This is a genomic window from Microbacterium sp. 67-17 (assembly GCF_001898325.1).
GTDB lineage: Bacteria > Actinomycetota > Actinomycetes > Actinomycetales > Microbacteriaceae > Microbacterium > Microbacterium schleiferi.
Map to the genome: position 1 here is coordinate 112,736 of NZ_MKTR01000002.1, position 114,387 is coordinate 227,122.

The 114,387-nt window shown below is 67.3% G+C and carries 106 protein-coding genes, 2 pseudogenes and 1 riboswitch (2 of these 109 only partly in view); of the genes and pseudogenes, 60 read left to right on the top strand and 48 right to left on the bottom strand.

The features are described from left to right. Window positions 1–1,085: the 5' portion of an MATE family efflux transporter gene (locus BGO47_RS00580; protein ID WP_292707273.1), read on the bottom strand. It extends 262 nt beyond the left edge of the window; the window shows 1,085 of its 1,347 coding nt (coding positions 1–1,085); it begins with the start codon at window positions 1,083–1,085; its stop codon lies beyond the left edge, outside the window. Window positions 1,086–1,278: 193 nt separating this feature from the next. Here BGO47_RS00580 and BGO47_RS00585 point away from each other — a divergent pair, with 193 nt between their 5' ends. The 5 genes from BGO47_RS00585 to BGO47_RS00605 all read left to right on the top strand — a co-directional run bounded on the left by BGO47_RS00585 (window position 1,279) and on the right by BGO47_RS00605 (window position 9,231). Then, the gene (locus BGO47_RS00585) at window positions 1,279–2,400 is read left to right on the top strand and encodes a chloride channel protein (protein ID WP_292707276.1); all 1,122 of its coding nucleotides are present in this window, start codon (window positions 1,279–1,281) and stop codon (window positions 2,398–2,400) included. A 23-nt stretch (window positions 2,401–2,423) separates the two neighbouring features. After that, window positions 2,424–4,388 (top strand): M13-type metalloendopeptidase, encoded by a 1,965-nt coding sequence (locus tag BGO47_RS00590; RefSeq protein WP_292707279.1) that lies wholly within the window; start codon window positions 2,424–2,426, stop codon window positions 4,386–4,388. Window positions 4,389–4,532: 144 nt separating this feature from the next. After that, window positions 4,533–5,339 carry a serine hydrolase gene (locus BGO47_RS00595; RefSeq protein ID WP_292707283.1) on the top strand — a complete coding sequence of 269 codons (807 nt, stop codon included), beginning with the start codon at window positions 4,533–4,535 and terminating at the stop codon, window positions 5,337–5,339. 42 nt (window positions 5,340–5,381) lie between these two features. Then, window positions 5,382–6,308 carry a PaaX family transcriptional regulator C-terminal domain-containing protein gene (locus tag BGO47_RS00600; RefSeq protein ID WP_292707286.1) on the top strand — a complete coding sequence of 309 codons (927 nt, stop codon included), beginning with the start codon at window positions 5,382–5,384 and terminating at the stop codon, window positions 6,306–6,308. A 43-nt stretch (window positions 6,309–6,351) separates the two neighbouring features. Beyond that, window positions 6,352–9,231 (top strand): DUF6351 family protein, encoded by a 2,880-nt coding sequence (locus BGO47_RS00605; protein WP_292707289.1) that lies wholly within the window; start codon window positions 6,352–6,354, stop codon window positions 9,229–9,231. Between the two features lie 138 nt (window positions 9,232–9,369). Here the strand turns inward: BGO47_RS00605 and BGO47_RS00610 are convergent, their stop codons facing one another. From BGO47_RS00610 to BGO47_RS00635, 6 genes are all read right to left on the bottom strand, one after another. Continuing rightward, entirely contained in the window at window positions 9,370–9,963 is a 594-nt protein-coding gene (locus tag BGO47_RS00610; RefSeq protein ID WP_292707295.1) for a PadR family transcriptional regulator, read from the bottom strand. A 135-nt stretch (window positions 9,964–10,098) separates the two neighbouring features. Next, a complete protein-coding gene (locus BGO47_RS00615) occupies window positions 10,099–11,511 on the bottom strand; it encodes an aminomethyl transferase family protein (RefSeq protein ID WP_292707298.1) in 1,413 nt (470 codons plus the stop codon). Window positions 11,512–11,564: 53 nt separating this feature from the next. Beyond that, the gene (gene purU / locus BGO47_RS00620; protein WP_292707300.1) at window positions 11,565–12,437 is read right to left on the bottom strand and encodes a formyltetrahydrofolate deformylase; all 873 of its coding nucleotides are present in this window, start codon (window positions 12,435–12,437) and stop codon (window positions 11,565–11,567) included. 19 nt (window positions 12,438–12,456) lie between these two features. After that, window positions 12,457–13,332, bottom strand: a complete 876-nt coding sequence (locus BGO47_RS00625) for a methylenetetrahydrofolate reductase (RefSeq protein ID WP_292707302.1) — start codon at window positions 13,330–13,332, stop codon at window positions 12,457–12,459. Window positions 13,333–13,475: 143 nt separating this feature from the next. Then, on the bottom strand, window positions 13,476–13,985 hold the full coding sequence (locus BGO47_RS00630) for a MarR family winged helix-turn-helix transcriptional regulator (RefSeq protein WP_292707304.1): 510 nt from the start codon (window positions 13,983–13,985) through the stop codon (window positions 13,476–13,478). A gap of 104 nt (window positions 13,986–14,089) precedes the next feature. Then, window positions 14,090–15,586, bottom strand: a complete 1,497-nt coding sequence (locus BGO47_RS00635) for an aldehyde dehydrogenase family protein (protein WP_292707307.1) — start codon at window positions 15,584–15,586, stop codon at window positions 14,090–14,092. Between the two features lie 337 nt (window positions 15,587–15,923). Between BGO47_RS00635 and BGO47_RS00640 the strand changes: the two genes are divergently transcribed. The 9 genes from BGO47_RS00640 (at window position 15,924) to BGO47_RS00680 (ending at window position 25,813) form a co-directional block, all read left to right on the top strand. Next, a complete protein-coding gene (locus tag BGO47_RS00640) occupies window positions 15,924–16,799 on the top strand; it encodes a transketolase (protein WP_292707310.1) in 876 nt (291 codons plus the stop codon). Further along, window positions 16,799–17,761 (top strand): transketolase C-terminal domain-containing protein, encoded by a 963-nt coding sequence (locus BGO47_RS00645; RefSeq protein ID WP_292707312.1) that lies wholly within the window; start codon window positions 16,799–16,801, stop codon window positions 17,759–17,761. Before BGO47_RS00640 ends, BGO47_RS00645 begins: the two co-directional genes overlap by 1 nt. 29 nt (window positions 17,762–17,790) lie before the next feature. Continuing rightward, entirely contained in the window at window positions 17,791–18,852 is a 1,062-nt protein-coding gene (locus BGO47_RS00650; RefSeq protein WP_292707315.1) for an alcohol dehydrogenase catalytic domain-containing protein, read from the top strand. Further along, window positions 18,849–20,384 carry a sugar ABC transporter ATP-binding protein gene (locus BGO47_RS00655; RefSeq protein WP_292707318.1) on the top strand — a complete coding sequence of 512 codons (1,536 nt, stop codon included), beginning with the start codon at window positions 18,849–18,851 and terminating at the stop codon, window positions 20,382–20,384. Before BGO47_RS00650 ends, BGO47_RS00655 begins: the two co-directional genes overlap by 4 nt. Then, the gene (locus BGO47_RS00660) at window positions 20,381–21,376 is read left to right on the top strand and encodes an ABC transporter permease (protein WP_292707320.1); all 996 of its coding nucleotides are present in this window, start codon (window positions 20,381–20,383) and stop codon (window positions 21,374–21,376) included. The genes BGO47_RS00655 and BGO47_RS00660 overlap by 4 nt, the downstream gene beginning before the upstream one ends. An 89-nt stretch (window positions 21,377–21,465) precedes the next feature. Next, window positions 21,466–22,452 (top strand): sugar ABC transporter substrate-binding protein, encoded by a 987-nt coding sequence (locus tag BGO47_RS00665; protein WP_292707323.1) that lies wholly within the window; start codon window positions 21,466–21,468, stop codon window positions 22,450–22,452. A gap of 106 nt (window positions 22,453–22,558) precedes the next feature. Then, window positions 22,559–23,329, top strand: coding sequence for an SDR family NAD(P)-dependent oxidoreductase (locus BGO47_RS00670; protein ID WP_292707326.1), 771 nt, complete (start codon window positions 22,559–22,561; stop codon window positions 23,327–23,329). A 10-nt stretch (window positions 23,330–23,339) separates the two neighbouring features. After that, window positions 23,340–24,266, top strand: coding sequence for a sugar phosphate isomerase/epimerase family protein (locus tag BGO47_RS00675; protein WP_292707329.1), 927 nt, complete (start codon window positions 23,340–23,342; stop codon window positions 24,264–24,266). A gap of 62 nt (window positions 24,267–24,328) precedes the next feature. Next, window positions 24,329–25,813 carry an aldehyde dehydrogenase family protein gene (locus BGO47_RS00680; RefSeq protein WP_292707330.1) on the top strand — a complete coding sequence of 495 codons (1,485 nt, stop codon included), beginning with the start codon at window positions 24,329–24,331 and terminating at the stop codon, window positions 25,811–25,813. Window positions 25,814–25,842: 29 nt separating this feature from the next. On the opposite strand, the gene BGO47_RS00685 is transcribed toward BGO47_RS00680, so the two are convergent. Then, the gene (locus BGO47_RS00685; RefSeq protein ID WP_292707331.1) at window positions 25,843–27,054 is read right to left on the bottom strand and encodes an MFS transporter; all 1,212 of its coding nucleotides are present in this window, start codon (window positions 27,052–27,054) and stop codon (window positions 25,843–25,845) included. Window positions 27,055–27,142: 88 nt separating this feature from the next. Then, window positions 27,143–27,667 (bottom strand): annotated as a pseudogene (locus BGO47_RS00690) (SDR family NAD(P)-dependent oxidoreductase); the annotation flags it as partial. Window positions 27,668–27,684: 17 nt separating this feature from the next. Between BGO47_RS00690 and BGO47_RS00695 the strand changes: the two are divergent. Continuing rightward, entirely contained in the window at window positions 27,685–27,921 is a 237-nt protein-coding gene (locus BGO47_RS00695; protein ID WP_366246862.1) for an ABC transporter substrate-binding protein, read from the top strand. Beyond that, window positions 27,921–28,625: a hypothetical protein gene (locus tag BGO47_RS00700; protein ID WP_292707333.1), complete on the top strand. Its 705-nt coding sequence runs from the start codon at window positions 27,921–27,923 to the stop codon at window positions 28,623–28,625. Before BGO47_RS00695 ends, BGO47_RS00700 begins: the two co-directional genes overlap by 1 nt. A 19-nt stretch (window positions 28,626–28,644) precedes the next feature. Here BGO47_RS00700 and menE read toward each other — a convergent pair whose 3' ends face one another. The 5 genes from menE to BGO47_RS00725 form a co-directional block, all read right to left on the bottom strand. Further along, window positions 28,645–30,168, bottom strand: a complete 1,524-nt coding sequence (gene menE, locus BGO47_RS00705) for an o-succinylbenzoate--CoA ligase (protein ID WP_292707335.1) — start codon at window positions 30,166–30,168, stop codon at window positions 28,645–28,647. A gap of 79 nt (window positions 30,169–30,247) precedes the next feature. After that, complete coding sequence (locus tag BGO47_RS00710) at window positions 30,248–30,700, bottom strand: MaoC family dehydratase (protein ID WP_292707338.1); 453 nt, start codon at window positions 30,698–30,700, stop codon at window positions 30,248–30,250. Window positions 30,701–30,728: 28 nt separating this feature from the next. Continuing rightward, a complete protein-coding gene (locus BGO47_RS00715; RefSeq protein ID WP_292707340.1) occupies window positions 30,729–31,625 on the bottom strand; it encodes an amidohydrolase family protein in 897 nt (298 codons plus the stop codon). Next, a complete protein-coding gene (locus tag BGO47_RS00720; RefSeq protein ID WP_292707343.1) occupies window positions 31,622–32,539 on the bottom strand; it encodes an SDR family NAD(P)-dependent oxidoreductase in 918 nt (305 codons plus the stop codon). The genes BGO47_RS00715 and BGO47_RS00720 overlap by 4 nt, the downstream gene beginning before the upstream one ends. Before the next feature lie 112 nt (window positions 32,540–32,651). Next, complete coding sequence (locus tag BGO47_RS00725) at window positions 32,652–33,821, bottom strand: acyl-CoA dehydrogenase family protein (RefSeq protein WP_292707345.1); 1,170 nt, start codon at window positions 33,819–33,821, stop codon at window positions 32,652–32,654. Between the two features lie 79 nt (window positions 33,822–33,900). On the opposite strand from BGO47_RS00725, the gene BGO47_RS00730 reads away from it, so the two are divergent. Then, entirely contained in the window at window positions 33,901–34,401 is a 501-nt protein-coding gene (locus BGO47_RS00730) for a MarR family transcriptional regulator (protein ID WP_292707347.1), read from the top strand. A gap of 25 nt (window positions 34,402–34,426) precedes the next feature. Here BGO47_RS00730 and BGO47_RS00735 read toward each other — a convergent pair whose 3' ends face one another. Further along, a complete protein-coding gene (locus BGO47_RS00735; RefSeq protein ID WP_292707349.1) occupies window positions 34,427–35,602 on the bottom strand; it encodes a 4-hydroxybenzoate 3-monooxygenase in 1,176 nt (391 codons plus the stop codon). Window positions 35,603–35,694: 92 nt separating this feature from the next. Then, complete coding sequence (locus tag BGO47_RS00740) at window positions 35,695–36,447, bottom strand: IclR family transcriptional regulator (RefSeq protein ID WP_292707352.1); 753 nt, start codon at window positions 36,445–36,447, stop codon at window positions 35,695–35,697. A 110-nt stretch (window positions 36,448–36,557) separates the two neighbouring features. Here BGO47_RS00740 and BGO47_RS00745 point away from each other — a divergent pair, with 110 nt between their 5' ends. Beyond that, entirely contained in the window at window positions 36,558–37,472 is a 915-nt protein-coding gene (locus BGO47_RS00745; protein WP_292707355.1) for an NADP-dependent oxidoreductase, read from the top strand. A gap of 9 nt (window positions 37,473–37,481) precedes the next feature. On the opposite strand, the gene BGO47_RS00750 is transcribed toward BGO47_RS00745, so the two are convergent. The 4 genes from BGO47_RS00750 to BGO47_RS00765 form a co-directional block, all read right to left on the bottom strand. After that, window positions 37,482–38,858, bottom strand: coding sequence for an NADP-dependent succinic semialdehyde dehydrogenase (locus tag BGO47_RS00750; RefSeq protein ID WP_292707358.1), 1,377 nt, complete (start codon window positions 38,856–38,858; stop codon window positions 37,482–37,484). 86 nt (window positions 38,859–38,944) lie between these two features. After that, window positions 38,945–39,823, bottom strand: coding sequence for a formyltetrahydrofolate deformylase (gene purU, locus BGO47_RS00755; protein ID WP_292707361.1), 879 nt, complete (start codon window positions 39,821–39,823; stop codon window positions 38,945–38,947). Between the two features lie 127 nt (window positions 39,824–39,950). Beyond that, entirely contained in the window at window positions 39,951–41,417 is a 1,467-nt protein-coding gene (locus tag BGO47_RS00760; RefSeq protein ID WP_292707365.1) for a peptide MFS transporter, read from the bottom strand. Between the two features lie 174 nt (window positions 41,418–41,591). Beyond that, a complete protein-coding gene (locus BGO47_RS00765; protein ID WP_292707368.1) occupies window positions 41,592–42,899 on the bottom strand; it encodes a peptide synthetase in 1,308 nt (435 codons plus the stop codon). A 53-nt stretch (window positions 42,900–42,952) separates the two neighbouring features. Here BGO47_RS00765 and BGO47_RS00770 point away from each other — a divergent pair, with 53 nt between their 5' ends. From BGO47_RS00770 to BGO47_RS00815, 10 genes and pseudogenes are all read left to right on the top strand, one after another. After that, a complete protein-coding gene (locus BGO47_RS00770; protein WP_292707371.1) occupies window positions 42,953–43,786 on the top strand; it encodes an alpha/beta hydrolase in 834 nt (277 codons plus the stop codon). Then, window positions 43,783–44,493 carry a GNAT family N-acetyltransferase gene (locus BGO47_RS00775; RefSeq protein ID WP_292707374.1) on the top strand — a complete coding sequence of 237 codons (711 nt, stop codon included), beginning with the start codon at window positions 43,783–43,785 and terminating at the stop codon, window positions 44,491–44,493. Before BGO47_RS00770 ends, BGO47_RS00775 begins: the two co-directional genes overlap by 4 nt. Before the next feature lie 207 nt (window positions 44,494–44,700). Then, window positions 44,701–45,834, top strand: coding sequence for an o-succinylbenzoate synthase (menC, locus tag BGO47_RS00780; protein ID WP_292707376.1), 1,134 nt, complete (start codon window positions 44,701–44,703; stop codon window positions 45,832–45,834). Further along, complete coding sequence (locus tag BGO47_RS00785) at window positions 45,831–46,718, top strand: hypothetical protein (protein ID WP_292707379.1); 888 nt, start codon at window positions 45,831–45,833, stop codon at window positions 46,716–46,718. The genes menC and BGO47_RS00785 overlap by 4 nt, the downstream gene beginning before the upstream one ends. Before the next feature lie 40 nt (window positions 46,719–46,758). Next, a complete protein-coding gene (locus BGO47_RS00790) occupies window positions 46,759–47,628 on the top strand; it encodes an LLM class flavin-dependent oxidoreductase (protein ID WP_292707382.1) in 870 nt (289 codons plus the stop codon). A 102-nt stretch (window positions 47,629–47,730) separates the two neighbouring features. Further along, on the top strand, window positions 47,731–48,177 hold the full coding sequence (locus BGO47_RS00795) for a hypothetical protein (RefSeq protein ID WP_292707383.1): 447 nt from the start codon (window positions 47,731–47,733) through the stop codon (window positions 48,175–48,177). A gap of 113 nt (window positions 48,178–48,290) precedes the next feature. Next, complete coding sequence (locus tag BGO47_RS00800) at window positions 48,291–49,676, top strand: glycine--tRNA ligase (protein ID WP_292707384.1); 1,386 nt, start codon at window positions 48,291–48,293, stop codon at window positions 49,674–49,676. Between the two features lie 211 nt (window positions 49,677–49,887). Next, entirely contained in the window at window positions 49,888–51,135 is a 1,248-nt protein-coding gene (locus tag BGO47_RS00805; RefSeq protein ID WP_292707387.1) for a lipase family protein, read from the top strand. A 160-nt stretch (window positions 51,136–51,295) separates the two neighbouring features. Continuing rightward, window positions 51,296–52,295 (top strand): annotated as a pseudogene (locus BGO47_RS00810) (ATP-binding cassette domain-containing protein). Then, the gene (locus BGO47_RS00815; RefSeq protein ID WP_292707391.1) at window positions 52,292–53,107 is read left to right on the top strand and encodes an ABC transporter permease; all 816 of its coding nucleotides are present in this window, start codon (window positions 52,292–52,294) and stop codon (window positions 53,105–53,107) included. Before BGO47_RS00810 ends, BGO47_RS00815 begins: the two are co-directional and overlap by 4 nt. 1 nt (window position 53,108) lies before the next feature. On the opposite strand, the gene BGO47_RS00820 is transcribed toward BGO47_RS00815, so the two are convergent. Both BGO47_RS00820 and BGO47_RS00825 read right to left on the bottom strand, forming a co-directional pair. Continuing rightward, complete coding sequence (locus BGO47_RS00820; RefSeq protein ID WP_292707393.1) at window positions 53,109–55,937, bottom strand: NB-ARC domain-containing protein; 2,829 nt, start codon at window positions 55,935–55,937, stop codon at window positions 53,109–53,111. Between the two features lie 37 nt (window positions 55,938–55,974). Beyond that, window positions 55,975–56,541, bottom strand: a complete 567-nt coding sequence (locus tag BGO47_RS00825) for an HhH-GPD-type base excision DNA repair protein (protein ID WP_292707396.1) — start codon at window positions 56,539–56,541, stop codon at window positions 55,975–55,977. A gap of 58 nt (window positions 56,542–56,599) precedes the next feature. Between BGO47_RS00825 and BGO47_RS00830 the strand changes: the two genes are divergently transcribed. From BGO47_RS00830 to BGO47_RS00850, 5 genes are all read left to right on the top strand, one after another. Beyond that, window positions 56,600–58,075: an FAD-dependent oxidoreductase gene (locus tag BGO47_RS00830; RefSeq protein WP_292707397.1), complete on the top strand. Its 1,476-nt coding sequence runs from the start codon at window positions 56,600–56,602 to the stop codon at window positions 58,073–58,075. Further along, window positions 58,072–58,458: a hypothetical protein gene (locus tag BGO47_RS00835; RefSeq protein ID WP_292707399.1), complete on the top strand. Its 387-nt coding sequence runs from the start codon at window positions 58,072–58,074 to the stop codon at window positions 58,456–58,458. Before BGO47_RS00830 ends, BGO47_RS00835 begins: the two co-directional genes overlap by 4 nt. A 1-nt stretch (window position 58,459) precedes the next feature. After that, window positions 58,460–58,861, top strand: coding sequence for a phage holin family protein (locus BGO47_RS00840; RefSeq protein WP_292707401.1), 402 nt, complete (start codon window positions 58,460–58,462; stop codon window positions 58,859–58,861). Then, window positions 58,851–59,126 carry a hypothetical protein gene (locus BGO47_RS00845; protein ID WP_292707403.1) on the top strand — a complete coding sequence of 92 codons (276 nt, stop codon included), beginning with the start codon at window positions 58,851–58,853 and terminating at the stop codon, window positions 59,124–59,126. Before BGO47_RS00840 ends, BGO47_RS00845 begins: the two co-directional genes overlap by 11 nt. Before the next feature lie 201 nt (window positions 59,127–59,327). Then, entirely contained in the window at window positions 59,328–60,128 is an 801-nt protein-coding gene (locus tag BGO47_RS00850; RefSeq protein WP_292707405.1) for a uroporphyrinogen-III synthase, read from the top strand. Here the strand turns inward: BGO47_RS00850 and cofC are convergent. From cofC to BGO47_RS00925, 15 genes are all read right to left on the bottom strand, one after another. Further along, window positions 60,101–60,757 (bottom strand): 2-phospho-L-lactate guanylyltransferase, encoded by a 657-nt coding sequence (cofC, locus tag BGO47_RS00855; RefSeq protein WP_292707407.1) that lies wholly within the window; start codon window positions 60,755–60,757, stop codon window positions 60,101–60,103. The genes BGO47_RS00850 and cofC overlap by 28 nt on opposite strands. Next, window positions 60,754–61,767: a glucose-6-phosphate dehydrogenase (coenzyme-F420) gene (gene fgd, locus BGO47_RS00860; protein WP_292707409.1), complete on the bottom strand. Its 1,014-nt coding sequence runs from the start codon at window positions 61,765–61,767 to the stop codon at window positions 60,754–60,756. The genes cofC and fgd overlap by 4 nt, the downstream gene beginning before the upstream one ends. Then, on the bottom strand, window positions 61,764–63,236 hold the full coding sequence (locus tag BGO47_RS00865) for an NAD(P)/FAD-dependent oxidoreductase (protein WP_292707411.1): 1,473 nt from the start codon (window positions 63,234–63,236) through the stop codon (window positions 61,764–61,766). Before BGO47_RS00865 ends, fgd begins: the two co-directional genes overlap by 4 nt. Beyond that, the gene (gene cofG, locus BGO47_RS00870; protein WP_292707413.1) at window positions 63,233–65,611 is read right to left on the bottom strand and encodes a 7,8-didemethyl-8-hydroxy-5-deazariboflavin synthase CofG; all 2,379 of its coding nucleotides are present in this window, start codon (window positions 65,609–65,611) and stop codon (window positions 63,233–63,235) included. Before cofG ends, BGO47_RS00865 begins: the two co-directional genes overlap by 4 nt. A 256-nt stretch (window positions 65,612–65,867) precedes the next feature. After that, a complete protein-coding gene (locus tag BGO47_RS00875) occupies window positions 65,868–66,620 on the bottom strand; it encodes an amidohydrolase family protein (RefSeq protein WP_292707415.1) in 753 nt (250 codons plus the stop codon). Then, window positions 66,617–67,357: an amidohydrolase family protein gene (locus BGO47_RS00880; RefSeq protein ID WP_292707417.1), complete on the bottom strand. Its 741-nt coding sequence runs from the start codon at window positions 67,355–67,357 to the stop codon at window positions 66,617–66,619. Before BGO47_RS00880 ends, BGO47_RS00875 begins: the two co-directional genes overlap by 4 nt. After that, window positions 67,354–68,520, bottom strand: a complete 1,167-nt coding sequence (locus tag BGO47_RS00885) for a M20/M25/M40 family metallo-hydrolase (RefSeq protein WP_292707419.1) — start codon at window positions 68,518–68,520, stop codon at window positions 67,354–67,356. Before BGO47_RS00885 ends, BGO47_RS00880 begins: the two co-directional genes overlap by 4 nt. Beyond that, window positions 68,517–69,263 carry an SDR family oxidoreductase gene (locus BGO47_RS00890; RefSeq protein WP_292707422.1) on the bottom strand — a complete coding sequence of 249 codons (747 nt, stop codon included), beginning with the start codon at window positions 69,261–69,263 and terminating at the stop codon, window positions 68,517–68,519. Before BGO47_RS00890 ends, BGO47_RS00885 begins: the two co-directional genes overlap by 4 nt. Beyond that, window positions 69,260–69,742 carry a pyridoxamine 5'-phosphate oxidase family protein gene (locus BGO47_RS00895; RefSeq protein ID WP_292707423.1) on the bottom strand — a complete coding sequence of 161 codons (483 nt, stop codon included), beginning with the start codon at window positions 69,740–69,742 and terminating at the stop codon, window positions 69,260–69,262. The genes BGO47_RS00890 and BGO47_RS00895 overlap by 4 nt, the downstream gene beginning before the upstream one ends. Then, window positions 69,733–70,788, bottom strand: a complete 1,056-nt coding sequence (locus tag BGO47_RS00900; RefSeq protein WP_292707425.1) for an ABC transporter permease — start codon at window positions 70,786–70,788, stop codon at window positions 69,733–69,735. Before BGO47_RS00900 ends, BGO47_RS00895 begins: the two co-directional genes overlap by 10 nt. Next, window positions 70,788–72,311, bottom strand: a complete 1,524-nt coding sequence (locus BGO47_RS00905; protein WP_292707428.1) for a sugar ABC transporter ATP-binding protein — start codon at window positions 72,309–72,311, stop codon at window positions 70,788–70,790. Before BGO47_RS00905 ends, BGO47_RS00900 begins: the two co-directional genes overlap by 1 nt. 69 nt (window positions 72,312–72,380) lie before the next feature. Next, entirely contained in the window at window positions 72,381–73,556 is a 1,176-nt protein-coding gene (locus tag BGO47_RS00910; RefSeq protein WP_292707431.1) for a substrate-binding domain-containing protein, read from the bottom strand. A 114-nt stretch (window positions 73,557–73,670) separates the two neighbouring features. Then, window positions 73,671–74,624 (bottom strand): ABC transporter permease, encoded by a 954-nt coding sequence (locus BGO47_RS00915; protein WP_292707433.1) that lies wholly within the window; start codon window positions 74,622–74,624, stop codon window positions 73,671–73,673. Further along, window positions 74,621–75,586 carry an isoaspartyl peptidase/L-asparaginase gene (locus BGO47_RS00920; protein ID WP_292707435.1) on the bottom strand — a complete coding sequence of 322 codons (966 nt, stop codon included), beginning with the start codon at window positions 75,584–75,586 and terminating at the stop codon, window positions 74,621–74,623. Before BGO47_RS00920 ends, BGO47_RS00915 begins: the two co-directional genes overlap by 4 nt. Beyond that, the gene (locus BGO47_RS00925; protein WP_292707437.1) at window positions 75,583–76,662 is read right to left on the bottom strand and encodes an LLM class flavin-dependent oxidoreductase; all 1,080 of its coding nucleotides are present in this window, start codon (window positions 76,660–76,662) and stop codon (window positions 75,583–75,585) included. Before BGO47_RS00925 ends, BGO47_RS00920 begins: the two co-directional genes overlap by 4 nt. A 126-nt stretch (window positions 76,663–76,788) precedes the next feature. On the opposite strand from BGO47_RS00925, the gene BGO47_RS00930 reads away from it, so the two are divergent. Further along, entirely contained in the window at window positions 76,789–77,547 is a 759-nt protein-coding gene (locus BGO47_RS00930) for a FadR/GntR family transcriptional regulator (RefSeq protein ID WP_292707440.1), read from the top strand. Window positions 77,548–77,712: 165 nt separating this feature from the next. Beyond that, a complete protein-coding gene (locus BGO47_RS00935; RefSeq protein WP_292707446.1) occupies window positions 77,713–78,102 on the top strand; it encodes a hypothetical protein in 390 nt (129 codons plus the stop codon). Here BGO47_RS00935 and BGO47_RS00940 read toward each other — a convergent pair. Continuing rightward, window positions 78,095–78,913 carry an ABC transporter permease subunit gene (locus BGO47_RS00940; protein WP_292707449.1) on the bottom strand — a complete coding sequence of 273 codons (819 nt, stop codon included), beginning with the start codon at window positions 78,911–78,913 and terminating at the stop codon, window positions 78,095–78,097. The two genes, BGO47_RS00935 and BGO47_RS00940, sit on opposite strands and share 8 nt — an antisense overlap. Then, the gene (locus tag BGO47_RS00945) at window positions 78,910–80,007 is read right to left on the bottom strand and encodes an ABC transporter ATP-binding protein (RefSeq protein ID WP_292707452.1); all 1,098 of its coding nucleotides are present in this window, start codon (window positions 80,005–80,007) and stop codon (window positions 78,910–78,912) included. The genes BGO47_RS00940 and BGO47_RS00945 overlap by 4 nt, the downstream gene beginning before the upstream one ends. Before the next feature lie 125 nt (window positions 80,008–80,132). Here BGO47_RS00945 and BGO47_RS00950 point away from each other — a divergent pair, with 125 nt between their 5' ends. Beyond that, complete coding sequence (locus tag BGO47_RS00950; RefSeq protein ID WP_292707455.1) at window positions 80,133–81,182, top strand: enoyl-CoA hydratase/isomerase family protein; 1,050 nt, start codon at window positions 80,133–80,135, stop codon at window positions 81,180–81,182. A 28-nt stretch (window positions 81,183–81,210) separates the two neighbouring features. On the opposite strand, the gene BGO47_RS00955 is transcribed toward BGO47_RS00950, so the two are convergent. Beyond that, on the bottom strand, window positions 81,211–82,641 hold the full coding sequence (locus BGO47_RS00955) for a D-alanyl-D-alanine carboxypeptidase (RefSeq protein ID WP_292707457.1): 1,431 nt from the start codon (window positions 82,639–82,641) through the stop codon (window positions 81,211–81,213). 38 nt (window positions 82,642–82,679) lie between these two features. Continuing rightward, a riboswitch (TPP riboswitch) is annotated at window positions 82,680–82,790 on the top strand. Here BGO47_RS00955 and BGO47_RS00960 point away from each other — a divergent pair. The 4 genes from BGO47_RS00960 (at window position 82,782) to BGO47_RS00975 (ending at window position 86,726) form a co-directional block, all read left to right on the top strand. Next, complete coding sequence (locus BGO47_RS00960) at window positions 82,782–83,402, top strand: ECF transporter S component (protein ID WP_292707459.1); 621 nt, start codon at window positions 82,782–82,784, stop codon at window positions 83,400–83,402. It overlaps the preceding riboswitch by 9 nt. A 1-nt stretch (window position 83,403) precedes the next feature. Then, a complete protein-coding gene (locus BGO47_RS00965) occupies window positions 83,404–84,879 on the top strand; it encodes an ATP-binding cassette domain-containing protein (RefSeq protein ID WP_292707460.1) in 1,476 nt (491 codons plus the stop codon). After that, window positions 84,876–85,661 (top strand): energy-coupling factor transporter transmembrane component T, encoded by a 786-nt coding sequence (locus tag BGO47_RS00970; RefSeq protein ID WP_292707463.1) that lies wholly within the window; start codon window positions 84,876–84,878, stop codon window positions 85,659–85,661. The genes BGO47_RS00965 and BGO47_RS00970 overlap by 4 nt, the downstream gene beginning before the upstream one ends. Window positions 85,662–85,961: 300 nt before the next feature. Beyond that, a complete protein-coding gene (locus BGO47_RS00975) occupies window positions 85,962–86,726 on the top strand; it encodes an SDR family NAD(P)-dependent oxidoreductase (RefSeq protein WP_292707466.1) in 765 nt (254 codons plus the stop codon). Between the two features lie 21 nt (window positions 86,727–86,747). Here BGO47_RS00975 and BGO47_RS00980 read toward each other — a convergent pair whose 3' ends face one another. After that, window positions 86,748–88,184 carry an LssY C-terminal domain-containing protein gene (locus BGO47_RS00980; RefSeq protein WP_292707468.1) on the bottom strand — a complete coding sequence of 479 codons (1,437 nt, stop codon included), beginning with the start codon at window positions 88,182–88,184 and terminating at the stop codon, window positions 86,748–86,750. Between the two features lie 178 nt (window positions 88,185–88,362). On the opposite strand from BGO47_RS00980, the gene BGO47_RS00985 reads away from it, so the two are divergent. Together BGO47_RS00985 and BGO47_RS00990 are read left to right on the top strand one after the other, a co-directional pair. Further along, window positions 88,363–89,190: an enoyl-CoA hydratase-related protein gene (locus tag BGO47_RS00985; RefSeq protein WP_292707471.1), complete on the top strand. Its 828-nt coding sequence runs from the start codon at window positions 88,363–88,365 to the stop codon at window positions 89,188–89,190. Next, the gene (locus BGO47_RS00990) at window positions 89,187–90,026 is read left to right on the top strand and encodes an NAD(P)-dependent oxidoreductase (protein ID WP_292707474.1); all 840 of its coding nucleotides are present in this window, start codon (window positions 89,187–89,189) and stop codon (window positions 90,024–90,026) included. The genes BGO47_RS00985 and BGO47_RS00990 overlap by 4 nt, the downstream gene beginning before the upstream one ends. Before the next feature lie 33 nt (window positions 90,027–90,059). Here BGO47_RS00990 and BGO47_RS00995 read toward each other — a convergent pair whose 3' ends face one another. Then, window positions 90,060–90,536: a GNAT family N-acetyltransferase gene (locus tag BGO47_RS00995; protein WP_292707476.1), complete on the bottom strand. Its 477-nt coding sequence runs from the start codon at window positions 90,534–90,536 to the stop codon at window positions 90,060–90,062. Window positions 90,537–90,720: 184 nt separating this feature from the next. On the opposite strand from BGO47_RS00995, the gene rlmN reads away from it, so the two are divergent. Continuing rightward, window positions 90,721–91,932, top strand: a complete 1,212-nt coding sequence (gene rlmN, locus BGO47_RS01000; protein ID WP_292707478.1) for a 23S rRNA (adenine(2503)-C(2))-methyltransferase RlmN — start codon at window positions 90,721–90,723, stop codon at window positions 91,930–91,932. A gap of 27 nt (window positions 91,933–91,959) precedes the next feature. Here the strand turns inward: rlmN and BGO47_RS01005 are convergent, their stop codons facing one another. Further along, on the bottom strand, window positions 91,960–93,408 hold the full coding sequence (locus tag BGO47_RS01005) for a carboxylesterase family protein (protein WP_292707481.1): 1,449 nt from the start codon (window positions 93,406–93,408) through the stop codon (window positions 91,960–91,962). Between the two features lie 68 nt (window positions 93,409–93,476). On the opposite strand from BGO47_RS01005, the gene BGO47_RS01010 reads away from it, so the two are divergent. After that, the gene (locus tag BGO47_RS01010) at window positions 93,477–94,487 is read left to right on the top strand and encodes an aldo/keto reductase family protein (RefSeq protein ID WP_292707483.1); all 1,011 of its coding nucleotides are present in this window, start codon (window positions 93,477–93,479) and stop codon (window positions 94,485–94,487) included. Window positions 94,488–94,498: 11 nt separating this feature from the next. Here BGO47_RS01010 and BGO47_RS01015 read toward each other — a convergent pair whose 3' ends face one another. Further along, window positions 94,499–96,034 carry a carboxylesterase/lipase family protein gene (locus tag BGO47_RS01015; protein ID WP_292707485.1) on the bottom strand — a complete coding sequence of 512 codons (1,536 nt, stop codon included), beginning with the start codon at window positions 96,032–96,034 and terminating at the stop codon, window positions 94,499–94,501. A gap of 119 nt (window positions 96,035–96,153) precedes the next feature. Here BGO47_RS01015 and BGO47_RS01020 point away from each other — a divergent pair, with 119 nt between their 5' ends. Genes BGO47_RS01020 through BGO47_RS01030 form a run of 3 tightly spaced genes read left to right on the top strand, consistent with a single transcriptional unit; the run spans window position 96,154 to window position 98,143 of the window. Next, window positions 96,154–96,543 carry a hypothetical protein gene (locus tag BGO47_RS01020; RefSeq protein ID WP_292707488.1) on the top strand — a complete coding sequence of 130 codons (390 nt, stop codon included), beginning with the start codon at window positions 96,154–96,156 and terminating at the stop codon, window positions 96,541–96,543. Next, entirely contained in the window at window positions 96,540–97,646 is a 1,107-nt protein-coding gene (locus BGO47_RS01025) for an AarF/UbiB family protein (protein WP_292707491.1), read from the top strand. Before BGO47_RS01020 ends, BGO47_RS01025 begins: the two co-directional genes overlap by 4 nt. After that, window positions 97,646–98,143, top strand: coding sequence for an NUDIX domain-containing protein (locus BGO47_RS01030; protein WP_292707494.1), 498 nt, complete (start codon window positions 97,646–97,648; stop codon window positions 98,141–98,143). The genes BGO47_RS01025 and BGO47_RS01030 overlap by 1 nt, the downstream gene beginning before the upstream one ends. Here BGO47_RS01030 and BGO47_RS01035 read toward each other — a convergent pair. Both BGO47_RS01035 and BGO47_RS01040 read right to left on the bottom strand, forming a co-directional pair. Beyond that, complete coding sequence (locus BGO47_RS01035; protein WP_292707496.1) at window positions 98,136–98,888, bottom strand: hypothetical protein; 753 nt, start codon at window positions 98,886–98,888, stop codon at window positions 98,136–98,138. The two genes, BGO47_RS01030 and BGO47_RS01035, sit on opposite strands and share 8 nt — an antisense overlap. 54 nt (window positions 98,889–98,942) lie before the next feature. Continuing rightward, window positions 98,943–99,749, bottom strand: a complete 807-nt coding sequence (locus BGO47_RS01040) for a hypothetical protein (protein WP_292707499.1) — start codon at window positions 99,747–99,749, stop codon at window positions 98,943–98,945. Window positions 99,750–100,017: 268 nt separating this feature from the next. Between BGO47_RS01040 and BGO47_RS01045 the strand changes: the two genes are divergently transcribed. The 12 genes from BGO47_RS01045 to BGO47_RS01100 all read left to right on the top strand — a co-directional run bounded on the left by BGO47_RS01045 (window position 100,018) and on the right by BGO47_RS01100 (window position 112,789). Further along, complete coding sequence (locus tag BGO47_RS01045) at window positions 100,018–100,668, top strand: GntR family transcriptional regulator (RefSeq protein ID WP_292707501.1); 651 nt, start codon at window positions 100,018–100,020, stop codon at window positions 100,666–100,668. Next, entirely contained in the window at window positions 100,665–102,191 is a 1,527-nt protein-coding gene (locus tag BGO47_RS01050; RefSeq protein WP_292707503.1) for an MmgE/PrpD family protein, read from the top strand. The genes BGO47_RS01045 and BGO47_RS01050 overlap by 4 nt, the downstream gene beginning before the upstream one ends. Then, window positions 102,191–103,105: a methylisocitrate lyase gene (gene prpB / locus BGO47_RS01055; protein ID WP_292707506.1), complete on the top strand. Its 915-nt coding sequence runs from the start codon at window positions 102,191–102,193 to the stop codon at window positions 103,103–103,105. The genes BGO47_RS01050 and prpB overlap by 1 nt, the downstream gene beginning before the upstream one ends. A 2-nt stretch (window positions 103,106–103,107) precedes the next feature. Next, complete coding sequence (locus BGO47_RS01060; RefSeq protein ID WP_292707508.1) at window positions 103,108–104,298, top strand: bifunctional 2-methylcitrate synthase/citrate synthase; 1,191 nt, start codon at window positions 103,108–103,110, stop codon at window positions 104,296–104,298. Next, entirely contained in the window at window positions 104,295–105,470 is a 1,176-nt protein-coding gene (locus tag BGO47_RS01065) for a thiolase family protein (protein ID WP_292707511.1), read from the top strand. Before BGO47_RS01060 ends, BGO47_RS01065 begins: the two co-directional genes overlap by 4 nt. A 92-nt stretch (window positions 105,471–105,562) precedes the next feature. After that, window positions 105,563–106,348, top strand: coding sequence for an enoyl-CoA hydratase-related protein (locus tag BGO47_RS01070; protein ID WP_292707513.1), 786 nt, complete (start codon window positions 105,563–105,565; stop codon window positions 106,346–106,348). Window positions 106,349–106,402: 54 nt separating this feature from the next. Beyond that, window positions 106,403–107,179 (top strand): electron transfer flavoprotein subunit beta/FixA family protein, encoded by a 777-nt coding sequence (locus BGO47_RS01075; protein ID WP_292707515.1) that lies wholly within the window; start codon window positions 106,403–106,405, stop codon window positions 107,177–107,179. Window positions 107,180–107,189: 10 nt separating this feature from the next. After that, complete coding sequence (locus tag BGO47_RS01080) at window positions 107,190–108,170, top strand: FAD-binding protein (protein ID WP_292707517.1); 981 nt, start codon at window positions 107,190–107,192, stop codon at window positions 108,168–108,170. Window positions 108,171–108,174: 4 nt separating this feature from the next. Further along, window positions 108,175–109,857: a cytochrome b/b6 domain-containing protein gene (locus tag BGO47_RS01085; RefSeq protein WP_292707520.1), complete on the top strand. Its 1,683-nt coding sequence runs from the start codon at window positions 108,175–108,177 to the stop codon at window positions 109,855–109,857. A 129-nt stretch (window positions 109,858–109,986) separates the two neighbouring features. Next, complete coding sequence (locus BGO47_RS01090; protein WP_292707523.1) at window positions 109,987–111,252, top strand: histidine kinase; 1,266 nt, start codon at window positions 109,987–109,989, stop codon at window positions 111,250–111,252. After that, entirely contained in the window at window positions 111,240–111,917 is a 678-nt protein-coding gene (locus BGO47_RS01095; RefSeq protein ID WP_292707526.1) for a response regulator transcription factor, read from the top strand. Before BGO47_RS01090 ends, BGO47_RS01095 begins: the two co-directional genes overlap by 13 nt. Then, window positions 111,914–112,789, top strand: coding sequence for a hypothetical protein (locus BGO47_RS01100; RefSeq protein WP_292707529.1), 876 nt, complete (start codon window positions 111,914–111,916; stop codon window positions 112,787–112,789). Before BGO47_RS01095 ends, BGO47_RS01100 begins: the two co-directional genes overlap by 4 nt. Window positions 112,790–112,814: 25 nt before the next feature. On the opposite strand, the gene cofE is transcribed toward BGO47_RS01100, so the two are convergent. Continuing rightward, window positions 112,815–113,603, bottom strand: a complete 789-nt coding sequence (cofE, locus tag BGO47_RS01105) for a coenzyme F420-0:L-glutamate ligase (RefSeq protein WP_292707818.1) — start codon at window positions 113,601–113,603, stop codon at window positions 112,815–112,817. A gap of 46 nt (window positions 113,604–113,649) precedes the next feature. Next, on the bottom strand, window positions 113,650–114,156 hold the full coding sequence (locus tag BGO47_RS01110; protein WP_292707532.1) for a GNAT family N-acetyltransferase: 507 nt from the start codon (window positions 114,154–114,156) through the stop codon (window positions 113,650–113,652). Between the two features lie 131 nt (window positions 114,157–114,287). On the opposite strand from BGO47_RS01110, the gene BGO47_RS01115 reads away from it, so the two are divergent. After that, window positions 114,288–114,387 carry the 5' end (the start) of an acyl-CoA thioesterase gene (locus tag BGO47_RS01115; protein ID WP_292707534.1) on the top strand. 461 nt of this gene lie beyond the right edge of the window, so 100 of the gene's 561 nt are visible here — the first part of the coding sequence; its start codon is at window positions 114,288–114,290; its stop codon lies off the right edge, out of view.

Below are 114,387 nucleotides of genomic sequence, written 5' to 3' on the forward strand. Positions count from 1 at the left end.
TGGGCGACGGCGAGTACGAGCAGGGCAGGTTGCACGATGGCGGCAAGTTCCGGGTCGCCGGTGAAGAGGAGCCCGATGACCCCGGAGGCTGCCGCGACTCCCGCCCCGACCAGGATGCCGAACCACAGGCCCCACGCGCTGGTGCGCTGCAGCACCTTGCGTACGCGAGCGTGGTCCTTTTCGCCGAGTGACTTGCCGATGAGCGCTTGAGCCGCGATCGCGAGGGCGTCGAGAGCGAACGCGGCAGCCGAGAAGATCGTGTACGCGACCTGCCAGCCTGCGAGTTCATCGGTGCCGAGCCCGGTGGCTACGGCGACCGTCGTCAGCAGCGCGATCCGCAGCGACACCGTCCGCAGGAACAGCCAGCCGCCCGTGCGGGCAGATCCGCGGACCCCGCGGGCCGATGGGCGGACCTGGGCCGAATGCCGCTGAGCAAGCCGCCCGATGACACCGACGTAGGCGATGACCATGCCCCACTGGGCGAGCACGGTACCGACCGCTGAGCCCGCGATTCCCCACCCGAGGCCGTAGATGAACAGTGCGTTCAGCGCGGCGTTGGCGCCGAAGCCCGCGGCGGCGATCCACAGCGGTGTGACGGTGTCTTGCATCCCGCGCAGCAGCCCCGTCGCGGCGAACACGATCAGCATCGCGGGAAGGCCCCACATCGAGATGTGGAGGTAAGTCATGGCGTCGGCGGCTACCGCCTCGCTGGCGCCGAAGAGCGAGACGAGCGGTGGTGTCGCGAGGGATCCGGCGAGGGCCAGGATCGCGCCGAGTCCCAGGGCAAGCCAGAGGCCGTCGATGCCGACCGAGACCGCGGACTTCGCGTCGCCGGCGCCGAAGCGTCGGGCAACCGCCGGGGTCGTCGAGTACGCGAGGAACACCATGAGCCCGACGATCGTCTGCAGGATCGCCGAGGCGATCCCGAGGGCGGCCAGCGGCACAGTGCCCAGGTGTCCGACCAGAGCCGAATCGACGATGAGGAACAGCGGCTCGGCGATGAGAGCACCGAGCGCCGGCACCGCGAGCCGCAGGATGTCGCGGTTCAGCGTCGATGGAGCGCCGCCGGCGGGTCGAGAAGGCACGAGCCGAGCCTAGGGTTTGCCGTGGCAGGCCGGATGATGCGCGCCGGGCGGGTCTGCCGGGCATCCGGTAGTTCATATGCCGCGACACGCCGTGCGCGGCATCCGTCGTTCACAGTTTGCGGCAAACGAACCGTGCTGATGCCACGATGGGTAGTGCGAAAGAGGCGCCGCCGGGCGCCCGGGCAGGGGTGGGATGACGGGGAAGACGTCGTCGACCACATCTCCGGATGCCGGCAGCGGCATCCAGTACGTCGAGGCTGTCGAGCGCGGGCAGGAGCCACCGAGCGCCTTCGGCGTGCTCGTGGCGAAGTTCGTCGGCGGTGTGCTCGCGATCGGGTCAGGGATGGTGCTTGGTCGCGAGGGCCCCACGGTCCACATCGGGGCGGTTCTCGGGGCCGAGGCAGCTCGCCGCAGCCGCAGATCCGCGGCGGATGCCCGCACACTTCACTCCGCCCTCTCTGGTGCGGGGCTGGCGGTCGCGTTCAATGCTCCGCTCGGCGGATCGCTCTTCGTCATCGAAGAGATCGCCCAGTCGGTGAAGGCCCGCATCGTCCTTCCCACCCTGGCCGGTGTCGCTGTCGCCGTCGCCACCGCGTGGATCGTCGTCGGCAATGCACCGATCTTCCAGGTGGATCCGGTGCCGTCGCCCGACCTCGCGCAGGTCGGCGTCTTCGCTGTCTTCGGCCTGCTCACCGGCATCCTCGGCGCGGGATACAACCGCCTCATCCTGGGATTCCTGACGGCCGCGCGGGCTGCTCGCCGCGTGCCGCCTGTCGCTCAGGCTGCGATCATCGGTGGCACCGTTGGTCTGCTGCTGTTCCTCGATCCGCTGGGCGCCGGAGGGGGTGACCCGATCTCGCAGGGGCTGCTTCGCGGCGAGTCGCTCATACCCCTCGTGCTTGCGGCAACCCTCGTCATCCGGTTCCTCGCCGGCCCGCTCTCGTACGCGGCCGGAACCCCGGGCGGCCTGTTCGCACCGCTGCTGGCGATCGGCGCGCTGTGGGGAGCGCTGTGCGGATCTCTGGCCAAACTGATCCTCCCGGAGGTGGCCGATACGACGGTCGTCGTGTTCGTCCTGGTCGGAATGACCGCGATGTTCGCGGCTACGATCCGGGCGCCGCTGACCGGCATCGCCGTCGTGGTCGAGATGACGGCTGTCGCAACAGTGCTGGCGCCGATGCTGGCGGCATCCGTCTGCGCGATCCTCGTCGCCGCCCTCCTGCGGACCCGCCCGATCTACGAGGACCTGCGCGAACGGATGCTGCATCCACCCGCCGTTCGCTCGGTGTTCCCGCCTCGCAGGGACCGCGCATAGGGGAGGTGCTTATTCTGGAGGACATGACCGACGCCCTCGCCTGCGGCCTCCCGCTCGAAGAACTCTCTGCCGACATCCGCCCGCAAGACGATCTGTTCCGCCACGTGAACGGTGCGTGGCTGGATCGCACGGAAATCCCCGACGACAAGGCTCGCTGGGGATCGTTCCACCTGATCGCCGAACAGGCCGAGAAGGACGTGCGCGCGATCATCGAAGAGAGCACGGATGCAGAGCCCGGCACTGAGACGCGCAAGATCGGCGACCTCTATACGAGCTTCATGGACACCGAGCGCATCGCCGCGCTTGGCGTGACCCCGATCGCCCCGCAGCTGGCGGCGGTTGACGCTGTCTCGTCCATCCCGGAGCTGCTGACGACCCTCGGCACCCTCGAGCGTGACGGCGTCTCGGGCCTGTTCGGCCTCTATGTCGAGCCCGACCCCGGCAACCCGCAGCGCTACGTCCCGTTCATCGTGCAGGGCGGGCTGTCGCTTCCCGACGAGAGCTACTACCGGCTCGAGAACTTCGAGAAGACCCGAGGCGAGTTCCGCGCGCACGTCGAACGGATGCTGACCCTCGCAGGTGTCGCGGATGCCGCGGCGGATGCCGATCGCATCGTCGCCCTCGAGACCGAGCTGGCCTCCCACCACTGGGACAACGTGCGTAGTCGCGACGCGATGGCCACCTACAACCTGCACACCTGGATGCAGTTCCTGGAGCTGGCGGGGCTGGACCTTGCGCCGTGGCTGTCGGCGTTGGCGCCGGGCAAGGAGACGGCGTTCGACGAGGTCGTCGTGTACCAGCCGAGCTTCATCGAGTCGCTCGGTTCCCTCCTGGTTCCGGAGCGACTCGACGACTGGAAAGCTTGGCTGCGAATCGCCGTCATCCGTGGCGCCGCGCCCCTTCTCTCTGACGAGTTCGTCGCCGAGAACTTCGCCTTCTACGGAACCCAGCTCACCGGGGTGCCCACGATCCGGGACCGCTGGAAGCGCGGCGTGAGTCTGGTCGAGGGCTCGATGGGCGAGGCCGTCGGACGCGTGTACGTCGAACGGCACTTTCCGCCGGCGGCGAAGGAAGCCATGGACGAGCTGGTTGCGAACCTCATCGAGGCGTACCGGCGCAGCATCCGTTCGCTGGAGTGGATGAGCCCCGAGACTCGCGAGCGGGCGCTCGCCAAGCTCGACGCGTTCACCCCGAAGATCGGCTACCCGAGGACGTGGAAGGACTATTCAGCTCTCGAGATCGATGCCACCGACCTGGTTGGCAACGCGCGCCGCGCACACCGGGTCGAGCACGATCGCCAGCTTGCGAAGGTCGGAAAGCCGATCGACCGCGACGAATGGTTCATGACGCCGCAGACGGTCAACGCCTACTACAACCCGCTCATGAACGAGATCGTCTTCCCCGCGGCGATCCTGCAGTACCCGTTCTTCGATGCCAGCCGCGACGCCGCTGCCAACTACGGCGGCATCGGCGCGGTCATCGGCCACGAGATCGGTCACGGGTTCGATGACCAGGGGAGCCGGTTCGACGGTGACGGGTCGCTCCGCGACTGGTGGACCGAGGCCGACCGCGAAGCATTCGAGAGGCGCACCAAGGCGCTCATCGAGCAGTACGATGCGCTGATCCCGCGAGGCCTGGATGAGAAGCACCATGTCAACGGCGCGCTCACGATCGGCGAGAACATTGGAGACCTCGGGGGCCTGGGTATCGCCATCAAGGCCTACGAGATCTCGCTCGGCGGTGAGCCGGCTCCGGTGATCGACGGATACACCGGCATCCAGCGGCTGCTGCTGAGCTGGGGGCAGATCTGGCAGCAGAAGGGACGGGATGCCGAGACCATCCGCCTGCTCACGATCGACCCGCATTCGCCCAACGAGTTCCGCTGCAATCAGATCGTGCGCAACGTGGATGCCTTCTACGACGCATTCGAGGTGACAGAGGCTGACCAGCTGTGGCTCGACCCCGCGGAGCGCGTCACAATCTGGTGAGGTCGATCACCTAGAATCCCCCCACCTGAACACGGGAAGGATCCCTCGGTGGGCACACCACCCAGCACGTCGCGCGCGGATCACCGCGCCGATTCTCGGCGGACTCGTCAAGCCTCTGGGCGTGCGCGTTCCTTTGGCGCGACGATGCACGCTCTGGAACAGTTGGCGAACGCGGGTGGCCGTGTCTCGGTGTGCGTCACTGACCTTGATCGCGGGAAGGACCTCGTACTGGGCGATGCTTTCGTGACGCTGCCGGTCGCCCAGCTCGGGGTCGTACCTCTCCTGATCCAGGTGGCAGCGGCGATGGAGGCGGGGGAGATGGATGCTGCGGCATCCGTCTCCCGGCCGCCCCTGGTCGACGGCTCGTCGGCTGGACTGTGGCGCCACTTCGCTGCCGTCGATTTGAAGCCGGTGGATCTTGCGGTACTCACGGCGGCGGCAGCAGACCCGCTGGCGACCAACGCGCTCATCGATCTCGTCGGGCTCGATCCGGTGCGTGAACGCATCGAGCAGCTCGGGCTCACCCGCACGGCACTGCTCGACCGCGTCCGTGAGGACCGGGGGCCGGATGACGCTCCGCACTTCGCGCTGTCGACGACCCGTGATCTGACGACGATGTTCTCGGCGCTCATGAACGGCAGAGCAATATCTGCCGCGGTCAGTGCGGAAGTGGTCGGGTGGCTCGCGCTCAATGCCGATCTCGGACTCGCCGCTGGCGCGACGGGCCTCGACCCGCTCGCACATGCCGGCACCGGGAAGGAACTGCTCCTGGTGAACAAGACCGGGCGTGACCGCGGCATCCGTGCCGAGGCTGGCGTGCTCGCCGGGCCCCGGGCAGGCGTCGCCTACGCGATGATCGTGCAGTTCACGGAGGACACTCCGCTCGATCGGTTGCGGGTGCAGGATGCGTTCCGGGTATTCGGCGCCGACCTCATGGAGTCCGTGCACTGAGTCTCGCGCGATCGGGGCGGCGCAACCTGCGAGGATATGGTGATGACCACCTCCGGGGTGAGCGGTGCTGCGCGTTCACCACGTCGAAACTTTCCCGCGCACCAGATACTCACCCTCTTCGGAGACTACTGGTGGGGGATTCCCGAGGCGATACCGACAGGTGCGCTCCTGGCCGGACTCGGTGACCTCGGTGTGAACGAGCCGGCTGCGCGCGCTGCGATTTCGCGCCTCGTCGATCAAGATCTGCTCGAGATGAGCAAAGAGGGCCGCCGAACCAGCCACGCGCTTTCGGAGCGTGGTCAGCGGGTTGTGCGTGACGAAGCCCGGTGGCTGACGAGGTTCGGCTGCAGCGATGTCGAGTGGGACGGGTTGTGGTCCGTCATTGCGTTCACGATCCCCGAGGCGCAACGTGCGCAGCGGCATGTGGCACGGACGCGTTTGCGCTGGCTGGGGTACGCGCCGCTCTATGACGGGGTATGGATATCTCCGTTCGACACTCGAGAGCAGGCCGAGCAGGTGCTGGGGGAGGCTGGGGTGCCGGATGTGACCTCGTCGCGGACTGCTCTACGGATGAGTGATCCGGCTGGTCCGTCGCGCGCCTGGAATATGGAAGAGGTCAGGCAGAGCTACCTCGAGTTCGTCGCTCGCGCGGACGAACTCGCTCGCGAGCTGGAACCCCTCCCGGCATTCGCTGCTCGAACGGGTCTCATGCTCGCGTGGCAGACGTTCCGCCAGAACGATCCGGACCATCCGTCCGAGATCCTGCCCGTGGACTGGCCCAGACGGGCAGCCCGCTTGGCCTTCGCTCGTGCCTACAACACCCTTGGTGGCCCGGCGGAGGAGCGGATGCGTATGCATATCGCGAAGATCTCCCCTGAGCTCGCGACCCACGTCACGGTCCAACGGCTCTCGATCGAGTGCCCTCCGCGTTCTCGCGACCACGGCGGACGGGAAACCTCAGGGGGTTAATTAAAAAAACATTGACGATCGTCACTCCAGGTTTTTACTATCGGTGCCAGCGGCAGTGCTGCCGTTTGTGGACAACGACGTTCCCTTCCTGGAGGAGTTCATGCACAGATCTCATCCGCACGCGCGCATTGGCGCGGGCGCTGTTGCGGCGATCGGACTGATCGCCGCCCTACTCGTACCATCGCAAGCTGCTGTGTCCGCGAGCGACGTAACCCTCGAGGTGGTCTCGAGCAGGCCGGATGCCGTCACCGCTGGAGACGCGCTCATCTCGGTCGCCGGCGCAGATGATTCGATGACGATCACCGCTGCTGGGGTTGATGTCACCGATCGCTTCGCAGCACTGGGTGGTGCGTTCATCGGACTCGTCGACGGCCTGCCCGACGGTGTCAGTGAGATCAAGGTTCTCGATGCCGGCGGGAGCTCGGTAGCAGAGATCGAGGTTACCAATCACCCGGCCTGGGGCCCCGTCTTCTCAGGACCGCAGCACCCTATGTACTGCACGGCGTCCGATGCGCCGTGGAATCTCGGTCCAACCGATGAGAACTGTCACGTCGCAGAGCCCGTGGTCAGCTACCGCTACCGCACCACAGGAGGTGCCTTCGCCGACTATCCGACGGACGGCAGCACACCCGGAGACCTCGTGACCACGACCGTCGACGGCGAGGAAGTGCCCTACATCGTGCGGATCGAGCGGGGCACGATCAATCGGGCCGTGTATGAGTTCGCGGTGCTCGGGCAGCCGGACGACCCCGTGCTCACACCATGGACCGCTGGTGACGGATGGAACGGCAAGCTCGCATACACCTTCGGTGGCGCGTGCGGCGTCGGCTACTGGCAGGGCACGTCGACCGGCGGTGTCGAGAACGACCTCCTGCTGAGCCGCGGCTACGCCGTCGCATCGGGCACCTTCAACGTCTACGCCCAGAACTGCAATGACGTGACGAGTGCTGAGACGGCGACGATGGTGAAAGAGCACGTCGTCGAGAGTCTGGGCCCGCTCGAGTACACGATCGGGTTCGGTGGGTCTGCGGGCACGATGCAACAGCTGCTGCTGTCGAACAACTACCCCGGCATCATCGACGGTGTTCTCGGTGAGATCGGCTACCCGGACGAGCGTTCCACGACGGTAGCCGGGCACGACTGCCGCAATCTGCTCAACTACTGGAACTCCGATGAAGGTGCCGGCTGGTCGGATGCTGAGAAGCTCGCAGTGACGGGTCACGCGAGCACCTTCACGTGCTTCGGCTTCACGTTCTTCGACGGTGTGGACGACCCAAACCGCGGATGCAACAGTGCGATTCCGGTCGCCGACCGGTGGTCGCCGAGCAACCCTGAGCGACTGCGCTGCACGATCGCTGACATGGTGAAGAACGTCTATGGCGTGGACTCCGAGGGGCGCGGACTGCGAATCGTGCCTGACAACGTGGGTGTCCAATACGGCCTCAACGCGCTGCTCGACGAGGAGATTTCGATCGACAAGTTCCTGTCGCTGAACGCGAACGCAGGCGGGATGGATGTCGATGGTGCCCGCACCGAGGAGCGCTCCGTTGCCAGCGTTGCAGCCATCGAGCGCGCGTTCGAGACAGGACGTATCAACATGATGACCGGGGGACTTGAGTACATCCCCGTCATTGAGATCCGCCCCTACACCGATATGCAGGAAGACTTCCATGAGCGTTACCGCTCTGCCATCATCCGCGAACGGATGCTGGCAGCATGGGGCAACGCTGACACGCACGTGAGCTGGACCAGTTCGACCGACCCGACGATCTCGGCGGCCATGCGCGCGTCGGCTCTCGACCGGCTCGAGGAGTGGCTGGACGCGATCATCGAGGCCGGCGGCCCCGGTGATCGTGCTCGCACTGTCGCGGCGCGTCCAGACGGACTCAGCGATGGCTGCTTCGATTCCACAGGCGACTTCATCGTCGAGACCGTGGACTACAGCGATCCGACCACTGCGTGCAACACCCTGTATCCATATCACTCGGAGCCCCGTTATGAGGCGGGCGAGCCGCTGTCGCGCGACGTCATGAAGTGCCAGCTGGTGGCGCCGCAGCGCTCTGACTATCCGACGATGACAGACCCGCAGTGGGATGAGCTTCAGGCGACCTTCCCCGACGGTGTGTGCGACTGGACGCAGCCGAGCCAGGGCTATGCCGAACTGGCCGGAACGTGGCTCGACTTCGGGACGACGCAGCGTGCGGCGTTGACCGGACCGGCAATCGCCGGGGACCCCTACATCGGCGAGACCTTGACCGGGGATGCATCCTCGTCGACGGGTGGAGCGGCGCTCGCGTTCCAGTGGCTCGCCGACGGGGTGCCGATCGACGGAGCTGATGGTTCGACCTTTGTTCCGACCGGCGCTCAGGATGGCGCTCGAATCACCCTTCGGGTCACCGCGTCAGCGGATGGATTCGTCGCCGTAACCACCGTGTCCGAGCCGACCGTTTCGGTGAGTGCGAGACCGGATCCGACTGACCCGGCGCCGGATCCGAGCGAAACGCCCGGCGAGGCCTGGGCTGCGGTGACGCTGAGTTCCACCAGCGTCGTACAGGGTGGTTCGTTCACGGTCAATGTTGCCGGGCTCGCGCCGGGTCAGCAGGTCGGGGCGACCGTGTACAGCGATCCGTATGTCGTGACCGGCATCCCGCCGGCATCCAGCAGCGGAACCGTGACGTTCACTGTCGCGATCCCTGCCGACTTCACGCCCGGAGCGCACACGCTCGAAATCACGTCGGGGACACTGGATCCGATCCGCATTGGGATCACGGTGCAGCGTGGAGGCGACCTCGGTGCCCTCGGCGCCAATGCGCCCTGGGGCCTCGCGCTCGCGGCCGCGTTGATGATCGCGATCGGCGGCGTGGTCGTCATGCTTCGCCGGCGTTCGGTCTTTGCAGACGGAGACGGAGACGGAGTGGACTGACACGCGAGCGCTCGGTGGGCACAGATTCACCGTGAGAGCGCACCGAGGGGGCTCCGCTCTGGTGGGGCCCCCTCGGCGTGTGAGCGGACCGGTCTTTCGGTGACAGAACGGCAGCGGTATGAACAAGGCTGGTTCAGCTCAGACGTCGCCGTCGAGCTTGTCAACCAGGTCCAGGCCGCGCTGTGCCCACGCGATCTCGCTCTTTGCCCGCTCGACAAGGCCCTCGTACGCGAAGTGCTTGTACGCGACGATGCGTTCGTGTTCTTCGGCGGGGGAGGCTTTCAAGCGACGTTCGAGCATGGGGTTCGGTGGGTCGATGAGGTCGATCTTGCGGATCTCACCGTCCCACTGCGCGAGCTCGCCTTCCCACTGCTCGATGTGCCGACGAAAGAACTCTCTCGCGGCATCCGGTGACGCAGACTCCAAGTACGCGGCGCGCAGGTGGGCGGGGTCGCGTACCCGCTGATACTCGAGCGGGGAGGCCATCCAGGCGAGGAAGGCACGGTCGCCGGCATCCGTGACGTGGTACATCCGCCGCGTGCCGCGCTCGCCGCGGGCTTGCTCTTCGGCCTCGATGAGGCCGTCGGCTTCCATCTTGCGTAGCTCGGGATAGATCTGCGAGTCCGGCGCGTGCCACACGTGACCGACGGACTGTGTGAACTGCTTGGCCAGCTCATATCCCGACAGCGGTCCGACCCGCAGCAGTGCCAACAGTGCGTAGCGAAGGCTCATCGCTGTGCTCCTTCCCTGTCGAATCCGCTCCCGTGATGCTACCGATACGCCGCGAGACTGCCCCCGCGCCGCGAGACAGCGTGTTGCGTGTGCTGTCTCGCGGGCAGGATGCAGTCTCGCGGGTTTCTGAGGTGATCAGTCGTTCTTGTAGCCGGTGCGCCAGCCGCCCTGGTAGGTCTGGCGGGCGACCGTCGAGTAGGGCACGGGGCTCACGACAACGCGCACTTCGGTCTGCTCGTGCGGCTCGACCGACGCCTTCTTCGATCCACCGTTCGGCTCACCCCAGACCACGCGCAGCTCGGTGCCCTCGGGCACATCGGGCGACACGGTGGCAAGAGACAGGCCGCGGCGCTCGTTGGAGGAGTAGCCGGTGAACATCGAGTAGCCCACGACAGTGCCATCGGCATCCACGACGGCGTCGTAGTTGGCCGAGCCGTAGTTCGCCAGCGGCAGGTCGAAGAACTTGTAGTTCGGGCCGTCGACGTTCAGGAGCGAGGTCCAGACCTTGCCGAGGTCCTCGGCGTTCCAGGCGAGCGTGACCTTCTTGCGCTGGGCAGCCGGGTCCATCTTCTCGAGCGCGTCGCGACCGATGAAGTCGTGGTCGAACTTCACGAACGAGCCGTAACCGAGCTCCCAGGGGGTGAGGTAGTAGTCCTCGATGTTCTCGGAGACAAACGAGCCGGCGAGGGTGCCGGTGGCCTCGTAGGAGTTGGCGGGCAGCCAGTCACGGTAGGCCTGCTCCTCGGCGCCGGTGTAGATCGCGGGAAGCGGCGAGGGGATCCAGCCCGACTCGAGGGTGTTCGACGGGTAGGCGCGGGAGCCGACGGGAAGCAGCCCGAACTCGGCGCCGGCCTCGACGATCAGGTCGCGGATCTTGTGGTGGTCAGCGTAGGGGCCCCAGATCTCCAGGCCCGGGGCGCCAGCCATACCGTGGCGCAGCGTGCGCACGTTCATGCCGCCGATCTTCATCTCCGACATGTTGAAGAAGCCGAGCTTCTCCAGCGGCCCACCGTTGAGCTTCTCGATCACGGCCCAGGCGTTGGGTCCCTGGATCTGGAAGCGGTAGTACTTGCGCGCGACGGCGTCACCGTAGGGGCGCGAGTTCGAGCGGCGGTCCACCTCGACATCCAGGTTCTGGTAGCCACCGGTCTCGCCGTGGAACATGAGCCAGTTCGACGCGGGGGCGCGGCCGACGTAGACGTACTCGTCCTCGGCCTCGCGGAAGAGGATGCCGTCGCCGATGACGTGGCCCGAAGCCGTCGTCGGCACGTACTGCTTGGCCTTGTTGACAGCGAAGTTGGCCACCGAGTTGATCGCGGTGTCCGAGATCAGCTTGATGGCATCCGAGCCCTTGAGGAACACGTTGTCCATGTGGTGGGACTGGTCGTAGAGCACGGCGGTGTCGCGCCACGCCTTCTGCTCCTTGATCCAGTTGGTGAAGTCAGCCGGCACGACGGGATAGATGTACGAGCCGATCTGGGAGTTGCGCAGCAGCTCGACCGGCGAGCCCGCCGCGTCGATGACTTCCTGCAGATTCTGAGGTGCCACGATGAACCTTTCTTCAGTGGTGCGGGCACATCCCGCGGTGGTGGGTGGGTAGGTCAGAAGACGACGGTGTGGTTGCCGTGACGGATGACACGGTCTTGTGCGTGCCAGAGCACGGCGCGCGAGAGAACTGCCCGTTCGACATCCGCGCCCCGACGCTGCAGGTCGGCGGCCGAGTCGGCGTGAGTGACGCGCACGACGTCCTGCTCGATGATGGGGCCTTCGTCGAGGTCCTTCGTCACGTAGTGGCTTGTCGCACCGATGAGCTTCACGCCGCGTTCCTTCGCCTTGCGGTACGGTCCCGCGCCGATGAAGGCGGGAAGGAACGAGTGGTGAATGTTGATGACCGGGACGGCGACATCGTCGATGAAGTTCTCGGAGAGGATCTGCATGTACCGCGCGAGGACGACGAAATCGACGTTGCCCGCGAGGAGCTTGACGATCTCGGCTTCGGCCGCTGACTTGTCCGGCCCCTGCGAGGGAACGTGGAAGAACGGAATGCCGAAGCTTCGGACGTCCTCGGCCATGTTGGTGTGGTTGGAGATCACCATCGGGATCGACACCGGGAGCTCGCCGCGGCGGTGGCGCCACAGCAGATCGAGAAGACAGTGGTCGGAGGTCGAGGCGAGCACGGCCATACGCTTCGGAACCGATTGGTCGGTGAGGCGCCACGTCATGCCGTACGGTTCGAGAGTCGTGGTGATGTCCTGCTCGATCTCTTCGAACGCCGCAGTCAGGTTGGGCCGGTGAAAGACGACGCGCTGGAAGAATGCGCCCCCTTCGGGGTTGTCGGAGTACTGGTCAAGACTCACGATGTTCGCCTTGTGGCGCGTGATCAGTCCCGTGACTGCCGCGACCAGGCCGGGCTGGTCGGGCCCGTGGACGATGAGGCAGGCGTGATCGCGCAGTGCTTCGTTGTGTACCGTCATGGCGTCAAGTCCTTCCGGCTCAGTTCGCGATGAAGTCGCGGGCCCACGTCGCCGTGGCCTCGAGACCGCCGAACGTGTACATGTGGAGCTTCACGGCGCCCACCGACGGGTCGGCGTCGAACAGACCGGCGAGATCGGAGACGAACTTGTCGGGACCCGCGGAGCCCATCAGGTTCGTGAGCGAGAAGCCGTACTTCTTGACGATCATCGCGTTGGCTCCCACGCCGAAGCGGGATGCGAAGGAGATGAGGCGCTTGATGCCGGCGGGGCCGGGTGTGCCCAGGCGGATCTGGGTGTCGATGCCCCGGTCGCGGACGCCCGCGATCCACGCCATCACCGGGTCGGTGTCGAAGCTGAACTGCGTCAGGATGACGGACTCAAGCCCGGCATCCTTCAGTGCTGCGGACTTATCTTCGAGGTGGCGCCACAGGACGTCAGTGGGGATGTCGGGGTGTCCCTCGGGGTAGCCGGCGATCGACACTTCCTTGACGCCGTACTGCTGCAGCACTCCCGAACGGATCATGGTGAGCGCGTCGGGGTACGGCCCCTCCGGCGTTGCGGGGTCACCGCCGACAGCGAACACGTGCTCGGTGGCGCCGATCTCGGCGAGAGCACTGAGGAATTCCTCGAGCTGCGCCTGGGATGCGATGCGCCGCGCGGAGATGTGGGGGACGGGGATGAACCCGAGCTCCTTGACGGCCTTGGCCGCAGCTACCCGCATCGGAAGGTCTTCGTTGCCGAGGAAGGTCACGTTGACCTTCGTGCCGGCAGGGATGAGCGGCGCGGCTTCGGTCAAGCCGACGACGTCCTTCTCCTTGCCCGTGATCTCGAGCGAGTATCCCTCGACGAGTCGTTTGGCCGACTCGGTCGTCGTCGATGATTTGGTGTTCGCCATGGCGAGGGGTCCTTTCCGCTGCCAGGAGTGCGTCATTGCAGTATGTGGCGATTTTACCTATGGACATAGGGAATGTCCAGAGGGGTGACAGCGAGGAGGGGATACCGACACGTTGTCAGGTATCCCCTCCTCGGAAGGCGTGATCAGCGCGCTTGGTTTGCGGCTGTTTCGTTCTCAAGGATCTGCAGCTCGCGCGCATCGACCAGCATGCGCTGCAGCAACGCGTTGAGGTTCGCGATTTCCTCGTGTGAGAGGTGGGCGAGAACGATGTCCTGGCCCCTCATCGAGATCGGCAGCATGTCGTCGTGCATCTGGACGCCCTCGGTCGTCAGATACATCGGCCGGGATCCTCGCGGGCCGTCCAGCAGCACGATCAGGTCACGGCCCACGAGCGTGTTGACGCTCTTGGAGACCACTGCCTTGTTGACGCCGATGAACTCGGAGACCTCTGTCGCGGAGAATCCCGGGTTGAGCGCCAGGACCGAGATCACGCGCCAGTCGTTGGTGCCGAGGCCGAACCGACGCCTCAGCTCGTTCGATTCGCGCCAGACGAGCGCGTTTGACAGGAGCGCCAGCAGGCGCGGCGTGAAGTTATCGGGGTCGACGGTGTTCTGAAGTGGTTCCCACTGGATGCGTGGATCGAGCCGGTCCATGGGGTCCTTCGCGCGTCGGGTTCTGGTCGGGTTGGAAGTGACGGTAGTAGAAGATCGGGGCCGGGCGAGGAATCTGCCCGACCCCGATCGAGTGAGGGTGGTTCTTAGTGAGCCATCGCCGCGAGGGCTTCGGGGTCGATGGTTGCGATCGAGCGGGTGTCCTGGAAGGCGCGGATGCCCTCGATGCCCTGCTCGCGACCGATACCGGACTGCTTCATTCCGCCGAAGGGTGCGCGCAGGTCGAGGCGGGTTGCGCCGTGGTCGTTGACCCAGACGTACCCGCACTCGAGGGCGCCGCCGACGCGCTGCGCAGCGTCGGGGCTTCCGGTCCACACCGAACCGCACAGACCGGCCCACGTGTCGTTGGCGAGGCGGATGGCCTCCTCTTCGGTGTCGAAGGGGATGACCGGGATGACCGGGCCGAACTGTTCCATCGTGACCACGCGCAGGCTCGGGTCGGGGTCGACCACGATCGCGGGGCGCATGAAGTTGCCGCCCGCGAGTTCTCCGCCGGGGAGTTCGCCGAACTCGCGAACATCGGCGCCGGCATCCTTCGCCTCCTGAATGAGCTCTTCGACGAATGCCTTCTGCGCTGAGGAGTGCAGGGGACCCATCGTCGTGCCCTCGTCCAGGCCGTACCCGATGACAGCCTTGCTGAGGCGGTCGGACAGACCGTTCACGACCTCGTCGAGGCGAGACCGGTGCACGTACACGCGCTTGGCGTTCATGCAGATCTGGCCCGTCGTGTCGTAGATCGCCGCGTACAGACGGTCCAGGTGGGTGTCGTCGATGACGGCATCTTCGAGGAAGATCGCGGCGTCGTTCCCGCCGAGCTCCAGCGTGACGCGGGTCAGGGTCTTCGACGCCATCTCCATCATCCGCTTGCCGCCACCTACGGACCCGGTGAAGCAGACCTTGGCGATGTCGGTGTTCTGGATCAGGCCCGACATGTTCTCGTCCTTGCCGGTGACGATGTTCAGCACCCCGGGCGGCAGTTTCTCGGCGACGCGCTGCACGAGCTTCGCGGTGGCAAGCGGTGCGGTCAGCGGCGGCTTGACGATCGCGGTGTTGCCGGCCAGCAGTGCGTGGGGGAGAGCTGCGCCGAGGATCGCGATCGGCCAGTTGAACGGCACGATGATCGTGGTCACACCCAGCGGCTGGTACGACACCTTCGTGTCGACCGGGATCGCGCCAGGAACCGCCGGCAGCGTGTGGTCGGTGTCGACCTCGTCAGCGAGCATGAGCGCGAGGTTCCAGCGGATCTCGAATACAAGCGCGTCAACCCAGGCCTCGAATCGGACCTTGCCGTTCTCCTGCGACAGGATCGCTGCGTCCTCGTCGCGGTCATCCGCGATTCCCGCGATCGCTTCGGCCATCAAGCGCGCGCGCTCTTTCGCGCCCAGAGCCGCCCACGCCGGGAAAGCTTCCTTTGCGGCAGCTACCGCGTCCGCGACATCCTGTTGCGAAGCCGCTGCAGCCTCACCGACAACCGCGCCCGGCTTGCCGGGGTCCGCGATCTTCAGCGTCTCGTCGGTGAACCGCTCGGTTCCCCCGATGAACAGTCCGGTCCGTACACCGGCCTGCGTCAACGTGTCAGACATCCTGCACCTCTCTGTGTGTTGTCTTCCCTGATTCGGATGCCGTAGCACCCGCCCCGCGCCGGGCGGCGCGCGAGTCCATTGTGCAGCGTCACTCGACCCCCGGGATCCCTTTCGTGGATTTGGGGCGCGTATGCGACCGTTCCTCGCCCCTCCGCGAGGGGCTGCATTCGGTGCCAGTGAGCGCTGATTCGAGTTTAGGTGCATTCCTGTTTACTTGTAAATGAGTTTGTGTTAGCGTCACTCGCATCGCCCCGGTTGAGCCGGTGGCAACGCGAACGAGAGTCGATGATGACCCCCGCGGTCTGTCGCTCTCCTGTCATCGATGAGGAGGCATGTGATGGGTCGAACGTCCCCTGTGACGCAGGAGCGTCGGAGCGTCGAGGAGCTCGAGGATCTCGCTTTCGAGCTTCGACAGAAGCTCCTGAACCTGTGCGGTACGTACGAGGGAGCGGTACACATCGGCGGTGATCTGTCGTCCGCCGACATCTTCACCGCGCTGTTCGAGTACGGACTGAATGTCGACCCCACCAACCTCGCCAACCCCACCCGCGACCGGTTCGTGCTCAGCAAGGGGCACGCGGCAGTGGCCATGTACATCGCCATGGCCATCAAGGGGTTCTTCTCGTACGACGGCATCGTCGACACGTACGGCCAGCTCGACAGCGCCTACGGCATGCATCCGTGCAAGGTGCAGCTGCCCGGCGTCGAAGCATCCACCGGATCGCTCGGTCACGGCCTTCCCCTCGCCGTCGGCATGGCGATGGGCGCGCGTGGGCGCGGTGCCACGCATCGCGTAGTGACGCTGATGGGTGATGGCGAGACCGGCGAAGGATCCGTCTGGGAGGCCGCCCTGGTCGCGAGCTCGAACAAGCTCGGCAACCTTGTCGCCGTCATCGACCGCAACCGCCAGCTCATGACGAGCTTCGATGAGGAGCGCGTCACGCTCGAGCCCTACACCGACAAGTGGGCGGCGTTCGGGTGGAACGTGATCCACGTCGACGGACACGACATGGCGGCCCTCGTGGAGGCGATCGACAGTCTCCCTCCCACTGACAGCGACAAGCCGACCGTCATCGTCGCCGAGACCGTCAAGGGTAAGGGTGTCGACTTCATGGAGCACAACCTCGCCTGGCACGCCGGCTCGCTCGGCGCCGCAGACCTGGAGCGCGCGCTTGCCGCTCTGGAAGCAACCCGCACGAAGGAGAACGTCTGATGCCTGTCACCTTCACCTTCGGTGAGTTCCTCGGGGCCCGATCCGTCATCGGTTCGACCCTTGCCGAGCTCGGGGAGACCCACGAGAACCTGTGGGTCATCACCCCCGACATCGGGGCGACGCTCGTGGAGTTCCGCGACAAGTTCCCCGAGCGGTTCCTCGACGTAGGTCTTGCCGAGCAGGCGAGCGTCGGAGTCGCCGCGGGCCTTGCCTACGACGGCAACATCCCGGTGGTCTCGGGCATGCTTCCCTTCCTGAGCATGCGCGCGCTCGAGCAGATCCGAACCGACGTCTGCTACCCCAACCTGCCCGTGAAGATCATCGGCACGCACGGGGGCCTCGTCGGAAACGGCGGCTCGACCCACTACGCCGTCGAAGACCTCGCGCTGATGTGCGCCCTCACCAACATGACGGTCACCTCGATCGGCGACCCGCTGATGGTCGGCGAGATCCTTCGCCAGTCGATGGCGATGCAGGGCCCCCTCTACATCCGTCTTGCCGTGGGCAAGAAGGACAAGGTGCTCTACGAGCCCGGGCAGCACGACATCCGCATCGGCAAGGGAATCGTCGCGCGGCAGGGCACCGACGTGACCCTGTTCACGCATGGCACGACGGTCGCGCAGGCACTGGATGCCGCCGACGAGCTCGAGCGCGAGGGTGCTTCGGTGCGCGTGGTCGACATGTTCACGCTCAAGCCGATCGACGCTGACCTGATCGCGCAGTGCGCCGAAGAGACCGGCGGACGCTTCGTCGTTCTGGAAGACCACCTCGCCTACGGCGGACTCGCCTCGCGCGTCGCCGACGTGGTGGCCGACCGCGGCATCCACCTGACCGCCTTCGAGCGCCTGGGCATTCCGCAGGTCTACGCCGGCTTCGGCGAAGACGAACAGCTGCGCGACAAGCACGGCTACGGCCTTTCGGCGACAGTCTCGGCCCTGCGCCGCGCTCTCGCCGCTCGCTGATCCCACCCCACCGCTCAACGGAGAGACGAATGAAGACCGTAGCTGTCACCCGCATCGGGAGCTTGCGTGACCCCGACGAGAATGCCCGTGGCCGCGTCGAGGTCGTGGACTTCCCCGAGCAGGACCTCGGGCCGGAGGATGTCCGCGTCCGGGTCGCGTACTCGGCGATCTGCGGATCTGACCCCCACCTGGCCGAAGGCTACTTCGGCACCGACGTGCCGATTGGCTTGGGCCACGAACTGTCGGGCGTCGTCGAAGCGCTCGGCGAGCGCGCGCACCGAAATGGGCTGCAGGTCGGCGACAGGGTCGCGGGAAACTTCCTGCGCTTCTGCGGCACCTGCCGCCCCTGTCAGGAAGGTAAGCAGCAGTTCTGCGAGCACATCCAGGAGTACAACCGCCCGGGGATGGCCGAGACGATCACGTGGCACGAGTCGCAGCTCTACAAGCTGCCCGACTCGGTGTCGCTTCTGAAGGGATGCCTGCTTGAGCCGACCTCGGTGGCAGTGCGGATCGCCGACAAGACCCGTGTTCGCGTCGGTGATCGGGTTGCGATCGTCGGTGGCGGCCCGATCGGGCAGCTCACGCTGCAGGTCATGCGGATGTATGGTGCGACATCACTCACGATGATCGAGCCGATCGCCGAGCGACGTGAGATGGCCACCCGTCACGGCGCCGAATTCGTCATCGACCCCGTCGCCGAGGACCAGTTCGCGCGGGCCGATGAGATCACCGACGGTCGCGGCTACGACGTCGTCATTGACGCCTCCGGTTCGACCCGCGCCGTGAAGGGGATTCTCGACATCGCTGCCAAGGGAGGCACCGTCGTCTACGGCGCGATGTATCCCGCGCAGTTCGAGATGCCGCTCAACCTCTCGGACTACCTGTACCTGAAGGAGCTCACGCTCACTGGCGTGTTCGTCTCGCCCTACGCTTTCCCGAGGGCGCTGCAGATCCTGCCGCATCTGGACGTGGACGAGCTCACCGCGGCGGTCTTCGATCTGGATGACGCGTCCGAGGCTTTCGCGGTCCACGTCAGCGGTGTGCACCCGAAGGTCGTCATCCGTTGCAACCGCTTCGAGGAGTCAGAATGACCCTGTTGGAAGAGCGCCCCGAGGTGCGCCCGGTCGACGTCCCGGCGCTCGCCGCGCACGATATCGTCAAGCGTTTCGACGGCGTCCACGCGCTCGAGCGGGCGCAGTTTTCGGTTCTTCCGGGCGAGATTCACGCCCTCTTGGGTGAGAACGGTGCCGGAAAGTCGACGCTCATCAAGATCCTGACCGGCGTATACGCGCCGGACGGCGGGACGATCTACCGCAACGGTGAAAAAGTCGATTTCGCCAACGTTCGGGTCGCGAACGCAGCGGGTGTCGTCGCTCTCTACCAGGAGCTGTCGATCATCCCGACGATCAGCGTCGCCGAGAACATCCTGCTCGGCGAGCAGACGCCCAGCCGGGGTGGGATCGTGCAGTGGGGTCAGATGCGCAAGCGCGCGAAGGCGCAGCTTGAGAGCATCAACCAGCGCAAGATTCCCCTGAACGCGCTCGCCGGTGACCTCTCGCCCGTGCAGCAGACGATGGTCGCCTTCGCTCGCGCCCTCGCGACGGACGCAAAGGTCCTCATCCTCGACGAGCCGACGGCCTCGCTCACTGACACCGAGATCGTCGAGCTGTTCTCGGTTCTGCGCGCGCTGCGGGATCGTGGTGTGGCGATCGTGTACGTGTCGCATCGCCTTGAAGAGGTTTTCCAGCTGTGCGATCGGCTCACGATCATGCGTAACGGCACGCACATCGTCACGAAGGATGTCGCCGACTCCCATATCGATGAGGTGATCTCTCTCATGGTCGGGCGCAACGCGAACGAACTCTTCCCCGAGCGGGGGACCGCCACCGACGAGGTCGCCATCGAGGTGCGCCACCTGGACGGGCGCCGGGTGAAGGATGTCTCTTTCGTTGCCCGCAAGGGTGAGGTGCTCGGCATCGGCGGCCTCGCCGGTTCCGGGCGCAGTGAGCTGCTGCGCATCCTCTCGGGTGCCCAGAAGCACGTGGGCGGCGAGATCGTCGTCGGCGACACCGTTCTTCCCTCCTCGCCAGGAGTCGGAAAGGCGCTCGAGGCGGGGATCGCTCTTGTCCCTGAGGAGCGACGCAGCCAGGGTGTCATCCTGGCCGCCTCGATCCAGGACAACATCGCCGTGGCCAACATCCCGACGGTCAGCACCGCCGGAATCGTGTCGGGCGCGAAGATCTCCACGATCACCAAGCGTGGTATCGCGGATCTCAAGATCAAGGCGCGGAGCCCGCGCCAACACGTCGGCGAACTCTCCGGCGGGAACCAGCAGAAGGTGGTTCTCGCGAAGATGCTCGCCCGAAAGCCGAAGGTTCTGCTCATGGACGAGCCGACCCGAGGCATCGATGTCGGCACCAAGGCGGAGATCTACCGGCTCATCCGGCAGCTCGCTGCCGAGGGCACCGCGATCATCGCGGTCAGTTCGGAGCTTCCCGAGCTGATCGGAATGAGCGACCGGATCATCATCCTCCACGAAGGCGAGATCAGCGGCACCGTGCCCGCTGAGGGTGCCGACGACGAACTCCTCCTCTCTTACTGCTACGGGAAGCACCAGTCATGACCTCCACCGACAACCAGAAGTCCCCGACGACCACGTCGATCGTCGTCGGTCACGCCAGCAACGCCGGCAGATGGATGCTGCAGGGCGGCACGATCGTCGCCCTGATCGTGCTCGTGCTGTTCTTCTTCCTGATGCGCCCCGACGTGTTCCTCACGTTCGTGAACGTGAAGAACATCCTGTATCAGGTCTCGATCCTGGCGATCATCGCCGGAGCGCAGACCGTCGTCATGGTCGTCGGCGACTTCGACCTGTCGGTGGGTGCCACCTCGGCGCTGGCCGGCGCGACTGCAGCGGCCGCCATGCTCGGTGGATGGCCCGTTCCGGCGGCAATCGTTCTTGCCCTCATCGTGGGACTCCTGATCGGTCTGCTCAACGGCGTCCTGGTCGCCTACCTCAATCTGTCGGCGTTCATCGCGACGCTTGCCATGATGACCTCGGTCGTTGGGCTCGCGTTCCTCGTGACGCAGGGAACCACGCTGTTCAACTTCCCCCCGGAGTTCAACGAGCTCGGTCAGGGCAAGCTCTTCGAGATCCCGCTCCCGGTCTACTTCGCGATCATCATCTCGGTGATCCTGTGGTTCGTCCTGCGCTACACGACGCTGGGTCGCCGCTGGCACGCGATCGGCGGCAGCGTCGAGGTTTCGCGCCTCTCGGGTGTCAATGTGCGCCGGGCGCGTCTGCTCGCCTTCACCATCGCCGGATTCGTGTCGGCCATCGGCGGCATCCTGCTCGCCGCTCGCCTCGGCAGTGCGAGCGCGGTTCAGGGCGAGGACAACATGATGTTCTCGGTCGCGGCGGTGTTCCTCGGCATGACCATCGTGCGTTCGGGTGCCGCCAACCTCGTCGGCACGATGGTCGGTGTCGCAATCATCGGTGTCATGAGCAACGGCCTGAACATCCTCGGCGTCAACGCCTACGTTCAACAGGTCGTCACCGGCATCATCATCATCGCCGCCGTGACGCTCTCGTCCCTCAAGCATCGGGAGCGGTGACCCCACCGATCCCATGACTCCGAGTCCCGACTCGGATCCCCACCCCGGGGAAGCACACAGAGAAAACGCAATACACAAAGGAGTAGATAGTGCGTACTTCCATCAAGGCCTTCGCGGCCGCGACCGCGCTCGCAGCACTCGCCCTCGCCGGATGCTCGTCAGGCGGTGGCGACAACGGCGGCGGCGACGACACCACGCCGCCCAAGGTTGTGGCGTTCACCTCCGGTAACCAGACGCCGATCGGCGCCTGGTGGGTCAAGGACGTCGAGGCTACAGCCAAGGAGCTCGGTTGGGACCTCACCATGATCCAGGGTGACTTCGACTTCCAGAAGATGAACCCCGCGGTCGAGAGCGCCATCGGACAGGGAGCCGATGTCGTATTCGACGGATTCACCGACATCGCCTCGATCGCGTCGATCTCGACAGCGGCCAAGGACGCGGGTATCCCGATGTTCGCCGTGGACTCGGGGACAGAGCCGAACGACGCCTTCGCGCTGAACATCACGACCGATCAGCAGGGCATTGTCGACCAGACGATGGGTGCGATCTCCGACGCGATCGGTGGCCTCGAGGGCAAGACGATCATGGTGATCGGACACGACCCTCACGCGGGCATCCGGATGCGTTCCGAGCTCGCTGCCGAGGCTGTTGAGGCTGCTGGCGCGACCCTCGCCGGTGGCGAGATCCAGCAGGTCGTCTCGCCGGCCACCGGCCGCACCGAGGCCCTTGCCCTGGTCGCTGACTACCTGGCCGCCAACCCCAACGGGCTGGATGCCGTGTGGGTCGGCTGGGACGACGCGGCACTCGGTGCCGTGCAGGCGGTCAGCGAGGCTGGCGCGTCAGCTGTCGTCACCGGCTGTGACGCTACCAGCGAGGCGCTCGCCGCGATCGAGGCTGGCACGATGCTCGCAACGGTCGAGCAGCCCTGGCCGCTGGTGAACGCGTCGGTCGTCGACGCCATCACCGCGTACCTGGAGAGCGGCACGATGCCGAGCTCCAACTTCGAGGCGGTCGCCACGACGCTCGTCACGAAGGCCAACGCCGCCGAGATCACGCCGTCCGACAAGCTCGGCTGATCCATTGAAACCCCGGTGGGGGCGGGAACGCTGCGGCCCCGCCCCCACCGGCACCACATCTTCTCTTGCGGCTGCGCCGCACACCACGACACAGAAAGACAACACCATGCGTTTGGCAGGCAAGGTCGCCCTCATCACCGGTGGCGCCAGCGGAATCGGGCTGGCAACGGTCAAGAAGTTCATCGCCGAGGGCGCCAAGGTCGCCGTCGCCGACATCGATGCGACCCGCGCGCAGGAAGCGGTCGACACGCTTCCGGAGGGCTCGGCAGTCGCGGTGGGAGTCAACGTCTCCGTCTTCGAGGAGGTCGAGGCTGCCGTTCAGAGCACGGTCGATGCCTTCGGCAAGCTCGACGTCATCTTCAACAACGCCGGTATCGCCGGCGGCAAGCCCCTCCTCGACCACGATCCCGCGGTGGATTACCACCCGATGATCCGCGTCGACCAGGACGGCGTCTACTACGGCATCCTCGCGGCGGGACGTCAGTTCAAGAAGCAGGGCACCGGCGGAGTCATCATCTCCACCTCGTCGATCTACGGCGAGCAGGCCGCCGAGCTTGCGTTCAGCTACGGCGCGGCGAAGGCTGCCGTGATTTCGTTCACCCGGTCGGCCGCGTACGAACTCGCCGAGTACGGCGTTCGCGCTGTCGCGATCACGCCGGGGCGCGTGGGTACGCCGATCATCAACCAGTTCTCAGATGAGCTGAAGTCGCTCTTTGCCTCCGAGCAGCTGCGTAACAAGATGACCGAGCCGGAGGAGATCGCGAACGTTGTCGCGTTCCTTGCCTCCGATGAAGCCAATGTCATCAACGGCACTGTCGTGCACGTCGACGACGGCTATTCGGCCTTCAAGCAGCGGTTCGACCTGCCGACCTTCTAGAGCGATGGTCATGGATCTCGACATCGCCTGCCACATCAATGTGCTGGTCGACGGCCCCGATTCACCGCTCACCCCCCAGGCCCTGGTGCGGGTAGCGGAAGCCGGATACCGCCGGATCGTGCTCGCGCCGTTCGATCCCGCAGCAACCGACCTCGCATCCCTCCGTCGCCTTTTCGATGACGCGGGGCTCACGTCGATTCCGATCGCAGGGCAAATGCCCGGGGCCGATGTGTCCTCGGCGGATGCCGACGAGCGGCGGGCGGGTGAGGCAGCGCTGTACGCAATGGTCGACGCGACGGCGGCGCTCGGCGGAGATCAGCTCAACGGTGTTCCCTACGGCGTCTTCGGGCATCCGATGGCGCCCATCGATGCGGCGGCACGCGAACGCTCCGCGACGTCGGTGGGGAAGGTTGCTGACTACGCCCACGAGCACGGCATCACGATGACGTTCGAAGTGGTCAACCGCTATGAGACAGCGATGGTGAACACCGCGGCGCAGGCGATGGAGTACGCGGAGCTCAGCGGATCCGACCACCTCCGGATCCATCTCGACTCGTTCCACATGGCAGTCGAAGAGTCCGATGCCGCCCAGGCGATCCGTGCCGCCATGCCTCGGCTCGCCTACCTCGAGCTCGGCCAGTCAGGTCGAGGATTGCTCTCGACGGGCGCGGTTGACATCCCGGGGCTCGTCCAGGGTGCGCTCGATGACGGGTACGAGGGGCGATGGGGAGTCGAGGCGTTCTCGCGCTCGATCATCCCCGGATTCGTCGCCGACATGCTGGCAATCTGGCGAGAGCCCTATACAGATGGTGGGGCGCTGGCAGAAGATGCCATGCGAGTCATTCGTGCGGGATGGGCGGCAAGCAGCGTCGGACGTCGGGCTCAGCGACTCGCCCGCAGCGCGGGCGATACCGGCAGCATCATCAGGCCCGCTTGATCTGACGCCGCGCCGGGTACCGGCACGTAAATCAGTACGGTTACTGGAATCACGGAGGAACCATGACGATCACGCAAGACACCGACGTTCTGATCGACCCGGCTGTGTTCGCCGGCAAGATCTACCTTGACGGCGAGTGGGTAGAAGGCGAAGGCGGACAGCTCGATTCGGTGGCTCCCGCTACCGGCGAGGTCCTTGCTGCCGTGGGCATGGCCGGTCCCGGCGATGTCACGCGTGCCGCAGGCACGGCAGCTGCGGCGCAAAAGGAGTGGGCAGCGATGCCGCACCCGGCCCGTGCCGCGGTGCTGCGCAAGGCCGGGATGCTCTGGGAGCAGTACGCCGACGAGATCGGTGGCTGGAACGTTCGCGAGGTCGGAGCCATCCCGCCGCTCGCGGGCTTTGCGCTCCACGTCACCGCTGCCGAATGCTACGAAGCCTCGGCGCTGCCCTCGGCCCCCAAGGGTGCGGTTCTCTCGTCTGAGGAGCCACGTCTCTCGATGACCGAGCAGGTGCCCGTGGGTGTGGTGGGAGTGATCTCGCCGTTCAACGTGCCTCTGATCCTCGGCATCCGTGCCGTGGCTCCCGCCCTGGCGCTCGGCAACGCCGTGCTACTCAAGCCCGACCCGCGTACCGTCATCACCGGTGGAGTCTCGTTCGTGCGGATCTTCGAGGAGGCTGGGCTCCCGAAGGGGCTGCTGCAGCTGGTTCCGGGCGGCGCGGATGTCGGCCAGGCGATGATCGAAGACCCGCGTGTCCGCGTGATCGCCTTCACGGGCTCGACCCGCGCCGGCCGTATCGTCGGCGAGCAGGCGGGCCGCAACCTCAAGCGGGCCCACCTCGAGCTCGGTGGGAACTCGGCGTTCATCATCCGGCACGACGCCGATATCGACCAGGCTGTCAATCTCGCCACGTGGGGCTCGTTCCTGCACCAGGGCCAGATCTGCATGACGGTCGGCCGACACATCGTGCATGAGGCAGTCTTCGACGAGTACGTCGAGAAGCTGGCGGCAAAGGCCGAGTCGATGCACGTCGGAGACCCCGCGGCGGGGCCCGTCCACCTCGGGCCCCTCATCGATGAGGTGCAGCGCGACCGGGTGCATGCGCTGGTGATGGATGCCGTCGCAAGCGGCGCCGAGCTGCGCGCGGGCGGCACCTACGAGGACCTGTTCTACCGACCGACAGTGCTCGCGAACACGCCCGCAGAAGCGCCAGCCTACTGCGAAGAGGTCTTCGGACCCGTCGCGTCGGTGGTGAAGTTCTCGACCGACGAGGAGGCCGTGGCGCTCGCGTCGGCGACCGACTACGGTCTGTCCCTCGGCATCGTGACGAAGGATGCTTTGGCCGGCTGGGACCTCGCGCAGCAGATCCCGACGGGCATCGTGCACATCAACGATCAGACCGTGAACGACGAGGCCAACACGCCGTTCGGTGGCACTGGCGCGTCGGGGACGGGCTCGCGCCACGGCGGTGCTCAGGCCAACATCGATGCCTTCACCGAGACGCGGTGGATCACGATGCGCCGTGAGCCGGGCCAGTACCCGCTCTGACCGGTTCGGCTACGTCCTCGAGCCCGCGCTCAGCGCGGCTCGAGGACGTAGCGCTCTCTACCCGCCGCCAGTCCCGACAGGCTCTGCCCCACGAGGATCGCCACAACGAGCACCAGTGGCAGCAGCCATCCCTCTGTCGCGCTGTGGAGCGAGCCGAACAGGACCGGACCTGCAGCGGCCATGAGGTAGCCGACCGACTGGGCCATGCCCGAGAGTGCCGTCGCGCCGTGATGGTCACGGGCGCGCTGGGCCATGAGCGTCAACGAGACCCCGAGCGAAGCGCCCGAGGCGGGGCCGAGCACGAGGACCCAGGCAAGGATTGCGTCGGGTGCGGCGATGAGCCCGACCAGCCCCACCAGACCGATCACCGGCAGAGTGGCCGGCACCCACCGCGCGGCGCCGCCTCGGAGAACCACCGGCACCGCGATGGCGCCCGCCAGAGCGCCGATCTGGTAGACCATGACGTCGATTCCCGCCGTGACAGCGCTTCGGCCGGTCGAAACGGCGATCGTTGCCAGCCATGTCACCAGGATGTAGAAGGTGGCCGACTGGAAGCCCATGTACGCGGCCACGACCCAAGCGGTGCTGTCCTTCCAGATACCGCGTGACTGCCCGGCGGCGCCCGCGCCCGCGGCTCGTTCTCGGCGGCCGCGCATCGCCACCAGCCACGCAACGATAGCCACGGGGAGCAGGATGCCGCCGGTGATGACCAGCGACAGTCGCCACCCGTCAGCGCCGGTCACCCCCGCGCCCCACTCCGCGACCGGCACCGCCACGCCGGATGCGACAGCGCCGGCGCCACCGAGCAGCGCCGTGTACACGGCCATCATCAGGGGGACCCGGGATGGGAACTCGCGCTTGATGACGGCGGGCATGAGCACATTGGCGACAGCGAGCGCAACGCCGATCACGGCAGTGCCGATCCACAGACTTGCCACCGGCCCCGGCGCGGAACGCACCACGGTGCCAACGGTCAGCAGCGCCAGTGACCACAGCACCACCCGGTTCATCCCGAAGCGCTGACTCAGGCCGGAGGCGAACGGGGAGACCAGCGCCCACGTGGCCAGGGGGATGGATGCGAGAAGACCCAGCGCACTCGGTCCGAGCCCGGTGTCAGCACCGATCTGTTCGAGCAACGGACCCACCGACGTGATGGTCGGCCGCATGTTTATGGCGACCAGACACACCGCGACGACAAGGGCGACGCGGGCGTGTGGCATCGTTGCGCGCTCATCGCCCATAGAGTTCGGACTATACCTCAGCGCATAGGTATCGAGGGGTGCCATGCGGGCGCGAGCTTGCGGCCGTCCGCACCCGTGCGGCGCTCGCTCAGGATTCGGCGTACTTGGTCATCTGCTCGCGCACGAGCGCGAAGTTCCGCTCGACGTCCTCCAGCATGTTCGGGTGTGTGTACGCATACGGGTCGCCATTGCGTAGCGCCCTCATCACGACGGCTCCCGCGTGCGACGGCTCGACCCAGAGGTCATCGTCGAGGACTTTCTTCGCGATGTCGAAGTCGATCAGCGCACCCGCGCTGTTCGCCGGGCGATTACGGAGGCTGTCCTTGATATTGGTACGCACCGCACCCGGATGCAGCACCGTGACGCCCACGCGATTGCCCGCCGCAGCCATCTCTGCTGCCACCGTGAGGCTGAGTCCTTCGACGGCGGCCTTACTCGCCACATAGGGTGCGTAGCCCGGTGGTGTGAAGTACCGGGACATGGATGCGGTGTTCACGATCCACGCCCCATCCGGATTGGCGATCAGGTACGGGAGGAAGTGGTGTACGCCGTGAACGACTCCCATCAGATTGACGTCGAGAACCCAGCGCCAGTCATCGAGCGTCAGGTCGCCGGCGTTGCCCTTCGGGCCTGGACCACTGGGTGGACGCCGGCGTGAAGACGCTGGCGATGACGTACAGCGGCGGCGACCTGTTCGGCCAGCTCGGTCAGGAGGCGACCACGGCTCTGGCGCAGAAGGCGGGTATCGACATCGTGCTGAGCGAGGCCCACGACCCCGCGGCCACCGACTTCACGCCCCTGGTGACGAAGGTCACGGATGCGAAGCCTGACGCCTTCGTCACCTGGGGGGCATCCTCATCAAGCTGATGGAGGGCAAGGGTATCCAGCTCCACGGGACCGGCGGCCGGGCCTCGAACCTGCTCCTCGATCCCGCAGGTTCGGCCGCCGAGGGGATGATGGCGGCCACGACCGTGGCAAGGGCCGGGTCGAGTCTTCCCGACGGTGCCTACAGGGATGCCACCTACGCCTGCATCGCGCTCGCTGCACTCGTCCGGGAACTCCTGGTCGCCCACAACCTCGTGCACTCGCGCTTCGGACGCGGCATCCGCGCCCTCGCAGGAAGTGAGAGCGCTGCAGCCTCCAGTGGCGTGCCCGTGCTGCGCCGCAAGCTCACCGTCTTCGCCGTCGCGGGCGCGATGGCGGGGCCCGCAGGCGCGATCGGCGCGTCCTTCACGCCGTATGTCAGCCAGGACAGCTACCCGCCACTGACCTCGTTCGCGTACGTCATCATGGCCGTGGTCGGCGGCCTCGGTTCGCTCTGGGGCGGCATCGTGGGTGCGGTGGCGATCAGCGTCGTGCTGCAGGCGCTGAGCGCGCTCAGCGCAATGCCCAGGCTGCCGCTCACGGCGGGGCCGATTCTGCAGTACGCGGGGTATGGCCTATGTTCTTGCTGCTTCTGCCCGCGGCGTCGTGCCCAGCATCGCCGCGGGCGTGTCCCGGAGCAGCGCGCGCAGTTCGCCGAACTCTTGCACTCGTGTCGCCACAAGCTCGTGGGCGGCTTCGCGCGCTGACCGGCGCCGCGGTGGGCTGTCAGCCGTTCCCGAAGCGGGCGCGCAGGTCGGCCTTGCGAATCTTCCCCGACGCTGTGCGGGGCAGCTCGTCGATGATGACGACGTTCTTGGGTAGCTTGTAGCGCGCGAGCTTGCCGCCGAGGTGGGCGCGTACGGTCTCGGTGTCGAGGTCGACGCCGTCCTTGACCGTGATGACAGCCCAGGGGACCTCGCCCCATTGCTCGTCAGGGATGCCGATGACACCGACGCCGGTCACGCCCTCGATGCTGGAAATGTGGTTCTCGATTTCGGCCGGGTAGATGTTCTCACCGCCCGAGATGATCATGTCCTTCAGTCGGTCTGAGATGTAGAGGTAGCCGTCCCGGTCGAGATAGCCGAGGTCGCCCGAGCGAAACCACCCGTCTGACGTGAATGCCTTCGCCGTCGCGTCGGGCAGATTGAGGTAGCCGGCGAAGACGTTGGGCCCCGATACCTCGATCTCGCCGACAGTTCCGCGGGGAACCATCGCACCGTTCTCGTCGGCGATTCGGATCTCGGTGAAGAAGTGGGGGAGCCCGACGCTACCCTGCTTCGCGCGGGTCATCGTCGGCGAGAGCGATGTAGCTCCTGGCGAGGTCTCGGTCATGCCGTAGCCCTGAGAGAAGGACAGCCCTCGATTCTCATAGGCATCGAGGATGCGGGTGGGCACGGCCGAGCCGCCGCACGTGAGCTTGGCCAGCGACGTCAGATCGGTCGTGTCCCAGTCGGGGTGGTCGGCCATCATCTGGTAGGTCGTCGGAACGCCGCTGAGCATCGTGACGCGGTACTCCTGGACAAGCGCGAGGGCGCGGCCCGGCTCAAATCCCTTCTCGAGCACCATCGTGCCGCCCTTGAGGAGGATAGGCAGGGCTCCCATTCCGAGGGCTGCGACATGGAACAACGGTGAGATCATCAGCGCGACATCCGTCGACACGACGTCATAGTCGACGACGCAGTTGATTGCCGTCCAGATGAGGTTGCCGTGCGTGAGGACCGCGCCCTTGGGTTTTCCGGTCGTGCCCGAGGTGTAGATGATCGCCGCGGGGTCACTATGGCCGACCGCGGCATCCGTGTGGCCGAACGGAGTGCCGCGGAGCAGCGGCGACAGTCCCGGGTGATCAGCTGTGCCTTCACCAGTGGGGATCACGTGGCTGATGTGCGCGGCGGCGATGCCATCGAGGGCCTTCTCGTGCAGGGCGGGGTCGACGATGAGTGCTCGCGCCCCCGAGTCCGTCAGCACGTGGGTCACCTCAGGCGGCGCAAGTCGGGTGTTGACGGGCACGAAGATCGCACCGAGTTGCGCACAGGCGAACATGACTGAGAGGAACTCGGGGCTGTTCTCGCCGAGAAAGGCGACAGCGTCACCGATGCCGATACCGCGGCGCCCCAGCACTGCGGAAATGCGGTCGGTGTCGTCAGCCAAAGCACGGTAGGTCGTGCTCCGGCCGTCGAAGATCAGGGCGGTCTTGTCAGGGGTCTTCTGGCGCCGGGTGGTCATCCATGAGCCCAGTCCGTGGTTGTGCATCGGTGTTCTCTTCTTCGAGGGAGCGGATTCGTCGGTGAACCAGTCGATGCGGAGTCGAGGCGCGCGGCCCCGCCTCCGGTCAGGCGTAGAGGCGCTGCAGGCTGCGCAGCACGACCGCAGGCTTGGTGCCGCCCTCGATCTCGATGGTTCCATCGACGACGAGCTGGATGCCGCCGCCGACCTCGACCACCTCGGCGATCGTCGCGGTGAGTCGGACGCGCGAACCGGCCGGAACGGGCGAGACGAAGCGCACCTTGTCGAGGCCGTAGTTGACCTTTGTGCCGGCGCCCTGCACATCCAACAGATCCACCCACATCGGGATGAACAGCGACAGTGTGAGGAATCCGTGCGCGATCGGGGCGCCGAAGGGTCCCTCCTTCGCGCGCTCGGGGTCGACGTGGATCCACTGGTGGTCGTCGGTGGCATCAGCGAAGGTGTTGATGCGCTCCTGGGTGACCTCGAACCAGTCGGAGTAGCCGAGGTCGGTCCCGACAAGGGTGGGCAGGTCGGCGAAGGCGACGGTGGTCGTCATAATGTCTCCTTGGGTGTGGTGCAGATGGTCACGCGAGGGACGTCAGCCCCAGCAGTCGGGCGGCGTTGGCCTTGAGGATGCCGGGCATCACCTCGGGCTTGAGAGCGGTCTTCTCGGCATCGCTGAGCCAGCGATCTGGAGTCAGCAGCGGGAAGTCGGAGCCGAAGAGGATGCGGTCTTTGAGGTAGGAGTTCGCTGCGCGCACGAGCTGCTCGGGGAAGTACTTCGGACTCCAGCCCGACAGGTCGATCCACGTGTTGTGCTTGTGGGTCGCCACCGAGAGCGCCTCGTCCTGCCACGGTACTGACGGGTGGGCCATGATGATCTGGAGCCCGGGAAAGTCCGCGGCGACCCCGTCGAGCAGCATCGGGTTGGACAGGCCGAGGCGGAAGCCGCGACCCCCCGGCATCCCCGCGCCGATACCGGTCTGGCCGGTGTGGAACAGGGCGACGACGCCGGCATCCTCAAGCGCGGCGTACAGTGGCGCGTATGCGGGCTCGCTTGGGTCGAAGCCCTGGACCGTGGGGTGGAACTTGAAGCCGCGCACACCGTGGTCCTCGATCAGGCGCCGCGCCGTATCCACCGCGGTAGCACCCTTACGGGGGTCAACCGACCCGAACGGGATGAGGACGTCGTTGTTGCGCGCGGCCCCTTCGGCGATCTCGACGCTCGAGATCGGTGGATGCCCGAGGTGGGACTCGGAGTCGACGGTGAACACCACGGCTGCCATCTGGCGCTCGCGGTAGTACTGCGCGATCGAGTCGAGGTCGGGGCGGGGGCCGTCGGTACGGAAGTACTTCGAGGCGGCCTCGGCGAGGTCATCCGGAAGCGACGAGTGTCCGTGCGCGTCGATCTCGATGTGCACATGCACATCGATGGCCCTCAGGGCCTCGACATCGATCGCCGGCTCGTAGCGGGTGGTCACCGCTGCAACTCCTCCGGGAGCGGCGGGAAGGTCTCACCCACGGACTGCAGCTGCCCGTCGAACAGTTCGTGCGCCTCAGCCTGCAGGGCCTCGGTGCTCCACCCGCCCTCGTGGTAGGCCGTCACGACCGGCTCGGGGTGGGACCACAGTTGGATTCGGTCTCCGCCCACGCCGATTGCCTGTCCGGTGATGTGGGCGGCGTCGTCGGAGGCGAGGTAGGCGATCACTCCCGCAACATCCTCGGAAGTTCCGAAGCCGAGGTCGTGCCGGAAGAACGCGGGCATGGTCTCACCGCGCTCGGAAGCCTCGACTGCCGCGGCGAAGTAGGGCACCGTGGCCGTCATGGCAGTGGCGGCCACGGGGATCACGGCGTTGGCGGTGATCCCGGCCTTCTTCAGCTCGAGTGCCCACGTGCGCACCATGCCGACGATTCCGGCCTTGGCGGCGGCGTAGTTGGTCTGCCCGAAGTTGCCGCGCTGGCCGGTGGGGGAACCGATGCAGATGATGCGGCCGGGCTTGCCGGCCTCACGCAGGTGCGTGGCCACTTCGCGCACGCACGTGAAGGTGCCGCGCAGGTGGACGCCGATGACGGTGTCGAAGTCCTCGTCGGTCATCTTCCACAGGGTCTTGTCGCGCAGCACGCCGGCATTGGTGACGAGGATGTCGACACCGCCGAAGCTATCCAGCGCGGCGGCGAGCAGCTTCTGCGCGGTCTCGGTGGGTCCGACGGGAGCAACGACAGCCGTAGCCCGGCCGCCCTCGGCCTCGATCGTGGCGACAGCGTCAGCAGCAGTCTGCTCATCGACGTCGTTGATCACGACAGCCGCTCCCTGCCGGGCGAGCTCCTGAGCGTAGGCAAGGCCGAGGCCCCTGCCCGACCCGGTGACGATGGCGACTTTGCCCTGCAGCGACATGGCGCTCCCTTTGCTTCTCGAGGCACTCCGGCCGTGGCCGACTGCGCCTAGTCAATCCGATTTCATTGCAATAGTCAACGATTGATGTTTGCCAGCGTGAGGCTGGCGAGGTTCAGCGCTCGCGCGTGAGGCGGCGACCGATGATCTCTTTCATGATCTCGGTGGTCCCGCCGTAGATCGTCGCGACGCGGGAGTCCAGGTAGTCGCGGGCGACGGGGTACTCGCGGGTGTAGCCGTACCCCCCGTGGAGCTGAAGAGCGCGGGAGATGACCTCCTGGTGAAGTTCAGTCACCCACCACTTGGCCATCGCAGCAGTCACTTCATCGAGCTGGCCGTGGGCCGCGTCAAGGATGCAGCGGTCGACGAACACCTGCGCGACTTCGATCTGCGTCGCAAGCTCTGCCAGGTAGAAGCGGTTGGCCTGGAAGTCCGCGATCCGCTGACCGAACGCCGTCCGCTGCGTCGCGTACTCAAGGGCCTGCTCGAAGGTCGCGCGCATCCGTGCCATCGACGTCACTGCGATGTGCAAGCGCTCGATCGGCAGATTGTGGCGCAGCTGCATCCACCCGTCGCCGGGCTTTCCGAGCACGTTCTCAGCGGGCACTCGCACCTCAGCGAACGAGAGCTCGGCGGTGTCTTGTGCGCCGAGGCCGATCTTCTTCAGAGGGCCGCTGCGGGTGAAGCCGGGCATGCCCTCCTCCACGACCAGAAGGCTGAATCCGGCGCGACCGGCATCGGGATCCGTGCGTGCAACCACGATCACGAAATCTGCCAGGAGCCCGTTGGAGATGAAGGTCTTGGAACCGGTGAGGATGAAATCGTCGCCGTCGGCTCGCGCCGTCGTTGAAATGGATGCGAGATCTGACCCCGTTCCCGGCTCGGTCATCGCGATGGCACCGATCTGCTCGCCCGCGACCAGCGGGGTTAGCCAGCGGTCTTGTTGCTGCTCCGAGCCGAATGCGATCAGGTAGGGAGCGATGAGGTCGTTGATGCCGCACAGCGACATCGAGACCGCTGTCGCGCCGGCGGAGGCGAGCTCCTCGATCATGATCGCGTTATAGCGGAAGTCGTCGACGTCTCCGCCTCCGGTGCGAGCGGGTGCCGAGATGCCGAGCAGTCCGGTCTCGCCAGCCTTCGCGAAGAGGCTTCGATCGACGCGCCCGGCTTCGGTCCAGGCATCCAGGTGCGGAGATACCTCGCGCTGCACGAAGCGACGCACGGTGTCCCGGAAGTCGTCGTGGGATTCGTCGAAGATTGTGCGGGGCACTGCGACGCTGCTCATGATGAGGATTGTGTCGGGCTTCACCAATAATTGTCAAGTTCAACGATTGTGTTCCGCAGCAAATGGTTAGAATGGCGGCGTGTCCACAGCAAACGACCAGCAGCGGCCGGTCGAGAACTCCGTTCGGTCTGAGCGGTTGTGGCGAACTACGGTCGGCGATGACCTTGCCTTTCTTCTCGCGCGTGCCAACGCGGTCTCGGTTTCACGGGTCAATAGCGCGTTGCAGGCGGTAGAACTTCGCGTTCGCGGCTATTCGGTGCTCTCGATCGCGGCCAACGATGCTCGTCCCTCTCAGCGGGAGTTGTCCGAGTTCCTTCGCCTGGACCCGAGCCAGATTGTTGCGCTGATCGATGAGCTTCAGGCGCGGGGGCTCGTCGAGAGGGAACCCGATCCGAACGACCGTCGAGCCAACGTGGTGGTGGCGACGTCTGCCGGGCGCGAGCTGCTCGTCCAGGCGCGTGAACTTGCGAGGCAGGCGGAGGACGAGATGTTCGCTGCGCTACCGGCGCCCGAGCGTGACGCGCTCGCACACGCGTTGAGGGTGATGGCAGGCGCAATTCCGGGTACAGAGGTGTGCTGAACCTCTGGCCGCCGCCTCACTCCTTTTACGCGAACGCCCAGCCCGTGTAGGCCTCCGCGAGGTAGGTCTGGCCCGCTTCGGACTCGACGACCGAACGCAGCTCGCCGATCTGGCGACGGCGATCGAAGTCGGATGCCTCGGGGGTCAGGTGCAGCATGCTCGTCATCCACCACGAGAAGTGCTGCGCTTTCCAGATGCGCTGCAGGGCCGTCTCGGCGTAGGAGTCCAGCAGTCGCTCGTCGCCCTCGTTCAGCAGCGCGCCGAGCGCGCGGTCGAGCAACACGACGTCGGCCACGGCGAGGTTCATACCCTTGGCGCCCGTCGGGGGAACGGTGTGGGCGGCATCCCCGACGAGGGCGGCGCGTCCGCGTCGCAACTCATACGAAACGAAGCTGCGGAACCTCAGCACGTCGCGCTGGAAGATCGGTCCCTCTTGCAGCGTCGTGCCGGGAACGCACGATTGCAGGGTCTCCCAGATCTCGGCCTCGCTCATGACGGTGGGGTCGGTTTCGGGATCGCACTGGAAGTACATGCGCTGCACGGTGGCGCTGCGCTGGCTGATGAGCGCGAAGCCGTTGGGGGAGTTGCTGTAGATCAGCTCCTCGGAGCTCGGCGGCGCTTCGCACAGGATGCCGAACCAGGCGAAGGGGTACTCGCGGAAGTACCCACCTGTCGACGATCCCGTGACGGCGGCGCGCACCAGGCTACGGGAGCCATCGCCGCCGACGATGAAGTCGGCCTCGATTTCGAGCGGCGAGCCGTCAGGGTTCGTCGCAAACACACGGGGCCGATCGGTCTCAATGTCCTCGACGCGGTCGACGGTGACACCGAACCGCAGGTCCTGCCCCGCTGCCAGGCGCACAGCGATCATGTCGATGAGGGCCTCGTGCTGCGGGAAGAGCCAGACGCTGCGGCCCGTGAGTGCCGGGAAGTCGATGCGGTGGCCCTCGCCCTGGAAGCGCAGCTCGATGCCGTCGTGGCGCTGACCCACCGTCTTCACGCGCGGTGAAGCGCCGGTCTCGTCGAGCAGCTGCACGGTGGGGTACTCGAGGATGCCGGCGCGGATCGTCTTCTCGATCTCTTCGCGCGAGCGCTGGTCGAGCACGATCGATTCGATGCCTCGGGCGGCGAGGAGGTGTGAGAGCAGCAGGCCGGCGGGGCCGGCGCCGACGATGGCTACCTGAGTGCGGATGGTTGACATGGCGTCTCCTTCGACGGATGCGGGTCTTCGCCGAGTCTGCCTCAAGCCGTCAGGAGTGGCCCAAAGATTCCCATTGAACGGGAGTGCGGGTATCAGAGACGCTGCCGTCGAAGATCGCTCTCGATCCCCGCGACGGCGCTGCGCAGCGCGGCAACCGACGGTGTCGGATCAGCATCGCGGGGAAGCACGACAGATAACGCGGCGACGACCTCGCCCTCGTGGCGAAGCGGCACTGCCACACCCGTGGAGACGGACTGGATCGAGCCGGGAGCGATAGCGACGCCGTCACGCCGGATCGCCGCTATGGCGCGCTCCAGCGTCCGCGGATCGGTGATGGTTTCGCGTGAGACCGCGCGCAACGGACTGCCCAGGACGCTCGCGCGAACCGCTGCGGGTGCATAGGCGAGCAGCACGAGGCCCGACGAGGAGGCGTGCAGCGGAAGCCTGCCGGCGATGCGGGTGATGTTGGCACCGGCATCCGGATGCGAGAGGCGTTCGATGAAGAGTGCCTCATCCTTTTCTCGGACGGCGAGCTGCGTGTGCTCGCGGATCGTGGCTTGCACCGTCTCCATGTGGGGGAGGGCCGCGGTGCGCAGGCGCAGCGCCGAGGATCCGCGCAGGGCCAGCTCCCACAGGCGCATACCGAGGCGCACCTGTGCGTCCTCGTCGCGATCGAGCAGACCTGCCGAGACCAGGTCATCGACAATGCGATGCGCGCTGGATGACGGGAGCCCGGACCGCCGCCCGATCTCGGATGCCGACTGCACCGTCCGCTCGGAGGTGAACGTCTCCAGAACACGCACAATGCGCTCGGTCATCGAGTCACCGGTGGGCGAATTCGCCATGCCGACAGCTTGGCATGCGCCGTTCGGTCGCGCAGCGGTCGAGTCATCCCTACGGATCTGCAGAGCCCTCTCTCGGTCCGCAGGGCGACGGGCGTGGCTAGGCTCGAGGTATGAGCCGCGCAGCGATGTACAACGAAGTCGGGGGACCGGAAGTCCTGTTCGTCACCGAGGCCGAGGAGCCCTCCCCGGGCGCACGGAAGGTGCTGGTCGCCGTTCAAGCTGCCGGGCTGAACCCCTACGATGCCAAGGCTCGTGGCGGACTCATTCCGTCGGATGCCCCGTTCCCGCGACGGATCGGTGGAGACTTCGCCGGCTCAGTCCTTGCAGCCGGTGAGGGGGCTGCCTACCCGGATGGCACGCCGGTTGCTGTCGGGGATGCCGTCATGGGTCGCGCTGCGGGTGCGATCGCCGAGCAGGTGATCGCGAATGCCGCAGAGATCGCACGGCGGCCGGAGGGGCTCGCGGTCGAGGTGGCGGGTGGCCTGCATGTTGCCGGTCTCACGGCGGTTTCGTGTCTGGCTACGGTGCCGGTCGGCGAGGACGATGTCGTGCTGGTGGGCGGCGCGAGCGGCGCTGTCGGTCTCGTGGCGTCGCAGCTTGCGATCGCCCGCGGCGCGCGGGTGATCGGTTCGGCATCCGTGGCCAACCACGACTTCTTGCGGTCGCTCGGGATCGAGCCGGTTGAGTACGGCGAGGGGCTCGCCGAGCGAGTGCGCCATCTCGGCGAGATCACCGCGGTCATGGACTGCCACGGCCGCGACGCACTGGATGCGGGAATCGAACTTGGCGTCTCGGTCGACCGCATGGTCGCGATCGCCGCCTACGCGGCCCTCGATGAGCTGGGAGTGCACAACGTCGAGCGTGCAGCCCGCACGCCCGAGAACCTGAGGGCCCTCGGCGAAGACATTGCCGCCGGCAGAATCGTCTTCCCCGTCGTGGCGACCTACCCGCTCGATGAGGTGGTGGCAGCGTTCCAGGCGCTCGAGTCCTCGCACGAACCGGGCAAGATCGTCATCCTTCCCTGACGACGAACCTCAGGCGCGCCAGACCGTCTTCAGGTTCATGAACTCACGGATGCCGGCAGCGGCAAGCTCTCGCCCGACGCCAGAGTTCTTGATGCCCCCGAACGGCAATTCCGGGTGCGAGACGGTCATGCCGTTGACGAACACGGCGCCGGCTTCGAGGCGGTCGATGAACCACTCGATCTCGTCGTCGTCGGTGCTCCACAGCGAGGAGGACAGCCCGAACGTCGTCGCGTTGGCGATTTCGACGGCCTCCTCACGGGAGTCGACGCGAAACACCGTGGCCACCGGGCCGAAGGCCTCCTCCTGGAACAGGCGCATATCCCGCGTGACACCGGCGAGGACCGTCGGCGGGTAGAACCAGCCCGGTCGGTCGGGGACCGAGCCGCCGGTCAACGCCTCGGCGCCGTGCGAGAGGGCATCATCGACGAGCTCAGCGAGTTCGTCCCGGCCGCTCTCGGTCGCAACGGGGCCCACGTCGGTGCCCTCGTCGAGGGGGTCGCCAACGCGCAGCGCTGCGGTCTTCTCCACGAACCGTGCCACGAAATCGTCGTAGACGTCGGTGTGGACGATGAACCGCTTGGCAGCGATGCAGGACTGTCCGTTGTTCTGGTTGCGCGCGGTCACCGCGACCGATGCCGCGGCCTCGAGATCCGCTGTCGGCATCACGACGAACGGATCCGAGCCGCCGAGCTCGAGCACGACGTGCTTGACCTCGCTGCCCGCGATCGACGCCAGAGAGCGGCCCGCAGGTTCTGATCCGGTGAGGGTGGCCGCGACCACCCGGGAGTCGCGCAGGACCCGCTCTACTCCGGATGCCGGGATGAGCAGCGTGTGGAACGAGCCGACGGGGAACCCGGCGCGCTCGAACAGGGTGTCGAGGTAGAGCGCCGAGCGGGGAACGTTCGAAGCGTGCTTGAGTAGCCCCGTATTGCCGGCCATGAGTGCCGGGGCGGCAAAGCGCATGACCTGCCACAGCGGATAGTTCCACGGCATGACGGCGAGCACGATGCCCAGCGGCGCCCAGCGGGTTCCGGCCGCGGACGCCTTCACCGAGGACGGGTCAGCGAGCGTCTCGGCTGCGAGGAAGTCCTCGGCGTTGTCGGCGTAGAACCGGCATCCCCGAGCGCACTTGAGTACCTCTGCGCGAGACTGGGCGAGGGGACGCCCCATCTCGATCGTGATGGTGCGCGCCATCTCGTCGGCATCAGCCTCCAGCAGTTCGGCGGCGCGGCGCATCCATCCTGCGCGCTCAGCGAACGTCGTGTCGCGCAGGGCGACGAACGCCGACTGTGCGGCAGCAATGCGGCGCTCGACCTCGGCCTCATCGTGAGGCTCGAAGGTTTCGATGACTTCGCCGGTCGCAGGATTTGTCACTGCAATGGCCATGAGCTGCCTCTTCCTCGAGATAGGGGACTCCGCGAGCCTATCCGGCGCTTCGGTGTCGCGACAATGTGCCCCGTGGGGCCGAACGGTCAGAAGACGATGGTGTGGTTTCCGTGACGGATGACGCGATCCTGCGCGTGCCAGAGCACGGCGCGCGAGAGCACGGCGCGTTCGACGTCTGCGCCGCGTCGCTCCAGGTCGGCGGCGGTTTGCGCGTGCGTGACCCGCACGATGTCTTGCTCGATGATCGGTCCCTCGTCGAGGTCGGTCGTCACGTAGTGCGACGTCGCCCCGATGAGCTTCACTCCCCGGGCTTTGGCCTGGCGGTACGGCTGTGCACCGATGAAGGCTGGGAGGAACGAGTGGTGGATGTTGATCACGGGGACGCCCACGCGCTCGAGGAACTCGCCGCTGAGGATCTGCATGTAGCGCGCCAGGACGACGAAGTCGGCATCCGCGTCCGCCAGCACCTCGAGGATGCGCGCTTCGCTGGCGCTCTTGTCGGGTCCGGCGACCGAGGGCACGTGCAGGAACGGGATGCCGAACCCCTCGACATCAGCCGCGGCATCCGTGTGGTTCGAGATGACAACGGGGATCTCCACCGGCAGCTCACCCCGGCGGTGCCGCCACAGCAGGTCGAGCAGGCAGTGGTCCTGCTTCGAGGCGAGGATCGCCATCCGCTTCGGGACCGACTGATCGGTGATCGACCAGCGAAGATCGAACCCGGCGCCGAGAGTCTCGTCGAGGTCCGCTTCGATCGCGGGCAGTGCCTCGCGCAGGCCGGGCCGGTGGAAGACGACGCGCTGGAAGTAGGCGCCGCCGGCAGGGTTGTCGGAGTACTGATCGAACTGCACGATGTTCGCGCCCTGCCGCGTGATCAGAGCCGAGACCGCCGCAACGATGCCGGGGGAGTCCGTGCCGTGGACGATGAGGCACGCGTGATCGAGGGGAAGCTGGGCTGCGGGCATGGATCGATTCTGCCGTGTTGGTCCCCCCCCCCCCACGTCGTTCGGTCGCGCCGTGCTGTGGGTGCGGGCTGCCACACCCACAGCACGGCGCGACCGAACTGCTCAGCAGCCGCCGATCGTGCTGGACTCAGCGCACGCCCTTCATCAGCTTCAGGACGGGCTTCACGGCCAGCAGCAGCGCGACGCCCAAGACGATCGCGGCGATCCCGAGGCTCGAGAAGTACGGCACCTCGTTGCGTGGGTCGTAGAACTGCGCGAGCCAGCCCGCGATCGCGGTCCCCAGCGCGACCGACAGGAAGAAGAGGGCCACCATCTGCGTGCGGAAGGCACTGGGAGCGAGTTTGGTCGTGATCGACAACCCGATCGGCGAGAGCAGGAGCTCGGCGACGGTGAACACGAACAGGATGCCGACGATCGCGAGGAGCGGCGTCGTGTTCTCGCCGCCTCCCGCCCAGGGCAGGAACAGCAGGAACGCGGCGCCCATGATGATGGCCGCGAGCCCGAACTTCACGGGCGTCGACGGTTGGCGGGTGCCGAGCTTGGTCCACAGAGCTGCGAAAACCCCCGAGAGGATGATGATGAAGATCGGGTTGATCGACTGCACCCACGGCACCGGCATCTCCCACCCGAACAGGTCGCGGTTCAGGCGCTTGTCGGAATAGACCGTCATGACCGTGAACTGCTGCTGGTAGAGCGACCAGAACCCGACGCTCACGATGAACAACGGGATGAAGGCGACCACCCGTGAACGTTCGAGCGCTGTCACCTTGCGCGAGCTCAGGATCACGACGAAGTACGCGATCGTCGCCGCGAGGGAGACGAGGATGACGATATCGGCAAGGTTGTCTGCTCGGATGACCCGCGCGAACATCAGGATCGCGACGACGATGACTGCGCCCACAGCAACGCCGATCATGAGGGCGTAGCGATTGCGGGGCAGCGGGTTGTGCACGACGGATGCCTCTGCCGGGATCCGTTTGCGACCGAGGGTGTACTGGACGAGACCGATCGCCATCCCCACAGCCGCGAGGCCGAAGCCCCAGTGGAAACCGGCAGTGGACTGGAGCAGGCCCGTCAGGAGCGGGCCGAGGAAGGCGCCGAGGTTGATGCCGAGGTAGAAGAGCGAGAAGCCGGCATCCCGGCGCGGGTCGTCCTCCGTGTAGAGCGTGCCCACGACGGAGGTCGCGTTGGCCTTGAGGCCTCCCGATCCGACGGCGACCAGCACCAGTCCGACGCCCACGCCGAGCAGTCCCGGCAGCAGCGCAAGGGCGATGTGGCCAAGCATGATGACCACGGCGCTGTAGAACAGCACGCGCTCCGAGCCGAGTATCCGGTCGGCGATCCACGCGCCGAGGATCGTCGAGAGATAGACGGCGCCGCCGTACGCGCCGACGATCCCGGTCGCGATCCCCTCGTCGATCCCGAGTCCACCCTGCGCGGCCGAGTAGTAGAGGTAGATCAGCAGGATGCCCTGCATGCCGTAGAAGCTGAAGCGCTCCCACATCTCGACACCGAAGATCGTGGCGAGGGCCCGGGGCTGGCCGAAGAAGCGGGTGTCGGTGGGCGTCGTGGCCTCGGGCGTCGGTGCCGTCATGGGCCTCAGGCTAGCGCCTGCTCCCGGTACAGGTCAGTTCGGTCGCGTCGTGCTGCGGGTGCGCGCAGCCTTCGCCCGCAAAACGGCGCGACTGAACTGAGAGCTCTTCGTTTCGGTCGCGTCGTGCTGCGGGTGCGCGCAACCGTCGCCCTCATGACGGCGCGACCGAACCGATCACGCGCCGATCGTCTCGCGCAGCCCGGAGTGGACGGCATCCAGCCACGCCCCGACGTTGCGCCGCGCCTCGGGCGTGTCGGGGTAGCGGCACCGCAGGTGCAGGCCGTCCTCGTTTGCGATGAACCAGATCATGACGCCGTCGGTGCGGACGACCGCAGAGACGTACTGGATGTCGCGGAGCCTGCCCGGCGCGATCGGGAGCCGCCCGGTGTCGAGCCACGAGACCGCGAACATCCCGGGGGTTGCCGGCATGCCGCCGTACGGACCGAGAATCGGGCCGAGTGGATGCGAGCCGAGGCCGATCGCTTCCTTCACGGCGTGGGCGCACGCCTGCGGCGAAGGATCGGATGACTCGATCACCGCGTTCGTGATGAACCAGCCGACCGAATCGTGCCACTGCGGGTCGTGCCGGCTATGGACCGGGAACACAGCTCGCAGCGGTTGGTCGCCCATCGCCAGGCTCACGCGTGTCATGACGGACACCGCGATGGCGATCGCTCTGACCCCCGCGGCTGCAGCGCGTTCACAGAAGGCCTCGAACTCGGCGCCGTCGAACACGTCGCGCACATCGACGATCTCGGATCGCGCAGCGGCGACATCGCCCAGGGTCAGGGGGAACAGCGGCATCTGACCGCCCTCGGCGTCGAGGATCTCGGCCCAGCGCGTCGTGATGCCTCCCGGTGCCGGCGGTCGAGCTGCAAGCTCCGCGGAGTGGTCGGCGAATGCTCGCGCTGCCGGCAGCGTCGCACCCGGTGCGCGGTCCTCCCGCTCGTCGTCGACGACCTCGGCGAGGTCCCGGGCGAGCACGAGCAGAGACCACATGTCGACGTGAGCGTGGTCGGAGGCGATCACGATCGTCGGGTCGGCCCCGCCGCCGGGTTCGATCAGGCACAGCCGATGGGATGGGGTGGCAAAGGGGCGGCATCCGTCGTCGAGCACCTCGCGCAGCACCTCGCGCGTCAGCCGCTCGGGAGGCGCCGGATGCGTCACCCATCGCCCGACGCCCAGTCGCGCCGGTCGCACCTGCACAGCTCCGTCCTCGTCGCGGTCGAACACGGTGCTCAGGGTGCCGTGCCGGTCGACGACAGCGGCCCACGCGTCAGCGATCTCGTCGGGCGCCGCCGGTGTGCGCAGGCGAAACGAGATTGCCATCCACGATCCGGGTCGATCACCCTCGCCAACGTGCCGACCCTGGTCGAACGACAGGGTCAACGGCTCCGCGTCCGGCAGGGCCTCGGCGGGAAATACGAGGCTGCGGACTCGGCCTGGGGGCAGCGTCATTCGGGCGACGTTCGTCAAGCGCATCGCGCGTAGTCTAGGCGGCAACCGTTTCGCACAGAGGACGCCCGGGAGGGCACGTGAGCACGCTGCGGATTCGAGGCGCCACACTCGACTTCGATGTGACCGGTGATGACGGTCCGCTGGTCGTCCAGCTGCACGGGCTGATGTCCAGCCGCAGTCGCGACAGCCACCTCGGACTCGACCTCGGCCGGGCGCTTCGGGGTCACCGCATCCTTCGGCTCGACGCGCGCGGTCACGGCGGCTCGACGGGTACCGATGACCCCATCGACTACCGGTGGGACAACCTCGCCGACGACCTTCTGGCTGTGCTCGATGCCGTCGCTCCCGGTGAAGCGGTCCACGGTGTGGGCCCGTCGATGGGAACGGGCACGATGCTTCATGCCGCGCTCAAGGATCCGGTGCGCTTCGCCAGCTTGACCCTCATGGTTCCTCCCACCGCGTGGGGCACACGCCGGGCTCAGGCCGAGGTGTACCGCACGAACGCTGATCTCATCGAGCGGCATGGTGTCGAGGCCTTCGTGAAGCTCGGCTCCACCACGCCCGTTCCGCCGGCCCTCGCGGATGCCCCCGAGTCGCTCCCCGCAGTCGATGAGTCGCTCCTGCCGACGGTGCTCCGGGGAGCCGCGACAGCTGACCTGCCGCCGAAAGACGAGCTCACCCGCATCGACGTGCCGACGCTGATCCTGGCGTGGACCGGAGACCCGACCCATCCGCTTCGCACGGCGAGCCGCCTCAACGAGCTCATGCCGAACAGCCGCCTCATCGTGGCCCGCACGCCCTACGGGGTCATGGCCTGGCCGGGACTGTTCGCAGAACACGTCATCACGGCGGGTGTCGAACTCACCCCGACCGGCTCGATCCCCGTTGTGCCCACATCGAGGGCCTCGTGAGCGACGCCGCATCGCCCCAGCTCAGCATCCGCGAGCTCGACACGGTCGCCCAGGTGTTCGAGGCGTCGGCCGTGCTTTCGCAGGTGTGGGGAGGGGATCGCACGGGAATGCCGCCGAACCTGTTGCGTGCCCTCGCTCACTCGGGCAACTACGCTGTGGGGCTCTTCGAGGGCGAGCACATGGTGGGGGCATCCGTGGCCTTCTTCGCCGAACCCGATGCCCGGTCGATGCACTCGCACATCACCGGCGTGCTGCCGAGTGCGCAGGGGCAGGGGTTCGGTCGGATGCTCAAGCAGCACCAGCGGGAGTGGGGGTTGCGTCGCGGCATCGGGCATGTCACCTGGACCTTCGATCCGCTTGTGTCGCGCAACGCCCATTTCAATCTCGCCGTCCTGGGCGCCCGTGTGACGGAGTACCTCGTGGACCACTACGGCGCAATGGATGACGGGGTGAACCGCGGCGACGAGTCGGATCGGCTGATGGTGTCGTGGGCTCTGGCGGCGCCGCCGGTTCCTACGCCGCCGGATGCCGAGGTTCGGGCATCCGTGGCCATTCCCCGCGACATCGAGTCGCTGCGGCGGCGCGAACCCGACGCTGCAGCCGTCGAGCGGCGACGCGTGCGCGACGCACTGATGACGCACCTCGCCGCGGGACGACGCATCGGCGGCTTCGACGAGCGCCGTGGGTACCTCATCGTCGACGCCTAAGGTCCGCCGCCGCCGCCGCCGCCGCCGCGCCGCCGCGTCGGCTCGGTCGCGCCTTGTTGCGGGTCGCGGACAGGGGTGCCCGCACGACGGCGCGACTGAGCGTGATGCCCTGAATTTCGGTCGCGCCTTGTAGCGGGTCGCCCCAGGGATGAGCCGCACAGGGGCGCGACTGAGCAGGCGCAGCGGGTCCAGGGATAGCCTGGCCGCATGCCCATCGCACAGCCCGCCCCGAAGGTCGCGCTCGAGGGGATCGAGCTGCGTGTGCTGCACCTGCCGCTCGTGTCGCCGTTCACGACATCCTTCGGCACCGAGGCGGTACGCGAGGTCATCGTCGTGCGTGCGCTCACCTCGGACGCAGACGGCTGGGGTGAGATCGTCACGCAGGAGTCGCCGCTGTACTCGAGTGAGTACACGCAAGGGGCGTGGGACGTCGCGCTGCGCTTCCTGATTCCCGCGCTGTTGGATCGGCACACTCTCGCCCCCGAAGAGGTCGCCTCCGTCTTGGAGCCCTTCGTCGGGCATCGGATGTCCAAAGCGGGGCTCAAGCTCGCGATCCTCGACGCGTCACTTCGGTCGGCAGGCATCCCCCTCGGAGCGCACTTGGGAGCCGTACGCGATCGGGTGCCCTCGGGCGTGAGCGTCGGCATCCAGCGAGATCCTTCCGCTCTGGTCGATGCCGTCCGCGGATACCTCGACGAGGGCTACGTGCGTATCAAGATCAAGATCAAGCCGGGTCGTGACATCGCCGACACAGCGGCGGTTCGGGATGCCTTCGGTGATATCCCGCTGCAGGTCGACGCGAACTCCGCCTACACCCTCGCCGACGCCGACACCCTCGCCGAACTCGACAGGTTCGGTCTGCTGCTGATAGAGCAGCCCCTGCAGGAGGACGACCTCGTCGATCATGCGAGCCTCGCCCAGCGCCTGCGAACCCCCGTGTGTCTGGACGAATCGATCGTGTCGTCGAAGGCCGCTGCCGACGCGCTCACCCTCGGCTCGGCATCCGTCATCAACATCAAGGCGGGGCGCGTGGGCGGCTACCTCGAGGCCGTCCGCATCCACGACCTGTGCCGAGCGGCCGGGATTCCGGTCTGGTGCGGCGGGATGCTCGAGACGGGGATCGGTCGCGCCGCCAACGCCGCACTTGCCGCCCTCCCTGGATTCACGCTGCCTGGCGACGTCTCGGCATCCTCCCGGTTCTACGACCGCGACATCGTCACCGAGCCCGCTGTGCTCGAGGACGGGCATGTCCGGGTGCCCACCGGAGCCGGGCTGGGCGTCGAGATCGACCCTGTCGCGCTGGAGGACATGACTGTGGCCCGCGAGGTACTCCGCCGGTGACCGGCCCGGCCGCCAGCATGGGGCACCGGCATCTCGTCGGCGCCGTGATGCTGGGTGCCGCACTGGTCTCGGGGTTGGCCGCGTGTGCGTCGGCATCCCCCACCGAGGATCTTCCCGAAGGGGTGAGCGTGCGGCTCGTGCAGCAGCGGTCGGATGTCGCGCTGCATCAGGCCCAGGTCGAGATCACCAACGGGGCTGAGGCGATGCTGAGCGTCGAGGCCCTTTCTGTCATTGACTCGCGTTTTGAGGCGGATGCCGGCCGTGTGCTCCAGCGGACCAGCGTTATCGCCCCCGGCAGCACTGTCGGCATTCGTATCCAGCTCCCAGGTCCAGCCTGCGATGAGCCCGACGACGGGGCGTCGACGGTGGAGTTCTCGTGGCGCATCGACGATCGCGCGGGAGTCGCGCGGGCAGACCTTCCCGACGCACTCGATTTCCTGCCGGCAATGCACGCGCGCGAATGCGTCGCCGAGGCGCTCGCAGACGCCGCGACGGTCTCGTTCACACACTTCGCGGCCGGCGCGGGCGGAGGTGTCGGCATCATCACCCTCGCGGCTCTTCCGACCGGAGCCGGCGGTGCCACGATCGACGCGCTACGGCCGACCAACCTCCTCGGTTTCGGTGATGCGGGCACAGCACCGGATGCTGCACTGCCGCTGCAGATTCAGCTCGCTACCGGCGACGCCGCCCCGCGCGAGATCGCCATCGTGCTCGAACCGTTCCGCTGCGACGCCCATGCGGTGCAGGAAGACAAGCGCGGCACGATCTTCACGGTGGACGTGACAGTCGGGGGTGAGGCCGGCCAGATCGAACTGGCGGCATCGCCCGACATGCGCGCCGAGATTCTGGGCGCCGTCGCCGAGTACTGCGGGTTCGGGTCCTAGACTCCGCGCGATGTCACCGCGTGGCTCTAGCGTTGGGCTCATGCGCTCTCTTGGTGTCGTGTTCGAACCCGCCTTTCCGCCAGAACGCCTCAGGGAGGTAGCCCAGTCGGTCGAGGACGCGGGAGTTCCCGAGCTCTGGCTGTGGGAGGACTGCTTCCGAGAGTCCGGTATCGCCTCGGCCGCCGTCGCGCTCGCCGCAACGACAGAGCTCACCGTGGGCATCGGGGTGCTGCCCATGCCGCTTCGAAACGTCGCGCTCACTGCCATGGAGCTGGCCACCCTCTCGAGACTGTTTCCGGGGCGCATCGTCGGCGGCGTCGGCCACGGGGTGCAGAGCTGGATGGCGCAGGTCGGCGCGCGGCACGCATCCCCTCTCACTCTGATGGCGGAGTATCTCCCGACGCTGCGAGCCCTGCTCGCTGGGGAGCGCGTCACCATCGACGGGCGCTACGTCCACCTCGACGATGTGGCCCTCGACTGGCCGCCGACCGTCGCCGTTCCCGTGTTCGCGGCCGCAGAAGGACCCAAGACGCTCGACAGTTCTGGCGCCCTGGCGGATGGCACGATCATTCCCTCGGGCTGGAGTCCGACTCGGCTGCGCGAGGCGGCCATCCGGGTGCGGGCGGCGGCGGACGTGCGCGCTGGCGATCATTGCGTCGCGGTGTACCTTCTCACCCGGTTCACCGAGGATTCTGCGGCCTCTGGCGAGCCAACCGGGCGGGAGCGTGTCTTCGGCGATGTTTCGGTCGTCGCCGAGACCGTCGAGGCATTCTTCGCCGCGGGTGCCACCACCGTGGTGCTCCAGCCCTCGGCCGATGACGACGATCTCATCGGGTTCTCGCAGCGCTCCGGCGAGGTCGCCCGGATGCTGGGCATCGCGCGGTCTGCGACTGGCTTCGGATCCCCGTGAGCACGACACTTGCGGGGCGCTGAGCGGGTCGCCACACTCAGAGGTGGGAGTCGCTGCACGTCGGTCTCGGCGTCGGCGCGCGCTCCCGGGGAGGAAAAACCAATGAAGACCCGAATCGTCGCTGCCGCGCTCATGCTGAGCGTCGGAGCCATCGCCCTCACCGGCTGCGTGAACCCGGTCGAGCAGCTCATCAACAACACGGTCGAGGACGCCATCGAAGGCGCCACCGGCGTCGATGTGGATGCCGGCAACGGCGCGAGCGTGCCGGAGGGCTTCCCCTCCGATATCCCGCTTCCCTCCGGATCGCCGCTGGTCGCGCTTGCGGTCGACGGTGGCTACACGGTCACCTACACCCTGCCGAGTGTCGCCGACGGTGAGGGCATCATCGAGCAGCTGAAGTCCCAGTACACGACAGACTCAGAGTCCGACTTCGGCGGGATGAAGATCTGGTCGTTCACCGGTTCGGACTACACCGTCGGCGTCACTCTGCTCGAGCAGGAAGACGGCACAGCGCAGCTGCTCTACGTCGTCGCGCCGATCACGCAGTAGCAACGGGTCGCGTACGACACGCGGCCACGGGGTCTCGGCGGATAGAATCGACGGATGTCGCGGCATCCGCGATACCCTCGCGCGCAGCGCATCCCCGACCCAGGAGTTCCTCCGTGGCCGAGCAGTCCCGCCTCGATAAAGTGATCGCCCTCGCCCGCCACCGCGGGTTCGTCTTCCAAGCCGGCGAGATCTACGGGGGCTCCCGCTCCGCCTGGGACTATGGGCCCCTCGGCACCGAACTCAAGGAGAACATCCGTCGCCAGTGGTGGCAGACCTTCGTTCGTGGCCGTGGTGACATGGTGGGCCTGGATTCCTCGATCATCCTGCCCAAGCGCGTCTGGGAGGCATCCGGGCACGTCGCAACCTTCACCGACCCGCTTGTCGAGTGCCTGCAGTGCCACAAGCGGTTCCGCGCCGACAACCTCATCGAGGACTTCGAGGCGCGCAAGGGCCGCACAGCTGAGAACGGCCTCGCCGACGTGCCGTGCCCCAACTGCGGCACGAAGGGGCAGTACACCGAGCCCCGCGCGTTCTCCGGTCTCGTCAAGACCTATCTGGGTGTCGTCGACGACGAGTCGGGTCTGTACTACCTTCGCCCCGAAACCGCGCAGGGCATCTTCGTGAACTTCACCAACGTGCTAACCGCGAGCCGCAAGAAGCCGCCGTTCGGGATCGGTCAGGTCGGCAAGGCCTTCCGCAACGAGATCACTCCGGGGAACTTCATCTTCCGTACCCGCGAGTTCGAACAGATGGAGATCGAGTACTTCACGCCTCCCGCCGACGCGCCCGAGTGGTTCGATCACTGGGTCGAAGCCTGCTGGAGCTGGTTCACCGACCTTGGCATCGACCCCGACAACATGCGGCGCTTCGATGTTCCCGAAGAGGACCGCGCGCACTATTCGGCCGGCACGATCGATGTCGAGTACCGCTTCGGGTTCCCCGGTAAGGAGTGGGGCGAGCTCATGGGGGTCGCCAACCGGACCGACTATGACCTGAAGAGCCACGCCGAGGCATCCGGGCAGAGCCTGACCTACTTCGACCAGGCCTCTGGTGAGAAGTACACCCCGTTTGTCATCGAGCCCTCGTTCGGTTTGACCCGCGCCATGATGGCATTCCTGGTGGATGCCTACCGTGAAGAGGAGGTGCCCAATGCCAAGGGTGGCACCGATACTCGCACCGTCTTGAAGCTCGACCCTCGCCTGGCTCCCGTCAAGGTTGCCGTGCTGCCGCTCTCGCGCAACGAGTCACTCTCGCCCCTGGCTCGCGGCCTCGCCGATCGCCTACGCGGTCACTGGGCGGTGGATTTCGACGACGCCGGCGCGATCGGTCGCCGTTACCGCCGACAGGATGAGATCGGTACGCCGTTCTGCGTCACCGTCGACTTCGACTCCCTCGAGGACGACGCCGTCACGGTGCGTGACCGCGACACGATGGAACAAGAGCGTGTGCCGCTTGAGAACCTCGACGCCTACCTCGGCGAGCGCCTCGTCGGCGCCTGACCCGTGGTCAGTCCGTGACGGTGATTCGCGCGTAGTCGCTCCCGCCGCCTATCGCGAACGCCTTCTCCAGGCTGCTGCGCAGCACGCCGGCATCCACCTTCTCGAGGTTGGTGCTGGAGAGAGCGCCGCCGTCGAAGCCGTGCTGCTTATGCGAGCACGACCGTTCTGGATATCCTGAGCGCTCGAGATCACCTATTGAAGAGGGCCGCTATTGCGATCGAAGCGTACCGCGCGCAAGCGCCTCGCCTCCGAGGAGTCCGAGACCGTCGTGCGACGCCCTCGCAACCACCGCCTCGCCCTCGGAGTTGCGGCTGGCCTTCTCGCGGTCGTCGGTGTCGTGGTCGCTGTTGCCGCGCTGCGCATCGCAGGAGATATCGCCGAGCAGAACGACCTGGCAGCGTTTTATCAGCAGCCCGCAGACGCGCTCGACGGTGATCCCGGCACGATCGTGCGCAGCGAGGCTCTCCTCGGTGTTCCCTTCGACGCTCGCGCGTGGCGGGTCATGTACCGCACCACGGATCTGAACGGTCAGAGCGTCGTCGCAACGGGGATCATCGTCACACCGCTTGGCCCCGCCCCCGCAGGCGGACGCACTGTGCTGGCGTGGGGACATCCGACGACGGGAACGGCGCCGGAGTGCGCACCCTCTCGCGCGCTTGACCCGTACGAGCTCATCGAGGGGATGCGGCTCCTGCTCGATCGCGGATACACGATCGCCGCAACGGACTATGTGGGCATGGGCACGGCGGGCCCCGATTCTTATCTCGTCGGTGCAACGGGAGGAAACGCCGTTCTGGATGCGGTGCGTGCCGCCCAGCAGCTTCCTGGCGCTGAGGCCTCGGATCGCGTCGTTCTCTGGGGGCATTCGCAAGGCGGCCAGGCCGTCTTGTTCGCGGCGCAGCGAGCACCGCAGTACGCGCCCGAACTGAGCGTGGAAGGCGTTGCCGTTGCCGCGCCCGCTGCTGACCTCACCACGTTGCTCAGTGACCACATCGACGATATCTCCGGCGTGACGATCGGGTCCTACGCTTTCGCTGCGTATTCCGAGGTCTACGCAGACAGAGGGGCCACCATCGAGAGCATCTTGACGCCGGACGCCCAGCAGATCCTGCCCGAGATGAATGCGCTGTGTCTGCTCGCCGACATGGACACCCTGCACCACATCGCTCAGCCCGTTGTCGGACGCTTCGCCACCGCTGATCCGGGCACTGTGCAGCCGTGGAAGGACCTTCTTGCCGAGAACTCCGCGGGCGGTACGGCGTTCGATGCCCCGCTGCTCGTTGCACAGGGTCTCTCCGACACGCTCGTCATCCCCTCGGCCACCGCCGAGTTCGTGGCCCACGAACGATCGCTCGGCATAGACGTGGATTCTCACCAGATCCGCGACGCGACCCACGCCACGATCGCCTATTTCGCGCTCCCAGCTCTCATGGGCTGGCTGGATGACCACGGCCTCTGACGGGCCAGGGTGAGCTCATCCGCGTCGCCATGCGCACCCATGTGATCACCGCTGCCCGCGTGACAGCACTTGGCTTCTCGTGACAGTGCGGCTCCTGCCATGACAGCGGCGTGACAGCGGACTGAAACCAGAGTGGATGCAGCCACAGAAAGGCATCCACATGACAGACACCAGAATCGCCGTCGAAGCGCGCGGCCTCGTCAAGTCGTTCGGCACAAACCGCGCTGTCGACGGCGTCGACCTCACCGTCGAAGCCGGCACCGTGTACGGCGTCCTCGGACCCAACGGTGCGGGAAAGACCACAACCATCAGCATGCTCGCGACGCTGCTGCGCCCGGACGCGGGAACCGCCCGCGTCTTCGGTCACGACGTCGTCCGCGAGTCCCAGATCGTCCGTCAGCTCATCGGGCTCACGGGCCAGTTCGCCTCAGTGGACGAGAAGCTCTCGGCCACCGAGAACCTCATGATCTTCTCGCGCCTGCTCGGCCTGTCTCGAACTGATGCCCGGCGCCGTACGAGCGAACTCCTCGAAGAGTTTCATCTCACGGATGCCGCGACGCGGCCTCTCGCGAAGTTCTCGGGCGGGATGCGGCGCCGGCTCGATCTCGCGGCCTCCCTCATCGCTCAGCCGCCGCTCATCTTCCTCGATGAACCGACGACGGGCTTGGACCCCCGCACGCGCGGGCAGATGTGGGACACGATCCGCCGCCTCGTCGCCAGGCTCCACGGTGCTGCTGACGACGCAGTACCTGGACGAGGCTGACCAGCTGGCCGACCGCATCGCTGTCATCGACCGCGGAACTGTCGTGGCAGAAGGCACGGCGCTAGAACTCAAGGCGTCAGTCGGTCAGGCCTCGCTGCTGCTGCGTCTTCGCAGTGGTTCCTCTGTGGAGACGGCGCGCAGCATCATTGGCCGGGTTCTCGGCATCGAGGCGATCGTCTCGCCCGAAGCTGGCCGACTCACCGTACCCATGAGTGACCCCGACCGCGTGACCGTCCTCCTCGTAGCATTCCGCGACGAGGGCGTTCACCTTGCCGAGATGAGCGTCCAGCAACCCACCCTCGACGAGGTGTTCCTGACCCTCACCGGCAAGGGCATCCCGGATGACGACCTCGCCGCACACGAACACGCCGATACCGTGGAAGGAGTCCGCGCATGACCACCGCCACGTCACTGGTCGGAGCCGGCGGAAGGCCTCTGATCAATCACGCGAGTCTTCGACAGACGCTTGCCAACACGCTCACGATGGCCGGCCGCGGCCTGCTCAAGATCCGCAGGACGCCCGAGCAGCTCATCGATGTCACCGTGCAGCCCATCCTGTTCACCCTCATGTTCACGTACATCTTCGGCGGTGCGATCGCCGGCGACGTGCAGAGCTATCTGCCGATCATCATCCCCGGCATCCTGGTGCAGACAGTCATCACGACCTCTGTCGTGACCGGCGTGCAGCTGCGCGAAGACATGGACAACGGAGTGTTCGACAGGTTCCGCTCCCTTCCGATCGCCCGGATCGCCCCGCTCTCCGGAGCGCTCTTGGCCGACACCGTCCGCTACGCGATCGCGACCACTCTCACCTTCGCGATGGGGTACCTCATGGGCTTCCGGCCGGTGAGTCTCGCGGCCGTGATCGGGGCGGGACTGCTCGTTATCGTCTGCTCGTGGGCACTGAGCTGGATCTTCGCGTTCTTCGGTGTCATCGCCCGCTCCGCCGGGTCGGTGCAGGGTACCTCTTTCCTGATCCTGTTCCCGCTGACGTTCCTCTCCAATGCCTTCGTGCCCGCCGACACGATGCCGGACTGGTTGCAGTGGTTCGTCAACATCAACCCGGTGTCGCACCTGGTCACCGCCGTGCGCGAGATGATCAATGAGGGCGTTGTCAGCACCGAGGTCTGGGTGGCGCTGCTGGGAGCTGCCATTGTCGTTGCAGTGTTCGCCCCGTTGACGGTGCGCGCCTACATGCGAAAGGCCTGAGTCAGCCCAAGCCCAGGAGGGCGCACAGCGCCTCGGCATCGAGCGGAGCATCAGCATCCGTCTCGGCGCCGAGGCGTTCGTGCAGTCCCCGCACTACTGGGTCGCTGGTGTCCAGACGTCCTCGAACACGGATGCTGAGACCGAGTGCTCGTCGCGCGTCGTCCGCGCGCCCTGCGCATTCGAGCCACAGCGCGGCAGTGCGCGCGCCCCAGGCGATCACGGGCTGATCGGCGGTCGTGAGCGCCTGGGCGAAGCCCTGCGCGATCGTCGCGCGCGCATCCTCGAGCCGAGCCTGCTGAAGCAGGGCCTCGGTGCGCAGGAACTGGACCAGAGCCCGGAACTGCGCGGGCGCCATCTCGTCGCCCGGCGGGATGCTCGCGATGCTCTCGAGAGCCGCTGCCGGGTTCTGCGCCGCGACCTCGATCGCGGCAGAAGCAAGCCCCACGTGCAGTAGAGCCGCGGCGGAGGACTGCTCTGCTGCTGCGCGACGCATCACCTCCACCCGCTCTCGCGCTTCGTCGATCCGACCCATCCGCACCAAGACCAGGACGGCCTGCCCACCCTGTTGGGCCAGGTCGGCGACGGAAACGAGCCCTTCCAGCGAATGACGACAGTCATCGAGGATCGTCAATGCCTGCTCCAGCTCACCGTGGGCGGTGAACCAGTCGGCCCGCACGAGACTGGCAAATGCCGTGCCCCACTCGTCTCCCACCTCGCGGAACGTCTCGAGTGCTCGCAAGCTTGCGGCGCCCTCGGCCTCCAGGTCGCCGTCGTTCTGTGCTGCCACGGCGGCAAGGAGACAGATCAGCCCCTGCGACCACCGCGGAAGCGGTGCCAACTCCGAGGCCTCCGGCAGGCGGATGCTTCGCGACCAGGGTTGGGTGGTCGTTCGTGCTCGCCACATCGTGGCGGCGCGCGTGAGGATGGGGGAGACAGTCGCGGCGAGTTCGGACGCCGGGTACCGGGCGGCTGCTGCAGCCACGAGCATCGCCGCATCCTCGTCGAACTCCGGCGAGCCGCCTCCGCGGGTGCCGACCATCAGCCCGGCGATGAGCGCAAGGCCTCGAACGACGACGGCTGCCTCGCTGTCCAGAGGCACAGACCGGTGACGGATCGTGGCGGGCACGAGATCGTCGAAGCGCTCGCGAAGCATCCAGACCCACAGGCAACCACGGGTGAGCGCGAGACCCGTCTGCAGATCATTCGTGGTCGCACAGTTCCGCAACGCTGCCGCAAGATTCTCTTCGTTCCCGTCGAACCATGCGAGTGCCTCCCGCACCCGAGGACCCCGCAGCAGCCCGTCGTGAGAGTTTGCGCAATCGGCCATCACGCGAGCCTCAGTTTCTCGGATCCGCGCCTCGTCCCCAGATTCCCGCAACCGCTCAGCACCGTACTCGCGTACCGTCTCGAGCATCTGAAACCGTCCCGCCGAGCGCTGCGCGAGCGAGCGCTCGACGAGGCTTTCGAAGACCGCTCGGCCAAGTCCCAGAGCGTCGGCGACGGCGTCGGCATCCGCCACACCGATACCGTCCGGGAAGACTGCCATCGCCTGCAGCGCGCAGCGTTCGTCGACGCTGAGGGTCTCCCAACTCCAATCGATCAGCGCGCGGAGGGTGCGGTGCCGCGATTCTGCCGTGCGTGGACCGCCGGTCAGGAGGGCGAAGCGATCCGCAAGGCCCGCGTCAATCTCGGCCAGCGTGAGGGTACGCGCCTTGGCAGCCGCCAGTTCCAGCGCGAGCGGGAGTCCGTCCAGACGTTCGGCGATACGGACGGCGACGGCTCGCTCCTCGTCGCTCACGCCGGTCGCGCGCGCTGCCCGCACGCGACGGGCGAACAGTTCGTCGGCATCCTCGCGGGGGAGCGGTCCGATCGGAACGAATGCCTCACCGACGACGCCCAGCGACTCGCGGCTCGTCGCCAGCAGCCGGAGTTTCGGCAGGGCTTGCAGCAGATCATGAGCGACAGATGCCGCCTCGTCGACAACGTGCTCACAGTTGTCGAGCAGCATGAGCGCGGCTCGTCCCGAGAGAGCCTCGAAGACGCGCTCTCGTGCAGAGACTCCTCCCGAGGGAGCCGTCGACTCTGCCACGCGCACGGTGCGGCCCACCGCACCCGACACTGCGCTCCACAGGTCCCCGGATGAGACGGGCGCGAGCGCCACGACGATCGCATCGGGCGCCCGGCGTGCCGTTTCCAGAGCAAGGGTTGTCTTTCCGGCGCCGCCGGGGCCGATGAGAGTCACGAGACGCTCGGTTTGGAGTTGCTCGTGGATGAGTGCGAGTTCGTCGGTGCGGCCGACGAGGGGTGTTGCGGCGGCGGGCACCGTTGCTGGGTTTGACAGTTCGGTGCTCTCCGCGACCGATCTGGCAGCGAGGCGGCGGGCGTGGGCGACGTCAGCATGCAGGTCGGCGCTGACCCACTCGAATCCGTCGCCGGGTGTCCAGGGCTCGCCGACCCACAGGTTAAGCGCATCGCGGGCCAGCGCTGCTGCTTCCGTTTCGGGGGCTTGTCGGGCGCGCAGCACGAGGTCCTGGAAACGGGTGATGTCCACGTCCTGGCGATCGACGTGCAGGCGGTACCCGCCCGGTGCGGCAACGAGAACGCCGTCGGGAAGCTCGCGGCGCAACCGCGAGGCGAGGGACTGGAGGGCTGCGCGAGGGTCATCCGGTGGGTCGTGGGGCCACAGATCATCGGCGAGCGTGCGGTAACTCACGACCGTGCCCGCATCGATCGCAAGGCGGAACAGCAGCGCTTCTTGGCCCCGTCCACGCACGGCGGCAGGCCCGTCATCCGTGTCGACGACAAATCCGCCGAAGAACCGCAGCTGCACCCTCACACCCTATGGCGCGGGCCTTCTCTCGCGGGGGTCAACCTTTGGCGGCGGCCTTCATCGCCTTCTTGTGCTCGCGCACCTTCGCGAGGGATTCGGGGCTCGTGATGTCGGCGACGCTGCGGAACGAACCCGCCTCGCCGTACGGAGCAGAGGCTTCGCGCCACCCGTCGCCAGCAAACCCGTACTGCTTTCCCAGCAGAGCGAGGAAGATCTTCGCCTTCTGCTCGCCGAACCCGGGCAGCTTCTTCAGGCGCCCCAGGACCTCCGGGCCGTCCGGGTCGCCCTTCGTCCAGATTGCTGCGGCGTCGTCATCCCAGTCGGTAGCGACCGCCTCGCACAGCGCCTGAACTCGGCCCGCCATTGATCCTGGGAACCGGTGCACCGCCGGAGTCTCGCGGAACACCTCGACGAACGCCTCGGGATCATAGGCGGCCAGGGCGGAGGCAGACAGCTCTCCGGTGCGATCCTTGATCTTCATCGGTCCCGTGAAGGCAGTTTCCATCGCGATCTGCTGATCGAGCAGCATCCCGATCAGCAGTGCGAGCGGGTCGTCCGACAGCAGGCGGTCGGCAGCGTCATCGCCGGTGATGTGCAACTCCATGGCACCAGTGTTCCACGGGCGACCCCGTTGACGCGGGCGGATACGGGAGGATGGAGGAATGGCCGAGTCCGCGTTCGAGAAGCTGGTCGAGCACGCCCGATCCGAGAATGTCGTCGTTGTCGGAGCAGGGCTCGCCGGACTGGTCGCCGCGCTCGAGTGCGCGAAGGTCGGCCTCCGAGTGACCGTGGTCGAGGCATCCGAGCGGCTCGGCGGCGCCATCGCACACGCCGAGGTGGCAGGTGTCATGGTCGATCTCGGTGCCACGGGGTGGGCAACCCGAAACGGTGCCGTCGATGCGCTTGTGACGGAACTGGGTCTCGCCGACGAGGCGATCGAGCCAGCCACGTCGGATGTCTGGGTCGCCGTCTCCGGCGCAGTGCTGCCCTACCCGGCGCAGAACGTTGCCGGCATCCCCGCGAACCCGTGGGATCCCGTGGTGCGCAAGGTCATCGGCTGGGCCGGTACGTGGCGGGCGTACCTCGACCGGTTGCGGCCCCCGCTGACAATCGGGCAGGAACGCAATCTCGGCGCCCTCGTACGCCGTCGCATGGGTGCGCAGATCCACAACCGGCTCGTCGCACCGTTGACCAGGGGCCGCTACGGCCTGCCCCCGGACGCGGTCGATGTCAGCCTCATCGCACCGGGTCTGGGCTCGGCATTGACACGAACCGGCTCGCTTGCGGCGGCGGCGGGCGAATTGATCGCGGTCGCAGGCGATCAGGCCGCGGCGCCGCCCATTCGGGGTCTGGCGGGCGGACTGACACGCCTCGTCGACGCTCTGGTCGCTCGGCTCGGCGACTACGGGGTGTCTGTCGTCACCGCCGCGCGGGTATCCCAGCTGACTGCCCAGGGCGACTCGTGGACCGTGACAGCGCAGACAGTCGACGGTACGCAGGATCTGCCAGCGGATGCCGTCATCGTCGCTACGGGAGCCGCTGACGCCGCCCGCCTGGTGCCGTTCTCGGTTCCGGCTCTTCTGGAGCGCGAACTCGTCCAGGAGGTGATCACCCTCGTGGCTTCGGCACCGGCACCCGCAGAACCTCACACCACCGTTTTCACCGCGAACCCCGCGACTGAACCCGTTGTCGCATCGGATGAGACGCAGCGGTGGGCGAATAGTGTTCCCGGAGTGCGCGTGGCCCGCCTCACCTACGGTGACCTGGACACCGCCGCCCCCACTTCAGAACTGAGCGACGAGGATGTCTTCCTCAAGGCTGCGCGGGACGCCGAAGCTCTCCTCGGGCTCCCCGCCGACGCAATTGTCGAGGCCCGCCGGGATCGGTGGGTGCAGCCGCCGAGCGCGCTCATGCGTGGCCGCGATGAGGCCGCCGAGACGCTGCGCGCGCGCGTACGGGCGGTGCGCGGTATCGGGCTCGTGGGCGCATGGGCCTCGGGCCCGGGGCTCGCGCGTGTCGTCGCGCACGCGCGCGAGGAGGCTGAGCGGCTCCGTGTCAACCTCCTGTGGGGGACACATGCCGATGGCGTTACGCTGGGTGAGGACCACCCGCTCGACAAGCGTGAGGAGACCCCATGAGGGGCAAAGCAGGACTCGTCGTCGGACTCGCCGTGGGCTATGTGCTCGGGTCGCGTGCCGGTCGGCAGAGATACGAGCAGATCAAGTCCCAGGCGCTGAAGGTCTGGAACCTGGAGCCGGTGCAGAAGCAGGTGGGTAAAGCGAAGGAGTTCGCGAAGTCCAGCGCTATGGCACTGCCGAGTACGCTCTGGGACTCGGCGGTCAAGGTCACCAAGGCTGCCACCTCGAAGGGCACGGCGGGCGAACGTCTCGACGCTGCCGTGAAGGCGGGCAAGGAATCGGTGGATGCCGTCAGTAGTGCCGCCGACACGTCGGCCGAGGCGGTCAAACAGGCTGCCGATGAGGCGATCGACGACATCGCCAAGGCCGCCGGCAAGGAGTGACATGACGGCGCCTCGAGAATTCCGCGATCGGGCGAACGACTCCCTTCTGACGCTCCTTGGCGAGGTTCCGGAGCTGATCCGGAATCTGATCGTCGCCGAGGTCGACGCTGCCAAATCCTGGGCTCGCCAGGCGGGCAAGGATGCCGGAATCGGCGTGGTTCTCTTCCTCATCGCCCTGTTCGTCTTGTTCTGGTCGCTGCCCGTCTTCGGCACTTTTCTCATCGCCGGACTTTCGTCGTGGTGGCCGGTATGGCTGTCGGCGCTGGTCGTGTTCGCCGCCCTCCTTGTCGTGACCATCGTTTTCGCGCTGCTCGGCGTGCTGAGATTCCGCAAGCTCACCCGCAGGCGTAATCCTGCCCAGGCCGTGGCCCAAGACATCAAGGAGATCCGCGATGAGCTCTGAGACCGGCGTTCCCCGCACGGCAGTAGACCTGTCCCTAACCGACCCGGTCGAGAAGGCTCGGGCGGAGCTCAAGGCGGCGCTTGCCGCCATTGAAGACAAGACGAACGTGCCGCGACAGGTCTCGAAAGCGACCGACAGTGCCGTGGCCAAGCTGCGTCGCTTCTCGCGCGAACACCCCGTGGCAACCGTCACCATCGCGGTTGTGAAGGCGGCTGCCGTGGGCGCTCTGGTGTGGTGGGGCGTCAACTCCTACGTCAACAAGTAGCCCCGCAGCAACCACGAGGTGACCATCTCGTGACCTTCTACCCGCGACACGACGCGAGTCAGGGGGTTATGCTCGGACAACAGGCAGCGCAATGATGCGGAAGCTGCCGACGACGTGGATACTCCCGCACCGTGACCCCCGGTGCCACGTCGTTCGGCTGCTCGAACGTCGGGCGGTCGATTCCGCATCGATGAGTCGATCATGAACCGAGTAGCGTCAGATACCGCCGCCAAGCCACTGGCCGGGTGGCGCGTTCTGGTCCCCCGGGGCGGCCCGTGGGGAGACTCCGTGGCCGCGACCCTGCGCCGTCAGGGCGCCGTTCCCGTCATCGCCCCGTTGATCAACTTCGCGCCCACGACCGATCACACAGAACTCGAGTCAGCTCTGACCGCGCTGGCGGCGGGGGACTTCGACTGGGTGACGCTCACGAGCGCGACCACCGTCGATGTCCTCTACGCCTACCGGGCCGTGATCCCGCCGCAGACAAAGGTCGCCGCCGTCGGCGAAACGACCGCGGCCGCGCTCCAAGCTGTCGGGTATCGCGTGGATCTCGTGCCGGACCTCGACAACTCCGCAGCGGGCTTGGCCGAGCAGCTGATCGGCCTCGAGCCAGAGCCGCGCGACATCCTGACCCTGCGTAGCGAGACGGCCAAGCCCGTTCTGACCGGGATGCTCACAGAAGCCGGCCACCGCGTGCGCAGCGTGGTCGCCTACCGCACGGTCGGGGTTCCGGTGACCGAGCGCATCGCGAACGACGTGCGCAGCGGTCGGATCAACGCCATTCTGGTCACGAGCGGTTCGGTGGCCGAGCAGGTCCGTGAGCAGTTCCCGCAGATTCCGCCCTCGACCGTGCTGGCGGCGATCGGTCCGCGAACCGCGACCGACGCGCAGGCCGCCGGTCTCATCGTCGACGGGGTCGCCGATCGACAGACCGTCGACGCTCTCATCGAGGTCGTTGCGCGCTTTCCGCTGCTTTACGCCACCGACGAAGCTGCGCCCTGACCGGAGCTGCGCTGGATAAGTGCAGTCGACCGGATGCCGAGGCCGAGCTGCTCGGCTTCGTGCAGCTGATCGAGAGTGTCGACGTCCCGGCGTGCGCTCCAGACCGCGGGCTGTCCTGAGCCGGTGTCGATCTCGCGGGCAAGGTCGACGAACCCTGCTGCGCAGTGGCGCGCAAAGGAGTTCTCCCCGAACGCCGGAATGAGCTCCCCAGCGATCGTGCGTGTGATGAGTGTCGTCCCGGTCCCCTCGGCGTCTGGCAGTGCCGCCATCTCGTGCCGTCCCGCCGCCGCGAGAACCGCCTCGAGGTCCGTGGTGTCAAGCGCGGGAAGATCGCCGAGCATCGCCGCTCGCGGTGCAGCGGCATCCGTCACCGCAAGCCCCGCCCGCACCGCGTCGTTCAAGCCGCTTCCGGGGTCGGTGACGACGATGCAGGCATCCGAAATCTCACGCGCGATCTCGGCATCCGCGGTCACGACCACCACCTGCGCGACGGCCGGGCACGCCTGCGCTGCGGCTATCGTGTCGAGCCCGATCGCGCGTGCCAGTGCCGCCCGATCCACGCCCGGCACGTCGAGGCGGCTCTTTCCCGCGCCGCCGCGCACCGGGATGACCAGCGTCCAGCCGCTCACGGATCCAGACGTTCGCGCAGGCGGGGGAGGATGTCGCGGCTGTAGCGCTCCATGAACTCCGCCTGGTCGTGCCCGGGGTCATGGAACACGAGGTGGCGGAAGCCGCGCTCGGCGACCTCGACGATGCGGTCGACGTGCTCGTCGGGGTCGGAGGAGACGATGAATCGCTTCGCGACGCGCTCGATGGGCAGTTCAGCGGCCCGTCGCTGCATCTCGATGGGGTCGTGGATGCCGACCTTCTCGTCGGGGCTGAGCGCGAGCGGTGCCCAGAACCGGGTGCGCTCGAGGGCTTCGGCGGGATCGGGGTGGTACGAGACCTTCACCTCGATGAGCGTGTCGATGTCATCGCGCGTGCGTCCCGACTTCTCCAGTCCCTCATCGAGAGCCGGGAGGAGCGTGTCGGTGTACAGCGCCGGGTCCTTGCCGCTGGTCGTAATGAACCCGTCGGCGACGCGACCTGCCAGGCGCGTGGCGGCCGGGCCCGCCGCACCGATATAGACCGGCACGGGGGTGTCGGGGCGGTCATAGATCGTCGCATCCCGCACCTGCCAGAACTCGCCGTCGAAACTGACGCGCTCGCCGGTCCAGAGCTTGTTCAGGAGGGTCAGCGACTCTTTGAGGCGACGGAAACGCTCGGGTGGTTCGGGCCACGGGATGCCGAGGGTCACTTCGTTGAGGGATTCGCCGGTGCCGACACCCAGGATGATGCGCCCGGGATACATCACGCCGAGGGTCGCGAAAGCCTGCGCTACGACGCCCGGGTGGTAGCGGAAGGTGGGGGTGAGCACCGACGTGCCGAGGAGGATCCGGGATGTGCGTGCGCCGACGGCGCCGAGCCACGGGATAGCAGCCGGTGCGTGGCCGCCCTCGTGCATCCACGGCTGCAGGTGATCGGAGACGAAGACGGAGTCGAAGCCGGCGTGCTCGGCATCCACCGCGAAATCGGCGAGCTCGTTCGGTCCGAACTGCTCGGCGGATGCCTTGTATCCCAGGCGCAGGGGAGTGGTCATGGCGTGGTGCTCCTTTCGGTAGCGGGTTCAGTCAGAAATTCGGTGCCGTCGGCCCCGCGGAGCTGGTCGCGGAACTGCGTCACGGTGCCAGGCCACAGCAGCGTGAGGCGCCCAGACCGCTCGTCGACGTACCAATTGCGGCATCCGCCTGACACCCATGCGGTCTCGCGCGAGCGTCGCACGATCATGCGGGTGTACTCCTGCTCGACGGCCGGGTCGGGGCGCAAAGTCGCAGTTGCCGGGGCCGCGGCAATCGTTCGCGCGGCGTACGCTGCCTGCTCCTCCAGCATGAGGATCGATGAGTTGTGACCGAGGGACGCGTTGGGTCCATTGAGGATGAACAGGTTTGGGAATCCGCTCACGACTGTCGACAGGGCGGAGGACATGCCGGTGGCCCAGTGCTCGTCGAGGGAGATGCCGTCTTCGCCCGTGACCAGCTCGGCATAGGGTTGACGCGTCGCGCTGAACCCCGTCGCAAGAACGACCGCATCCACGGTATGCCGCCGCCCGCTCGCGGCAACGAGGGCGGCGCCATCGATTCGGGCAAGGGCCGAGGGCTCGAGAGTGACGGCATCCGAGGCCACGGCTGGGTAGAAGTCGTCGGAGAGCAGGACCCGCTTGCATCCGAATGCGTAGTCGGGGGTGAGCCACTCGCGTAGTGTCGGGTCGGACACATGGGCGTGCAGATGCGCCAGCGCCTGGTCGGATGCCGCAGCCGCCGCAGCTGCATCGCCGGCGCGCGAGGCATGGCGAGCCTCACCCTCGCGGAAGAGGTCCTCGCGCAGCGCGGTGAGCACCTCCGGGTGCGCCGCGAACCGCTCTCGTTCGGCGTCCGTGTAGGTTCTGCCGCCGCGGGGGAGGATCCAGGCTGCGGAACGCTGGAACAGTGTCACCTCGGCGCCACGGCGCACGAGCTCGGGGACGAGCTGGACTCCGCTCGCGCCCGTACCGACGACAGCGACGTGTGTTCCCGCGAGCTCGAGTTCGGAATCCCAGCGCGCGGAGTGCACGATCGGTCCAGGAAAGGCTGCCAGTCCGTGTACCTCGGGCAGGGACGGTTCCGTGAGCCTGCCGCATGCGAGCACGAGCATCCGTGCGCGCAGACCACCGCCGGTGGTCTGCAGGTCCCAGCCGTCGTCGTCCCAGCGGGCCTCGAGCACGGCGGTGTCGAACCGGATGCGACGGTCTATCCCGGTCGTGGCGGCGACCCGTCGGAGGTAGGCCTGGATCTCGGCTCCCGGTGCAAATTCCCGCGACCAGTGCGGCCAGGGGTGTCGTGCGAGTGCGTAGAGGTGAGCCGGCACATCGCACGCGACGCCCGGGTAGGTGTTTTCGCGCCAGGTGCCGCCGACGTCGCCTGCCCTCTCGAGAATCGCGACGTCGGTGACTCCGGCGGCCTCGAGCTCCATCGCCGCGGCAAGACCCGCAAAGCCCGCGCCGACGATCACGACCTCGTGCTCGGGGGTCATCGCCGCTCCCGCGTTCGGTGGCTGGCGGTGTCGTGCGCGCGCTGTGACGGGCGGGCATCCCGGTAGTCGGTCGTGCGCTGACGGAGGGGCCGCAGCAGGTGCTGGGCGATACGGTCAGCCTCAGACAGGGGAAGTTCGCGGCCGTGCTCCACCCCGGCGCGGGGGAGGACCCGACCATCGAGGAGTGTGCCGCCGAGGTCGTCGGCGCCCGAGCGCAGGAGCACCGGAATCGTGGCAGAATCCAGCCGCGGCCACGGCACCTGAACGTGCGCGATCGCCCCTGACAGCAGCAGCCGCGAGACGGCGACCATCGCGCGATGCTCATCGATCGGTGACCTGTCCGCGACGAGCGGCACGCCGTATCCGGGGAGCGGGATCGGCACGAACTCGGTGAATCCGCCAGTCTCGCGCTGCAGGTCGCGAAGAGTGCGTAGGTGCGCGATCCGGTCGGCGGCGCTTTCGACGTGGCCGTAGAACAGCACGGATGTCGATCGCAGCCCTGCGGCGTGCGCGGCGCGGATCGCGGTGAGCCACTGGTCGACAGGGAGGTCGGTGGGGGCGACCCGAGCGCGGATGCCGTCGTGCAGCACCTTGACGCCCGTGCCCGGCACGGTATCGACTCCCGCGGCCTTGAGCGCACGGTAGGCATCGTCGATCGAGAGTCCGCTGCGAGTCGCGAAGTCCCAGACATCCTGCGGGCGGAAGGCGTGCAGGTGCAGCGTGGGCGCGGCATCCTTCACCGTGCGAACAAGCTCGAGGTACGCATCCGCCTCGATCGGGATGATGCCCTGCGCGCACAGCTCGCTGGCGCCGAGGTCAGCGGCATCCCGAGCGATCTCGGCCACATCGGCCAGCGTGAACGTGTCGCGGTCGCGGTCGTCGTCACTCACGCTGGCCCGCAGCCCGGACGTTGTCAGATTGCGGTTGACGACGACGCTGATCGCCTCGCCGGTCGTGTACCGGCGCACATCGTCTGCAGCGCGTGTCACGGCGTCGAGGTCTGCGCCGGTCGCCGTCAGCAGTCGTTCCCAGTCCTCGTCGGCGACGGATGCCGGGTCTGTCGAGGCATCCGTCACGAGGGTTTCAACCGAGCTGCCGCGGGAACGTCGCGTCGCGCTCGAAGCGGCAGGGGTGGTGCCAGCTGCGGCAAGCCCCGACACCGGGTCGGCGAGAGCGGCGACCGCAGCGTGCACTTCCGGGGCGATCCAGGTTGCGGCGTCGTTGACGTACTCGGGGTGCGCGGTGAGGCGTTCGCGCAGTTCGAACCCGAGCTCGGCGGTGCGCGCCGCCAGATCATCGAGGTGGGGCCACGGACGTTCCGGGTTCACATGGTCGGCTGTCACGGGTGAGACACCGCCCCAGTCGTCAGCTCCAGCACGCACGAGAAGCGCGAACTCGGCTGGGTCGCTGAGGTTCGGCGGAACCTGGATGCGAGCGTTCGCGCCCATCGTCAGGCGCGCGGCCGCCACGGCGGCGACGTACTCCTCGAGCTCGGCATCCGCGGCGTCGCGCATAGCGGTCCCGGGCTTGGCGCGGAAGTTTTGCACGATGATCTCTTGCAGGTGGCCGTGGCGACGGTGCGCATCCCGCAGCGCCAGCAGAGATTCGGCGCGGTCGGTGATTGTCTCGCCGATCCCCACCAGGATGCCGGTCGTGAACGGGATGTGTTGGATGCCGGCATCCTCGATCACCCGAAGCCGGATGTCGGGATCCTTGTCGGGGGAGCCGTAGTGCACCTGCCCCGGCGTCTCGAAAAGCTCACGGGATGTCGTCTCGAGCATCATGCCCATCGACGGGCCGAACGGGCGCAGGCGCTGCAGTTCGTCGGCAGTCATGACGCCGGGGTTGAGGTGCGCGAGCATCCCCGTTTCGGTCGTGATGAGGTTCGCGACGTACGCGACATAGTCGAGCGTCGAGGCGAACCCGTGCTCGTCGAGCCAGCGACGGGCCTCGGGCCACCGCTCCTCGGGGCGATCACCGAGCGTGAGCAGCGCCTCCTTGCAGCCCTGACGCTGGCCGGCTCGGGCAACGGCCAGCACCTGCTCGGGGCTCATGAACACCGGCTTGCCGGCGCGCTGCAGCTGTCCGGGGGTATCAACGAACACGCAGTAGTGGCAGCGGTCCCGGCACAGGGTGGTGACCGGGACGAACACCTTGCGGGAGTACGTGAAGATCCCTGCGCGCCCCGCCTCACGCAGGCCGCGGTCGCGCAGCTCGCCGGCAGCATCGAGGATGGCATCCAGCTCAGAGCCGCGCGCGGAGAGCACCGCGATCACATCCTCGCGGGTGAGGTGGTCGTCAGCCGCCGCGCGGGAGAGGACGTCGGCGAGGCTCACGGCAGCGGGGCGGGTCGGTGTTCGGTTGAGCGTGCCCACCACCCCAGTGTTGCACCGTCGCCGGGGTACTCGGCGTCCCAATGACGTCGGATCGTTGCGGGCTTGTCATCATGCTGGCCGTGGGGAAGGTCGAGGATGCGCGGTCGCATCGACAGCTGTGCACGTCGGTCGCGCAGTTCCGGAGCTCGGCGTTGTCGGGTACGTAGCACGAGATCTGCCGTCGCGCATGTGGGCCAGATACCCCACCTGGATGGCGTGAAGAACTGAACTCCGAGCTTGCCCCGGGGGATCCCGCTCATCCGGTGAGGACGGGGAGTTTGGGCAAACCGAAGATCCGCGCCGCATTGCCGTGCTCGATCAACGCGCGCTCGGCCGCGCCGTACGCGGCACTGCGGATCCTGGCGACTTCGAAGCCGGCTTCGTGCACGGGTGCCATAGAGGCGAAGAGAAGTCGGCGCGGGTCTAGCTCATTCGCGAGGCGCTCAAGGTAGTCCTGCCGATACTCGCCGTTGGACAGCACATGGAGTCGGGGATTCCGGGTCAGCGCGAGCCATGCGTCGGTCATGCTCAGCCCGGACACGTTCACCTGTCCACCCGAGGTCAAGATGATCGTCGCATCCGGCACCGCGCGGGCCAGATCGTCGAACTGGAGCGGCTCTGCCCGTAGGGGCACCCCGGCGACGATGACGATTGGCAGGCCTAGCGCCGCGGCCGCAGCGACGATCGGGCTGGCGTCGATCGCACGGAACACGTCTTCGCCGGGGTCCAAGTACACGCCCGCGGCACCGTTGGACGCGCATCGGCGCAGCTCGTCGATGGCCAACTCGCCCTGGTTGGGATCGACCCTGGCGAGCCAGCGTACGTCGGCGCGGCCGGAGACGGCAGTAGCGAGTCGGTCGTTCGCCGGCGGGAAGAGGTAGTCGCGTGCACGTGCGGGAGCGACGACCGCGCCCGCGACGTTCAGCTCCGCGAGCCGGGCAAGATGCGCGTCGAGATCGAGCGACTTCCCGAACAGGTTCTCACCGACGATTGCGAGTGCGTCGATCATCGCTGCTCCAGACCGAGTAGACGTGCGGCGTTCCTGCCCAGGACCGCCTGCTCATGTTCCGTTGATAGGTTCAGGCCCCTGATCTTCGCGAGTTCGAGCTTCGGGTTACATCCAGGCCCGTCGCTCCCGAAGATGACACGCTCAGCACCGACCCTCTCGATCGCGTCGGCGATGAGAGCGGGGTAGGGCATCGCGGATGTCTCCAACACGATGTTGGCATGATCCTGAGCCGCTGCGATGGCGTCCTCGACGTGCGCGTAGCCGCCCATATGGCCGAAGACGAGAGTGCATTCGGGTGCGGCGGCCGCCGCAAGTGCGAGCGTCTGCGGCGTCGTGTAGGGATCGTCCCCACAGTGGAAGAGCACGGGCAGGCCTGCGTCACCAGCCAGACGCAGCACATCGAGCGTCGCGTCACCGGCAGGGTGCGCGAGTGTCGTCGTCGGATGCAGCTTGATACCGCGCACACCGCGGGCCACCGACTCAGCGATGAGCGCGGGCATCTGCTCGCGGTAGTTCGGGTTGAGCCGCACGAAAGGGATGAGACGACCCGGGAATTTCTCGGCTGCGCGGACGATGTAGTCGAGCGCCCCCGCGTTCATCCCGGGCAGATCGGTGTACGTCATGATGACGGCCTTGTCGATCCCGGCTTCGTCGAGCAGCCCGACGATCTTCTCCGGCGGGTCGATCCAGCCGAAGGCTTCGGCCTCGTCGACGTGGGTGTGGAAGTCGATGATCATTCCGCGGTTCTTTCTTCTGACACGGTGAGCTCGAGCGCGACGCGCTCGAAGATGTCGGCGGCGAGGTTGACCTCGTCGAGGTCGACCCATTCGTCGTCGGTGTGCGCCTGGTCGATCGAACCGGGACCGAAGACCACGCACGGTAGATCGTCGCGCACCTGGAAGGCGCACGCATCGGTCGAGTAGGTCACACCGATCGCCTCGACCGCTCGACCCAGCACGGCGCTCGCGGCACGTTCGACGGCTGAGACGCCCACACTGCTGGCGGGCGTCTCGAAACCGCGCAGCGACACGAACGGTGCCGGCAGCTCGACTTCGACATCGATCTCGGCGGCGTAGCCACGAATGGCGGCCTGGATCTCGGCGAGCACCACGTTCGGGTCTTCCCCCGGCGAGACCCGCCGGTCGAAGGTGATGGTGCACCGGTCCGGCACGATGTTGGGCGCGAGCCCCCCGGTGATGAGCGTCGCGGACAGCAGTGCCTTGCCGGCAAGCTCATGGCCGGGGTGATCCCGCCGCTCGGCGATCAGCGTCGCCTCGAGCTGTGTAAGTAGCTGCCCGGCCTTCTCGATCGCGTTGACGCCGAGCTCAGCGCGGGAGCTGTGCGCGGAGCGGCCGATGACTGTCGCCTCAAAGCGGATGAAGCCGTTGTGCGCGCGGGCCGGCACGAGAGACGTCGGCTCGCCCACGACCAGCAGGTCGGCCGGGGGCAGCCGGTCGGCGAGGGCGACCGCCCCGCGCATGATGTACTCCTCATCGCAGACCCCGGCGACGACGACAGTGGGATGCGGACCGTCCTTCGTCGCGATCCGGGCCGCAGCCACCATCATCGCCGCGAGGCTCCCCTTCGCGTCGCATGCGCCTCGGGCGCTCAGTCGCCGACCGTTTATCCGAATCGCCGGACCGCCGGGGACCGTGTCCAGGTGCGCCTCGAAGATGACGGTCGTGCCGATCGTGCCCGGCAGAACGCCGAGCACGTTCGGCCGACCGTCGACCGCCGGGATCACCTCGGCCGGAATCCCCGCAGCCGTCAGCCAATCAGCGACGAATGTGGCGAGAGGCTCCTCCCCCGGGCTCCCCGCCGTGATCGACGGGTTGCGGGAGTCGATCTCGACGAGGCGAAGGAGAAGGTCTGAGGCTGATTCGCCCGGGATATGTGTCATTGCGCCGTATACCCGCCGTCCACCATCAACGCGGAGCCGGTGACGAAACTCGACTCGTCGCTTGCCAGGAACACGGCGCCGGCGGCGACCTCCTCCGGCTTGCCCAGCCGGTTGAAGAAGCTGCCCGACTTCCACAACGCCAGCAACTCGTCGGCGTTCGGCACGTCGAGTTGGCGTCGCACGAGGGGCGTGTCGATGACGCCCGGGCACAGCGCGTTGGCCCGGATGCCGTCCTTGGCGAAGTCCATGGCGAGCACGCGCATCAGGCCGATGAGGCCGTGCTTGGCGGGCACATAGGACGTGAAGTTATTCAAGCCGGCGAATGCAAGATTCGAACCGAGCCCGATGAGCGAGCCTCCTCCGGCGGCGATCAGGTGTGGGATGGCCGCCTTGAACAGCACGAACGGGCCGCGCAGCATCACCGCCATGTGGGCGTCCCATTGCTCGACCGTGAGTTCGAGTGCGTTCGCGACGAGCTCGTAGCCGGCCCCCGCGACGATGACGTCGAGACCACCGAGGGCTTCGGCCTCCGCGGCGACCCACGCCTCGACACCTGCCACGTCGCCCGCGTCGACGACGGCGAACCGACCGCCGAGCGCCTCGACGGCCTGCGCCCGTTCGGGGTTCAGGTCGGCGACCGACACGATGGCGCCCTCCTCGATGAACCGCTTCGCGATCGCGAAGTTGATGCCGGAGCCGCCACCCGTGATGAGCGTACGTTTCCCCTCAAGCCTTCCGGTCACTTGACTTCCGTCCACACGGTGTCGCGCGTGAAGGTGCGATCAAAGCCGCCGCCGTTCCACGTCGTCATCTTGACGGGGTGCAAGAGGAACGGCACGCGGGGGAACTGGAAGGTGCTCTCGCCGTACGTCATGCCTTCCGGACCGAGGTAGCGCAGGATCATTTCGGTCATCGGCTCGATGACGTCGAAGTCTTCCAGAAACTCGACCTCGCACTGGGCGCTCAGACGCTTGTATGGGAGGGTCGGATTGTCGATGAGCAGGCCGCAGCGTGGGTCACGCCGGAGATTCTTGACCATCCCGGTGCGCTCCTTGCTGATGATCAGGAACGACTCGCCGTCCCACGTGTACCAGACCGGGCTGATGGAGGGCACGCCGTTCTCGTTCACGGTCGAGATCTTCGCGAAGATCTTGGTGGTCGTGAGAAACTCGTCGCGTTCGGCCGGGGTCATGCCACGGCCCTCGTTGCTGGTCATCGCCATGTTGGGGCTCCTTCGGTGGTGGGTGTGGGGTCTTGGGTTGCGTCGTCCGGATTGCCGCTGGGCCTTGCAGCCCGCCGCCGCACGCGTCCGCCTTTGACGCGATCGACGAACACAGCCGCGGCGATGAGGATGATCAGGCCGCGTACGAGTTGCTGATACCAGACCTCGATGCGCAGCAGGTTGAAGACGTTGCCGATCATCGCGAACAGCAGCACGCCGCCGAGCAGACCGATGAGCGTGCCGCGGCCACCTGCCAGGCTGGCGCCACCGATCACCACAATCGCGAGGGCCGTGAACTCGAGACCGGATGCCGCGCTGTTATCGCCGATTCCCGTGCCGGCGAGGATGACGACCCCGGCGAGCGCGCTGAGCACGCCGCCGACGAGGTAGGTCGAGGTGCGCACCCCCGCGGTCGAAATGCCGCTGAGATTGGCCGCGTGCGGGTTGCCGCCGGTCGCGTAGACGTGCCGGCCCCACACGGTGCGACGAAGCATGAACCAAGCAAGAACCCACACGATGACGACGGTGACGACCACGAGGTAGGGTCCGCCGAGGACCTGCGCCGAGTAGAAGTCGCTCAGCAGCGGGGCGCTGCGGCCTTGGGGAGTCGGCGCGATGAAGAGGGCGAGGCCTGCGACGATCGCGGAGACGCCGAGAGTCGCGATGAACGATTCGATCCTGAACACGACGACCAGGAGCGCATTGAACGCACCGATCGTCAGACCGATACCAATCGCCGTTACCAGAGCGAGGACGAGGTTCGAGTTGTCCCCGTTCATCAGGATCGCTGTGACGATCGCGGTGAGTCGGGCGTTGGCTGCGATCGAGAGATCCACCTCGCCCGTGAGTACCACGATGAACTGCGCCAACGCGAGGAGCGCGATCGCCGCCCCCTGGCGGCTCACGTTGTTGAGGTTGTCGGGTGTGCCGAAACCGCTCGCGAAGCACAGCGCGAGCACGAACATGACGAGCACGACCGCCCACACGGCGAATCCGTTGCTCGCCGCCTGATCCAGGATCTTGGCGGTCTTCGACCTGCGTTGCATCACGCTACCTCCGTATCGGCGACCCTGCTGGAGACGATGAGCTGCATGACGTCCTCTTCCGTCGAGGTGTGTCCCGGGAGCTCGCCGACGACGCGACCGTCTGCCATCACGAGGATGCGGTCGGACAGGCCGAGCACCTCGATGAGCTCTGAGGAGATGACGAGAACCGACTTCCCGCTGTCAGCAAGATCGCGGATGATGCGGTAGATCTGTTCTTTGGCGCCGACGTCGATCCCTCTCGTCGGCTCGTCGAAGATGATCACCTCAGGCAGCATCTCCAGCCATTTCGCAATGACGACCTTCTGCTGGTTCCCGCCGGAGAGGCGGCCGACGATGTCGGTGCCGCCGGGCTGGGTCTTCACGCTGAGGCGCTCGATGCCGGCTCGCACGAGCGAGCGCTCGGCGGCACCGCCGATCAGCCCGCCTTTTCGCAGACGTCTCCACGCCAACATCGACATGTTCATCCGCACGGGCTTCTCGAGCGCGAGGCCGAGGTGCTTGCGGTCTTCGGGGAGGTAGGCGATGCCGCTTGACATCGCGCCCGAGGCCCCGCGGCGCGTGACGGGAGCCCCCTTTACGAGAAGGGTCCCGCCGTACACGGCGACATCGCCGAAGATTCCGCGCGCGAGCCGAGTTCGTCCCGACCCCTGGAGTCCTGCGATACCAACGATCTCACCGGCGCGCAGCTCAAGGTCGACGGGTGCAGCGAGGCCCTCGACGTCGAGGTTTCGCGCCTCGAGCACGACGGCGCCGGGTGTCGCATTCGATGTGGGGAAGAGCTGAGTGACGCTGCGCCCGACCATCAGGGAGACCAGGTCGTCGTGCGTCGTTTCGCTGATGACTCCGGACCCGCTGTTTCGCCCGTCCTTCAGGACGGTGTAACGCGAGCAGAGGTCGAAGACCTCGTCGATGCGATGGCTCACATAAAGCACTCCCACGCCACTCGCGGCCAGCCCGCGTACGACGGCGAAAAGGGACTCGAGCTCTCGGCCCGAGAGGACCGCGGAAGGTTCATCCAGGGCGATCACGCGCACGTCACTGGCGATGGCCTTCGCGATCTCGACGAGTTGGGCTTGCGCGACGCCGATCTGCTCGACCGGAGTGTCGGGCGATACGTTCGCGTGGACGCGGTCGAGGAGTTCCTGGGCCCGCGCGGTCATCGCGCGGGTGTTGAGGATCCCGCCTCGGGCGTCTTCGACGCCCAGGAAGATGTTCTCGGCGACGGTCATCGAGGGGATGAGGGAGAACTCCTGGTGCACGATGCCGATGCCTGCCGCTCGCGCCCGCTTCGCGGTGAGTTGTCGAAGATCGAGCGGCGCGCCGTAGAGCTCGGCGGTCCCGGCATCCGGTCTGACGATGCCGGTAAGGATCTTGAGGAGCGTCGACTTGCCGGCGCCATTCTCGCCCATGAGCGCGTGGATCTCCCCGGCACGCAGTTCCAGGGACACCCCATCGAGCGCCGCCACCGGGCCGTACGTCTTCGATACCGCGTTGAGCGCGATCGCGATTGCGTCCGTCGTCATGCGCATTCCTCTCGGGATTTCTCGCGATCATCCGAGCGGCGGGCTGGACCCGCCGCTCGGATGATCCGGTCAGCGGCCGAAGCCGGCGTTGATGTAGACCTCGTCAGCGGCGACCTTCGGGCCGACGAAGTCGTCGTTGAATGCAGGCTCGTAGTACTTCTCCGCATCCTTCTCGGTGTACGGAGCGACGCCGTCCATGACGTCGATCACATCGGTGTACTTGGGCACCGGGGTGCCGTCAAGGACGTTGAACACCGTGTTCACGCATTCCTGCGCAGCGCCCGGAGGGAACGGTGCAGCAGAGAACTCAATGTCTTCGTCGATGGCGATGCGGAGGAACCCGTTGGTCGGGTTGGTGCCGGCGATCAGCGGCAGCTCCACACCAGCTTCGTCGTATGCCTCGACGACGGAGGGGCCCATCTCGAGGCCACCCACCCAGATCGCGTCGACGTCAGGGTTCTGTGCAACGACAGTGCGCATCACCTCGAGCGCCTTCGCCGCATCCCAGTCCGCGTACTGCTCACTGACGATCTCGATGTCGGGGTATTGAGAGAAGGCAGCAAGGGCTCCGGAACGCCAGAACTCGGCGGCGTCGGCACCGGCGATGCCGTTGAGCATGACCACCTTTCCGCTACCGTCCAGACGCTGAGCGATGTCGTCGGCGGTTGCGAAGCCCATCAGCGGGATGTCCCGGCTGACTTCGGCGGTGTAAGCATCCGACTGCACGCCCGCGAGGCAGGTGACGACAGGGATGCCGGCCTGCTCGGCTTCTTCGACGGCCGAGACGAGGCCGGCGCGGGAGAGCGACGTGAGGAGAATCGCGTCGACCTTGGCAGCGATCGCGTCCTGGATTCCCTTGACCTGGTTCTCCGTGCTGAACTCCCACGGGACGTAGATGAGGTCCTTGACCTTGCCGGAGGACTCGAAGGCGTCGAGCATCACGGCGTCGAAGGTCGTACCCCACCCGTTGGTCGGGCCCTGGACGACAGCAGCGATGGTGTACGGCGGCTCCTTCTTGAAAGCTGTCGTATCGACCTCGACGCCGGCAGCAGCGGCGACCTGGAGGGAGTACTCGTCGTCCAGGATGGGGCGACCGTTAGCGTCGAACTCGATCGTCGTCGCCTCGCTGGTGGCGTTCGAGTCTTCCGGCGCATCGCTGGAGCAGGCGGCGAGTCCTACGAGCATGGCGCCCGCGCCTGCGATTGCGGCAAGTCGCCGCGCACGCCCCTTCATTGTCATTTTCATCTTGTTCTCCTCTTGATGCCGACCGGCGGGCGGTTCCCGCTGGAGCTCTGTGTTTGTTCGGGTGTTCGGGTGTTCGGGTGTTCGGGTGTTCGGGTGTACGTGTGTTCGGCTTTCTTAGCGCTTGCCCGGCCAACGCAGCACGAGCGCGAAGATCAGCACGGCGCCGTTGACGATGCCCTGGACCTCGGGGGGCAGGCCCAGCACGATGAGCAGGGTGAACAGGACGCTCAGCAGCAGCACGCCGCCGACTGCTGCGATGAAGGACCCTTCGCCGCCGCGGAACGACGCGCCCGCGAGCAGGGCTGCGGTGATGGAGTCGAGCTCCATGCCGACGCCGATCGTACGGTCGATGTAGCTGGCATAGCCGGTCTGCAAGAGCCCCGCGACAACCGCGAGCGACGACGCCACAACGAACGCGATCCACACAAGACGTCCCGTGCGAACGCCCGACAGCTCCGCCATTCGCGGATTCGCACCGGACATGACCAGCTGCCGACCCGAGACGGTTCGCCGCAGCCACAGCGTCGCCACGATCGTCACGGCGATCCATAGGATCGCGGTGAAGGGGATTCCGCCGATGCTGCTGCGCGAGAATTCGACGAGGTAGTCGGGTGAGTCCGCGCTGAAGGCGCCGCGCGTCCAGATCAGCTGCACCCCACCGATCACCAGCGCCATGCCGAAGGTGGCAAGAAAGGCCGGGACTTTTCGCACGACGACGAGAGCGGCGTTGATCGAGCCGACGAGCAGAGCTGCGGCGAAGGCGAAGGCCACCGCGGCGACAGGGTCGGAGATGCGTGACACGGCGACTGCTGTGAGTCCCATCATCGCCGCGACCGACAGGTCCAGCCCGCGCACCATGAGGACAAGGATCTGGGCCATCGCGAGCAGCCCAAGAATCGCAGCGCGACGGAGAGTGTTGCCGATGTTGACGGGGTAGAACAGATTCGGCGCGATGATCGCCGCGACGATCAGGACGACCGCGAGAGCGATGAAGATCCCGTAGGTCGAGAGGAGATCGGTGGCGACGCGCCGAGCGCGGCTGCCGGCAGTCATCGTCAAGGCGGTCATGCCGCGACCTCCGCATCGATCGCGCCGAGGCGCTGGGTCCAACCCGGCGCCTGAATGACGACGGGGAAGCTGCTTCCGTTGTGCGCGGTGACGACGACGCGTTCCTGCGCATCCATCAGCACGATTGCGGCGGTGGCGCCGGCGGTCTCGATGAGGTCAATGAGGGCTGCGCGGACGCCCGCGGCGGCGCCGAGTCTGCGGGACAAGTCCGCGCTGCGCCGCGCGAGTTGTCGCGTGATGGAAGCCTCGCCCGAGCCCGAGCAGAGCACACCGAAGCGATCGTCTGTCCAGAAGCCGGCGCCGACGATGCACGAGTCGCCGACGCGTCCGGGGAGCTTGCCGACCAGGCCGCCCGTGCTCGAGGCGCTGCTGACAGAGCCAGCCGCATCCAGCGTGAGGCATCCGATCGTTTCGGTCGGCACACGTCGGCCGGTGAACACGCTCTGTTGAGAGTCCCCGAGCTCGATGAGCGCTGCCTGCTGTTCCTGCGTGACGAGGTCCTCGGGAAGGATCCCGTGCGCGCGTGCGTACGAGGCCGCGGCATCGCCAACCAGCAGTGCGACGTTTCGCTCCTGCAGAAGAAGGTGGGCGAGCCGGGCGGGGTTGCGCAGTCCCGGCACGGCGCCGACGCCGACCGAACGGTGGGTCGAGCCGTTGGAGACGGCGCCGTCGGTCTCAACGGTGCCGGCGCGTGTGAGGACTGAACCGAGACCCGCGTTGAACGCAGGGTCGTCCTCGATGACGGCAAGACCGCTCACCGCGGCGGAGATTCCGTCCTCACCCACAGCGAAGGCGTCGAGGGCGCGGGCCCCTGCGGTCTCAAGCGTCGCATAGGTCATGGCGATCGGTTCCATGTCGACGCCGCCGTGAACGACTGCCACAGGCCCGTGACCGGGGATCGACGCGTGTTCGACGACGATCGCGTCGTGTGATTGTCCGGCTTCCATGTGCTGCTCACTCATGCTGGGGTAAGGGTGGTCATTCGCGGCATGACGTTCTCGGCGAAGCTCGCCAGGTCGCCGCGGAAGTCGGGGAAGGATAGGACGGTGCTTGTGATGCCGGCCTTCGTCTCGACAGCGTCGAGGTAGCGCGCGACCCGCTCGTGGGAGCCGATGATGTGCGGATGGAAGAAGGCCGGCACCTGGGCGACGACCGGCATGCTGTCGTCTGGGTATCCGGGCAGCGGACGCGTGGCTTCGTCCTGTTCCAGCCATCGCTGCGCGGCGTTGCCGCCCTTGTCGGTCAATGCGGCTCGCTTGAGTGCGATCGCGGACTCGAAGTCGGTGTGGGCGATGAAATCGTTCGCGATGTCTAGCGCCTCAGCATCCGTTGGCGCGGTGATGATCCCGTAGAGGGCCGCGGATTCGACCGCGCGGCCATTGTTCTTTGTCGCCTCAAGCAGCGCTGCGCGGGCGGTAGCGATGTCGGTGAGCCCGCCGAGCACGAAGTTCACATCCGCGAGGTCAGCAGCAACGCTCAGCGAGTTGGTCGACTGGCCCGGCACGATGATCTTGACCCCGTTCGCCGGTGTGGGCTTGGCAATGCAGTCCTCGAGATGGAAGAACTCGCCATCGTGGCTGTACTGCCCGCTCTCCCACAGGCCGCGCAACACCGCGATGTACTCGCGTGTGTAGCGGTAGCGGTCGGCGTGGTAGTTCTCGGGCCAGAGTCCCATCTGGCTGTATTCCGAGATGTTCCAGCCGGCTACGACATTGAGTCGGAACCGTCCCCCGCTCGCGTCGTCGTAGGTGGCCGCCGTGCGTGCCGCCATGGCAGGGTGAATGGTCGGAGCGGCTACCGAACCCCAGATCCCGATTGTGGTTGTCGCCTGGATGATCATCCCGCACAGGGCCAGTGGGTCGATCGAGTAGTCCCAGAACCCATCGCCGTCTCCGTAGCCGCGGAACTTCGTCATCGCGAGCACGAAGTCGAAGCCCCGGCGCTCGGCCTCGACAGCCACCGCGACATTGAGCTCAGACGACGGCATGAACGACGGCGAGGTCTTCGACAGGATGTACCCGTCGTTTGTCGTCGGCATGAAGATTCCAGACTAGAGCTGTTGTCCGACATCATTCATCTGCGAAACAGACTTGTAACCCGAGCTTTACATAGGGGGCTGAAACGAGCCGGTGCCACAAAAATGGCTGCGTGTAGCATGACGGCTGTGATCGGACCGATAGCTGACCGAGATCGCCGCACCCTGTCCGACATCATTGCCGAGCAGATTTACGCGGCGGTGCAGGCAGGCACTCTCGCGCCCGGCGAGCAGCTGCCTATCGAGACGGAACTCGCCCGCCAACTGGGGGTAGGCAGAACCTCGCTGCGCGAGGCGATCCAGAAGCTGCGCGCAATGGGCGTGATCGAGGTGCGCAAGGGCCTGGGTACCTTCATCGTCGACAGCAGTCGCATCGACCCCGTCCACTCCTTCGCGCAATGGGCAGCGGAGAACAAGTTCGAAGTGACTGAGCTCATCGAGACGCGTCTCGCCGTCGAGACCACCGCGGCTGGCCTCGCCTGCGAACGGGCGACGGAGACAGATCTTGCCCGACTGCGTGAGGCGAACAATTCCCACCGAAACGCGGTCGGGGTCGATGACCTTGTGAAGTACGACGAAGAGTTCCATGGCGCGCTCGTCAGCGCCTCGCACAACTCCCTACTCACGCGCATGTACTCGATGCTCGTCCCGAGCCTGCGTGAGTTTCGCCGGCTGTCGCTCGCGATCCCCGCGTCGGCCTCTCGCTCCAGTAAGTCGCACGAGGAGATCATCGACGCGATCGAGGCGCGCGACCCCATTCGCAGCCGAAACGAGACCGTGAAGCATCTCTGGACTCTCTACGGCGCCGTTGCGGGTGCACTCGCCGAATCCCCCGCCGCGTCACACCCGACCAAGACCGCGGACCGCCGCGTCTGGCTCCCGCGGTGACTGCTCCAAGACCATACTTTGAGGGCGATACCCCCATTTGGCTCACGGGGCGTTATCGGGGGCCGGCGTCTCGATTAGCACGTGGAGGCAGAGTGCAGAGGGATCGTTGCGGGCTTGTAAGCAAACTCCCCGTGAGAGCGGGAATGGCGCTGGCAGACTAGCTTCATGGTGACGCTGCTGCTCGACTCCTCCCAGCTGGAGGTGACGTTGTCGGGGTCGGAACGTCTGCTTGCATTCCGTCGGCAGAATGTAGACATTCCGCGCAGCACGATCGCTAAGGTGCAGCTCACCGACGACGTCTGGACGTGGCTCCGTGGGGTACCGAGCCCCGGGACGCATGTGCGCGGAGTCATCGCGATGGGCACCCGGAAGTCGGCGAGCAGCGAGGACTTCGTCGTCGTGCGAGGGCGACGTCCCGGCGTCGTGATCGACCTCGAGGGACACCCGGACTATCAGCGCATCGTTCTCACGACGCGCCACGGGCTAGCGCTCGTTCAGGCGTTGCGGCTCGAGGTCGATGGTCCCGCCGAAGACGTCGCCGACCTCGTCAGCTGACGTCGCGTCGCCAGTTCAGCGCATAGCCGAGCACCAGCAGAACCGCGGCATAGGCAAGAAGGACGGCGCCGCCCGCCCACCATTCGAGTCCGCTCGTGCTGGTTCCCGCGCCCGCCATCTGGAAGATGCTCGCCCCGACCAGGGCGTCGCTCGCGGCGCCCGGGAGGTAGTTGGTGACGGTGTCGAGTCCTGACACGAACGCCCCCGCCGCGCGGGCGATGGGCTCAAGGAACTGAGTGAACACGAGCACACCGACGACGGCAGCCACCTGGTTTCGCACGAGTGAGCCGACGCCGATCCCGACGACCACCCAGATCGTGAGTGCCAGAACGACTCGGGCGATGAGCGCCCAGGTCGAGCCCACGCCGAGGTCGGTCTCGACCCCGAACGCTGCGAGGAGGCCAGCGGCCGGCCCGACGGAAGACAGCGCGCCGACGACTCCGAAGCCCACGCCAACAACGATGCCTGCCACGATCTTCGCCCAGAGCACCGTGCCCCGGCGCGGTGTCGCAAGGAACGTTGCCGTCAGGGTCTTGTGCCGGAACTCCGAGGTGACCATGAGGGTTCCGAGGATGAGGGGGATGACGTATCCGACGCTTGCGGCCAGCGAATACAGCACCGGTGCGACTCCCTCGGTCGGAACCGGTGCCCCCTCGCCCGGGAGCATCCCGCTGCCGACGGCCCCGATCGCGAACGCGAGCGCGGCCGCGGTGAAGGCGATGTAGAGAACGAGTACGAGCCCCAGCACCCACCACAGGGATGTCGAGAAGAACTTCGTGAACTCCGACCGGGTGACAGTGGCGACGGTCATCGGTTCGCCCCTTCCTCGTCGGCTCTCGCTTCAGGCTGCATGTCAGGCTCCACCGGTTCCCGCGAATCTGCGGGTTCGCCCATCCCGTCAGCCGATGAGGTGATGGCGGTGTCAGGGTCAGTCACGGTCTCGGCCGCAGGCTCCTCGCCAGCGTCCGCGGGTGTCGGCCGACGTCGGTCGTCCGTCAGCAGCAGCGGGGGCCTTATCCCGTTGACGTACTCGAGGAAGATCTCCTCGAGGGCGGGCCCCCGGTCGGTCAGTGCCGACAGGGCGACGCCTGCAGACGCTGCGATCGCCCCGACACTCGCAGCGTCGAGGCCCTGCACCTGGATGCCGGTGCGCAGGTGCTCGAGCGGAACCGCGGAACCCTCCAGTGCCGCGACAAGGGCACCGCGGTCGGGTGCGTCGACGAGCGTGACCGGAACCTCCTGATAGGCGAGGTCGGCAAGCGACCCCTCGAACACGAGTCGGCCGCCGGAGATGATGAGCGCGGCATCCACCGTCTGCTGCACCTCGGCGAGCAGGTGAGACGACACCAGGATGGTCCGCCCCTCTGCCGCCAGAGTCCGCAGAAAAGACCGCATCCACCGGATGCCTTCGGGGTCGAGGCCGTTGGTGGGCTCGTCGAGCACGAGCACGCCCGGGTCGCCGAGCAGCGCGAACGCTACCCCGAGCCGTTGGCGCATTCCGAGCGAATACCCGCCGACCTTGCGCCCCGCAGCGTGCGTGAGCCCGACAAGTTCGAGCACCTCATCAACGCGCGAGCGCGCGATGCCGGCAGCCTGTGCGTAGACGGCCAGGTGCGCTGCGCCCGTGCGGCCGGGGTGGAAGCCGGTGGCTTCGAGGACCGCGCCGACAGTGTGCAGCGGATGGGCGAGCTCGTCGTAGCGGCGCCCGCCGATGGTCGCCGAGCCCGAGGTCGGGCGGATCAGGCCCAGCAGCATCCGCAGCGTCGTGGTCTTGCCTGCCCCGTTGGGCCCGAGAAACGCCGTGATGCGTCCGGGCTGGATGCTGCACGTGAGATCGGCGACCGCCGAGATCGTCCCGAAGCGCTTGGTGAGCCCCGCGAACTCCAGAACCTGTCCGTCGGGCATGAAGAGCCCCTCCCTGGGTGTGGATTGCGCACCAGTCTGGCCGACGGAGCGCTCCCGGATGCGGCACCACGCCCGGGGCCGGTCGAAGAGCCCCCCTCGCGGCGGCCCATCGCTACCGTGGAACCGTGGAGACGACGGCACCGACGGTTGGGATCGAGCAGCGTGGTGAGATCGGCATCCTGACCCTGCAACGCCCACGCGCGCTCAACGCCCTCGACCTCAAGATGATCGAGGCTCTCGCTGCGGGTCTTGATCAGTGGGAGAAGGACGACAGTATTCGGGCCGTGGTGCTGCGCGGCGCCGGCGATCGTGGGTTCTGCGCCGGGGGTGATGTGCGCGGACTGTACGAGACGCTCATCGGTGACCGCCCCGAACAGGTCGATGCCTTCTTCCGCGCCGAGTACGCCCTCAATGCCCGGATCGCAGAGTATCGGCATCCGATCGTCGCGTTCGCCGACGGGATCACGATGGGTGGCGGCATTGGCCTTGCCGGCCACGCATCCCACCGCCTGGTCACCGAAAGGTCGATGCTCGCGATGCCCGAGACACGGATCGGCTTCACGCCGGATGTCGGCGGGTCCTGGCTGCTCGGCCGTGCCCCCGGGCGAGTCGGCGAGTACCTGGCGCTGACGGGCAACACCGTCGGGCCCGCCGATGCCATCGAGGCGGGTCTGGCCGATCACCACGTGCCAAGCGGCAGGCTCGAAGCTCTGCTGTCTGACCTGGTGTCCGGAGCCGATCTCGACGGTGCGATTCAGGCGGTCGCGACAGAACCGGCTCCCGGAACCGCGACCCGGCAGCGGGAGTGGATCGACGTCGCGTTCGCCCAGCCCACCGTCGCCGAGATCGTCTCGGCACTGCAGGGGCGGCTCGAGGATGCCGCGCGCGAGACTGCCGTGCATCTGGAGTCGCTTCCGCCGACCGCGCTCGCGGTGACCCTCGAGGCGGTCAGACGCGCGCGGAAGCTTCCCAACCTGCGGGCTGCTCTCGCCCAGGAGTATGGGCTTGTTCTCTGGTTCGGGACGACACAGCCGGATCTGGTGGAGGGAATCCGCGCACAACTCGTCGACAAAGACCGCTCACCCCGCTGGAATCCTGCCCCCGGCGCGGAACTTCCCGCAGACCTTCTCGATCAGGCCTTCTCGTTCCCGCCGCCGACGCCGCTGTGGAGCTGAGGCGGCTCAGAGAGAGGCATCCTGGCTGTCAGTCGATGAGCCCGAACAGGTGCAGCGGGTGGGTCAGACGCCACCACGGGGACGGTTGCTCGATCTCGGCCGAGACGGCAGCTTCGACGGTGGTCGAGTTCACGGGGCCTGTGAGGGTGAACGTCCCCGCGGGAGATCCGGCTTCCCACTCGTCGATGACGAGGGCGGATGACGAACTCGACGCCGCACCGTTCCACAGGATGACGGCGGCGTCCGCGGTGGTGCGGATCTCCGGGGTCGATCCCCACGCGGTCTGCACGGTCCCGACTACCGTTCCTGCGGGGATGACGTAGGGGGTCGTGAGTTCAGCCTCGAGCTGGGCCAGCAACGCCCGGGCCGCACTGTCGCGCAGCTCGTCGCTGGGTTGGGCGAGGACGGTGGCATACGCGCGGACCGTGTGGTCGCCAACGGTGATGTTCTTCGCGGTGGCCAGGTCGTCGACCTCGCGGCCGTTCACGAAGAGGGACCCCGTCTTGATACCGACGACGCCGGGATCTGCGAGCAGATCGTTCGTGTTCGTGACGACCCCGGCGCCGGGAAGATCGACCGACGGGGTCGCCACGATCTCGGCGATCACGGGGTTCTCGAGCGCCTTGCGACCGAGCGCGATGACGCCCGCAGGCGTGCCGACGTTATCGGAGTCGATGCCGGTCGGTTCGACGACCGTGATGCCGCTGATGCCGTGTGTGCGCAGCCAGTCGGCAGCGGCGCTCTCGAAGACCTCGTCCGTGGGCCAGAACTGGTCGGCCAGTCTGGACGCGTAGTTGTTCGCGGAGCCGATCAGCACTCCCTGCAGCATCTGGTACTCGCTGAGAGAGCCGCCCACGGGAACGTCCAGGGCCGACTCGCCGCGCCCGCGATAGTTCCAGTAGGTCGACCGATCACGGGAGTTGAAGGCGTACTCCGGGCCGGTCTCACCGGGCGCGAGGGGCTGTCGGTCGAGCACCATGAGTGCGGTCACGAGCTTTGTGATGCTCGCCAGCGGTGCGTCATCCGTCGTTGAGACCAGGGTTGCGTCGGCGACCGTCGACTCGAACCCGTCTACGGCAACCGCAGCCGATCCGTCTGCCGGCCACGCCGGGGCGGCGGCGGATGCCGTGAGAGGTGCCACATCGACGGGCTGCGCAGTCGGCATGACAGCGGTCAGCGGCCAGAGCAGCGTGACCGCGGCGTATGCCGCGATGACGGCGAGAACGACAAGGGTCGGGCCCATGACGGTTCCGCGCAGCAGTGACCGACGCGGCATCCCGTCGAGGAGATCGCCGGTGTCCGAGCGTTCCGGTGCCGGCCGTGACACGGGGGCTCCCGTGGGCCGGGCCCACTGCAGGGCAGCGGTGTCGGCGCGCTCAACGGCGGCGCCCGCGGCCGCACTCGACGCCGGGTCGGCGTCGGTCGGATCGGGGGCGGTCGGCGCCTCCGTGTCAGTCATCCCGCCCAGATTATCCGTACCTGACGCGTATACTCGGCACCACGAACCACGGGAGTCCGGTGTGCCGGGCTGAGAGGAAGCGAATCCACGCTTCGACCGTCGAACCTGATCTGGGTCATGCCAGCGCAGGAAGGAGAACAATGTCTGTTTCGTCGTCCACCCCCACCACCGTCACGAACCGGTTCCGGTGGCGGATCGTCGATATCGTCGTCGCCAGTGTCATCGGTGTCGCATCCGGTCTGATCTTCCTGGCCTGGAACGTCGGGTACGTCGGGCCGAGCACGCTGCTAGAGCCGCTACTGCCGGGTCTGCAGGGCCTGCTCGACGGACCCTGGTTGTTCGCCGGAGTCCTGGGTGCTCTCGTCATCCGCAAGCCGGGTGCCGCGATCTACACCGAGGTGCTCGCTGCCGTCGTCTCGGCGCTGGTCGGCAACCAGTGGGGCGGGTTCCTGACGCTCGAGGCCGGCTTCGTGCAGGGGCTCGGCGCCGAGATCATCTTCCTGATCTTCGCCTACCGCGTGTGGACGCTGCCGGTCGCCATTCTCGCCGGGGCAGGTGCGGCGCTGGCCGGTGGCATCAACAATCTGATCCTCTGGTACGCGGGGGCCGACGTGACCTTCACGATCGTCTACCTCATCAGCACCGTCATCTCCGGCGCCGTGATCGCCGGCCTGCTTTCGTGGCTGCTGGTGCGCGCGCTCGCCGCCACCGGCGCCCTGGATGCCTTCCCTGCCGGGCGCGAGGTCCGGCAGCGCGTCTGACGTGACCGCACAGTCTGCCCTGACCCCTGCCGCTCCGCCCCATCCCGTCGCCGTCGGCATCGAGGGGTGGGGCTGGCGGCATGGCAGCCGGCGAGCGTGGGCCCTGCGTGAGGTCGACCTGCGGATCGAGCCGGGGGAACGTGTTCTGCTGCTCGGGGCGTCGGGGTCTGGCAAGTCGACGCTCGTCCGGGCGATCGCCGGGGTGCTCGGCGCGGACGAGGGAGAGAGCGAAGGCTCGATTCGCCTCGGCGGCGCCATCCCGAGCGCGGCGCGTGGCAGAGCCGGCCTCGTGTTACAGGACCCCGACTCGCAGGTCGTTCTCGCGCGCGTGGGCGACGAAGTGGCGTTCGGCTGCGAGAACCTCGGCGTCCCCCGCGAGCAGATCTGGCATCGCGTGCGCGAGGCCCTCGAGCTGGTGGGACTTGACGTTCCGCTCGATCGCTCTACGAGCGCCCTCTCCGGAGGGCAGAAGCAGCGCCTGGCGCTCGCCGCTGTCGTAGCGATGCGGCCAGGCCTCATCATCCTGGACGAACCCACCGCCAATCTCGACCCTGACGGCGTTATGCAGGTGCGGGATGCCGTCGCCCGCGTCGTCGAGCAGACGGGAGCAACCCTCGTTGTCGTCGAGCACCGGGTAGCGGCCTGGGAGCCCGTGGTCGATCGTGTCATCGTGCTGGCGGATGGGGGCGTGGTCGCGGACGGCGCCCCCGAGGCAGTGCTGCGTGATCGGGGTGAAGAGCTCGCAGACTCCGGCGTGTGGGTTCCGGGCCACAGGGCGACGTGGCCGCCCCGGGCTACCCGCCCTCGGGGCTCCGTTCTCGTGTCGACGGATGACCTCGTCGTTGCGCGCGTGCCGGGGCGTCCGATCGCCGAGATCTCACACCTGGAGGTGACCGAAGGTGCTGCGACGGCGATCACGGGACCCAACGGTGCCGGCAAGTCCACGCTCGGTCTCACCCTTGCGGGGCTGATCCCGCCCGCCTCGGGGATGGTCGTGCCGTCTTCGGCGCTCGCGGACGGTCAGCGGGGACATCCTCACCAGTGGCCCTCGCGTGCGCTGCTCACGCGGCTCGGCATGGTGTTCCAAGACCCCGAGCATCAGTTGCTCGCCCGCACGGTTCGCGGCGAGCTCGAGGTCGGACCGCGTGCGCTGGGACTCGCCGAGTCGGAGATCGCGGCGCGTGTCGAAGAGTTGCTGCACCGGCTGCGGCTTGACCGCCTCGCCGAGGCGAATCCCTACACGCTCTCGGGTGGTGAAAAGCGTCGACTCACGGTGGCTGCAGCCCTCGCGACTCGGCCCCGTGTGCTCGTTCTCGATGAACCCACGTTCGGACAGGATGCCCGCACCTGGGCCGAGCTCGTTGCGCTCCTTGCGCGGGTGCGTGAGGAGGGCTCGGCGGTCGTGACGATCACGCACGATCTCGAGGTCGCCGATGCGCTGGATGCCGACCGCTTTGTTCTGGGTGGGTCGTCGTGATCGACATTCAGACCGCCGCGCCCTCGCGGGTGGCGCGACTGAACCCGGTGGCGAAGCTTCTCGCGATCGTGGTGCTGACGGTTCCGCTTGTGCTGACCCTGGATGCGGTGTCGGCGGGGATGGCGCTGGCGATCGAGCTCGCCCTGTTCCCCTTCGCTGGTCTCGGCTGGCGGCAGTTCTGGCGGCGCACGTGGATCGTCTGGCTGCTCGCGCCGTTGACCGGCGTGACGATAGCCCTGTACGGCCAAGCGAGCGGCCACATCTACGCAGAGTGGTTTGTGGTGCGCGTCAGTGAGGGATCGCTCACCTTGGCGTTGGCCACGATGCTTCGGGTGCTCGCGATAGCGCTGCCGTCGGTTGTTCTCTTTGCCACCGTTGATCCGACCGACCTTGCCGATGGGCTGGCGCAGGTCCTGCGACTACCGGCCCGCTTCGTGCTCGGTGGACTCGCGGGGCTGAGGATGGTCGGGCTCTTCGTCGACGACTGGCGTGCGCTGGAGCTCGCGCGCCGGTCGCGCGGCGTCGCCGACCGTGGCCGCATCCGTCGCTTCCTCGGGATGGCCTTTGCCCTGCTCGTACTCTCCATCCGCCGGGGCACGAAGCTCGCTGTGGCGATGGAGGCCCGCGGCTTCGGGGCACCCGGTCCGCGGACGTGGGCGCGAGAGTCCCGGTTCGGGATGGCCGAGTGGCTGCTGGTACTGCTCGGTGCGACAATCGCCGCAGTCGCCGTGACCGCCGCCGTCCTGGCCGGCTCCTGGAACTTCATCCTCGGCCCGTCCTGAACCGGTTCCGGCTGTGGCTAACTCCTGAAGAACAGGCTGAGAGGCCCGCGACTTGGCCGATACGGGACATCGCGTCGGCGTCGTTGAGGAGTTGGAGACAGGGGAGGCCGAGCGACATATCGGTCGGAGCTACGATCGGGTTGGCCCACGGCGGTGTCGCTAACTCCTCAAACCTGGCGTGCTGAGCCGTCTCTTCGGCAACTCGGTGCGGTGGTGGTGACGTATGTGAGGAGTTAGCTACACGCGGTCGCGGCGCTCACCTCGGGGGTAGCCTGGGGCGCGACATCGAAGGAGAGTCGGATGAAGGTCAGTGGTGCTGCAGCTCTCGTCACCGGCGGGGCGAGCGGTCTGGGGTTGGCGACCGCGGAGCGGCTCGCCGCTGGTGGCGCGCGGGTGACGATTGTCGATCTGCCCGGCTCGCCCGGTGCGGACGTCGCCGCGTGGCTGGGTGGCACCTTCGCTGCGGCCGACGTCACGGATGCCGAAGCCGTGCGTGCCGCGGTAGCGATCGCTGCGGCATCCGGTCCGCTGCGGGTCGTGGTCAACTGCGCCGGAATCGCTCCCCCGGCCAAGGTGCTCGACCGTGACGGGGAGCCGTCGTCGATCGCCGCGTTCGAGCGGATCGTGCGCATCAACCTGATCGGTACGTACACCGTTGTCGCGCACGCTGCTGCAGCGATGGCGAGGACGGACCCGGATGCCGAGTCCGGCGACCGCGGTGTGATCATCAACACCGCCAGTGTCGCTGCCTTCGACGGGCAGATCGGGCAACCGGGGTATGCCGCCAGCAAGGGTGGTGTCCACGCGATGACGCTGCCGATCGCGCGAGAATTCGCCCGTCACGCCATCCGTGTCGCAACGATCGCTCCCGGAATCATGGAGACACCGATGCTCGCGGGCCTCCCGCAGGCGGCGCAGGATTCACTCGGTCAGCAGGTGCCCTATCCGGCCCGACTGGGCCGGCCACAGGAATACGCGGCGCTCGTCATGAGCATCGTCGAGAACGGCTACCTCAATGGTGAGACGATCCGACTCGACGGTGCGATCCGGATGGCGCCCCGCTAGCGGACGCCCCGGGCGCCGGGCTCAGCGGTGCCGTTCGCGGCGCCGCGAGTAGGCGGCGGCGCTGCGGCTGGAGAGCGCGAGCAGGATCAACACATCGAGACCGACCGTGAGCAGCGACGTTCGCAGGGTGATCTCCTGCTCCCGCAGGAACCAGGTCGTGAACGCCGTTGAGATCGAGACGACCGAGAAGATCATGACGATCAACCGAGCCCAGTTTCGTCCCCACCACAGCGAGAGCAGCACGCTCACCTGAACCGCCAGGCTCACGCCCATGATGGCGATCACGATCCAGAGGGCGAACTGTTCCTCCTCGGCCGTGAGTGCGTCGCCCCCGACCGCAAGGTCGGCGCTACCCATGACGTCCGGCCACTCCAACCACAGGCCGACGATCAGAAGGATGCCGGCGAGCACCCGCAGCAGCAACAGCAGCGTTCCGGTCGTGATTGTGGCGGGTCGCCGCATGCTCGGGTCGCGGTGGAGCGGGGCGAACAGCGTCGTCGGGGGCTCGAACGCGGCGCGTTTGCGTGGCAGGTTCTGCGAAGAGGTCGTCGCCGCAGCAGCTACCGTCGGGACTTCTCGTGACCCGGATGCCGGCGGCGGGGCATCCGTCGTGTCGGCGGCAGCTGCGACGCCGGCGGCCCCGGCTACGGCCAGGGGGCGCAGATCCAGGATCGGCAGATCGCCGTCGGTGCGGATCGAGTCACCGCCGCCGTTGCGAGCGTGATAGCTCGTCGAGAAGTCCTCGATGGTTTCGAGGCGGATGGTGGGATCTGCGGCAAGGAGCGAACCGACGATGTGGTCGCGTTCGACATCCGTGTCGGCGTCGATACGGTGCGTGACCTGCAGCGTGAACAGCGACAAGCCGACCGAACTGTCGAAGGTTCCCGCTGCGAGCCACTCCACCCGGCGGCCGCCCGGCAGCGGCCAATCGTCGGGGCAGCGCCAGAACCGGACGTGGTGGCGCTGCGCCGGGTTGCCGTCGACCTCCTGCTGGTAGGCGAAATCCTGCATCCGGCCGAAAAGGAAGAGTGGGCTGACGGGCGCGCGGTGGTAACTGCGCCGGGTGAGTGTCGCGGTCACGATCCGAAGGGATGAGCGCAGCGTGACGGGATCGGCGAGTGTCCAGCCCGCCCGCTCCATCGCCTCGTGCAGGGCAGCCTCCTCGCCCATGAAGGCAAGGTTGACGGGATCGCCGAGCAAGCCGTCACTGGTGCGGGTGCGTCCGATGAAATAGCCGGGTACGTAGATCGTCGTCAGAATGCGGTGGATGCGCGGCAGGACCAGGTAGGCAAGCAGCGCCCAGAAGGCGATCGCGACGAGGATCCCCCACCACCCGACACGGAATGATTCGGTGAGGCTCAGATACGCGAGCCAGAGCGCCGAGATCCCGGCGAACACGAAGAAGAACCAGTCGAGCGCGACTCCGATGGAGTAGCTGCGCCGCCGTTCTGCGTTCACGCCGCCACCCTACCGCCGCGGGCCCCGATGGATGCCGCCGTGGTTGGCTACCCGATGAAACGCAGTGTCACGAGATGTGGTACCCGGGCTCGCGGTCGAGGGGGGCGAGAGTAGAGTGACGGGAGGTTTCGAAGGGGAACGCCGTTTGGCCGCACCCTCACTGCTGAAGGAGGCCGAGATGAGCGATTCCATCCTGGTCGAGGTCGCCGACGGCCTCGCCCACGTCACGCTGAACCGCCCCGCACGCCTGAATGCCGTCGACTTCGAGATGGGCCGTCGATGGCGAGATGTGGCTGTCGAGCTCACGGGGGATCCCACCGTGACGGCGATTCTGCTGGATGCCGCAGGCCCCGCGTTTTGCGCGGGCGGCGATGTCGTCGCGATGGCGGAGGCGGATCCCGGCGACGGAAGCGCCGGCGAGGCGGTGACCGCTATGGCGCGGATCATTCACGAGGGGATCCTCACCCTGGTGTGCTCGTCCACTCCCATCGTGGCTGCAGTTCAGGGAGCCGTCGCCGGCGGTGGTCTCGGGCTCATGCTCTGCGCCGACTACATCGTCGCCTCCGACGCTGCGCGTTTTGTGAGCAAGTACGCCAACATCGGACTCACCCCCGACCTCGGCGTCTCGACCCTGCTGCCCGCGGCGATCGGCCAGCGCCGCGCACTGACCCTGCTGCTGCAGGACCGCTCCCTCACCTCCGACGAAGCCCTCGAGTGGGGCCTGGTGAACGAGGTGGTTCCGGCTGACCAGGTTGCTGCGCGCGCACGGGAGGTCGCCGATTTCTGGCAGTCGGGTGCTGTCGCGGCCTTCGGCGAGGCGAAGCGACTCGTGCGCTCGGGCGCGGGCCGCGCGTTGGCACAGAACCTCGAAGACGAGGCGCAAACCATCGGGGAACGGTTCGGCACCCACGACGCCCGGACGCGAATCGCCGCGTTCGCTGCGGCATCCCGAACCCCGAGGAACGACACCGCCACCACATCCGCCACCCGAAAGGACCACGCGTGACCGAAAAGAAGCTTGCCGGAAAGACCGTTCTGCTCTCCGGTGGCAGCCGCGGGATCGGGCTCGCCATCGCACTGCGGTGCGCAGCCGACGGCGCGAACATCGCCATCCTGGCGAAGACCGACACGCCGCATCCGAAGCTCGAGGGCACCGTTCACACCGCGGCCGAGGCGATCGAAGCTGCCGGTGGTCGCGCGCTTCCGATCGTCGGCGATGTCCGCAACGATGACGACGTCACGGCGGCGGTGCTCAAGACCCAGGGTGAGTTCGGTGGGATCGACGTCGTGGTCAACAACGCGAGCGTCATTGATCTCTCCGGCTCGCTCGACCTTTCCGCCAAGAAGTATGACCTCATGCAGGGTGTGAATGTGCGGGGCACGTTCATGCTCTCGCGCGCCGCGGTGCCGATCCTGCGCGAGTCCGAGAACCCCCACATCCTGTCGCTGTCGCCGCCCCTGAACCTCTCGCCGCGGTGGCTGGGTGGACACACGGGATACACGTTGGCGAAGTACGGGATGACGATGGCGACCCTCGGCATCGGCGCCGAGTTCGCGAAAGACGGCATCGCGGCGAACACGCTCTGGCCGCGCACCACGATCGCGACAGCAGCCGTGCAGTTCGCCCTCGGCGGTGACCAGATGATGAAGGTCAGTCGCACGCCCGAGATCTACGCGGATGCCGCGTACGAGGTGATCACGAAGCCCTCGCGGGACTACACCGGTCAGACGCTGATCGTCGAGGATGTGCTGGAGGCTGCGGGTGTCACAGACTTCGCGCGCTACGCTGCCGTGCCGGGCACCCCGGATGATCAGCTCTTCCCTGACATCTTCCTCGACTGAGTGCGGGGTTTCGGCGACGGCGGCCGCGGCTGATCAGTCGAGTTTCTTGCGCAGGAAGACCTGCTCGACGCCGTCATCCCCCGGTACTCGCTCGCTCTCGACATACCCTTCGCGCTCATACAGGCGCAGATTCGCCTCCGACAGCGACCCGGTGAACAGCTCGGCGACCGTGGCGCCGGCATCCTTCCCCCTCTGCTCGACTGCCGCCAGCAGTGCGGTGCCGATTCCCTCGCCCTGCTGATCGGGTGCGATGGCCAGCCGCCCGATGAGCAGCAGCTCGCCGTCGTGCTGCGCGCGGACGGCTCCGACGATCCGGGGTCCCCGCAGCGCGACGCAGCCGAGGTTTGTGGCCAGCTCCGCGGTGATCTCCTCCAGCGTCTGCGTCAAGGGGGGCATGTGCGGGGTGCCGTAGATGAGCGCCTCCTGCACGAACGCGGCGCGCTGGAGCGTGAGGACCTCCCCGGAGTCTGCGGGAGTGATCGGGCGGATGTCGAGGTCGTCGCGGGTCACGACCTCACGGTACTGGGCGGGTCTCCTCGTGGGGAGGGCTTGACAGGGCCAACAGGGCGTCGCAGGGCCAACAGGGCTTGACAGGGCCAACAGGGCTTGACAGGGCCAACAGGGCGTCGCCGGGCCAACAGGGCGTCGCAGGGCATGCAGGGGTGCGCGGCATCCGCTCGCTTACCCTGGAGTCATGGCTCGCGCGCTTCCTCCCACGTCTTCCGGCGCGCCGCAGGTGCGCCCGGCCACCGAAGGCTGGCAGCAGAAGAAGGATGCCGAGGGGCGGCCGCTGCTGCAGTTCGCGAGCCCCAAGCGCGGCAAGCCTCCCGTGCACCTGGCCGACCTGACACCGGAACAGCGCGTCGAGAAGGCCAAGGAACTGGGTCTGCCGGGCTTTCGCGCCGGCCAGCTCGAGCGGCACTACCTGACGCGCTGGACGAGTGACCCGGCAGAGATGACCGACCTACCGGCATCCGGTCGCGAGGAACTCGTCGCGGGGCTGCTGCCGCCGCTGCTGACCGAGGTTCGCCGGCTCGACACCGACAGGGGCGACACGATCAAGTTCCTCTGGAAGCTGCATGACGGCGCCCTCGTCGAGTCAGTGCTGATGCGCTATCCCGGCCGGATCACCCTGTGCGTCTCGAGCCAGGCCGGATGTGGAATGAACTGCCCGTTCTGCGCGACCGGCCAGGCGGGCCTCACCCGCAACATGTCGGCTGCCGAGATCGTCGATCAGGTCGTGCGAGCCAATCAGGTGATCGCCCGGGGGGAGCTCGGTGGCAAGCGAAGCACCGACCAGTCCCTTGAGCGTGTTTCGAACATCGTGTTCATGGGAATGGGCGAGCCACTGGCCAACTACGCCCGCGTCATGCAGGCCGTCCGCGTCATGACCGACAAGAAGCACGGCATGGGCATGAGCGCTCGCGGCATCACAGTGTCGACAGTGGGTCTGGTGCCGGCGATCACAAAACTTGCCGCCGAAGACATCCCAGTCACCTTCGCCCTGTCGCTCCACGCCCCCGACGATGAGCTGCGCGACGAGCTCATTCCGGTCAATTCCCGCTGGAAGGTCGATGAGGCGCTGGATGCCGCTCGTGGCTACTTCGAGCGGACGGGGCGTCGGGTCTCGATCGAGTACGCCCTCATCAAAGACATGAACGACCACCCGTGGCGCGCTGACCTGCTCGCGCAGAAGCTCAACGAGCGCGGGCGCGGCTGGGTGCACGTCAACCCGATTCCCCTCAATCCGACCCCGGGCTCGATCTGGACGGCATCCGAACCGGGTGTGCAGAACGAGTTCGTGCGGCGGCTGAATGCCGCCGGCATCCCGACGACCCTGCGCGACACCCGCGGCAAGGAAATCGATGGGGCGTGTGGGCAGCTGGTTGCGACCCAAGACGACTAGGCGGCGGCGGCAGTTTCGTAGTTCTCGTCAGGATGCCGAACTGAAGGCATCCACAGCGTCGGCGCGTGGCAGCGGGAGCGTGCGCGACTCGACATCGAAGACGCGCACCCGCCGCCCGGGCGCGAACGGCTCCCATCCCGGGTCGCCGTCGCGGATCATCCGCACCCACGCGTCGTGCATCTCGTGCGCGAGGCGCTGTGGCGGCGCATCCCCGGCCATCCGGATGCTGTCGGGTTTGTCGAGGCCGTCGAAGACGAAGCCGAGTTCGAGCGCGTGTCCGGCGCCGAGGCCGTCCACCGGGCTCTGCCAGGCGAACTCGTAGACGAAGGTCGGTGCAGTTCGGCGATCCGCCACCTGGGTCATCGGCGCTCGCAGCATCGAGTCCGTGAGCGCCTGCCCGAGCCGGTCGCCGGCGCCGGCATGCGGGGACTGCGTCCGATAGGCCCGCACCGCGGCGCGCGGGATCTTCAGCGCGAGATGGCCGAGCGTCGCCTGCCAGGGTGAGATTCTCGCGAGCGCGTCGGGGGTGAACCAGAGGCGATACTCGTCGGTATTGGTGCCGATCAGAATGGGTGCCGTGGCGGTGGGGAGCGCCGCTCGCGGGGACTCGGGCAGACTCTCGGGGTCTCGGGCCAGCAGGAATCCGGGCGCTCCTCGCAGTGGCGAGCTACCGGCGGCCTGCGCCGTGCGGGCGGCGAGAAGCTCGGCGGGGGACAGGGCCGCGAAAGCCTCGCGCGTGGCCGGTATGCCGAGTCGCTTCGCGAGTGCGCGGGTGACGCGTCCCGCTCGCTTGGGGACGGCGGCATCCAACGGACCGGACTCGATGATCGCGCCGGAGACGAGAGGCCCGGTGTCGGGGCGCGAGAGGAGGGCTCCCACCAGCGCCCCGCCGGCTGACTCTCCCATCACCGTGATGCGAGAGGGGTCTCCACCGAACGCGGCGATCTCGGCGTGGGTCCAGCGGAGGGCCGCGGCGACATCTTCGAGGCCGAGATTTCGCGGGGCATCCTCGAGCACCGAGAAACCCTCGGAACCGAGGCGATAGTTCGCCGAGACGAAGACGACGCCGCTGCGGGCAAAGCTCGTTCCGTCGTAGCCGTCCAGCGAGCTGCCGCCGCGCTCGAACGCGCCGCCGTGGATCCACAGCACGACAGGCAGCGGCCCGGATGCCGGCTCCGGCGCGCTCGCCGGGGTCCAGACATTGACGGTCAGAATGTCTTCGTCGGTGCCGTCGCTGTTCAGGCTCGGCAGGAGCTGTCCGGTCCTGCCGCGGTAGGGCGTTTGCGGCGCCGCAGGACCGAACTGCGTCGCATCCCGCACTCCGGTCCAGCTATCGGGTGCTGACGGCAGCTGAAAGCGCCGCGGGCCGAAGGGAGGGGCGGCGTAGGGGATGCCGAGGAACCGGCGGATGCCGTCGCTCGCGCCCCCGCGCAGTGGTCCGGTGCTGATCGTGGCTTCGGCCGTCTCGGTACTCACGTCTTCAGGGTAGGCCGGACTCACCACGAGCCGACCCCGCTGTCGCGGCGCAGCGATAGCGTGGAGCAATGGTCAACTATCGCTACCTCGGCAACAGTGGTTTCAAAGTCACGGAGATCACCTACGGCAACTGGATCACCCACGGCTCGCAGGTCGAGAACGACGCGGCCCTCGCGACGGTGCACCGCGCGCTGGAGCTCGGCATCACGAGCTTCGACACCGCCGACGTCTACGCCAACACGGTGGCCGAGCAGGTGTTGGGTGAGGCGCTGAAGGGCCAGCGTCGGGAGTCGCTGGAGATCTTCACAAAGGTGTACTGGCCCGTCGGGCCGGGCGGCGCCAACGACTCGGGTCTGTCGCGTAAGCACATCATGGACGGCATCCACGGTTCGCTCAGGCGCCTGGGCACCGACTACGTCGACCTGTACCAGGCGCACCGGTATGACTACGAAACCCCTCTCGAAGAGACGATGCAGGCGTTTGCCGACATCGTGCGCCAGGGCAAGGCGCTCTACATCGGTGTGAGTGAGTGGACGGCTGAGCAGCTGCGCGCCGGGCACGCGCTCGCCGAGGATCTCGGCATCCAGCTCGTCTCGAATCAACCGCAGTACTCGGCCCTCTGGCGCGTCATCGAGGGGAAAGTCATTCCGACATCGGAGGAGCTCGGAATCTCGCAGATCGTCTGGTCGCCGATGGCGCAGGGCGTGCTCAGCGGCAAGTACCTACCCGGTCAGCCGGCGCCCGTCGGCTCGCGGGCTACCGACGAGAAGAGCGGCGCCGGTTTCATCAAGCGGTTCATGACGGATGACGTGCTGAGCGCCGTGCAGAAGCTGCATCCGGTCGCCGAGCAGGCGGGGCTGACCCTGCCGCAGCTCGCCATCGCGTGGGTGTTGCAGAACCCCAATGTGTCGGCAGCCCTCGTCGGCGCCTCGCGCCCCGAGCAGCTCGATGACACCGTGAAGGCGTCGGGGATCACGCTGGATGCCGACACGATGGCGGCGATCGACGCAGCGCTCGGCTCGGTCGCCGAGACCGATCCGGCGCTCACCGAAGAATCCTCGCCCAAGCGTCGTCCCTAGGGCGTGACGGCTCAGGGGAAGGCGAGAACCTCGTTTCCCCAGCCGGTGCGCAGCTCTCGATCGAGGTCGGGGACCACACGGTCCTCGGCCTCGATCACGAGGGTGGCGCGGGTGTCGGCATCGAACGCAGGCCACTGCGCGGCGCCATCGGCGTTCGGGGCCTCCCCCTTGGCGAACGCCGTCCAGCGCTGCTGCATCCGCGCCGAGATCCGTTCTGCCTCCTGGCGGCCACCGAGCCGGAAGCTGATGTCGTGCGCGCGGGTGCCGAAGGTTCCCCACACGTAGGGAAGCTCGGTAGCGTGGGTCGCCCCGATGCGCAGCAGGTGCAGCATCGGCGTCGCGTGGTCGAACCGGTAGAGCCACACCGGTGCGACGCGGGAATGCCCCTCGACGGCCCAGAGGGTCGGCATCCGGAACCCGATGTCGCGGGCGATCCCGAGTCCGACCGCGTGGTGGCGCACGCCCTCGTACGCCGAGAGCACCTGGGCCATCGAGGGGAGGTCGATGCCGGGGCGTTCGGTGCCGAGCTCGGTGAGCATCTGCTCGATCTGTTCCTCACGGATGGGCATGAGCGGCGACTTCATCATGCGGAACAGGGAAGCCTCGTCCTTGTTGGTGCCGATCAACAGCGGCACCGGCAGACCACGCCCCTCGGCAAGGACCGTCGCCGGCGCCTCCGGCAGCAGCTCGCCGTCGATGACGGGACCGAAGGCGATGGTTCCCGGATGCTGCGCCGGGACCTCGGCGAACACCGTCATCCCCGCGTCGACGATCGTGTCGACCGGCAGCGCGCGCAGGTCCGCCGGCGCGGGGTTGCCCACTGCCGCCAGAAACAGCTCGGTGACGCTCGCAGCGCGCGCCTTGTCGTAGACACTCGAGACCGGCGAGGACTCGGCGATCGCGCAGGAGAAGAGCCCCGCAGCGCTCGGGACTGCGAGCAGTGTCGTCACGAGGCCCGCGCCCGCGGACTCACCGAAAACGGTCACCCGCTCGGGATTGCCGCCGAAGGCGGCGATGTTGCGCTGCACCCATCGCAGCGCCAGCAGCACGTCTTTGAGCGCGAGATTTCCGTCGAACTGCTGCTCCGGGCCGGACAGACTCGACAGATCGAGGAAGCCGAGCGCGCCGATCCGGTAGTTGATCGTGACCACGACGACGTCGTGTCGCGCGAGGGCTTCACCGTCGTAGACGGGCTGGCTGCTGGAGCCGAATGTATAAGCGCCGCCGTGCAGCCACACCATGACGGGCGCGGGGGTATCGGCATCTGCTCCACTCCAGACGTTCAGGAAGAGGCAGTCCTCGTCGAAGACCGGGTCGGGTCCGAGATCGATCGCCGGATTCGTCTTCTGCGGTGCGGCTGGACCGAAGCTCGTGACCGTGGCGGTGGCCTCGGCATCAAGCGGCTCGGCGGGCACGGGATCGCGCCAGCGTGCGTCGCCGGTGGGGGGCTGTGCGTAGCGGATGCCACGCCACACGCGGATGCCGCCCGCAAGCTCCTCTCCGGCAAAGCGCCCGGCGGGTGCAGCGGCAACGGGGGTCTCGTCCATGGGAGCCTTCCAGGTCGGGTGAAAGCGCGGCGTCGCGACACAGCGTAGACGGTGGCGCTATGGGACCGAGTCCCGCTGTCGCTCGTGCGCCAGCATCCTGTGCCTGACACAATCGGGTCATGCCGATCTGGCTCGCGGTCCTTCTGCTCACTGCTGTGTTCGCTGTGCTTTCCGCGTGGGTCAGCAGGCGCCTCCTGGATGCCCAGATCGGATGGGTCCGGGCGCTCGTGACCTCCGCCGTGGTGTTTCTCGGGTCCCTCCCGCTGACGGTGTGGGTGTTCGAACAGGCTGACATCCTCGACGGCGATCGGGTTGTCGTCCAAAGCCCGATCGTGTTGGCCTTCGTAGCCCTCGTGCTCGGCTGGATGTTCGCTGTTGTCGTCATCGTCCTCGTCACCCTCGAGTTTCTCTGGCCGAGCCGACCCCTCGGCAACCCTGTGACGATCGTGCGCGAGGCCTTCCGTCGCCGGGATCGTGGGCAGCCGACTACGGCGCCGTGGCGCTGGTGACCGAGTTCTCTCGCGCGCTCACCGAAGAGCTCGACTACCGCGTCGAGGTGGCAAACGCCGAGATGCTGCGCGGTGCCATTGCCAAGACGCACGCGATGCCGTTGCGGGTTCCTCAGGTCTATCGCGATCTGTGCACGCAGCGGATGATCGTGCAGGAGCGGATCGAGGGGGTGCCCTTCGGCAAGCTTCCCGAGGGCGCGGTGGAACCGGATGCCGCGCGGGAACTCGCCGACGGCGTCCTGGATGCTGTGTTCGAGCAGATCGCGGTGCGCGGGGTGTTCCACGCCGACCTGCATCCGGGAAACCTGATCCTCTGTGAGGGCGGAGAGGTCGCGCTGATCGATTTCGGCGCTGTCGGGGTGTTGGAGGCCAGCATGCGGCGCCTTCTCGTACCGCTGTTGACGGCGATGGAGGCAGACGACGATCAAGCGGCGACGGACATCGTGCTGCTGCTGTGCGAGCCCGACCCCGACGGTGTCGACCAGGCCTCCCTCCAGCGTGATGTCGGCGCGATCATCACCCGGGTTCGAAACGCGCCCGCGGGGGAGGACGTGTTCCGGCTTCTGCTCGACACCCTTCGTCATCATCGGTTGGCGATGCCGCCGTCTCTGCTGCTGGTGTTCCGCACCCTCGGTTCACTCGAGGGGAGCCTGCGGCGGGTGTCGCCGGGCTATGACATGGTCGGTCAGGCACTCAGCCGGGCGCCGCACTTCGCCCGCAGCATGCTGTCGCTGCGCACCGCAGCTCTCTCGGCTCAAACCCAGCTCGTTCTGGCTCTCGAACAGGTACGTCGGGCGCCCCGGCGCCTGGAGAACATTTCGCGATCCCTCGAGCAGGGCACCTTCTCGGTGCGGCTCCGCTCGTTCGAGAGCACGGGAGAGCGGCGATGGATCGAGGGAATGCTCGGCCAACTCACGAGCACGCTCGTCGGGGTCACCCTTCTGGCCACGGGCATCGCCCTCGCGATCTCATCGGGCGGCCCGCAACTGACCGAGGATGTTCCGCTGTTCCCGTTCCTCGGCAGTGTCGTCGGCCTCGGCGGTCTCCTGCTGCTCGTGCGGAGCCTGCGCGCTGCGCTGCGTCGACGGGACGGCTCTACCTGATGTCAGTATTGAGCGCCGGGCTGCTGGCGTATCGCCCCGTCGTCTCGTCGTCGGATGGCTCGAGTGGTCTCGAGGTGCTCATCGCTCACATGGGCGGGCCGTTCTGGCAGCGCAAGGATGCCGGAGCGTGGACGATCCCCAAGGGCGAGTACGACCCGGCCGGGGAGTCACCACTGGAGGCAGCGCGGCGGGAGTTCCGCGAGGAGCTGGGGATCGATCCGCCGGGCGGCACCGTGATCGACCTCGGCTCGTTCGCCGCATCGCGCAAGTCGATCACTGTCTTTGCGGTCGACGGATCAGGCCTCGACATCTCGCATCCGGTGTTCGGGGAGTTCGAGCTTGAGTGGCCGCCACGGTCGGGGAAGGTGGCGAGCTTTCCCGAGATCGACCGCGTCGAGTGGATGCATCTGGCCTTCGCTGCTGAGAAGCTCACCGCGTCGCAGCGGCCCGCGCTCACCGCGCTTGCTGCCGCACTCGGCACCCGCGGCGTCAGTTGACCGGGTCCTCGGGTGCGGAGTCGACAAAGACGCCGACGCGGTCGCCCTCCAAGACGAACTGCAGCGCGGCACCGTCCCCGAAGCGTTCGAGAGCCGCTGCCGGCGAACCTGCATGGATCTGCACTGACGCGGTCGGCGGGAAAGCCCCGGCGCCGCATCCGTAGTACGTCGGCCCGTTCGGGAAGCCCGACTCGTCGTCAACGTCCTCAGTTCTGAAAACGACCAGGCACTCGCTGTCGACGCCGTCGCTCGAGTTGATGGCGGTTATCAGCGTGTAGCCCGCGAACTGAAACCCCACCGGGGGTGTATCTGTGCTCCCGAACGACGGGGCGGTCGTCGATGGATCGGGCTCAAGCGCCGCAATTTGCCGCGCTCCCGAGCCCTCGGAGATCACCGGAATCGAGGCGAGGCCCCAGGTGACGGATGCGGCAAGCGTCGCTACCGCCAACACCGAAACGAGCCAGAAGGCGCGCGCCAGGGGGGGAACCCTGGTGAGGGGCGACCAAGCCGCGCGGCCACCGGACTCGCTCGCCCGGTCGTCGCTGCTGGCGGCTGCCGCACTCGCGGATTCGGGGTCTTGGGTGCTGGCAGCCGCGGGCGCGTCCGGCGACGGCTGCTCAGTCCGCAGCTGCTCCTCAAGCTCGTGCAACCGGTCGTACGCCACCGGGTCGCGCAGGATGTCGGCGTCGGGGCCATAGGCCCGCTCGCGAAGCGCCTGCAACTCAGCAGCGGCATCCTCGTTCATCGCTTCATGGTTGCATGACGCCACTCTTCCGGCGGTAGTGAACGACGGGCGGATCTAGGCCGGGATTGCGCCGCCGTCCCAGAAGACGCCGATCCGGTCACCCTGCAGAACGAACTGCAGTGCACCGCCCTCCGGGAACTGCGCGCGCAAGCGCTCCGGCGCTGTGTCATCCAAGGGAACCTCGATCGCCGCGGGGAAAGCGCCGGCCCGGCATCCGTAGTAGAACGGGCCGTTCACGCCCTGACCATCGGCGGTCAGGTCGTCTTCGTCCAGCCCGATCAGACACTCGCTCTCCCCGTTCGGGCTCATGGCCGACGATTGCGCCATCAGAAGCCCGTAGTACTCGTAGGCAATGGCCTGCTCCGACGTCGTGCCGAAGAATCCCTCGGGAATCGCAACGTCGTCGTTGATCTCGAGAGTGGCTACCTGCCGGCTCGCGGTTGTCTGCGAGATCACCGGAAGAGACGCGAGCCCCCAGACGATGGATGCCGTGAGCGCGACCGCCGCCGCGATCGCTACCGCAACCATCGCGGTAGCGACCGGCGGCAGCCGCGAGGTCAGCATGCGCAAAAGCGCCCAGACGCGGGACGCCGCCGCATCCTCTTCGTCTTCGGCTCCCACGTCTGTGGCGGAAGGGTCTCCCCCTGGCGTGACGGAGCGGGCACCGACACTGTCCGCTGGCGGCTCGGATGCCCGGCTCACCGCCGCGACCGAGGGGCGCTGTGCCTCGCGCTCTGCCCGCAGTTGCGCTTCGAGTTCCTCCAAGCGCGAGCGTGCCGCGGCGTCGTCGGCGAGGTCGGCGTCGGGGCCGTAGGCCCGGGCGCGGAGCCGACTGAGTTCGGCGGCCGATGTGTCGTCCACCGCCTCATCGTTGCACGGTCAGCTCCGAAGGCCCGGTGTGACCAACACCCTTGTCAGTGCCCCGCACGAAGATCAGACTTGCACCGCCGCGTTGGTGGGCGGTGATCAGTGACCCCGACGGAAACGTCATCGGTCTCTACGAACAGACGCCGAGTGACTAACGCACACGCGGAGCGCGCGCTTTTGTATACCTAGAGCCGCCCTCAATGCCCGTATTGATACATTCAGTGCTTTTGTGTATACATGAAGGGCGGCGAAGGGAGGACGGATGCGAGCGAGTGATCGGGCATACCGGACGCTCCTGGGCGAGATCCAGGACGGGCAGCTCCCCGCCGGCGCTGTGCTCGGGGAGGTCGAGCAGGCAGCGCGTCTCGGTGTGAGCCGTACCCCGCTGCGTGAGGCGCTCGCGCGCCTGGCCGCCGACGGTCTGGTCGTTCAGCAGTCACCCCGGGTCACCGTGGTGTCGGATGTCGATGCCGACGACATCCGCGCGCTCTTCGAGTTCCGGCGGGCTCTCGAAGAAGCTGCTGCGCGCCTCGCGGCGACCCGGGCCGACCCGGCCGAGTTCGCGGAACTCGCCGCGGAGTTCGACAGGACGTCGCTGCGCGGTGAGGGCCGCGAGCACTACTACGACCTGATCGCGCGGTTCGATGCCGCCCTCGACGATGCCGTCGACAACGTCTACCTGAGTTCGGCGCTTCGCACGATCCGCACTCACCTCGTGCGCGTGCGTCGCCTTGCCCGCGAGAATCCCCAGCGACTGTCGGCCTCGGTCGGAGAGCACGCGCTGATCGCCCATGCGATAGCCGCGCAGGATGCCGACCTCGCTGCGCACGCCACACATGTGCACCTGCACAACGCTTTGACCAGCATCCTCGCCTCCCTGGCCGAGGCCCGCACCGAACCCGGAGCAGCATGACCATCACGCACCACGTCCGTGTCCACCGAAGCGACGAGAACCTTGCTCGCGAGGGGCAGCTCGCCTGGCACATTGCCGAGGTCGCCGCAGACCCGATAGCGGTCGAGTCCGAGGTCATCGACATGATCATCAACCGTGTCATCGACAATGCGTCAGTCGCTGCAGCATCCCTCACCCGGCGGCCGGTGAGCGCTGCCCGGCAGCAGGCGCTCGACCACGCCGTCTCGGTCAGCGGTGTCGGAGCGACAGTCTTCGGCTGCGCAAACGAGCGGCGGACGAGCCCCGAATGGGCGGCGTGGGCGAACGGTGTCGCGGTGCGCGAGCTTGACTACCACGACACGTTCCTGGCCGCCGAGTACTCCCACCCGGGAGACAACATCCCGCCGATCCTCGCTGTGGCCCAGCACGTCGGCGCCGACGGCGCAGCATTGGTGCGAGGGATCGCCACCGGTTACGAGATCCAGATGGATCTCGTAAGGGCGATCTCCCTCCACAAGCACAAGATCGACCACGTCGCCCACCTCGGCCCCTCCGCTGCCGCGGGTATCGGCACACTGCTCGGCTTGGATGTCGAGACGATCTATCAGGCAGTGGGGCAGGCGCTGCACACGACCACCGCGACCCGCCAATCCCGCAAGGGCGAGATCTCGACGTGGAAAGCTCACGCTCCCGCGTTCGCCGGCAAGATGGCAGTCGAAGCCGTCGACCGGGCGATGCGTGGCGAGACGAGCCCCAGCCCGATCTACGAGGGTGAAGACGGCGTGATCGCCTGGATGCTCGACGGTAAGGATGCCGCTTACGACGTGCCGCTTCCCGCGCCGGGTGAGCCCAAGCGCGCGATCCTCGACTCCTATACGAAGGAGCACTCTGCCGAGTACCAGGCGCAAGCCTGGATCGACCTAGCCCGCAAGCTCGGTACCGAGCGCCCCGAGCTGCGCGACCCCGCGAACATCGCGAGCATCGCGCTGCACACGAGCCACCACACGCACTACGTCATCGGCTCGGGCGCGAACGACCCGCAGAAGTACGACCCGCAGGCATCCCGCGAAACCCTCGACCACTCGATCCCCTACATCTTCGCGGTCGCGCTGCAAGACGGCGCGTGGCACCACGTCGACTCGTACCTCCCCGAGCGCGCAGCGCGGCCCGACACCGTGGAACTCTGGCGCAAGATCACCACGGCCGAAGACGCCGAGTGGACGCGCCGCTACCACTCCGAAGACCCCGACGAGAAGGCCTTCGGGGGGCGCGTGGAGATCGTCCTGATCGACGGAACCACCGTCGTGGACGAGATCGCCGTCGCCGACGCGCACCCGCTGGGGGCGCGACCGTTCGCTCGTGAGAACTACGTGCGTAAGTTCCGGCTCCTTGCCGAGCCGGTCCTCGCTTCCGAGGAGATCGAGCGGTTCCTCGAGCTCGCCCAGCGACTCCCGGAGCTATCAGCAGACGAGGTCGGGCAGCTGAACATCGTCGCGAAAGTGGGAATTCTCGCCGCAGCGCCCGCACCCAAGGGGCTGTTCTGATGCTGTACAGCCTGACATCGCCCAGCGAAAAGCGGCGCCTGTTCAGGGAGCGGCTCGCCTCGGGTGAGCTCCTGCGATTCCCCGGTGCTTTCAACCCGCTGTCGGCGCGGCTGATCGAGCGGAAGGGGTTCGACGGGGTCTACATCTCCGGCGCGGTGCTCGCCGCCGACCTCGGGCTTCCCGACATCGGCCTGACAACCCTCACCGAGGTCGCCGGTCGCGGGCAGCAGATCGCGCGCATGACCGAGCTTCCGGCCATCATCGACGCCGACACCGGGTTCGGTGAGCCGATGAACGTAGCCCGCACCATCCAAACGCTCGAAGACGCGGGACTGGCGGGCACCCACATCGAGGATCAGATCAACCCCAAGCGGTGCGGTCACCTCGACGGGAAAGCCGTCGTCGATGGGGACACGGCAGTCAAGCGCATCCGTGCCGCCGTCGATGCGCGCCGTGACGAGAACTTTCTCATCATGGCTCGTACCGACATCCGCGCCATCGAGGGGCTGGATGCTGCGATCGACCGCGCCAAGGCTCTCGTGGATGCCGGCGCCGACGCGATCTTCCCCGAGGCGATGCGTGATCTCGGCGAGTTCGAAAAGATGCGTGCAGCGCTGGATGTGCCGGTGCTCGCGAACATGACCGAGTTCGGCAAGAGCGAGCTGTTCTCGACCGAGCAGCTGCGCTCCGCCGGCATCAACATCGTCATCTGGCCGGTATCGCTGCTGCGGATCGCGATGGGTTCGGCGGGGCGCGCACTCGACGACCTGGATGCGAAGGGGCACCTCCGCGACAAGCTCGGTGAGATGCAGCACCGTTCAGACCTCTACGACCTGATCGACTACGAGCAGTACAACCACTTCGACACGAGCATCTTCAACTTCACGGTCGAAGCACCCATCACGAAGGAGTGAGCATGACCGACACCGACATCAAGAAGGGGCTTGCTGGCGTCGTCGTCGACTACACCGGTGTCAGCAAGGTCAACCCCGATACCAACAGCCTGCTCTATCGCGGCTATCCGGTGCAGGAACTCGCTGCCACCCAGTCGTGTGAAGCCGTCGCCCACCTGCTGTGGACGGGGGAGCTGCCCACAGACGAGCAGCTTGCGACCCTGCGCGAGACGGAGCGCGAGAACCGAGCGCTACAGCCCGACGTCAAGGCCGCGATCGACCTCATCCCGCTCGATGCTCATCCGATGGATGAGGTGCGCACCGCGGTCAGCGTCATCGGGGCCCGCGAAACGCGGGGCACCCTCAACGTCATGGATGCCGTCGGCACGCCGCAGCAGAACCTCGAGCGCAGCATCCGTCTGTTCGGGGAGCTGCCCGCGATCGTCGCCTACGGCCAGCGCCGCCGCCGCGGGCTCGAGCCGGTCGACGCGCGCGACGACCTGGACTACGCCGCGAACTTTCTGTGGCTGACGTTCGGTGAAGAAGCGGACGAGGTCGTCGTCGACGCGTTCAACCGCTCGATGATCCTGTACGCCGAGCACTCCTTCAATGCGTCGACATTCACTGCCCGCGTCATCACCTCGACCCTCAGCGACCTCTACTCCGCCGTGGTCGGCGCAATCGGCGCGCTGAAGGGACCGCTGCACGGCGGGGCCAACGAGGCAGTACTGCACATCTTCGACGAGATCGGCTCGGCCGAGAACGTGTCAGCATGGCTCGACACGGCTCTCGCCGAGAAGCGCAAGATCATGGGCTTCGGGCATCGCGTGTACAAGCGCGGTGACTCGCGGGTCCCCACGATGAAGGCGGCGCTCGACACCCTCGTTGCGCACTACGACCGCCCGGATGTCGCAGCACTCTATGACGCGCTCGAATCGGAGTTCGTCGCGCGCAAGGGCATCTACCCGAACCTCGACTACCCGTCGGGTCCGGCCTACAACCTCATCGGCTTCGACACGCTCACGTTCACGCCCCTGTTCGTCGCGGCGCGCGTTGTCGGCTGGACAGCGCACATCATGGAGCAGCAGTCCTCGAACGCCCTCATCCGGCCGCTGTCGGCCTATAACGGTGCCGACGAGCGCCACATCGAGGGCTACGTGCCCGACACCTCTGCCATCGATGTGCAAGAGCGCCCGGAGGAGGCCGCCGAGTGACCAGTGCCGTCATCGTCGACGTCGTCCGGACGCCCTCCGGTCGGGGCAAGCTCGGAGGCGCGCTGTCGGGCGTGCATCCTGTCGACCTTGCCGCAACGACGCTGACGGCGCTGCTCGAGCGGAACGGCCTGGAGTCGCGTCAGATCGATGACGTTCTGATGGGGTGTGTCAGCCAGGCCAGCGATCAGGCGACCAACATCGCGCGGCAGGCGGTGCTCGCAGCCGGCTTCGATGAGTCGGTGCCTGCCGCAACGATCGATCGGCAGTGCGGCTCGAGTCAGCAGGCCGTCCACTTCGCAGCCCAGGGCATCATCGCCGGCGCGTACGACATCGTGATCGCGGCGGGAGTCGAGTCCATGAGCCGCGTTCCGCTGGGCTCGGCGGGCGAGGGTGGGGCGGATGCCGACGGCATCCGTCGCCGCTACCCCGAGGGCTTGGTGAATCAGGGTGTTTCGGCCGAGCTGATCGCCGCGCGCTGGGGATTCGAGCGCGACGAACTGGATGCCTACGCTGCGCAGTCCCACCAGCGGGCAGCTCACGCGGCGGCAGCGGGCCGGTTCGCGGACGCGATGCTCCCGGTCGCGACGCCGGATGGGGTCGTGGACACCGACGAGACGATTCGGCCCGCCACATCAGCCGAGCAGCTTGCCAGCCTGGCGCCCGCGTTCCGCACCGACGAACTCGCGGAGCGCTTCCCTGAGCTCGACTGGCGAATCACGGCAGGCAATTCGTCACCGCTGACAGATGCCGCCTCGGCAGCGCTCATCATGAGTGAGGAACGCGCGAATGCGCTGGGCCTGACGCCCCGCGCCCGTTTCCATGCCTTCGCCGTCGTCGGTGACGACCCGATCATGATGCTGACCGCGCCGATCCCGGCAACGCGCCGCATCCTGGATCGCGCAGGGTTGTCGATCGACGACCTCGATGCCTACGAGGTCAACGAGGCCTTCGCGTCAGTACCGCTGGCGTGGCAGCAGGAGCTCGGCGCCGATCCCGACAAGCTCAACCCGTGGGGTGGTGCGATCGCGCTCGGGCACGCCGTCGGCGCATCCGGAACGCGGCTGCTCGGCACTCTCCTGGGCTATCTCGAACACACCGGCGGGCGCTACGGACTGCAGACGATGTGTGAGGGCGGCGGGATGGCTAACGCCACCATCATCGAGCGGCTGTAGGCCACCTACAACCGGTTGGCAGGAGCGCCGGTGCATTCGACAGGATCGACGCGGGTGTGGCTGCCTCCCAGCGGCGTGAGAGGAAAACGAGCATGACGGAATCAACCTCGTTCCAGACCATCGTGGTCGAGACCCGGGGGCGCGTCGGCTGGATCCAGCTGAACCGCCCCGAGGCGCTCAACGCGCTGAACTCGACACTCGCGACCGAACTCGGGGCCGCGGTGGCAGCTTTCGATGCCGATGAGCAGATCGGATGCATCGTGCTCACCGGCTCGGAGCGTGCCTTCGCCGCGGGCGCCGACATCAAGGAGATGGCCGACAAGACGGTGCGCGACATGACCGTGGACAGCCCCTTTGTCGGGCTCGAAGCCCTTGGTCGCGCCCGCACACCGATCGTTGCGGCAGTCGCCGGCTTCGCGCTCGGTGGCGGGTGCGAGCTCGCGATGAGCTGCGACATCATCCTCGCCGCCGACACCGCAAAATTCGGTCAGCCCGAGATCACGCTCGGCGTCATTCCGGGGCTCGGCGGCACGCAGCGCCTCACCCGCGCTATCGGGTACTTCAAGGCTGCCGAGCTCGTCCTGACGGGCCGCATGATGGATGCCGTCGAGGCAGAGCGCGCGGGCCTGGTGTCCCGGGTGGTTCCGGCAGCGGACCTTGCCACCGAGGCGATGGCGGTGGCGGAGTCGATCGCGGCGAAGTCCCTGCCCGTCGCCTACGCGGCCAAAGACGCCTTGCGCGCGTCGCAGGAGAGCGGTCTGGCCGAGGGTCTCCGCTTCGAACGGCAGGCGTTCGCCGCTCTGTTCGCCCTGGACGACCAGAAGGAGGGGATGGCAGCTTTCCGTGAGAAGCGTGCCCCCCGGTTCACCGGCCGGTGACCGAAATCGCCCTGGGCTGGCGACCATAGACTCGAAGCAAGAAGGAGGAGCGCGATGAGGATTCTCGTCCTGGTAAAAGAAGTCCCCGACACGTGGGGGGATCGAGTGCTGAACCTCGAGACGGGACTGGCCGACCGAGGTGCCAGCGAAGCTGTCATCGACGAGATCGGTGAGCGCTCTCTCGAGGTCGCGCTGTCGTACGCGGATGCCAACCCGGGCACCGAGGTCGTCGTGGTGACGATGGCGCCGGAGTCGGCATCCGGATCGGTGCGCAAGGCCCTCGCGATGGGGGCGGCATCCGCTGTGCACGTCGTCGATGACGCGCTGTTGGGCGCCGATCTGGGGCTCAGCGCCCAGGCGCTGTCGGCCGCGATCTCCCGCGCCGGCTTCGACCTCGTCATCACGGGAAACCAGTCCACGGACGGCTCTGGCGGTGTCATGGCGTCGATGATCGCGGAGCTGCTCGATGTCCCGAGCATCACGAGCATGAACTCCGTGACGATCACCGAGTCCGAGGTCTCGGGTGAGCGGTCGGTCGATGGCGGATCGATGACGGCATCCGCTGCTCTTCCGGCGGTGATCTCGATCACCGAACGGCTTCCTGACGCGCGGTTCCCCAACTTCAAGGGCATCATGGCGGCCAAGAAGAAGCCGGTCGACACGGTGTCGCTCGCGGACCTCGGGGTCGTCGCCGATGACCCGGATGCGGCGCGCTCGATCATGATCGCAGTGGCGCAGAAGCCGCCGCGCGCGGCAGGTGTGAAGGTTGTCGACGAGGGCGACGCTGGCGTACAGCTTGCGGAGTTCCTGATCTCGAACCGGTTGGTCTAAGGGGCAGATGATGGTGGATATCGCAGCTGATGCTGTTCTTGTCGTACTCGATGTCACCCCCGGTGGCGCGCTCGCGCCGAGCGCCGCTGGCCTGTTGGGGGCTGCGGCAGGCGTCGGAACCCCGGTCGCGCTGATCGTCGGAGACAGCGCCGAGGCCCTCGCACCCGCGGCGGCGGAGCTCGGGGCGGCGCTCGTGCTCACCGCGACGCCCGCGGGGCTCGGCGAGGCACTGGGCGTACCAGCAACGGATGCCGTTGCCGCAGCTGCCGCGCTCGTGAACCCGGATGCCGTGCTGCTGTCGCACTCGATCGAGTCGCGTGAGACCGCAGGTCGGTACGCTGCGCGGTCGCGTTCGGCGCTATGCGTGGATGCCGTCGGCGTGACGCGTGACGACGAAGGAATCGTGGCGCACCACTCCGTCTACGGCGGTGCCTACAACGTCGAGGCTGCCGCCACATTCGGTGCTCCCGTGATCACGGTTCGCCAGGGGTCGATCGATTCGCGTGCGCAGGCTCAGCCTCTTGTCGCAGAGAAGCTCGACGTTGCCACGTCCGGCCGCAAGGCGGCGACCATCGGGTCGGTCGACGAGGTCGTCGTGACCTCCGCCCGCCCTGAGCTGCGCGGCGCGGCGAAGGTCGTCTCGGGTGGCCGTGGCCTGGGCTCGGAGGAGAAGTTCGCGCTGGTCGGTGAGCTCGCCGATGTGCTCGGCGCCGCCGTTGGCGCGTCGCGGGCCGCCGTGGACGCCGGCTACATTGCGCAGTCTGCTCAGGTCGGGCAGACCGGCGTGTCGGTTGCGCCGCAGTTGTATGTGGCACTGGGCATCTCCGGCGCGATCCAGCACAAGGCCGGAATGCAGACTGCCAAGACGATTGTCGCGATCAACAAGGATGCCGACGCTCCGATTTTCGAGATCGCGGACTTCGGTGTCGTCGGGGACCTCTTCACCGTCGTGCCGCAGCTGATCGAGACGCTGCAGGCGAAGAAGGCCTGACGCGATGGCGACCTACGCGCGCACCCTGCGTCGCGGCCTTCCCCGCACGCCCGGCGGCGACCCCTGGCCGCCAGCCGGTGAGATCCCCGGTGCGCTGAGTTCGGCATCCGTACCGCCGGCCGAGGCGCCGGTTGCGGCATCCGTGTCTGCCGGCGTCGCCTCACACGAGAGCGGCAGTTCTGCGCAGGAGCTGCGGGAAGATGCGCCGCAGTCGCACCAAACTGCCGCACCCGTCGTGACGGATGCCGCACCCGCCGCGTCGCAAGTGCGCGCCGTGCGCCGGGGACTGCCCCGCGTTCCCGGCGGCGAGCCGTGGCCCCCGGCATCCGTGGCCCCCGCAGCCGCACCCGCAACAGGCGCAGCAGCACCCGCAACAGGCGCAGCAGCACCCGCACCGTCCCCCGACAGCGGCCCCGCTGAGCCTCGCTTGCCGCAACACGCCGCGCCGGCGACGGCCGAAGCGCGGTTTGGGGCAAATGAATCCTCCGCGCGCACCGTGCGCCGCGGGCTCCCTCGCGTTCCCGGCGGCGAGCCGTGGCCGACATCCGAGATGGTCGCCGCGATCTCAGCGTCCGGCGCCGCGGTTCGGTCGCCCCAAAACGCCGGCTCCGACGACGACGCGCGGCGTGTTGCGGCACACGAAGCGCAGACGGATGCCGCGCTAGCCGCGACCGCTGTGGTCAGTGCTCCGGCATATGACGTGAGCGTGCCCCTTCCGTTCACGCCGACGGTGTGGGAGGGTGCGTCAGCCCGCATGCGCCCCGCGCCGCGGCCAGAGCCCACCCGCGTCGGCCCGTTCACGCGGGCGCAGTGGGCAGGCACCGTCATCGTGGGCGGCCTCGGGCTGCTCTTTGCTGCAGGCATGGCAGTGCTGGCCGTGCGTTGGCTGCTCTCCCTCGACGGGATGCAGGACTTCCTCGCGACCTACCCCGGCGAGTATCACCTGCCCGAGGGGGCACCGGTGGGCTTCCCGGCCTGGCTGGGCTGGCAGCACTTCTTCAACGTGTTCCTCATGGTGCTGATCATCCGAACGGGACTCACGATCCGCACCGAGAAGCGACCGAGCGTGTTCTGGGCGCCGCGGAACAACCCCAAGGGCAAGGTCAGCCTGACGATCTGGTTCCACCAGTCCCTCGACATCCTCTGGATCGTCAACGGCCTCATCTTCGTGGTGCTGCTGTTCGTCACGGGGCAGTGGATGCGGATCGTGCCGACGTCGTGGGAGGTCTTCCCGAACGCCCTGTCGGCGGCACTGCAGTACGTGTCACTGGATTGGCCGACCGAGAACGGCTGGGTCAACTACAACTCCCTCCAGCAGCTCGCCTACTTCACGACAGTGTTCGTTGCTGCACCGCTGGCGATCATCACCGGCGTGCGGATGAGCGGGATCTGGCCCAAGAACGCCAAGGCGTTGAACAAGGCGTATCCGGTCGAGTGGGCACGCAAGGTCCACTTCCCGGTGATGCTGTACTTCGTGGTGTTCATCGTCATCCACGTCATCCTGGTGTTCGCGACCGGGGCCCTGCGCAACCTCAACCACATGTACGCGGCGACCGACGCCGACAATTGGGTCGGCTTCTGGCTGTTCGTCCTGTCGCTGGTCGTGATCGCCGCAGCCTGGGTTGCTGCCCGCCCGCTCGTGCTGGCTCCGATCGCGCGTCTGTTCGGGACGGTCTCGAGCCGCTGACACGGTGGGTTCGCCGAGGCATCCGTGACGGGCTTCGGCGAACCCGGCCGGATGTCGGGGGTTATCCCCCCGCGATTCGACCGGCTGGCAGGGACGCGGAAAGCGGATGCCGGAACCTACCGTGGAGGCATGACGACAACCTATTCGCCACCTCGGCCGGTCGCGACGCCCGCGCGCGTGGCGGGAGCGATAGCCCAGCTCGCGGCCCTCGGTGTGATCGGGCCCGTGGTTTTCACGATTCTCATGACACTTCTGGGGCTCGGCCTCGGGCTTCTGCCCGTGATCGGGATCGGACTCCTCTTCCTGCTCGCCTTCGTCTATGTTCTGTTCGCGCTGAGCTGGCTCGAGAACGCGCGCATCGACGGGCTCTACCGGTTCGGGCTTCCCGCCCGTCGCCCGCGGCGCAGCGCCAAGCCCGGATTCGGCGGCTTCCTCCACACCATCTGGCTGCAGTTCATCGACCCGGGAATGTGGCGCGCGGTAGCCAACGGTGCGATCGCGACGATCCTCGGCTGGATCGTGCTGAGCCTGGTCGGGGTCACAGCGTCCGGCGTCGTGCTCGCGTTCTCGCCCCTGTACGCGGGCACAGCGGATGCCGTTCGCCTGGGCAGCACGTGGATTGACGTGTCCACGGCGTGGGCGGTTCCGGTCGGTATCGTCGTGTCTCTGCTGGCGTTGGCAACCATCGTCGGCCTCGCCATCTTGCACGGTGTGCTGGCCCGCGCGATCATGATCCCTTCACGAGAGGCAGTCCTCGCAGAACAGGCCCGGCAATCGCAGGCTCAGCGTGCCGGCGCGGTGCGCGCGGCGGACGTCGAGCGCACCCGGATCGAACGCGACCTGCATGACGGCGTACAGCCGCGGCTCGTCTCGGTAGGGATGACTCTGGGACTTGCGCAGCAGAAGATCGACTCCGATCCCGCAGCCGCCAAGGAGCTCATCGCCGAGGCCCACACCTCGACGAAGGCGGCGATCACCGAACTGCGGCAGTTGGCGCGCGGCATCCACACCTCTGTGCTCGACGACCGGGGGCTGGATGCTGCCCTGTCGGCGCTGGCAGCGCGATCGCCCGTGCCCGTCGTGCTCGACGTGCGGATCACGGAGCGCTGCGCACCGACCGCGGAAGCTGCCGCCTACTTCGTGATCGCCGAAGCGCTCACCAACGCAGCAAAACACTCGCGTGCGACCGAAGCGCGGGTACTGGTGCGCCAGCGCGAGGGTGGCGTGCTCTGGGCCCGCATCGAAGACAACGGCATCGGCGGTGCGCAGATCATTCCCGGCGGGGGACTGGACGGCATCTCGAACCGAGCGATCGGCGCCGGCGGCACCTTCTCCGTCGACAGTCCCATCGGCGGCCCGACGACAGTGGAAGTGAGCCTGCCATGCGCATCGTGATCTGCGAAGACTCCGTTCTGTTGCGGGAGGGCCTGGTCCGCCTGCTCGAGGATGCCGGCCACGAGGTGGTCGCGGCCCTCGGCGACACCGACGGCCTGACCGATGCTGTCGCCGACCTCGACCCTCAGCTGTGCATCCTGGATGTTCGCCTACCCCCGACCCGCACCGACGAAGGCATCCGCGCTGCCGTCAGTCTGCGCGCCTCGCGGCCCGAGCTTCCCGTGCTGGTGCTGTCGCAGTACGTGGAGGAGCGCTACGCGAGTGAGCTCATCGCCGGACGCGGCGGGGCCCTCGGCTACCTGCTGAAGGACCGGGTGGCCGACGTCGCCGAGTTCCTCGAGTCCGTCGATGCCATCGCGGCCGGCGGCACGGTCTTCGACCCCGAGGTCGTGGCGCAGCTGCTCGGCAGACGAGCACGCGACGAACGGATGCGGCGACTCACCGACCGGGAAGCCACGGTGCTCGCGCTGATCGCAGAAGGCAAGTCGAATCAGGCCATCGGGCGGACCCTCCACATCAGTGAGGGCAGCGTCGAAAAACACATCACCGCGGTCTTCCAGAAGCTCGACCTCGAGCAGGACGACTCCGGCAACCGGCGGGTGCTCGCCGCCCTCGCCCACATCGCTCACGGCGGGATGCCGCCCCAGACGGGAGAACTCTCATGACCACGAATCTCACTCCGCCAGCCGCTCCCGTATCGCCGGCCGGGCCGGATCTGCCAGCGGCTGACCCCGGACCCACCCCTTCGGGGCCGCGCGGATCGTCCACCGTCGTCGCCATCCTGATCATCGTCCTCGGTGCCCTGATCGTGCTCGGCACCATCGTCGGGGCGGTCTTCAGCACAATCCGGGCGGCCGCCGTGTCGACAGCATCATCGACGGTGGCGGTGCCCGGTGTCGATGCGCTCGCGATCGAACTGAACGCCGGGTCACTGGCCGTGGAGTATGCCGATGTCGACGAGGCAGAGCTCGAGGTCACCGCGCCCTTCGGTGGGGATCGGTGGACTCTCGAGCGCAACGGTGACACCCTCACCGTTGCTTCCCCCAGCTGGGAATGGGGGATGGGATGGATCTTCGGGGGCAGCGGCCGGGCTGTGCTCACGCTGCCCGAAGACCTCGAAGGCCTGGATGCCGAGCTTCAGATGGGCGCGGGGTCGTTCCACGCCGAGGGCGAGTTCGGTGTCGTCGACCTCACTGTCGGTGCGGGGGAGCTCACGCTCGACGGATCCGCCGAGGACGTGTCGGTCGACCTGTCTGCGGGGCGCGCAGTGCTCAACCTCGCGGATGTTGACACCGCGGACCTGACGGTCAGCGCCGGGTCGATGGATGCCGCGTTCAGTGGGGCTCAGCCCAGCGACATCCGTGCCGGAGTGAGCGCTGGTTCGCTCACCCTCGTCGTTCCCGACGGGGCGTACGACGTCACCTCTGATGTCTCAGCCGGCAACTTCCGCAATCAGCTCGGCAGCGACCCGGGCGCTGACAGCACGATCTCAGTGGAGGTCTCGGCCGGACAAGTGATGCTGCGCGCCGCACGCTGATGCGAAAAGCGACGGAGGGGGAAGCTCAGAGCTTCGCGCCTCCGTCGCCGCCGCTGGCCTCCCGAGCCGCAACGAGCCCCGCGGCGCGGCCGGCGGCGTAGGACTCGGCGGCGCCGGTGTGGAACATGTCGTGCTCGCGTGCTCGGATGATCGAATGGGCACCGGGCAGCTCGAGCGAACCCACGAGGTCGCTTCGTCCCCGAATGACCGCAACCGGCGTGCGTCCGGTCTTTCCCTTCACAAGGTCGGCAGCTGCAGCGAGCTCGTCGGCCACACACGGCATCGTCACCACGAGCGGCCGCCCCTCGGCGTCCGTCGCCCCGCGGAGGTCATCGAACACCCGGATGCCGGCCGCGCCGATCGCGGTGTCGGTCTGGCCCTCGCGCCACGCTCGCCCGAGGGTGTCGCTGATGATGACGCCGACTTCGGCGCCCGTTGCTTCGCGCACCCCCGCGGCGAGGGCGCGGGCTGAGGCATCCGGATCAACGGGAAGGAGCAGCACCGTGCCGTCGGGTGTGTTGGACGCGTCGACGCCCGCAGCCGCGGCAATGATTCCGAGGCGATTCTCGACGATCCGGGTGGTGTGCCCGGATGCCGCCATCCGCGTCGCGACGACGCGCACGGTCTCGGCGGTGATGGCATCCTCACGGTCGGCTGCGGCGACGAAACGCCCCTCTGCCTTCGAGACGATCTTGGAGGTGACCACCAGGATGTCGCCGTCGGCGAGCGAGCCGCCGGCCGCACTCGCGATCACGGTGACGAGGTCGTCGCCGGTGACGATCTCGGGGATGCCGTCGAGCGCCCAGATCTGCAGCGATGTCACCGACGGTCCGTTCGAGCAGACCCGTCACGCCCCGCTGTCACCGGACGAAACGGACCTCGGTGAGCGTCTCGCCGAGGAAGGCCTCGTCGTGCGTGGCGCCATCGAGGGCGAAGCCGTTGCGCGCATAGAACCGATGAGCCCGCGGGTTGTCGGCGGCCACCCACAGGTACAGGCCCTCACCCTCATCGACGGCGGCGTCGAAGAGCTGCTGACCAACGCCCGTGCCGTGGAAACGGTCGAGAAGGTAGATGAAGTACAGCTCGCGCTCGCGCGGAGCATCCTCGTCTCGCGCCGGACCGGAGCCCACGAAGCCGATGATCTCTCCGTCGACGAGGGCCGCGCTCATGCGATACTCATCGCCCTGAGCTGCCCAGTGCGTCCACAGCTCGGCAAGTCTCTTCGGTGAGACATTCTCGAGGGCTGCCTTGCTGATGAGGTGGTCGTAGGTCTCGTGCCAGCACGTCGCGTGGACGCGACCGAGTTCCTGTGCGTCGACATCGCGCACGGGCCTGACGATGACATCCGTCTGCGTTTCGGCGTTCATGGCCAGACTCTACGCGGGCGATCACGGGGAGAGAAATCGGCGCAAACGGCGAGCGGATGCGGCCCGCCCCTGCTGTGGGAATCCCACAACCGCGTACCCCCTCGATGCGTTCTCCCCTAGCATCGCCCCTCGTGAACGTGATGTGGCGAACGATGCTGGTGATGTGGCAGGCCCGGCGGCGCAGGCGCCGCGAGGGACTCGTGTCGCCCACCGGCGTGGCGCGGATTCGCC

Bases quoted from the DNA above. Each gene is read 5' to 3' on its own strand.
- BGO47_RS00725 (WP_292707345.1), bottom strand. From the start codon at position 33,821: ATGAGCAGCGTCGCAGTGCCCCGCACAATCTTCGACGAATCCCACGAC.
- BGO47_RS00880 (WP_292707417.1), bottom strand. From the start codon at position 67,357: ATGATCATCGACTTCCACACCCACGTCGACGAGGCCGAAGCCTTCGGC.
- BGO47_RS00910 (WP_292707431.1), bottom strand. From the start codon at position 73,556: ATGAAAATGACAATGAAGGGGCGTGCGCGGCGACTTGCCGCAATCGCA.
- BGO47_RS00610 (WP_292707295.1), bottom strand. From the start codon at position 9,963: ATGAGCCTTCGCTACGCACTGTTGGCACTGCTGCGGGTCGGACCGCTG.
- BGO47_RS00650 (WP_292707315.1), top strand. From the start codon at position 17,791: ATGAAGACCGTAGCTGTCACCCGCATCGGGAGCTTGCGTGACCCCGAC.
- BGO47_RS00630 (WP_292707304.1), bottom strand. From the start codon at position 13,985: ATGGACCGGCTCGATCCACGCATCCAGTGGGAACCACTTCAGAACACC.
- BGO47_RS00895 (WP_292707423.1), bottom strand. From the start codon at position 69,742: ATGGCGATGACCAGCAACGAGGGCCGTGGCATGACCCCGGCCGAACGC.
- BGO47_RS00680 (WP_292707330.1), top strand. From the start codon at position 24,329: ATGACGATCACGCAAGACACCGACGTTCTGATCGACCCGGCTGTGTTC.
- BGO47_RS00955 (WP_292707457.1), bottom strand. From the start codon at position 82,641: ATGACTGACACGGAGGCGCCGACCGCCCCCGATCCGACCGACGCCGAC.
- BGO47_RS00675 (WP_292707329.1), top strand. From the start codon at position 23,340: ATGGATCTCGACATCGCCTGCCACATCAATGTGCTGGTCGACGGCCCC.
- BGO47_RS00885 (WP_292707419.1), bottom strand. From the start codon at position 68,520: ATGACACATATCCCGGGCGAATCAGCCTCAGACCTTCTCCTTCGCCTC.
- BGO47_RS00745 (WP_292707355.1), top strand. From the start codon at position 36,558: ATGAGCCGCGCAGCGATGTACAACGAAGTCGGGGGACCGGAAGTCCTG.
- BGO47_RS00865 (WP_292707411.1), bottom strand. From the start codon at position 63,236: ATGACCCCCGAGCACGAGGTCGTGATCGTCGGCGCGGGCTTTGCGGGT.
- BGO47_RS00945 (WP_292707452.1), bottom strand. From the start codon at position 80,007: ATGCCCGACGGACAGGTTCTGGAGTTCGCGGGGCTCACCAAGCGCTTC.
- BGO47_RS00635 (WP_292707307.1), bottom strand. From the start codon at position 15,586: ATGTCTGACACGTTGACGCAGGCCGGTGTACGGACCGGACTGTTCATC.
- BGO47_RS00600 (WP_292707286.1), top strand. From the start codon at position 5,382: ATGACCACCTCCGGGGTGAGCGGTGCTGCGCGTTCACCACGTCGAAAC.
- BGO47_RS00640 (WP_292707310.1), top strand. From the start codon at position 15,924: ATGGGTCGAACGTCCCCTGTGACGCAGGAGCGTCGGAGCGTCGAGGAG.
- BGO47_RS01090 (WP_292707523.1), top strand. From the start codon at position 109,987: ATGACGACAACCTATTCGCCACCTCGGCCGGTCGCGACGCCCGCGCGC.
- menC (WP_292707376.1), top strand. From the start codon at position 44,701: ATGCCCATCGCACAGCCCGCCCCGAAGGTCGCGCTCGAGGGGATCGAG.
- BGO47_RS00960 (WP_292707459.1), top strand. From the start codon at position 82,782: ATGTCTGTTTCGTCGTCCACCCCCACCACCGTCACGAACCGGTTCCGG.
- BGO47_RS00750 (WP_292707358.1), bottom strand. From the start codon at position 38,858: ATGGCCATTGCAGTGACAAATCCTGCGACCGGCGAAGTCATCGAAACC.
- BGO47_RS00590 (WP_292707279.1), top strand. From the start codon at position 2,424: ATGACCGACGCCCTCGCCTGCGGCCTCCCGCTCGAAGAACTCTCTGCC.
- BGO47_RS00940 (WP_292707449.1), bottom strand. From the start codon at position 78,913: ATGACCGTCGCCACTGTCACCCGGTCGGAGTTCACGAAGTTCTTCTCG.
- BGO47_RS00840 (WP_292707401.1), top strand. From the start codon at position 58,460: ATGACGGCGCCTCGAGAATTCCGCGATCGGGCGAACGACTCCCTTCTG.
- BGO47_RS01020 (WP_292707488.1), top strand. From the start codon at position 96,154: ATGCCGATCTGGCTCGCGGTCCTTCTGCTCACTGCTGTGTTCGCTGTG.
- purU (WP_292707361.1), bottom strand. From the start codon at position 39,823: ATGCCCGCAGCCCAGCTTCCCCTCGATCACGCGTGCCTCATCGTCCAC.
- BGO47_RS00660 (WP_292707320.1), top strand. From the start codon at position 20,381: ATGACCTCCACCGACAACCAGAAGTCCCCGACGACCACGTCGATCGTC.
- BGO47_RS00645 (WP_292707312.1), top strand. From the start codon at position 16,799: ATGCCTGTCACCTTCACCTTCGGTGAGTTCCTCGGGGCCCGATCCGTC.
- BGO47_RS00825 (WP_292707396.1), bottom strand. From the start codon at position 56,541: ATGGAGTTGCACATCACCGGCGATGACGCTGCCGACCGCCTGCTGTCG.
- BGO47_RS00905 (WP_292707428.1), bottom strand. From the start codon at position 72,311: ATGACGACGGACGCAATCGCGATCGCGCTCAACGCGGTATCGAAGACG.
- BGO47_RS00975 (WP_292707466.1), top strand. From the start codon at position 85,962: ATGAAGGTCAGTGGTGCTGCAGCTCTCGTCACCGGCGGGGCGAGCGGT.
- BGO47_RS00710 (WP_292707338.1), bottom strand. From the start codon at position 30,700: ATGACGACCACCGTCGCCTTCGCCGACCTGCCCACCCTTGTCGGGACC.
- BGO47_RS00655 (WP_292707318.1), top strand. From the start codon at position 18,849: ATGACCCTGTTGGAAGAGCGCCCCGAGGTGCGCCCGGTCGACGTCCCG.
- BGO47_RS01095 (WP_292707526.1), top strand. From the start codon at position 111,240: ATGCGCATCGTGATCTGCGAAGACTCCGTTCTGTTGCGGGAGGGCCTG.
- BGO47_RS00915 (WP_292707433.1), bottom strand. From the start codon at position 74,624: ATGACCGCCTTGACGATGACTGCCGGCAGCCGCGCTCGGCGCGTCGCC.
- BGO47_RS00700 (WP_292707333.1), top strand. From the start codon at position 27,921: ATGGAGGGCAAGGGTATCCAGCTCCACGGGACCGGCGGCCGGGCCTCG.
- purU (WP_292707300.1), bottom strand. From the start codon at position 12,437: ATGACGGTACACAACGAAGCACTGCGCGATCACGCCTGCCTCATCGTC.
- BGO47_RS01060 (WP_292707508.1), top strand. From the start codon at position 103,108: ATGACCGACACCGACATCAAGAAGGGGCTTGCTGGCGTCGTCGTCGAC.
- BGO47_RS00585 (WP_292707276.1), top strand. From the start codon at position 1,279: ATGACGGGGAAGACGTCGTCGACCACATCTCCGGATGCCGGCAGCGGC.
- BGO47_RS00815 (WP_292707391.1), top strand. From the start codon at position 52,292: ATGACCACCGCCACGTCACTGGTCGGAGCCGGCGGAAGGCCTCTGATC.
- BGO47_RS00595 (WP_292707283.1), top strand. From the start codon at position 4,533: ATGCACGCTCTGGAACAGTTGGCGAACGCGGGTGGCCGTGTCTCGGTG.
- BGO47_RS00925 (WP_292707437.1), bottom strand. From the start codon at position 76,662: ATGCCGACGACAAACGACGGGTACATCCTGTCGAAGACCTCGCCGTCG.
- BGO47_RS00685 (WP_292707331.1), bottom strand. From the start codon at position 27,054: ATGGGCGATGAGCGCGCAACGATGCCACACGCCCGCGTCGCCCTTGTC.
- BGO47_RS00670 (WP_292707326.1), top strand. From the start codon at position 22,559: ATGCGTTTGGCAGGCAAGGTCGCCCTCATCACCGGTGGCGCCAGCGGA.
- BGO47_RS00830 (WP_292707397.1), top strand. From the start codon at position 56,600: ATGGCCGAGTCCGCGTTCGAGAAGCTGGTCGAGCACGCCCGATCCGAG.
- BGO47_RS01030 (WP_292707494.1), top strand. From the start codon at position 97,646: ATGTCAGTATTGAGCGCCGGGCTGCTGGCGTATCGCCCCGTCGTCTCG.
- menE (WP_292707335.1), bottom strand. From the start codon at position 30,168: ATGCACAACCACGGACTGGGCTCATGGATGACCACCCGGCGCCAGAAG.
- BGO47_RS00760 (WP_292707365.1), bottom strand. From the start codon at position 41,417: ATGACGGCACCGACGCCCGAGGCCACGACGCCCACCGACACCCGCTTC.
- BGO47_RS01100 (WP_292707529.1), top strand. From the start codon at position 111,914: ATGACCACGAATCTCACTCCGCCAGCCGCTCCCGTATCGCCGGCCGGG.
- BGO47_RS01085 (WP_292707520.1), top strand. From the start codon at position 108,175: ATGGCGACCTACGCGCGCACCCTGCGTCGCGGCCTTCCCCGCACGCCC.
- BGO47_RS00625 (WP_292707302.1), bottom strand. From the start codon at position 13,332: ATGGCGAACACCAAATCATCGACGACGACCGAGTCGGCCAAACGACTC.
- BGO47_RS01110 (WP_292707532.1), bottom strand. From the start codon at position 114,156: ATGAACGCCGAAACGCAGACGGATGTCATCGTCAGGCCCGTGCGCGAT.
- rlmN (WP_292707478.1), top strand. From the start codon at position 90,721: ATGGCTCGCGCGCTTCCTCCCACGTCTTCCGGCGCGCCGCAGGTGCGC.
- BGO47_RS00935 (WP_292707446.1), top strand. From the start codon at position 77,713: ATGGTGACGCTGCTGCTCGACTCCTCCCAGCTGGAGGTGACGTTGTCG.
- prpB (WP_292707506.1), top strand. From the start codon at position 102,191: ATGCTGTACAGCCTGACATCGCCCAGCGAAAAGCGGCGCCTGTTCAGG.
- BGO47_RS01080 (WP_292707517.1), top strand. From the start codon at position 107,190: ATGGTGGATATCGCAGCTGATGCTGTTCTTGTCGTACTCGATGTCACC.
- BGO47_RS01045 (WP_292707501.1), top strand. From the start codon at position 100,018: ATGCGAGCGAGTGATCGGGCATACCGGACGCTCCTGGGCGAGATCCAG.
- BGO47_RS01010 (WP_292707483.1), top strand. From the start codon at position 93,477: ATGGTCAACTATCGCTACCTCGGCAACAGTGGTTTCAAAGTCACGGAG.
- BGO47_RS00920 (WP_292707435.1), bottom strand. From the start codon at position 75,586: ATGAGTGAGCAGCACATGGAAGCCGGACAATCACACGACGCGATCGTC.
- BGO47_RS00795 (WP_292707383.1), top strand. From the start codon at position 47,731: ATGAAGACCCGAATCGTCGCTGCCGCGCTCATGCTGAGCGTCGGAGCC.
- BGO47_RS00790 (WP_292707382.1), top strand. From the start codon at position 46,759: ATGCGCTCTCTTGGTGTCGTGTTCGAACCCGCCTTTCCGCCAGAACGC.
- BGO47_RS01070 (WP_292707513.1), top strand. From the start codon at position 105,563: ATGACGGAATCAACCTCGTTCCAGACCATCGTGGTCGAGACCCGGGGG.
- BGO47_RS00985 (WP_292707471.1), top strand. From the start codon at position 88,363: ATGAGCGATTCCATCCTGGTCGAGGTCGCCGACGGCCTCGCCCACGTC.
- BGO47_RS00875 (WP_292707415.1), bottom strand. From the start codon at position 66,620: ATGATCGACGCACTCGCAATCGTCGGTGAGAACCTGTTCGGGAAGTCG.
- BGO47_RS00740 (WP_292707352.1), bottom strand. From the start codon at position 36,447: ATGGCGAATTCGCCCACCGGTGACTCGATGACCGAGCGCATTGTGCGT.
- BGO47_RS00850 (WP_292707405.1), top strand. From the start codon at position 59,328: ATGAACCGAGTAGCGTCAGATACCGCCGCCAAGCCACTGGCCGGGTGG.
- BGO47_RS01075 (WP_292707515.1), top strand. From the start codon at position 106,403: ATGAGGATTCTCGTCCTGGTAAAAGAAGTCCCCGACACGTGGGGGGAT.
- BGO47_RS01035 (WP_292707496.1), bottom strand. From the start codon at position 98,888: ATGAACGAGGATGCCGCTGCTGAGTTGCAGGCGCTTCGCGAGCGGGCC.
- BGO47_RS00765 (WP_292707368.1), bottom strand. From the start codon at position 42,899: ATGCGCTTGACGAACGTCGCCCGAATGACGCTGCCCCCAGGCCGAGTC.
- BGO47_RS00835 (WP_292707399.1), top strand. From the start codon at position 58,072: ATGAGGGGCAAAGCAGGACTCGTCGTCGGACTCGCCGTGGGCTATGTG.
- fgd (WP_292707409.1), bottom strand. From the start codon at position 61,767: ATGACCACTCCCCTGCGCCTGGGATACAAGGCATCCGCCGAGCAGTTC.
- BGO47_RS00720 (WP_292707343.1), bottom strand. From the start codon at position 32,539: ATGTCGCTGCAGGGCAAAGTCGCCATCGTCACCGGGTCGGGCAGGGGC.
- BGO47_RS00735 (WP_292707349.1), bottom strand. From the start codon at position 35,602: ATGTCAACCATCCGCACTCAGGTAGCCATCGTCGGCGCCGGCCCCGCC.
- BGO47_RS01050 (WP_292707503.1), top strand. From the start codon at position 100,665: ATGACCATCACGCACCACGTCCGTGTCCACCGAAGCGACGAGAACCTT.
- BGO47_RS00845 (WP_292707403.1), top strand. From the start codon at position 58,851: ATGAGCTCTGAGACCGGCGTTCCCCGCACGGCAGTAGACCTGTCCCTA.
- BGO47_RS00900 (WP_292707425.1), bottom strand. From the start codon at position 70,788: ATGCAACGCAGGTCGAAGACCGCCAAGATCCTGGATCAGGCGGCGAGC.
- BGO47_RS01015 (WP_292707485.1), bottom strand. From the start codon at position 96,034: ATGGACGAGACCCCCGTTGCCGCTGCACCCGCCGGGCGCTTTGCCGGA.